General features: G+C 61.1%; 82 protein-coding genes, 1 tRNA gene, 1 rRNA gene and 2 pseudogenes (1 of these 86 running past the window's edge). 58 read left to right on the forward strand and 28 right to left on the reverse strand.

Annotated elements, in window-relative coordinates; all coding sequences use genetic code 11:
- Positions 1 to 107 precede the first annotated feature (107 nt).
- Positions 108 to 223 (forward strand): 5S ribosomal RNA (rrf, locus tag OK411_RS01795).
- A 66-nt stretch (positions 224 to 289) separates the two neighbouring features.
- Here the strand turns inward: rrf and OK411_RS01800 are convergent.
- The 4 genes from OK411_RS01800 to OK411_RS01815 form a co-directional block, all read right to left on the reverse strand.
- Positions 290 to 1,468, reverse strand: coding sequence for a PepSY-associated TM helix domain-containing protein (locus tag OK411_RS01800; protein ID WP_264364321.1), 1,179 nt, complete (start codon positions 1,466 to 1,468; stop codon positions 290 to 292).
- Positions 1,469 to 1,543: 75 nt separating this feature from the next.
- A complete protein-coding gene (locus OK411_RS01805; protein WP_264364322.1) occupies positions 1,544 to 4,045 on the reverse strand; it encodes a TonB-dependent siderophore receptor in 2,502 nt (833 codons plus the stop codon).
- Between the two features lie 87 nt (positions 4,046 to 4,132).
- The gene (locus tag OK411_RS01810) at positions 4,133 to 5,134 is read right to left on the reverse strand and encodes a FecR domain-containing protein (protein ID WP_024011105.1); all 1,002 of its coding nucleotides are present in this window, start codon (positions 5,132 to 5,134) and stop codon (positions 4,133 to 4,135) included.
- On the reverse strand, positions 5,134 to 5,634 hold the full coding sequence (locus OK411_RS01815) for a sigma-70 family RNA polymerase sigma factor (RefSeq protein ID WP_041479723.1): 501 nt from the start codon (positions 5,632 to 5,634) through the stop codon (positions 5,134 to 5,136). The genes OK411_RS01810 and OK411_RS01815 overlap by 1 nt, the downstream gene beginning before the upstream one ends.
- 312 nt (positions 5,635 to 5,946) lie before the next feature.
- Here OK411_RS01815 and OK411_RS27060 point away from each other — a divergent pair.
- Both OK411_RS27060 and OK411_RS27065 read left to right on the forward strand, forming a co-directional pair.
- Positions 5,947 to 6,972 (forward strand): annotated as a pseudogene (locus OK411_RS27060) (cache domain-containing protein); the annotation flags it as partial.
- A gap of 69 nt (positions 6,973 to 7,041) precedes the next feature.
- Positions 7,042 to 7,827, forward strand: a complete 786-nt coding sequence (locus OK411_RS27065; RefSeq protein ID WP_370593577.1) for a methyl-accepting chemotaxis protein — start codon at positions 7,042 to 7,044, stop codon at positions 7,825 to 7,827.
- A 126-nt stretch (positions 7,828 to 7,953) separates the two neighbouring features.
- On the opposite strand, the gene OK411_RS01825 is transcribed toward OK411_RS27065, so the two are convergent.
- The 5 genes from OK411_RS01825 to OK411_RS01845 all read right to left on the reverse strand — a co-directional run bounded on the left by OK411_RS01825 (position 7,954) and on the right by OK411_RS01845 (position 14,959).
- The gene (locus OK411_RS01825) at positions 7,954 to 8,421 is read right to left on the reverse strand and encodes an SRPBCC family protein (RefSeq protein WP_130899331.1); all 468 of its coding nucleotides are present in this window, start codon (positions 8,419 to 8,421) and stop codon (positions 7,954 to 7,956) included.
- Positions 8,422 to 8,443: 22 nt separating this feature from the next.
- Positions 8,444 to 11,836 (reverse strand): non-ribosomal peptide synthetase, encoded by a 3,393-nt coding sequence (locus OK411_RS01830; protein ID WP_264364323.1) that lies wholly within the window; start codon positions 11,834 to 11,836, stop codon positions 8,444 to 8,446.
- A gap of 10 nt (positions 11,837 to 11,846) precedes the next feature.
- The gene (locus OK411_RS01835) at positions 11,847 to 12,776 is read right to left on the reverse strand and encodes a diiron oxygenase (RefSeq protein ID WP_217879110.1); all 930 of its coding nucleotides are present in this window, start codon (positions 12,774 to 12,776) and stop codon (positions 11,847 to 11,849) included.
- Positions 12,773 to 13,549, reverse strand: a complete 777-nt coding sequence (locus tag OK411_RS01840; protein WP_041479717.1) for a DUF3050 domain-containing protein — start codon at positions 13,547 to 13,549, stop codon at positions 12,773 to 12,775. The genes OK411_RS01835 and OK411_RS01840 overlap by 4 nt, the downstream gene beginning before the upstream one ends.
- A 699-nt stretch (positions 13,550 to 14,248) precedes the next feature.
- A complete protein-coding gene (locus tag OK411_RS01845) occupies positions 14,249 to 14,959 on the reverse strand; it encodes a GntR family transcriptional regulator (RefSeq protein ID WP_016772282.1) in 711 nt (236 codons plus the stop codon).
- Positions 14,960 to 15,155: 196 nt separating this feature from the next.
- Between OK411_RS01845 and lapG the strand changes: the two genes are divergently transcribed.
- Both lapG and lapD read left to right on the forward strand, forming a co-directional pair.
- Positions 15,156 to 15,848, forward strand: a complete 693-nt coding sequence (lapG, locus tag OK411_RS01850; RefSeq protein WP_024011112.1) for a cysteine protease LapG — start codon at positions 15,156 to 15,158, stop codon at positions 15,846 to 15,848.
- Between the two features lie 14 nt (positions 15,849 to 15,862).
- A complete protein-coding gene (gene lapD / locus OK411_RS01855; protein ID WP_136494197.1) occupies positions 15,863 to 17,809 on the forward strand; it encodes a cyclic di-GMP receptor LapD in 1,947 nt (648 codons plus the stop codon).
- Positions 17,810 to 18,018: 209 nt separating this feature from the next.
- Here the strand turns inward: lapD and OK411_RS01860 are convergent, their stop codons facing one another.
- Together OK411_RS01860 and OK411_RS01865 are read right to left on the reverse strand one after the other, a co-directional pair.
- Positions 18,019 to 18,357 (reverse strand): hypothetical protein, encoded by a 339-nt coding sequence (locus tag OK411_RS01860; RefSeq protein ID WP_016772279.1) that lies wholly within the window; start codon positions 18,355 to 18,357, stop codon positions 18,019 to 18,021.
- A 149-nt stretch (positions 18,358 to 18,506) separates the two neighbouring features.
- On the reverse strand, positions 18,507 to 34,745 hold the full coding sequence (locus OK411_RS01865; RefSeq protein WP_264364324.1) for a LapA family giant adhesin: 16,239 nt from the start codon (positions 34,743 to 34,745) through the stop codon (positions 18,507 to 18,509).
- A 361-nt stretch (positions 34,746 to 35,106) separates the two neighbouring features.
- Between OK411_RS01865 and OK411_RS01870 the strand changes: the two genes are divergently transcribed.
- The 11 genes from OK411_RS01870 (at position 35,107) to OK411_RS01920 (ending at position 48,874) form a co-directional block, all read left to right on the forward strand.
- Positions 35,107 to 36,459 (forward strand): TolC family outer membrane protein, encoded by a 1,353-nt coding sequence (locus tag OK411_RS01870; protein WP_264364325.1) that lies wholly within the window; start codon positions 35,107 to 35,109, stop codon positions 36,457 to 36,459.
- A gap of 33 nt (positions 36,460 to 36,492) precedes the next feature.
- Positions 36,493 to 38,649 (forward strand): type I secretion system permease/ATPase, encoded by a 2,157-nt coding sequence (locus tag OK411_RS01875; RefSeq protein WP_016772277.1) that lies wholly within the window; start codon positions 36,493 to 36,495, stop codon positions 38,647 to 38,649.
- Entirely contained in the window at positions 38,639 to 40,006 is a 1,368-nt protein-coding gene (locus tag OK411_RS01880; RefSeq protein ID WP_024011116.1) for an HlyD family type I secretion periplasmic adaptor subunit, read from the forward strand. The genes OK411_RS01875 and OK411_RS01880 overlap by 11 nt, the downstream gene beginning before the upstream one ends.
- Positions 40,007 to 40,364: 358 nt before the next feature.
- Positions 40,365 to 41,261 (forward strand): TauD/TfdA dioxygenase family protein, encoded by an 897-nt coding sequence (locus tag OK411_RS01885; protein WP_264364326.1) that lies wholly within the window; start codon positions 40,365 to 40,367, stop codon positions 41,259 to 41,261.
- 17 nt (positions 41,262 to 41,278) lie between these two features.
- Positions 41,279 to 42,139, forward strand: a complete 861-nt coding sequence (locus OK411_RS01890; RefSeq protein ID WP_263471660.1) for an ABC transporter ATP-binding protein — start codon at positions 41,279 to 41,281, stop codon at positions 42,137 to 42,139.
- 20 nt (positions 42,140 to 42,159) lie between these two features.
- A complete protein-coding gene (locus tag OK411_RS01895) occupies positions 42,160 to 43,026 on the forward strand; it encodes an ABC transporter permease (protein WP_130887559.1) in 867 nt (288 codons plus the stop codon).
- A gap of 173 nt (positions 43,027 to 43,199) precedes the next feature.
- On the forward strand, positions 43,200 to 44,117 hold the full coding sequence (locus OK411_RS01900; protein ID WP_016772273.1) for a LysR family transcriptional regulator: 918 nt from the start codon (positions 43,200 to 43,202) through the stop codon (positions 44,115 to 44,117).
- Between the two features lie 225 nt (positions 44,118 to 44,342).
- Positions 44,343 to 45,881, forward strand: coding sequence for an MFS transporter (locus OK411_RS01905; RefSeq protein WP_264364327.1), 1,539 nt, complete (start codon positions 44,343 to 44,345; stop codon positions 45,879 to 45,881).
- Between the two features lie 27 nt (positions 45,882 to 45,908).
- Positions 45,909 to 46,976 (forward strand): HlyD family secretion protein, encoded by a 1,068-nt coding sequence (locus tag OK411_RS01910; protein ID WP_110602297.1) that lies wholly within the window; start codon positions 45,909 to 45,911, stop codon positions 46,974 to 46,976.
- Complete coding sequence (locus OK411_RS01915) at positions 46,973 to 48,541, forward strand: efflux transporter outer membrane subunit (protein WP_264364328.1); 1,569 nt, start codon at positions 46,973 to 46,975, stop codon at positions 48,539 to 48,541. Before OK411_RS01910 ends, OK411_RS01915 begins: the two co-directional genes overlap by 4 nt.
- Positions 48,542 to 48,619: 78 nt before the next feature.
- The gene (locus tag OK411_RS01920) at positions 48,620 to 48,874 is read left to right on the forward strand and encodes a DUF2789 domain-containing protein (protein ID WP_016772269.1); all 255 of its coding nucleotides are present in this window, start codon (positions 48,620 to 48,622) and stop codon (positions 48,872 to 48,874) included.
- Here OK411_RS01920 and OK411_RS01925 read toward each other — a convergent pair.
- Positions 48,862 to 49,142, reverse strand: a pseudogene (locus OK411_RS01925) (type II toxin-antitoxin system RelE/ParE family toxin). The gene OK411_RS01920 and the pseudogene OK411_RS01925 overlap by 13 nt on opposite strands.
- A complete protein-coding gene (locus OK411_RS01930) occupies positions 49,139 to 49,417 on the reverse strand; it encodes an antitoxin of toxin-antitoxin stability system (RefSeq protein ID WP_264364329.1) in 279 nt (92 codons plus the stop codon). Before OK411_RS01930 ends, OK411_RS01925 begins: the two are co-directional and overlap by 4 nt.
- A gap of 195 nt (positions 49,418 to 49,612) precedes the next feature.
- Between OK411_RS01930 and OK411_RS01935 the strand changes: the two genes are divergently transcribed.
- From OK411_RS01935 to pgaD, 11 genes are all read left to right on the forward strand, one after another.
- A complete protein-coding gene (locus tag OK411_RS01935; protein WP_136494204.1) occupies positions 49,613 to 50,041 on the forward strand; it encodes a MarR family winged helix-turn-helix transcriptional regulator in 429 nt (142 codons plus the stop codon).
- Complete coding sequence (locus OK411_RS01940; protein ID WP_217879115.1) at positions 50,038 to 52,101, forward strand: FUSC family protein; 2,064 nt, start codon at positions 50,038 to 50,040, stop codon at positions 52,099 to 52,101. The genes OK411_RS01935 and OK411_RS01940 overlap by 4 nt, the downstream gene beginning before the upstream one ends.
- Positions 52,098 to 52,307, forward strand: coding sequence for a DUF1656 domain-containing protein (locus OK411_RS01945; RefSeq protein WP_016772264.1), 210 nt, complete (start codon positions 52,098 to 52,100; stop codon positions 52,305 to 52,307). The genes OK411_RS01940 and OK411_RS01945 overlap by 4 nt, the downstream gene beginning before the upstream one ends.
- On the forward strand, positions 52,304 to 53,191 hold the full coding sequence (locus tag OK411_RS01950; RefSeq protein ID WP_016772263.1) for an HlyD family secretion protein: 888 nt from the start codon (positions 52,304 to 52,306) through the stop codon (positions 53,189 to 53,191). The genes OK411_RS01945 and OK411_RS01950 overlap by 4 nt, the downstream gene beginning before the upstream one ends.
- Entirely contained in the window at positions 53,188 to 54,630 is a 1,443-nt protein-coding gene (locus tag OK411_RS01955) for an efflux transporter outer membrane subunit (protein ID WP_024011124.1), read from the forward strand. The genes OK411_RS01950 and OK411_RS01955 overlap by 4 nt, the downstream gene beginning before the upstream one ends.
- A gap of 93 nt (positions 54,631 to 54,723) precedes the next feature.
- Entirely contained in the window at positions 54,724 to 55,359 is a 636-nt protein-coding gene (locus OK411_RS01960; protein WP_071174014.1) for an NADH:ubiquinone oxidoreductase subunit N, read from the forward strand.
- A gap of 249 nt (positions 55,360 to 55,608) precedes the next feature.
- Positions 55,609 to 57,114: a YdgA family protein gene (locus OK411_RS01965; RefSeq protein WP_016772258.1), complete on the forward strand. Its 1,506-nt coding sequence runs from the start codon at positions 55,609 to 55,611 to the stop codon at positions 57,112 to 57,114.
- 237 nt (positions 57,115 to 57,351) lie between these two features.
- A complete protein-coding gene (gene pgaA / locus OK411_RS01970; RefSeq protein WP_264364330.1) occupies positions 57,352 to 59,832 on the forward strand; it encodes a poly-beta-1,6 N-acetyl-D-glucosamine export porin PgaA in 2,481 nt (826 codons plus the stop codon).
- Between the two features lie 12 nt (positions 59,833 to 59,844).
- A complete protein-coding gene (pgaB, locus tag OK411_RS01975) occupies positions 59,845 to 61,842 on the forward strand; it encodes a poly-beta-1,6-N-acetyl-D-glucosamine N-deacetylase PgaB (protein WP_024011127.1) in 1,998 nt (665 codons plus the stop codon).
- Position 61,843: 1 nt separating this feature from the next.
- Entirely contained in the window at positions 61,844 to 63,199 is a 1,356-nt protein-coding gene (pgaC, locus tag OK411_RS01980) for a poly-beta-1,6-N-acetyl-D-glucosamine synthase (RefSeq protein ID WP_056786973.1), read from the forward strand.
- Positions 63,196 to 63,726, forward strand: coding sequence for a poly-beta-1,6-N-acetyl-D-glucosamine biosynthesis protein PgaD (pgaD, locus tag OK411_RS01985; protein WP_016772255.1), 531 nt, complete (start codon positions 63,196 to 63,198; stop codon positions 63,724 to 63,726). Before pgaC ends, pgaD begins: the two co-directional genes overlap by 4 nt.
- Before the next feature lie 39 nt (positions 63,727 to 63,765).
- Here pgaD and OK411_RS01990 read toward each other — a convergent pair whose 3' ends face one another.
- Positions 63,766 to 65,289, reverse strand: coding sequence for an FAD-dependent oxidoreductase (locus OK411_RS01990; protein ID WP_264364331.1), 1,524 nt, complete (start codon positions 65,287 to 65,289; stop codon positions 63,766 to 63,768).
- Positions 65,290 to 65,428: 139 nt separating this feature from the next.
- On the opposite strand from OK411_RS01990, the gene OK411_RS01995 reads away from it, so the two are divergent.
- Positions 65,429 to 65,989, forward strand: a complete 561-nt coding sequence (locus OK411_RS01995) for a YbhB/YbcL family Raf kinase inhibitor-like protein (protein ID WP_016772253.1) — start codon at positions 65,429 to 65,431, stop codon at positions 65,987 to 65,989.
- A 46-nt stretch (positions 65,990 to 66,035) separates the two neighbouring features.
- Positions 66,036 to 66,305, forward strand: coding sequence for a hypothetical protein (locus OK411_RS02000; RefSeq protein WP_264364332.1), 270 nt, complete (start codon positions 66,036 to 66,038; stop codon positions 66,303 to 66,305).
- Positions 66,306 to 66,382: 77 nt separating this feature from the next.
- Here OK411_RS02000 and OK411_RS02005 read toward each other — a convergent pair.
- Positions 66,383 to 66,459: transfer RNA gene (locus OK411_RS02005), tRNA-Arg, on the reverse strand.
- A 433-nt stretch (positions 66,460 to 66,892) separates the two neighbouring features.
- On the opposite strand from OK411_RS02005, the gene gabD reads away from it, so the two are divergent.
- From gabD to OK411_RS02020, 3 genes are all read left to right on the forward strand, one after another.
- The gene (gene gabD, locus OK411_RS02010) at positions 66,893 to 68,335 is read left to right on the forward strand and encodes an NADP-dependent succinate-semialdehyde dehydrogenase (RefSeq protein ID WP_024011131.1); all 1,443 of its coding nucleotides are present in this window, start codon (positions 66,893 to 66,895) and stop codon (positions 68,333 to 68,335) included.
- 186 nt (positions 68,336 to 68,521) lie between these two features.
- Positions 68,522 to 69,799, forward strand: a complete 1,278-nt coding sequence (gene gabT / locus OK411_RS02015; protein ID WP_016772251.1) for a 4-aminobutyrate--2-oxoglutarate transaminase — start codon at positions 68,522 to 68,524, stop codon at positions 69,797 to 69,799.
- Positions 69,800 to 69,933: 134 nt separating this feature from the next.
- A complete protein-coding gene (locus tag OK411_RS02020) occupies positions 69,934 to 71,145 on the forward strand; it encodes a response regulator (RefSeq protein ID WP_016772250.1) in 1,212 nt (403 codons plus the stop codon).
- A 134-nt stretch (positions 71,146 to 71,279) separates the two neighbouring features.
- Here OK411_RS02020 and OK411_RS02025 read toward each other — a convergent pair whose 3' ends face one another.
- Positions 71,280 to 72,269 (reverse strand): GGDEF domain-containing protein, encoded by a 990-nt coding sequence (locus tag OK411_RS02025; RefSeq protein ID WP_130902991.1) that lies wholly within the window; start codon positions 72,267 to 72,269, stop codon positions 71,280 to 71,282.
- A 195-nt stretch (positions 72,270 to 72,464) separates the two neighbouring features.
- Positions 72,465 to 73,649, reverse strand: coding sequence for a delta-9 fatty acid desaturase DesA (gene desA, locus OK411_RS02030; protein ID WP_016772248.1), 1,185 nt, complete (start codon positions 73,647 to 73,649; stop codon positions 72,465 to 72,467).
- Positions 73,650 to 73,796: 147 nt separating this feature from the next.
- On the opposite strand from desA, the gene dibA reads away from it, so the two are divergent.
- The 6 genes from dibA (at position 73,797) to OK411_RS02060 (ending at position 80,173) form a co-directional block, all read left to right on the forward strand.
- Positions 73,797 to 75,716: a phosphodiesterase DibA gene (gene dibA / locus OK411_RS02035; protein ID WP_264364333.1), complete on the forward strand. Its 1,920-nt coding sequence runs from the start codon at positions 73,797 to 73,799 to the stop codon at positions 75,714 to 75,716.
- A 298-nt stretch (positions 75,717 to 76,014) separates the two neighbouring features.
- The gene (gene oscA, locus OK411_RS02040) at positions 76,015 to 76,197 is read left to right on the forward strand and encodes a sulfur starvation response protein OscA (RefSeq protein WP_007917682.1); all 183 of its coding nucleotides are present in this window, start codon (positions 76,015 to 76,017) and stop codon (positions 76,195 to 76,197) included.
- Positions 76,198 to 76,336: 139 nt separating this feature from the next.
- Positions 76,337 to 77,350: a sulfate ABC transporter substrate-binding protein gene (locus tag OK411_RS02045; protein ID WP_024011134.1), complete on the forward strand. Its 1,014-nt coding sequence runs from the start codon at positions 76,337 to 76,339 to the stop codon at positions 77,348 to 77,350.
- A 126-nt stretch (positions 77,351 to 77,476) separates the two neighbouring features.
- Complete coding sequence (cysT, locus tag OK411_RS02050) at positions 77,477 to 78,295, forward strand: sulfate ABC transporter permease subunit CysT (RefSeq protein WP_016772245.1); 819 nt, start codon at positions 77,477 to 77,479, stop codon at positions 78,293 to 78,295.
- 12 nt (positions 78,296 to 78,307) lie between these two features.
- On the forward strand, positions 78,308 to 79,180 hold the full coding sequence (gene cysW, locus OK411_RS02055; protein WP_007917679.1) for a sulfate ABC transporter permease subunit CysW: 873 nt from the start codon (positions 78,308 to 78,310) through the stop codon (positions 79,178 to 79,180).
- A gap of 3 nt (positions 79,181 to 79,183) precedes the next feature.
- Positions 79,184 to 80,173 (forward strand): sulfate/molybdate ABC transporter ATP-binding protein, encoded by a 990-nt coding sequence (locus OK411_RS02060; RefSeq protein ID WP_024011135.1) that lies wholly within the window; start codon positions 79,184 to 79,186, stop codon positions 80,171 to 80,173.
- 82 nt (positions 80,174 to 80,255) lie between these two features.
- Here the strand turns inward: OK411_RS02060 and OK411_RS02065 are convergent, their stop codons facing one another.
- Entirely contained in the window at positions 80,256 to 80,780 is a 525-nt protein-coding gene (locus OK411_RS02065) for a DUF962 domain-containing protein (protein ID WP_264364334.1), read from the reverse strand.
- Between the two features lie 84 nt (positions 80,781 to 80,864).
- Here OK411_RS02065 and OK411_RS02070 point away from each other — a divergent pair, with 84 nt between their 5' ends.
- On the forward strand, positions 80,865 to 81,542 hold the full coding sequence (locus tag OK411_RS02070; protein ID WP_136492467.1) for a Crp/Fnr family transcriptional regulator: 678 nt from the start codon (positions 80,865 to 80,867) through the stop codon (positions 81,540 to 81,542).
- Positions 81,543 to 81,703: 161 nt separating this feature from the next.
- Here the strand turns inward: OK411_RS02070 and uraH are convergent, their stop codons facing one another.
- The gene (gene uraH, locus OK411_RS02075) at positions 81,704 to 82,114 is read right to left on the reverse strand and encodes a hydroxyisourate hydrolase (protein ID WP_039756340.1); all 411 of its coding nucleotides are present in this window, start codon (positions 82,112 to 82,114) and stop codon (positions 81,704 to 81,706) included.
- Between the two features lie 11 nt (positions 82,115 to 82,125).
- Positions 82,126 to 82,611, reverse strand: coding sequence for a GlcG/HbpS family heme-binding protein (locus tag OK411_RS02080; RefSeq protein ID WP_122611176.1), 486 nt, complete (start codon positions 82,609 to 82,611; stop codon positions 82,126 to 82,128).
- Positions 82,612 to 82,747: 136 nt separating this feature from the next.
- On the opposite strand from OK411_RS02080, the gene OK411_RS02085 reads away from it, so the two are divergent.
- Both OK411_RS02085 and OK411_RS02090 read left to right on the forward strand, forming a co-directional pair.
- On the forward strand, positions 82,748 to 83,428 hold the full coding sequence (locus OK411_RS02085; protein ID WP_041477440.1) for a heavy metal response regulator transcription factor: 681 nt from the start codon (positions 82,748 to 82,750) through the stop codon (positions 83,426 to 83,428).
- Positions 83,418 to 84,803: a heavy metal sensor histidine kinase gene (locus OK411_RS02090; RefSeq protein WP_264364335.1), complete on the forward strand. Its 1,386-nt coding sequence runs from the start codon at positions 83,418 to 83,420 to the stop codon at positions 84,801 to 84,803. Before OK411_RS02085 ends, OK411_RS02090 begins: the two co-directional genes overlap by 11 nt.
- Positions 84,804 to 84,906: 103 nt before the next feature.
- On the opposite strand, the gene OK411_RS02095 is transcribed toward OK411_RS02090, so the two are convergent.
- Entirely contained in the window at positions 84,907 to 85,911 is a 1,005-nt protein-coding gene (locus OK411_RS02095) for an AraC family transcriptional regulator (protein WP_264364336.1), read from the reverse strand.
- A gap of 100 nt (positions 85,912 to 86,011) precedes the next feature.
- On the opposite strand from OK411_RS02095, the gene OK411_RS02100 reads away from it, so the two are divergent.
- Positions 86,012 to 87,082 carry a fatty acid desaturase gene (locus tag OK411_RS02100; RefSeq protein ID WP_264364337.1) on the forward strand — a complete coding sequence of 357 codons (1,071 nt, stop codon included), beginning with the start codon at positions 86,012 to 86,014 and terminating at the stop codon, positions 87,080 to 87,082.
- A 178-nt stretch (positions 87,083 to 87,260) separates the two neighbouring features.
- Here OK411_RS02100 and OK411_RS02105 read toward each other — a convergent pair whose 3' ends face one another.
- From OK411_RS02105 to OK411_RS02115, 3 genes are read right to left on the reverse strand one after another with little or no spacing between them, the layout of a single operon-like run.
- Complete coding sequence (locus OK411_RS02105; RefSeq protein ID WP_264364338.1) at positions 87,261 to 88,871, reverse strand: arylsulfatase; 1,611 nt, start codon at positions 88,869 to 88,871, stop codon at positions 87,261 to 87,263.
- 14 nt (positions 88,872 to 88,885) lie between these two features.
- On the reverse strand, positions 88,886 to 89,701 hold the full coding sequence (locus OK411_RS02110; protein ID WP_264364339.1) for an ABC transporter ATP-binding protein: 816 nt from the start codon (positions 89,699 to 89,701) through the stop codon (positions 88,886 to 88,888).
- A complete protein-coding gene (locus tag OK411_RS02115) occupies positions 89,698 to 91,296 on the reverse strand; it encodes an ABC transporter permease (protein ID WP_264364340.1) in 1,599 nt (532 codons plus the stop codon). The genes OK411_RS02110 and OK411_RS02115 overlap by 4 nt, the downstream gene beginning before the upstream one ends.
- 395 nt (positions 91,297 to 91,691) lie before the next feature.
- On the opposite strand from OK411_RS02115, the gene OK411_RS02120 reads away from it, so the two are divergent.
- Positions 91,692 to 92,705, forward strand: coding sequence for an ABC transporter substrate-binding protein (locus OK411_RS02120; RefSeq protein ID WP_016772231.1), 1,014 nt, complete (start codon positions 91,692 to 91,694; stop codon positions 92,703 to 92,705).
- Positions 92,706 to 92,848: 143 nt separating this feature from the next.
- Here the strand turns inward: OK411_RS02120 and OK411_RS02125 are convergent, their stop codons facing one another.
- A complete protein-coding gene (locus OK411_RS02125; protein WP_264364341.1) occupies positions 92,849 to 93,769 on the reverse strand; it encodes a LysR family transcriptional regulator in 921 nt (306 codons plus the stop codon).
- Positions 93,770 to 93,951: 182 nt separating this feature from the next.
- Here OK411_RS02125 and OK411_RS02130 point away from each other — a divergent pair, with 182 nt between their 5' ends.
- Complete coding sequence (locus tag OK411_RS02130) at positions 93,952 to 94,872, forward strand: TauD/TfdA dioxygenase family protein (protein ID WP_024011146.1); 921 nt, start codon at positions 93,952 to 93,954, stop codon at positions 94,870 to 94,872.
- A gap of 153 nt (positions 94,873 to 95,025) precedes the next feature.
- Here the strand turns inward: OK411_RS02130 and OK411_RS02135 are convergent, their stop codons facing one another.
- Positions 95,026 to 96,642 carry an alkaline phosphatase family protein gene (locus OK411_RS02135; protein ID WP_264364342.1) on the reverse strand — a complete coding sequence of 539 codons (1,617 nt, stop codon included), beginning with the start codon at positions 96,640 to 96,642 and terminating at the stop codon, positions 95,026 to 95,028.
- Positions 96,643 to 96,820: 178 nt separating this feature from the next.
- Positions 96,821 to 97,765: a LysR family transcriptional regulator gene (locus tag OK411_RS02140; RefSeq protein ID WP_264364343.1), complete on the reverse strand. Its 945-nt coding sequence runs from the start codon at positions 97,763 to 97,765 to the stop codon at positions 96,821 to 96,823.
- Between the two features lie 165 nt (positions 97,766 to 97,930).
- On the opposite strand from OK411_RS02140, the gene OK411_RS02145 reads away from it, so the two are divergent.
- The 11 genes from OK411_RS02145 (at position 97,931) to OK411_RS02195 (ending at position 109,036) form a co-directional block, all read left to right on the forward strand.
- Entirely contained in the window at positions 97,931 to 100,291 is a 2,361-nt protein-coding gene (locus OK411_RS02145; RefSeq protein WP_264364344.1) for a TonB-dependent receptor, read from the forward strand.
- A gap of 410 nt (positions 100,292 to 100,701) precedes the next feature.
- Complete coding sequence (locus tag OK411_RS02150) at positions 100,702 to 101,511, forward strand: energy transducer TonB (protein WP_264364345.1); 810 nt, start codon at positions 100,702 to 100,704, stop codon at positions 101,509 to 101,511.
- 45 nt (positions 101,512 to 101,556) lie between these two features.
- Entirely contained in the window at positions 101,557 to 102,282 is a 726-nt protein-coding gene (locus OK411_RS02155; RefSeq protein WP_041477454.1) for a MotA/TolQ/ExbB proton channel family protein, read from the forward strand.
- 1 nt (position 102,283) lies between these two features.
- A complete protein-coding gene (locus OK411_RS02160) occupies positions 102,284 to 102,685 on the forward strand; it encodes an ExbD/TolR family protein (protein WP_264364346.1) in 402 nt (133 codons plus the stop codon).
- Positions 102,686 to 102,887: 202 nt separating this feature from the next.
- Positions 102,888 to 103,469 carry an alpha/beta hydrolase gene (locus tag OK411_RS02165; protein WP_007918704.1) on the forward strand — a complete coding sequence of 194 codons (582 nt, stop codon included), beginning with the start codon at positions 102,888 to 102,890 and terminating at the stop codon, positions 103,467 to 103,469.
- A 51-nt stretch (positions 103,470 to 103,520) separates the two neighbouring features.
- Positions 103,521 to 104,453: a sigma 54-interacting transcriptional regulator gene (locus OK411_RS02170; RefSeq protein ID WP_016772223.1), complete on the forward strand. Its 933-nt coding sequence runs from the start codon at positions 103,521 to 103,523 to the stop codon at positions 104,451 to 104,453.
- A gap of 167 nt (positions 104,454 to 104,620) precedes the next feature.
- Positions 104,621 to 105,418 (forward strand): MetQ/NlpA family ABC transporter substrate-binding protein, encoded by a 798-nt coding sequence (locus tag OK411_RS02175; RefSeq protein ID WP_264364347.1) that lies wholly within the window; start codon positions 104,621 to 104,623, stop codon positions 105,416 to 105,418.
- Positions 105,419 to 106,082: 664 nt separating this feature from the next.
- Positions 106,083 to 106,748 carry an amino acid ABC transporter permease gene (locus OK411_RS02180; RefSeq protein ID WP_264364348.1) on the forward strand — a complete coding sequence of 222 codons (666 nt, stop codon included), beginning with the start codon at positions 106,083 to 106,085 and terminating at the stop codon, positions 106,746 to 106,748.
- Positions 106,729 to 107,388 carry an amino acid ABC transporter permease gene (locus OK411_RS02185; protein ID WP_264364349.1) on the forward strand — a complete coding sequence of 220 codons (660 nt, stop codon included), beginning with the start codon at positions 106,729 to 106,731 and terminating at the stop codon, positions 107,386 to 107,388. The genes OK411_RS02180 and OK411_RS02185 overlap by 20 nt, the downstream gene beginning before the upstream one ends.
- The gene (locus OK411_RS02190) at positions 107,385 to 108,167 is read left to right on the forward strand and encodes an amino acid ABC transporter ATP-binding protein (RefSeq protein ID WP_264364350.1); all 783 of its coding nucleotides are present in this window, start codon (positions 107,385 to 107,387) and stop codon (positions 108,165 to 108,167) included. The genes OK411_RS02185 and OK411_RS02190 overlap by 4 nt, the downstream gene beginning before the upstream one ends.
- On the forward strand, positions 108,164 to 109,036 hold the full coding sequence (locus OK411_RS02195; RefSeq protein ID WP_122611158.1) for a transporter substrate-binding domain-containing protein: 873 nt from the start codon (positions 108,164 to 108,166) through the stop codon (positions 109,034 to 109,036). The genes OK411_RS02190 and OK411_RS02195 overlap by 4 nt, the downstream gene beginning before the upstream one ends.
- A 118-nt stretch (positions 109,037 to 109,154) precedes the next feature.
- Here the strand turns inward: OK411_RS02195 and OK411_RS02200 are convergent, their stop codons facing one another.
- The gene (locus tag OK411_RS02200) at positions 109,155 to 110,315 is read right to left on the reverse strand and encodes an AAA family ATPase (protein WP_264364351.1); all 1,161 of its coding nucleotides are present in this window, start codon (positions 110,313 to 110,315) and stop codon (positions 109,155 to 109,157) included.
- Positions 110,316 to 110,461: 146 nt separating this feature from the next.
- On the opposite strand from OK411_RS02200, the gene OK411_RS02205 reads away from it, so the two are divergent.
- The 3 genes in view from OK411_RS02205 to OK411_RS02215 are tightly spaced (each overlapping or abutting the next) and all read left to right on the forward strand, a layout consistent with a single transcriptional unit that may run on beyond the window.
- Positions 110,462 to 111,565, forward strand: coding sequence for an efflux RND transporter periplasmic adaptor subunit (locus OK411_RS02205; RefSeq protein WP_024011162.1), 1,104 nt, complete (start codon positions 110,462 to 110,464; stop codon positions 111,563 to 111,565).
- Positions 111,562 to 112,626, forward strand: coding sequence for an efflux RND transporter periplasmic adaptor subunit (locus tag OK411_RS02210; protein WP_264364352.1), 1,065 nt, complete (start codon positions 111,562 to 111,564; stop codon positions 112,624 to 112,626). Before OK411_RS02205 ends, OK411_RS02210 begins: the two co-directional genes overlap by 4 nt.
- A protein-coding gene (locus tag OK411_RS02215; protein ID WP_016772213.1) for an efflux RND transporter permease subunit crosses the window boundary here: on the forward strand, positions 112,623 to 115,343 show its 5' portion. Its footprint extends 342 nt past the window's final position; 2,721 of the gene's 3,063 nt are visible here — the first part of the coding sequence; it begins with the start codon at positions 112,623 to 112,625; the stop codon falls past the right edge of the window. Before OK411_RS02210 ends, OK411_RS02215 begins: the two co-directional genes overlap by 4 nt.

Consider the following 115,343-nt stretch of genomic DNA (forward strand, 5'->3'; position numbering starts at 1 on the left):
GATTAAATTCCGAAACCCCAATTGCGAAAGCAGTTGGGGTTTTGTTTTAGTAGAAGTTCCTGTTTTTGCTGGCTTGTTACCGTGTTGACGGGCCAGATAAAGAATTTCTTGACGACCATAGAACATTGGAACCACCTGATCCCATCCCGAACTCAGCAGTGAAACGATGTATCGCCGATGGTAGTGTGGGGTTTCCCCATGTGAGAGTAGGTCATCGTCAAGATTGAATTCCGAAACCCCTGTCTGCTAACGCAGACAGGGGTTTTGTCATTTAAGCGTGTACGAAAGATCATGCCGTTCTGCGAGTCTTGCTGTTGCGTCTTGCCTGCCACTTGCGCCACCAGATATAAACCCCCGTCCCTGATAACCCCGCAATCAACACACCCAGTACCGCGATCATTACCTGCCCTGTCACCCCGATGATCCGTCCCCCATGTATCGGCAACTGGAGTCGATAGAACTGCTCTCCGAGCGTGCCCTGTCCCGCGATCTCCTGTCCCAATAATCGGCCATCGGTACCGTGAAAGAACAACCAGGATTTTCCATGTGCGTCCGTATCGTGCTGTCCAAATCCTGCGCCGTAGAAGTTGTACTCAAAGCTGTAATACAACTCGCCGATCGCCGCCGTCAGTCCTAATCGTTCCCCTTCCTGCAATGCCCTTTCGTACGCCTGTTGATAACTCAACTGTGTCGTCCCCAGTTGATCGGCGGGCATTCGTCCTCTGGCTTCATATACGCTCGGCTCGATGGGCGAAAACAACGAAACCGCAGGCTTGAATACCTGGCTCGGCAAATTTATCGCCACGCTACTAACGGCGATCGGTAAGAGCAGTAGCCACAACCACAATCCGCCAGCGCGATGCAGATCGAAGTTCAAGCGGTAGGCATGCCCGCCTTTGACCTTCCACGCAGTAGCCCACTTCTTCCAGAATGGCTTGCCACGCGGCAAGGTCAGCCACAATGCGACAAAGCAGTCGATCACCCACGCGATGGCCACCCCACCCATTAACAGCAATCCCCAGTTACCCGGTAATGTCAGGTTGTAGTGAAACTCCAGAATGAACGGGATGAAGTTCTCCCGCTGAAAACAGCATTCACCCCAGTAGCGTGCGCCTTTTTGCTCCGCGCTGACCGGGTCCAGATAGAACACCTGATTGCGCTCATCAAACGTCTGGCCCGTCGCCGGATCCTTACGGGGAACGGCCGCCAGTAGCGCCGTATGCCCCGTCTCATGGGGATACTCCATGTACCAGACTTGCAGTTTCGGATGTGCACTCTGCACTGCATCTACCAACGCGCCCGGCGACAAGCGCTCACCCACTGACGTCCCCTCGTAAAACTGCGGATTCAGCCACTCGTCCAGTTCGTGATTGAACGCCAGCACACTGCCGGTCAGCCCGGCCAACAATAAAAACACCGCAGTGGCCAAGCCAATGTACCGATGCAACAAAACCAGAAACGCACGCATACAAAACACCCCGAAGAAACGACAAAGCCAGCCCCTGATAGCAGGGGCTGGCTTTTTTACGCACAGGACATAGCTTTAGAACTGATAGCTGACGGTCGCCGCTACGTTGCGTTCTTCGCCCATGTAACAGAAGTTCAGACTGGCGCAGGACGCGACATAGGATTCATTGGTCAGGTTGTTCGCGTTGAGCCGAACATCAACACCCTTCAAACCAATCTTGCCCAGGTCATAACCAATCGAGGCATCGAACAGCGTGTAAGACGGCACCTTCATCGTGTTCTCCGCATCGGCCCAGCTGTAGCCGACATAGCGCACCCCACCACCCAGGCGCAGCCCATCAAGTGCGGCGCTGTCGAACTTGTAGTCAGCCCACAGCGAGGCCATGTGGCGCGGCGCTTGAGTTGGCGAGTTGCCCTTGTTCTCGATGACATCGGTCGGCGTGCTCAAGGTGCTGATCATCGATTTGGAATACTCGATATCAGTGAAGGTGTAACTGCCCAGTACTTTGAAGTTATCGGTCAGTAGCATATGCGCTTCCAGCTCCAGACCTTGCGAGCGTACGGCACCGACCGCGCGATAGAAGTTTTCCTGCGGCAGTTTGGTCGCGAGGTTTTCCTGGTCGATGCGGAACAGCGAGGCGGTGAACAGGTTATCGGTGCCCGGCGGCTGATACTTCAAACCGACTTCCCACTGTGTGCCATCGGTAGGGGGGAGTGGATTACCGGCGCTGTCGGCATAGGAGTTCGGGTTAAACGACTCGGAGTAGCTGATGTATGGCGCCAGACCGTTATCAAACAGGTATAAAGCGCCGGCACGCCCAGTGAGTTTCGTGCGCCGATCATTGATCTCTGTACCCACCGGGCGCCCCGCTTCGGCGATGCGGTTTTCATCGGATGTCTCGACCCAGTCCTGACGCAGGCCCAGCGAGAAGCGCCACTTGTCCATCTCGATCAGGTCTTGCAGATACACACCGGTCTGCTCCAGACGACGCAAATAGCTGGTGTCGCCGTACATTTCGATCGCCGAATTGCCATACACCGGATTGAACGCATTGATCGGCGCGAGCCCACCGCTGGTCCAGTCGACCACGGTTTTGCGCCGTTGATAATCCGTGCCCATCAGCACCGTGTGCTTGGTCGCGCCGGTGAAGAATTCGGCCTGCAACATGTTGTCGACGATGAACGCATGCAGGCGCTCATCACCGCCGGTGTAATAGCGGTTCAGTTCATTGCTGGTCGGGGTGGTCCAGCCATAGGCGTAGACCTGATCCATGTTCACTTTGGAATCGAGATAGCGGAAGTTCTGCCGCGCTGTGAAGACATCGTTGAAGCGATGTTCGAACTGATAGCCGAACGACTGCTGGTCACGAGAGTAGCCGTCGATCCCCGGTTCGCCCTCGAAGAAGCGCGGCGAGATGCGCTCGCCATTGCGCTGATGGATCGTGCCGTCCGCCGGAACGCCGCCGTGATAGCCGCCGTCCGGATCGTGCTGCAGATAGGCTTGCAGAGTCAGCGAGGTGTCTTCGCTGAAATCGATGCTCAGCGTCGGCGCAAGGGCGAAGCGTTTTTCCTTGTTATGGTCGAATTGCGTGTCGGACTGATCGCTCAATCCGGTCAGACGATAGGCAATGCGCTTGTCGTCATCGACCGGACCGCTGAAGTCAAACCCAACCCCACGCTGGCCTTGCGTCCCCACTGTCGCCTGCACCTGATGGTAGGCCTCATACAACGGCTTTTTGCTGGTCAGCGCGACCAGACCGCCAGGCGAGCTACGGCCGTACAGCACGGACGACGGGCCTTTGAGAATGTCCACACGCTCAAGGAAATACGGATCGACCTGCATGGTGCTGTAAGTGCCGCTGTCGCCCATCGACTTGAGGCCGTCGAGGTAGATGTTGTCCACCGAGCCGTCGTTGAAACCGCGCATCGCCACGTAGTCGTAACGGTGCGTAGCGCCATACGGGTTGGTCAGCACACCCGGGGTGTAGCGCATCGCTTGCGAGACGGTCTGCGAGCCTTGGTCATCCATTTGCTCGCGTGTGACCACGGACACGCTTTGCGAAGTTTCCAGCAGGGCGGTACTGGTCTTGGTGGCGATCTGGCTGTGCGTGGCGTTGTAGCCGGCCATGCTGCCCAGCGCGTTGCCGAGGGCGAAACCTTTGATGTCGGTGGTCGGCAAGGCCAGTGCTTCGCTTTCAGCCAGTGGACGCAGGATGTAACTGCTGCCGTCCTGGCTGACTGCTTCCAGCCCTGAGCCGCCAAGCAAATGGCTCAAGGCCTGGTCGGTCGAATATTCACCCTGCACGCCGGGAGATTGCTGACCTTGAGTCTGTTGCGGCGTCATCGCCAAGGTGATGCCGGCCTGCCGGGCAAACTGATTCAACGCCTCGCCCAATGGCCCGGCAGCAATGTTGTAGCGGTGGCTGATCTCGGTGCCGGTGTTGGCGGCCAGACTCAGGCTCGGTAATACGCTGACGCCCAGCGCGGTGGTCAGCAGTGCCGCCCGAACCGCATGGCGCAGTAGTGTCGATTCTGCAGTGAAATTCAGAGGGTTCTTACAAGTGGCGCGGACAGTCATTGTGGATTTCCGTAGGCAGTCGCGAGGGCTGATTTGAAGTGCTTACTGACTAAGCCGGACTGCCTGGAAAAACCCGCCAAAAAAATTTCACACCGCATGCTCAAGGGTCACCCACCAGCGGGTGCGATAGCGCAGTTGCACCGGCAACGTCTGCGGCAGAATCGCCAGCAGCCTGTCGGTGTCCTCCAGACGAAACACTCCAGAGAGGCGCAGGTCTGCGATATCCGCCGAACAATGGAGATAACCCGGGCGATAACGGCCGACTTCAGCGAGGAAGTCGCCCAGCCGCATATTGCGCGTGACAATCAAACCGTCGAGCCAGGCGCCCGCATCCATATCCAGCGTCGGCGCTGCGCGCAAACCGCTTTGGTCGACCAGAAAACTCTGCCCGGCGAGTGCTTCGAGGGAATGACCGCCAGCGCGAACCAACACTCGGCCACGGGTAACGCTGAGCCGCGTGCACTGTTCTTCCTGACGCAAAATGAAACGCGCATCGACCGGCGCATAACTGCCGTGGCGATTCTGTATGCGCAGCGGTCGATCGGCCGCCGCGCCCTCGTCAGAGCCGCCGCAGGTAACGATGATCTCGCCACGGGTCAGTTTGATCAGGCGCTGCTGCGCGGTGTAATCCAGATCTACGGCGCTGGCGGTGTTGAGTTCGATGCGCGTGCCGTCGGGCAACTGGAAACCGCGCCGTTCGCCGGTCGCCGTCGCGTAGTCGGCACTCCATTGCTGCCAAGCGGCGCTGTCCTTGGCCAGCCACGCGGCGGAGCCCATCAACAGCGCGCCCGACAACAACTTCAAGGCCTGGCGTCGGCCCAGCCCCTGCGCACTGTTTTCCAAGGTGTTGAAAGCGACCTGCGCACCCGGCACGGCGCGCAGACTGGAGCTCAATTCGGCTTGCAGCGACTGCACCCGCTGCCAAGCGATTTCATGTTCGTGATGCTCGGCGCGCCACTGCTCGCATTGGCGAGTCAGCCGCGAATTGCCGTGGTTGTTGCGCAGCCGCAGCAGCCAGTGAATCGCTTGCTTGACCACCTGTTGGCGCGGTTCGACGCGGCGAGCGAGTGAGAGGTTATCCACAGGCATCAGCTTTCATACCGCAACACATAGCAGTGATACAGCGCATCGGCGACGTAGCGTTCCACAGAACGTACCGATACGCCCAACTGCTCGGCGATCTGTTTGTGAGTCAAACCTTCGCACTGCGCCAGGAGAAACGCCTGACGCACTTTCGGCTTCAGTCCTTCGAGCATGCGCGCAATGCTTTCCAGCAGTTCCAGCACCAACGCGCGCGATTCGGCGTCAGGTACTTCGCCTTCAGGCAAGTGAGCAATGGTCTCCAGATAGGCCCGCTCGATTTCCTCGCGGCGCCAATGATCGATCACCAGACCGCGCGCGATGGTTCGCAGGAAAGCTCGGGGCGCTTTCAGTTCGAGGCGTTCGGTGCGTTGCAGCAGGCGCAGGAAAGTGTCCTGAGCCAGATCCGCTGCATCCGCTGCGTTGCCCAGCCGCGCGCGCAGCCAAGCGTTGAGCCAGCCGTGATGACTACCGTAAAGCGCCTGTACGACCAACTCAGGTGAAGACATGACCACGCCAGCCCGAACGCCACAAATGATAATTAGTCGCATTGTCATCAAGGGTGACAGATTTTGCAACTGTCGCCCCTATGTCGATGCGGAAAACTCCCTTGCAGCCGCTCTGGCACGCCGTTCGGCGGGAATCCTGTCCAAAACCCGCCCATTTCTCACGCGCCCCTAAGATTTCTCCGACGCTGGCCGACAGACTGGTGAGAAATGCGTGCACCAAAGTAGAGCGGCCAGAAGAACGCTGCCTGCGCCGTACATGGAATGTTGCATCCGGAAACGCATCCCCACTTTTGGCATAAGAAGTCCCATGAAATGAATCTCAAGTTCAGCCATAAAATCCTCCTGGCCGCTTCGGGCGTCGTGGTCCTGGCGTTCGCGTTGTTCACGCTCTACAACGATTATCTGCAGCGAAACACCATTCGCCAGAACCTGCAGTCTTCCGTGCAACAGGCCGGTGACCTCACCGCCAGCAGCGTGCAGAACTGGATGAGCGGGCGCATTCTGGTGCTGGAAAACCTCGCGCAGAACGTTGCCCATCAAGGCCGGAATGCCGACTTGCCGGGTCTTGTCGATCAACCGGCCTTCACGTCGAACTTTCAGTTCACTTATGTCGGGCAGGCCAACGGTGTCTTCACTCAGCGTCCCGATGCGAAGATGCCGGACGGTTACGATCCGCGTCAGCGCCCTTGGTACAAGCAGGCCGTGGCCGCCGACAAAACCATGCTGACACCGCCTTACATGGCGGCCGTCGGTGGCCTGGTGGTGACCATCGCCATGCCGGTGAAGAAGGACGGTGAATTGCTCGGTGTGGTCGGTGGTGACCTGAGCCTGGAAACCCTGGTGAAGATCATCAACTCGGTGGACTTCGGTGGCCTCGGCCATGCGTTTCTGGTCAGTGCCGACGGTCAGGTGATCGTCAGCCCGGACAAAGATCAGGTAATGAAAAACCTCAAGGACATCTACCCGAACACCAGCGTGCGCATCGAGAAGGGCAACCAGAACGTCGTGCTCAACGGCCAGGAACGCATTCTCTCGTTCACCCCGGTCAGCGATCTGCCGAATGCGCAGTGGTACATCGGTCTGTCGATCGATCGCGACAAGGCCTACGCCGCACTCAGCCAATTCCGCACCTCGGCGTTGATCGCCATGTTTGTCGCGGTCGCGGCGATTGCGTTACTGTTGAGCCTGTTGATCAACGTGTTGATGCGTCCGCTGACCACCATGGGCCGCGCGATGAAAGACATCGCCCAGGGCGAGGGCGATCTGACCCGGCGTCTGGTGGTCGAGAGCAAAGACGAGTTCGGTGAACTGGGCAGCGCGTTCAACCAGTTCGTTGAACGGATTCACGCATCGATTTCCGAAGTGTCGTCGGCGACCCGTCACGTACATGACCTGTCGCAACGGGTGATGGCGTCGTCCAACGCTTCGATCGTCGGTTCCGACGAGCAAAGTGCGCGCACCAACAGCGTCGCGGCGGCGATCAATCAGCTAGGCGCCGCCACTCAAGAGATCGCGCGCAACGCGGCGGATGCTTCGCAGCACGCCAGTGGCGCTTCCGAGCAGGCCGACGACGGTCGTCAGGTGGTCGAGCAGACCATTCAGGCGATGACCGAGTTGTCGCAGAAGATCAGCCTGTCATGCACGCAGATCGAAACCTTGAATGCCAGCACCGACAACATCGGCCACATCCTCGATGTGATTAAAGGCATCTCGCAGCAGACCAACCTGCTGGCGCTCAACGCTGCTATCGAAGCCGCGCGTGCCGGTGAAGCCGGGCGCGGTTTTGCCGTGGTTGCCGATGAGGTGCGTAACCTCGCGCATCGCACCCAGGAATCGGCGGAAGAGATCCACAAGATGATCACCTCGCTGCAGGTCGGCTCGCGCGAAGCGGTGAGCACGATGAACGCCAGTCAGGCGTCCAGCGAGCAAAGCGTGGAAGTGGCGAATCAGGCCGGTCTGCGTCTGGTCAGCGTGACCCAGCGCATCGGCGAAATCGACGGTATGAACCAATCGGTTGCAGCTGCGACTGAAGAGCAGACGGCGGTGGTGGAAACGCTGAACGTCGACGTCAATCAGATCAACCTGTTGAACCAGCAGAGCGTGGCCAACCTCAACGAAACGTTGAAGGATTGTGATGCGTTGTCGCAGCAGGCGAACCGGTTGAAGCAGTTGGTCGACAGTTTCAAGATCTGATTCACAGATCGCAGACCGCGTTATCGTTCTTCGCGAGCAGGCTCGCTCCCACAGGGAAATGCATTCCAAATGTGGGAGCGAGCCTGCTCGCGAAAGCGGCGGTTCAATCACCGCCAAACCGATGCCTTAAACAAACAGCTTCAGCACATTGCCCATCGCATCATCGGCAAACCCCTGCACGAAATCCCTGAACCCCGGCAATGCTTCATCCCCACCCGCAGCCGGTTCGGCAATGATCGTCCAGGTCGCTCGCGACTTCCCTGCGCTCAGCGATTCCACTTGCATCGCCGCCCACAGATTCCCCACCCCCAACGTGTTGTAGATCGTCGTCCAGGTCATGCGCCGCGCCTGTTCATCGCGCGAGTTGAGTTGTTCGACCACGACGTTGCCGTCCTTGAAGACTTTCTTGCGCAGCGAAGACACGCCTTCGCCGGTCATTTCGGTGTGCGACAGCGCTGGAATGAATCGTTCGAAGCCAGCGAAATCGCCAACGATCGCCCAGACTTGTGCCGCATCCCCCGGCACTTCCACCGACGACACAACGTGGCAGCCTTGCGGGTTTTTGATCAGGGTGTCGGGTTGCAGATTGCTCATGGTGTTACTCCTTGTGGATGAGTCAGATGAAGTTGATTTCTTTCAGGTAGTCGCAGCCGCGACGCAGCAGCGCCGGGGATTTCTGTGGGTAGTGCGCGCCCATCTGCCGCACGCCGGCCTCGGCGTTGGCGTGACCGATCAGGGAGATGTCGCCGATGTCTTCTTCGAAGCCGTTGAGGTAGAAACCGAGCACGCCGAACAGCGCGTTGTCGGCGTCGACCCGGTTCAGTTGCTGTTGCCAATCGGCGACGCTGACCAGCGAAAATTCGCTGCCGGTTTCGCGGAACGAAGCGACGTAGGCATCCCAGCTCAGCGGCTCGGGGTTGTGCAGATTGAACACCGCGCGATCCGCTGAATAACGGCTGGCATGGAAGGCGATGAAGCGGGCGAGAAAGTCCACCGGCATCAGGTCGAAATTCAGCGCGAAGGCCGGCACCTGTCCGAGCTGGATCGAGCCTTTGAGCATCAGCATCAAACGGTTTTTATGCGGCTGGCAAACGCCGCTGAGGCTGTTGAAACTGATGTTGCCGGGGCGATACAGATTGACCCGAACACCACGCTCGCGCGCCCGTTCGAGGATGCGTTCGCCGACCCACTTCGACAGGTTGTAGCCGTTGCGAATGTAGATCGGCGGCGTCGCGGCGGCGGGTAGTTCCAGCACTCGACCGGCGTCATCCACGGTGCTGGATGCCGACAGGGTCGAGACGAAGTTGAAGACCTTTTTGCGCTGCCCTTCGCACAGCTTCAGCAGGGCGAAGATCGGCTCGACGTTATCCGCCGCCAGGGACTCGTAATCGAGCACGTGGTTGACGTTCGCGGCGTTGTGCACCAGTGCGCCGAACTCGCGATCCAGGCGCTGATAATCCTCATCGCCTAGGCCCAGTTGCGGACGGCTGATATCAGCTGCATAAACCCGCACACGGCTCAGGTCGAGGTGCTCCAGCCGGTTCTCGCGCAGTGCCTGAGCGAAGCGTTGCGCCGCCGTTTGCCCGGCGCCGTCGCGGACCAGACAGGCCACTTCGCTGGCGCCCCAACCGAGCAGCGCTTCGACGATGTGCACGCCGACAAAACTGTTGGCACCGGTGACGATGACCTTGTGCACATCGCCCATGCGGCTGATCGGCAGCGGCTCGATATCCAGCGCGCGCTCGGCGTCGGCCATGGCCTGAGCGCTGAGTACCGCGCTGTCATCGGTACCGCGCACCAGCGTCGCCAGTTTGCTGATCGTGGGCAGTTCGATGAAGCGATTGATCGAAATGCTTCGGCCGAATTCCTCACGCAAGCGCAGCAACATCCGCGACAGCAGAATCGAATGACCACCGAGATTGAAGAAGCTTTCGTCAGTGGAAATGTCGCTGGTCGGCAGCTCCAGCAATTCGGCCCAGACCTCAAGAAGCAGCGCTTCGTCAGCATTGGCCGGCAGGCATTTCGCAGCGCTGTCCTGGACCGTCACCGGCAATGCCAACAGCGCCTTGCGATCGACTTTGCCGTTACTGGCGAATGGCATCTGCGCCAGTTCGGTCCACGCTCCCGGTTGCATGTAGTCCGGCAGAAACTGCCGGGCGTGGGCTTTCAGTTCGTCCCGGGCAGTCTCGGTCTGTGGCTGGGCGAGGAACGCCAGAATGCGCCGCTGACTGTCGATGACCACAGCGATCTGCCGATACAAGCGGCTCTCGCGCAGGCAGCGCTCGATCTCTTCCGGCTCGACGCGAAAGCCACGGATTTTCACCTGATTGTCGCGCCGCCCGCACAGCTCGATACCGTGCTCGCCCCACTTGGCCATGTCGCCGCTGCGGTAGGCGCGCAGGGTCTCACCGCCGGGCAATGACAGGCTCAGATAACGCTCGGCGGTCTGCTGCGGATTGTTCAGGTAACCGAGGCAGACACCGGGGCCGACGATGAACAGCTCACCGACGGTTTGATCGGGCACCGGTTGCAGATCGTCGTCGAGAATCAGCACTCGACTGTTGGCGATCGGCCCTCCCAGCGTGCGGTTGCTGTCGCCCGGTTTGAGCTGGCGCGCGGTGATCAGCACGGTGGCTTCGGTCGGGCCATACAGGTTGTGCAGGGTGCCTTGACGGGTCAGTTGCTCGATGACGTACGGCTCGCAGACATCACCGCCGGTCATCACCTGAACGCCCTCCAGTTGTTCCAGCGGCAGGATGCTCAACAGCGCCGGTGGCAGGAAGGCGTGGGTCAGTTGCTGCCGGCGAATCAGCGCAATCAGCTGCAAAGGATCGCGGCGCTGTGTGTCGTCGGGCACGACCAGTTCCGCCCCTGCGAGCAGGCTTGGGAAGATGTCGATCAGCGAAGAATCGAAGCTCAGCGAAGAGAACTGCAACACCCGACTCTCGGCGTGCAGCTGCACGTAGTCGGCGTACCACGCGGTGAAATGGGCGAGATTGGCCTGGCTGAGCAGCACGCCTTTCGGATGCCCGGTGGTACCCGAGGTGTAGAGCGCCATGCACGGCGCATCAAGTTCCGGGCGGTGCTGCATCAGCGGCCGGTCGAGATCGGCGTTCGGCGCTTCGATGCCACTGACATCCAGCCCCGCTATCGATTCGCTGAGCGCCTGCTGTCCATCGTGAAGCAACAGCACCGCGCCGGCGTTTTCCAGGATGTATTGCTGGCGCTGCAAGGGATGGCTCGGCTCCAGCGGCAAGTACACCGCGCCGCTGCCGAGAATCGCCAGAATCGAGGCGAATAGTGCCGGGCTTTTGCCTTGGCAGACAGCGACCACCCACGGCTGCGGATATTGCTCAAGCAAGGGCAGCAACCGCTGCTGGATCGCCCGGCTGTGGGCGTGCAATTGGCGGTAGCTGATGGACTGTCCGCCGAGGTGCAGCGCCGGTCGTTCGGCATGTTCGATCAGGCTTTGTCGCAGGCGCTCGATCAGCGGGATCTGCGCTTGTTGCAGCAGCGCCGGATTTGCCGTGTCGTTGAGACGGTGGACATACGCCAGTTTGTCGAGAAACAGCAGATCTTCCAGGCGTTCGAAATCGGGCGCTTTGAGGGCCGGGGCATGCCTCAAATAATCGGCATCGCGGGAAAAGCGGCTGACCAGCAACGCCACTTCGTCGACCACATGGGCGAGCGCTCGTTGGCGTAGCGACTGACCGTTGCCGGACGGCTCATCGCCGATCGGCACACGGCTGATCAGCGACGAGCCGAGAAAGCACAGCAAGTCGAGGGTCGGCAGGCCGCCATGCTCTTGCGCGGCGACACCCAGGCGCAGGTGCAGATGCGGGATGGCGCAGAAGTCGCCGGCAGCGATAAAACCATCGTCGATGATCAGATCCACCGCCGTTTGAGCCACGCCGCTGCGGGTCACAGCATGGCCATGCTGTTCGAGTTCCCGGGCCAGGTCGGTCATGGCCTGGCCGGCGCCGGTGAGCAAAATGTCGAGACGTTTCATGTCGGTCTCCTCAAACCAGATAGTCGCGCAGGGCGTGCTGCACGCACGGTGTGTCGAGCAGCGAGCTGTTGTGGAAAAACCTGACGATGTTGCCCACCAGCGGGTGGTGGCGATTGATCGGGAAGGCCAATCCGGCAATTTCTTCGCGCAGTGAATGGCGCGTGGTTTCGCTGACCGGCAGCGCATCGATCAGGCGCAAATCGAAGGACTTCTGGATGTCGTTGGTCAGGTAATGGCCGATGAACACCGGGAGAATCTGCGCGATGGTTTCGCGGTCCGTGTCGCTGGCGGTGTGCCAATAGATGCGCACCATCCGCGCCCAGAAACTCGAGTGGCGACCCTCGTCGAGCAAGTGGTCGGCCATCAGGCCCTTGATCGACGGCTTGACCGAATCGTCGCGGGCGAACGCCGCGACATCGCCGGTCACGGTGTTTTCGGCGATCGCCACGCAGATCAGTTCCACCGCGCTGCGCAGGTGGTCCGGAGCCAGCGCAACGGCGGCGGGAATCGCCCGGCTCAATTCGATTTCGTCGGGCAACGGAATCGGTTCGATACCGGTCAGTGCCACCGTTTGCTGCATGAAATCCATGGCCACCAGCGCGTGGTAATCCTCATCGACCACCACGGTCATCGCGTCGTAACGACAGGCGAACGGGAACGCCACGGCGAAGCGATTCTTGGCAATGCTGCGGGCGGTCTTGTCGACGATTTCCGTCTCGAAAATCACTACGTCGTTGATGAATTTGTACAACGTCTGCACCAGGGCGAAATCACGTTGCTGTGGGCATTCACGCAGGAAGGTTTCGCTGAGCACCAGCGGCTGGCGGCTGAGCGGGTAGATCAGGCGCTGATCGTCTTCCAGCAGCCGCCGTGGACGGGTGCGGATGGTCGCGCGGCTTTCCCAGGCCTCGGCGAAGGATTGATAGTCGGCAGCGTTCATTGGGCTACCTCGGCAACTTCCACGCCCATGCTCAGGCGCAGCCCGTCCCACAAGGCGATGCGGCTTTCCACGGCGGCGATGGCGCTGGCGTAAACCTCGGCTGCGCGCTGCGGATCGCCGTCCACCAGACGCTCCAGCAACTGCTCGGCGGCGGGGCCGTGATCTTCGGAATCGACTTCGATATGCCGTTGCAGGTAGTAACGGAAAGTCGGTGCCTGTTCGATGCCGATGCCCCAGTCATCGAGGATGCGCTGGAACATTGTCGGAATGACGCTCTCGCGACCATGCAGGAACGCGGCGGCAACGCTGTGTCCCGGCGCCTCCAGGGCAATGCGCAAGGTATCGCGGACAAACTGCGCGGCCGCCGGGTCGACGTCGACGCTCTGCAACGCGACGTCATAACTCACGCCTTCCTGCTGCAGGGCGACAAAGCGCTCTACCGCCGTGGTGCTCGCGCCGACTTCGCGCATCGCATCCAAGTACAACTCGAAGTGGCTGTAGTGGCCGGCATCGAGGCGATCGTCCGATTCCTCGCCCAGCACGATCTCGTTGATCAACCGCGCCGCGTGGGGATCGCGCGGCGGCAACCAGGGTAAACGCGTGCAGGTCAGTTCCTGTTGCAGGCGCTTGGTCAGCGACATGAAGTCCCATACGGCAAATACATGGGTTTCCATGAAACGACGTAATACCGATAACGAAGTAATCTCGGAAAAGATCGGGTGAATACTCAGTTCGGCTTTCTTCAGGGCGAGTTGCTGCTTAGTGGGCATCATGATGTCCTTTATCATTGATATGAAGTGCACGGTTCTTTTCAGTTGCTGTAAGCGGTCGAGCAAGTTGGATAGCAAGTTGGTCGGGCAAATATTGATTGCGCTGTGGCGCCGTTGCGGCGCCACGGGTGCTGCGGTTGTTACGTGAGGTATGCCGCGCTGAACGGCGACGTTCAAACCTGGCGAGAGAAAAACTAATACAGGGCAAATGCATTTAACAAGTTTATTTTCAATTATTTTAAGTTGGTTGTTTTTTTGAATATGAGAGTTACCGATAAAACTTTCAGATCAAGTTTTATTAGGGCGTAGTTACTCCTTTCGGCTAATAACGGCCAAAATCGATAACAAGAGTGAATGCCTCACTCGAAGCAACTTTTAAACAAGGGGATTGATTTAATTCAAAGGGGCGAAAGTTGGCCGGGACCGGCGCCATGACTTCCTGTTTCCCGTGACAAGGCTCCTTCCGTAGGTTCCTGTTGCGGGGACTGTGCCGTCAGGGCGGCGCGTCCCCGTTCTGTAGGGGTGGCGCTGGAAGAGTGCGGGTAAATTGCCGTCACGGCTATTACCGATTGGTCATCGGCGGGCAGCAGAAATGCGTCGGCAGGGCCGGGGCGGGCACCAGCGGGCACGCCGATCCGCTGCCAGAGCCGGCAGCAGAGCGGTCGCGAAGATTTGTAAGGGGATTATTCGACGTACGAGATATCAGCGTGCGGTGTGACGCTTCTGTGCGGCGGGAGTCGCCAGGTAGCGGGTGATCACCTCAACGCCACGGTTGAGGTGCTGCTCCAGCATTGCGAGCGAGCGCGGTATGTCCCGCTCGATTACGGCCTGAAGCATGGCGCGGTGGTCATCCTGGGACAGCTTGCCCAAGCCCATCGCTTCCAGATTGAACCGCAGAAAACGTTCCTCTTCGTTCAGCCCGTCCTCCACCAGGCGCAGCAGTCGCTGGTTGGGCGCCTTGCTGTACAGGGCCATGTGGAAGAGACGGTTGAGGCGGCCGATTTCGTTGTAGTCGTGCTGCGCTTCCAGTTCGTCGATGTAGCCGGCGGCGAGTTGATGCTCGGCCTCAGTCAGCAGCGGAATGGACTGCCGCAATGCCTCGGATTCGAGCAGAATGCGCAACTCGTAGGTTTCAGCGGCATCGCCCTGGATCAGCGGGGCGACCACGGCGCCTTTGTGCGTAGTGACGCTAAGCAGCTCCTGCGCTTCGAGCTGGCGCAAGGCTTCGCGCACCGGCATGCGGCTGACCCCGAACAGATCGGCCAGATCCTGCTGGCGCAGTGCAGTGCCACAGGGCAGGCGGCCATCGAGAATGGCCGAGCGCAGAGTTTCTTCGATCACCGACCGGGCCAGATGCGCAGGAATCGGTCCTTCGACTTTGATGCTGTGCAGCGGTTTGGGCTTCTGAGTCACGACAACACACCCTGTAGGTCGCAATATTTGGATCCAAATGACACTAGTGATTGCTCTACAGGTTGTCAAACCTTGTAAAACGTTGCGCGGCAATCTCAAGTCTAGCGCGTCTTCGATGATCTCACGGTGCCATTGTTTTTTGCCGGGCTAAGCTTCACCATCAAACGCTTCCTTTCTGTCCTTCTGGAAACCTGCAGTGGCGGTACGTTTCGCGATCCCTCGGACCTTGCGCTGGCTTGGCTGCGCATTGCTGCTGGCCGGCGTCATGCTGGGCGGTCTGCACGCCGATTGGGATTTTTCCGCGATCAGCCGCAAGGCCACTGCTCTCTATGGGCCACTGGGCGCGGGGCAGCAGCGCATCGATGCCTGGCAGAATCTGCTGGCCACGCAGAAGCAGGTCAGTGAGATGGACAAGCTCAAGGTGGTGAACCTGTTCTTCAACAAGCAGGTGCGTTACGTCGAAGACATCGATCTGTGGCGCGAAGTGGATTATTGGGAAACCCCGATCGAAGCCCTGTGGAAGGGCGCCGGTGACTGCGAAGACTACGCCATCGCCAAGTATTTCAGCCTGCGCCATCTCGGCGTTTCCAGTGACAAGCTGCGCATCACCTACGTCAAGGCGCTGCGCCAGAACCGCGCGCACATGGTGTTGACGTACTATGCGACCCCCGATGCCATGCCGCTGGTGCTCGACAGCCTGATCGATCCGATCCAGCCGGCGTCGCAGCGGACCGATTTGCTGCCGGTCTACTCTTTCAATGCCGAAGGTCTGTATCTGCCCGGCGCCAAGGGTAATAAAAAGGTCGGCGACACCAAACGCCTGTCGCGCTGGCAGGATGTGCTGAAAAAAATGCAGGCCGAAGGTTTTCCGGTCGAGACGACTAACTAGGAGCACGCGCTCAGATGTCTTTGTTCAAACAGCTGTTGATCGCTATCTGTCTGTTCCTGGTCGTGGCCTTCACCGGCAGCTTCATGGTCAGCCTGGAGAGCTCGCGCACCCAGTACGTCAATCAGTTGCGCTCCCACGCACAGGACGCGGCGACGGCGCTGGCATTGTCGCTGACGCCGAATATCGACGACCCGGCGATGGTCGAGCTGCTGGTCAGTTCGATTTTCGACAGCGGTTATTACGCGAGCATCCGCGTGGTCGACGTGAAGACCGAGCAGACCATTGTCGAGCGCAGCGGTGCCCCGGCGGTGAGCAATGTGCCGGACTGGTTCGTCAAACTGATCGGCCTCGAGCCGGCCGGTGGCGATGCGCTGGTCAGCCGTGGCTGGGAGCAGGCGGCGCGGGTCGAGGTGGTCAGCCATCCGATGTTCGCCGTGGCCAAGCTATGGCAGAGCGCACTGGGCAGCCTTGGCTGGTTGCTGATCTGCGGCGCATTGAGTGCGGTGCTCGGCGCGCTGTTGCTGCGTCGGCAGTTGAAGCCCCTCGATTACATGGTCCAGCAGTCCCATGCGATTGCCCGCCGCGAGTTTCTCAGCCTGCCGGATCTGCCGCGCACGCCTGAATTGCGTCGCGTGGTGCAGGCAATGAATCAGATGGTCGAGAAGCTCAAGACGCTGTTCCAGGAGCAGGCCGAGCGCAGTGAAAAACTGCGTACCGAGTCCTATCAGGACAACCTCACCGGCCTGGCCAATCGCCGCTATTTCGAGATGCAATTGAACAACCGCGTGAGCAACCCGGAGCAGGCCAGTTCCGGTTATCTGCTGCTGTTGCGGGTCAAGGACCTGGCCGGTCTCAACCAGCGTCTCGGCGGCCAGCGTACTGACCAATTGCTCAAGGCCGTCGGTGAGCAACTGACCCGCGAGTGCGCCAGATATCCACAAACCCAGGACTTGGTCACGCGTATTCGCGGCGGTGAATTCGCCGTGCTGGCGCCGGGGCTGGTGCGCGAGGAAGCGTTGCAGCTGGCGCAGAATCTCGACAATGCCTTGAGCAGCCTGCATGCCACCGGCGCGACCGATGTGCCGGCGGTGGCTTCGATCGGGCTGGCGCCCTTCGCTCACGGCGACTCCCCGCAAGCGGTGCTGACACTGGGCGATCAGGCACTCGCGCAGGCCGAAGGGCAGGGCGAGCAGAATTGGGCGTGCATCGATCAGAGTCTGGTGGCGGAGGTCGGCGATGATCACCACGCCTGGCATCGACTGCTGGATCAGGCCTTGAGTCAGCAGCGTTTCGAGTTGTATTTCCAACCGGTGGTCGCTGCGCAGGACACGCAACTGGTGCTGCATTACAAGGTCCTGTCGCGCTTGCTCGACGAGCAGGGCCAGACCATTCCCGCCGGGCGCTTTCTGCCGTGGCTGGAGCGCTTCGGCTGGACCGCGCGGCTCGATCGGCTGATGCTCGAACGCGTGCTCGAGCAGATGAAGGGGCACGAGGATTCGCTGGCGCTGAACCTGTCCTCGGCAACGCTGGCCGACCCGCAGGCGCTGAACAAAATCTTCGAGATTCTGCGCGCGCATTCCAATCTCGGCGCACGCCTGACTCTGGAGATCGGCGAGGAGCAACTGCCTGAACAAGCGGTGCTGGAGCAGTTGACCCGACGCCTGCGCGAGCTGGGCTTCTCGCTGAGCCTGCAGCGCTTCGGCGGACGCTTTAGCATGATCGGCAACCTGGCGCGGTTGGGCCTGGCGTATTTGAAGATCGATGGCAGCTACATCCGCGCGATCGATCAGGAGAGCGACAAGCGCCTGTTCATCGAAGCGATCCAGCGCGCGGCGCACAGCATCGATCTGCCGCTGATTGCCGAACGGGTCGAGACTGAAGGGGAGCTGTCAGTGATTCGCGAGATGGGCTTGTATGGCGTGCAGGGGCAGTTGCTCGGTGAACCGAAGCCTTGGGGGTGAGCCAAGAAGCGCCCTCACCCTAACCCTCTCCCAGAGGGAGAGGGGACTGGCCGTGGGATATTTACGAGATACGCCGACGTGCAAGAGCTCCACTGAATCCAAAATCGACTCGATCTCTCAGGTCGATGGATAGCGCAAGACACCTCGATCGGCCCCCTCTCCCTCCAGGAGAGGGCTGGGGTGAGGGTAAGCTTTGGATCTTGGGAGGATCAGATCAACCCGCCCTCATCCTCATCGATCAACTGGCTCAACCCGCCCAGCGCTTCACGTGCCTGGGTACGGTCCATCAGTTTGGCCTGGGCCGCCGCTGGCAGGTCGGTGACGCGGATCACGCCTTTCTGGGTCAGCACCTGGATCAGGTCGTCGAGTACCCGAATCATTTCAAAGTCGCTCTGCTTGAGCTGTTTGAGGCTGTTTTCCACGGCTTCGTTGGCGTACCACGCCTGAATTTCATGGTTATCGGCGGGCAGCGTTTCCGTGGCCTCGGCGTACGCCGCAGCTTCCACGCGAATCAACTGGCCCTGCGCATCGCGTTGCACGTAAAACATTGAGCATCCCTCACAAATGAACAGCGTCATGCTGTCAGCAGCATAGCCAACTGCGCGCCAGTATGCGGGGCGACGATCAAATCGTCACCGCTGCATTGCCCGCAAACGCGACGGCCGCCCCACAGGAGGCGGCCGTCGTTGTTTCAGCCTCAGCTGTTGTTGTGATCGACCTTGATGGTCGGGTCGCTGCCGGCAATCAGGTTGTGCAGGTTGGCGCTCGCCCAGTTGTTGCCTTCCAGTTTGATCGTCACGTCCGGCGTGGCCGCAGCGGCATCGCCCGAGTTGAATTTGCCCGCCGAGCTGACTTGCAGCGACGACGTGCCATCCACCGTGGTGATCTTCAGGAAGTTGTCGATCGTGCTGCCGGTCTCGCCCTGCAACAGGTCGCGCAGGTCGATGCGGTCGCCTTCGCTGGCTTTGAAATCCTTGATCACATCGCTACCGGTGTCGCCCGATTTCCAGACGAAGGTGTCGCCACCGGAACCGCCAATCAGGATGTCATTGCCCTGACCGCCGATCAGCGTGTCGTTGCCAGTGCCGCCGAGCAGGATGTCATTGCCCTTGCCGCCGTCGAGCAGGTCGGTGCCGCCCGAGCCGAACAGGATGTCATTGCCTGCGCCACCGAGCAGCGTGTCGTTGCCATCGTGCGCGCCGGATACATCGAACGCCTGATAGTGCTCGGTGATGTACTGGTGCACATTGCTGGTGGTGACTTTGCTGATATCAACGCCGGTTTCCTTGGCGACGAACGCCTGCATCGCCTGGTAACCCTCGCCGGCAATGCCGTTGAAGCTGACCAGATCGCCGAACAGGATGTCGTTGCCTTCGCCACCGTTGACGGTGTCGTTACCCGGCATCGTCGCTTCGGTATGGCCGATGATCGAGTTGGCCAGATCCTTCGGATCGATGTTGGTTTGCGGCGTTTTGTCCGAGTCGTACGGCTTGAGGTCGTTGAGGCTGACGTCGTTGTTCAGACCAATGGCTTCGACGCTCGACAACCCGCTCAACAAGGCAAAGCCGCTGGTCGAGTTGCTGGTCGTCGACGAGTTGGTGCTGTTGCCGGTACCCGCAAGGTTCGACAATTCATAAGTGCCGTCGCCCTGCGCGTGAATCGTGCCCAGGGTCTCGCTGCTCCAGCCCCACCACGAGTTGTAGGTTTGCAGCACAACGCTGCCGGCACTGTTGATGGTCAGGTAGTGCGAGTTGTCGATGTAGGTGCTGAACGTGTCGCCCTGCTTGTAGTTGCTGGTGTTCACCACGCTGTCGAGTTTCACGTTGCCATACAGCGTCGGGTTGGTCTGCTCGCCGGTCTGGTAGTAAGTCGGCTGGCCGTCGGTGATGAAGTACGTGAGGTTCTTCGCCCCGGTGTTGGCGACCGCATCGGCACTCTGGAACCAGTTGGCCGTGGTCTTGAACACGTCCTCGTAGTTGGTACCGCCGCCGGAGCCCATCGAGTTCAGCACTGCTTTGAGCAAGGTCAGCGCATTCGGGTCGTTGAGATTCACCGACACCGACTTGTTGACCTGGGTATCGAAGTCCACCAGGAAGATGTTCACCGTACCCGAGTTGCTGCCGCCCAGGCTTTGCTTGAGGCTGTTGAACACCGAGGTCAGCGAGTCTTTTGCGGCGTTCAGCGACGAGGTGCTCATGCTGCCCGAGCTGTCGACCATGAACGCAATGTTGTAGTTGGTACCCGGGACCACGGTCAGACCGCCGATGTCAGCGACGATGATGTCGTTGGCATCGGTGCCGGTGACGTTGTCATCACCCGAGGTGGCGGTGACCGCGTTGTACACCGCAGGCACTACCGTGACCGGAATGGTCGCGGTGCTGCTTGCCGAGCCGCCGACCTGTTCGGTGGACGTCGAGGTCACGGTCAGGTTGAACTGGCCGTTGTAGTAGGTCGGCGGAGTCACGGTCAGAGAGCCGAGGTTCCAGCCGGTGACGTTGGCTTCGCCATTGCTCGCGGTAACGGTGAAGGTATGCCCCGCGCCATCGCTGAGCACCGAACCGACCGGCGCACCGCTGATCTTCACGCTCAGGGTTTCCGAGCCGTCGGTGTCGGTCAGCGCGGTGCTGATCGCCGACAGTTTCACCGTGGTGCCTTCGGCGCCGGTGTTGAGCTTGTAGCCGTCGTAATAACCTTCGCCGTTGGTGCCGTGCAGATCGGAGACGGTCACGCCCGAGTTGATCAGATCCTGCACACCGGTGTAGATCGGCACGCCGGCGTTGCTGAGGTCAATCGGCGTGCTGCCGTTGACCGACAGGTTGACATCGTAGCTGCCCGGGCCGCTCTGGTTGTGGTGGTAGATGTCGAGGGTGTAGTAACCGCTTGTAGTCGGGGTAAACGAACCATTGATCGCACCGCCCGCGCCCCAGGTACCGGAAGCCACACTCTTGCCGCCGATGGTGATCAGCAGGCTGTCATCGGCCACGCCGCTGAAGCTGTAGGTCTTGCCGGCTTCCAGGTAGATCAGGCCAGAGGTCTTCGACGCCGTACCGGCGGCGACACTGCCGTCAGACTGCACGTTGGTGACGTTGCCGCTGGAGTTCGGTTTGCCGGCCGCGTCGATGACGTTTTTCAGGGTGGTCGAATTCGCTCCGCTGCCGTCAGTGCCCAGACCCGACAGACCGGTCCAGACTTCCTTGATCAGGCCGGTGGATTTAACACTGTTGTCAGCCACGGCTACGGTCGGCGCATCCGCCACTGGCGTGATGTCGATCTTCACTGTGCCGGTGCTGCCCAGCGCCTGGCCATCGGTAGGCTGGAACTTGATCTGCGCGTAGTCCGCCTGATTGTTGCCCAGACCGGTGCCGCCGTAACCGTTGGTGCCCGACTCGTTGGCATCCGGCAGGAAACGCAGCTTGCCGGCGTCGATGTCGGCCTTGCTGAAGGTCTGGTTGTTGGCCACATCCTTCCAGGTCGAGCCGTCCAGATACTGCAGTTTGCCCTCGCCCGGCAGCTGCGTGACCTTGATACCGAGGCTGCTCGCCGGGCTGTCGACATCGCTGACGCCAAAGGTCGACCAGCCGAGTACCAGCGGCGTATCTTCGGTGCCGGTGACATTGCTCGGCGCAGCGACCGGTGCATCGTTGACCGCCACCACGTTGACCGTGGTCGTCGCGGTGTTCGAGTAGTTGCCGCCATCGGTCACCGTCACGGTGATGACGCGCGGCACGGTGCTCGGGTTTTCGCTGCTGTTGGTGAAGCTGATGTTCTTGATGGCCTGCATGTAGTCGGCCAGGGTCGCGTTACCCGAGAGGGTCAGGGTCACCGTGCCATTGGTGCTGTTGGCATTGATGGTGATGCCGTTGACGCTATTGCCCAGATTCAGCGCATCGCCGTCCTGACGGTTGGTCAGCACCACGGTGGCACCGGTCAGCATCGTGCTGTCCGGGTCGGTGATGCTGATGTCGGTGTCAGCGATCGACACGCCGGCGCCCGGGGTGTTCTCGGTGAACGTCACCTTGTAATCGGCACCGGTCGCACCGCTGGAGTTGTTGGCGTCCAGATCGAGCACCGGTGGTGCATCGTTGTCGATGATCGAGGTGCTGACGCTGCCATTGGTGCTGCTGACCGCGAGGTTCTCGAAGCTGCCGCCGGTAGCCGAATCGATCTTGACCACGAAGTTCTCGGTGCCTTCGGTGATCTTGTCATCGAGGGTGGCGATGTTGAACTGCGCGCTGCTGGCGCCCGCCGGGATCTTCACGGTGTACACACCGGTGAAGTCCGAACCGTCGGCAGCAGTGCCGCTGTAGACGATTTTCAGGGTCACTTCGGTCTGCGCCGGGTGATTGAGGCTGACGGTGTAGCTGGCGGTCTGGCCTTCGGCCACCGAGCTGCTGCCAGTGATGCTGACGGTGGTGGTGTCGACGGTGTCGGTGACGCTGGTCACCGCTGGCGTGGTGCTCGATACCAGTTTTTCGAAGTTGCCACCGGTGGCGCTGCTGATGGTCGCCTGCACGGTGCCGGCGTCTTTGTAGACGTCGTCAGCTGGCGCTGGAACGTTCACGGTGCCAGTGGTTTCGCCCGCTTTGATGGTGATCACCGCACCGTTCGACAGGGTCACGGTTACAGGCGAGCCAGCGGCGTTGGTCAGGGTCGCGGTGTAAGTGATCTGGCCACCTTCTGCCACCGAGTTACTGGCGCTGAGGGACAGGTTGGTGGTGTCGACGGTGTCGGTCACGGTGGTGCTGACCGGGGTCTTGTCGGCGACGAGGTTTTCGAAGTTGCCGCCGCTGACGTTGGTGATCGAGTTGGTCAGCGGAGCGTTGCCGGTCAGCGCATCGTTCGGTGCGACGGCGGTTACGGTGCCGGTGGTCTGGCCGACCGCGATGGTGATGTTCTGGCCGTTGGCCAACGTCACGACAACTGGCGAACCGGTGACGGGGGCGCCGACGGTGGCGGTGTAGACGACGTTGCCGCCTTCGGCCGCTGTGGCGGTTGCGCTCAGTTTTACGGTGGTGGTGTCGATGGTGTCGGTGACGCTGGTCACTGCTGGCGCGGTGCTCGGTACCAGGTTTTCGAAGTTGCCACCGGTAGCTTTGCTGATCGTGGCCTGAACAGAGCCGGCGTCTTTATAGACGTCGTCAGCTGGCGCTGGAACGTTCACGGTGCCGGTGGTCTTGCCGGCGTCGATGGTGATCACAGCGCCGTTCGACAGGGTCACGGTCACGGGCGAGCCAGCGGCGTTGGTCAGTGTCGCGGTGTAAGTGATCTGGCCACCTTCAGCCACCGAATTGCTGGCGCTGAGCGACAGATTTGTCGTGTCGGTAACGTCGGTGACAGAAGTCGAGACCGGAGTTTTGTCGGCCACCAGATCTTCGAAATTGCCGCCGCTGACGTTGGTGATCGAGTTGGTGATCGGAGCATTACCGGCCAACGCATCGTTCGCAGCAACAGCGGTTGCAGTGCCAGTAGTCTGACCGACGCCGATGGTGATGGTCTGACCGTTGGCCAGAGTTACCACAACTGGTGAGCCGGTGACCGGAGCACCCACAGTGGCGGTGTAGGTGACCGTGCCGCCTTCAGCCACCGACGTATCAGCCGTCAGTTTGACGGTCGAAGTATCGATGGTGTCGGTGACTTGGGTGATCGCTGGCGTGGTGCTCGGCACGAGATTTTCGAAGTTACCACCGGTGGCGCTGGTGATCGTGGCCTGAACAGAGCCGGCGTCTTTGTAGACGTCATCGGAAGGTGCTGGAACAGTTGCGGTGCCGGTGGTTTCGCCAGCCTTGATGGTGATCACAGCACCGTTCGACAAGGTCACGGTCACTGGCGAGCCAGCGGCGTTGGTCAAGGTCGCGGTGTAGGTGATCTGGCCACCTTCAGCCACCGAGTTGCTGGCGCTGAGCGACAGATTGGTGGTGTCGTTGACATCCGTAACAGTGGTCGAAACCGGTGTTTTATCCGCCACCAGATCTTCGAAGTTGCCGCCGGTTACGCCAGTGATGGAATTGGTGATCGGCGCGTTGCCGGTCAGCGCATCGTTCGCAGCAACAGCGGTTGCGGTGCCAGTAGTCTGACCAACGCCGATGGTGATGGTCTGACCGTTGGCCAGAGTTACCACAACTGGCGAACCGGTAACTGGCGCACCGACGGTGGCGGTGTAAGTCACGGTGCCGCCTTCGGCCACCGACGTATCGGCGGTCAGTTTGACGGTCGACGTGTCGATGGTATCAGTGACCTGAGTGACCGCTGGAGTGGTGCTCGGCACGAGATTTTCGAAGTTACCACCGGTGGCACTGGTGATCGTCGCCTGCACGGAACCGGCATCTTTGTAGACGTCGTCGGACGGTGCAGGAACGGTTGCGGTGCCGGTGGTTTCGCCAGCCTTGATGGTGATCACAGCGCCGTTCGACAGGGTCACGGTCACTGGCGAGCCAGCGGCGTTGGTCAGCGTAGCGGTGTAAACGATCGAGCCACCTTCGGCCACGGAACCGGTCGCACTCAGAGACAGGTTGGTAGTGTCGGCAACGTCGGTGACAGAAGTCGAAACTGGAGTTTTGTCTGCAACCAGATCTTCGAAATTGCCGCCAGTTACGCCAGTGATCGAGTTGGTGATCGGAGCGTTGCCGGTCAGCGCATCGTTCGCAGCAACAGCAGTTGCAGTGCCAGTAGTCTGGCCGACGCCGATGGTGATGGTCTGACCGTTGGCCAGAGTTACCACAACTGGTGAGCCGGTAACCGGAGCGCCGACGGTGGCGGTGTAAGTCACGGTACCGCCTTCAGCCACCGAAGTATCGGCGGTCAATTTGACGGTCGAGGTATCGATGGTGTCGGTGACAGTCGTCACCGCTGGAGCAGTGCTCGGTACGAGGTTCTCGAAATTGCCACCGGTAGCGCTAGTGATCGTTGCCTGGACGGAACCGGCATCTTTGTAGACGTCATCGGACGGTGCAGGAACGGTCGCAGTGCCGGTGGTTTCGCCTGCTTTGATGGTGATCACTGCGCCATTCGACAACGTCACGGTCACTGGTGAGCCAGCGGCATTGGTCAATGTCGCGGTGTAGGTGATCTGGCCACCTTCAGCCACCGAATTGCTGGCGCTGAGCGACAGATTGGTGGTGTCGTTAACATCCGTAACAGTGGTCGAAACCGGTGTTTTGTCCGCCACCAGATCTTCGAAGTTGCCGCCGGTCACGCCAGTGATCGAGTTGGTGATCGGAGCATTACCAGCCAACGCATCGTTCGCAGCAACAGCAGTTGCAGTGCCAGTAGTCTGGCCGACGCCGATGGTGATGGTCTGACCGTTGGCCAGAGTTACCACAACAGGCGAACCAGTAACTGGCGCACCAACGGTGGCGGTGTAAGTCACGGTGCCGCCTTCAGCCACCGACGTATCAGCCGTCAGTTTGACGGTCGAAGTATCGATGGTGTCAGTGACCTGAGTGATCGCAGGCGTAGTGCTCGGCACGAGATTTTCGAAGTTACCACCGGTGGCGCTGGTGATCGTGGCCTGAACAGACCCGGCATCTTTATAAACGTCATCGGACGGTGCCGGAACGGTTGCGGTGCCGGTGGTTTCGCCAGCCTTGATGGTGATCACAGCGCCGTTCGACAGGGTCACGGTCACTGGTGAGCCAGCGGCATTGGTCAGTGTCGCGGTGTAGGTGATCTGGCCACCTTCAGCCACCGAGTTACTGGCGCTGAGCGACAGATTGGTGGTGTCGGTAACATCCGTAACAGAAGTCGAGACCGGAGTTTTGTCGGCAACCAGATCTTCGAAATTGCCGCCAGTTACGCCAGTGATTGAATTGGTGATCGGCGCATTACCGACCAACGCATCGTTCGCAGCAACAGCGGTTGCAGTGCCGGTGGTCTGGCCGACGGCGATGGTGATGTTCTGGCCGTTGGCCAATGTCACGACAACTGGCGAACCGGTGACGGGTGCGCCGACGGTTGCGGTGTAGGTGATAGTGCCGCCTTCGGTCACCGACATATCGGCGGTCAGTTTGACCGTCGAAGTGTCGATGGTATCGGTGACAGTCGTTACGGCCGGAGCTGTGCTCGGTACCAAGTTCTCGAAATTGCCGCCGGTAGCGCTGGTGATCGTTGCCTGCACAGAGCCGGCGTCTTTGTAGACGTCATCGGACGGCGCAGGAACGGTCGCGGTGCCGCTGGTTTCACCAGCCTTGATGGTGATCACGGCGCCGTTCGACAAGGTGACGGTCACTGGCGAGCCAGCGGCGTTGGTCAATGTCGCGGTGTACGTAATCTGGCCACCTTCTGCCACCGAGTTACTGGCGCTGAGGGACAAGTTGGTGGTGTCGACGGTGTCGGTCACGGTGGTGCTGACCGGGGTCTTGTCGGCGACGAGGTTTTCGAAGTTGCCGCCGTTGACGTTGGTGATCGAGTTGGTCAGCGGCGCGTTGCCGGTCAGCGCATCGTTCGCAGCAACAGCGGTTGCGGTGCCAGTAGTCTGACCGACGCCGATGGTGATGGTCTGGCCGTTGGCCAGAGTCACGACGACAGGCGAGCCAGTAACCGGAGCGCCGACGGTGGCGGTGTAAGTCACAGTGCCGCCCTCAGCCACCGAAGTATCAGCCGTCAGTTTGACGGTCGAGGTATCGATGGTATCGGTGACAGTCGTTACGGCCGGAGCTGTGCTCGGTTCCAGGTTCTCGAAGTTGCCACCGGTAGCGCTAGTGATCGTTGCCTGGACGGAACCGGCGTCTTTGTAGACGTCATCGGACGGCGCAGGAACGGTCGCGGTGCCGCTGGTTTCACCAGCCTTGATGGTGATCACTGCACCGTTCGACAAAGTCACGGTTACTGGCGAGCCAGCGGCGTTGGTCAGCGTAGCGGTGTAAACGATCGAGCCACCTTCGGCCACGGAACCGGTCGCACTCAGCGACAGGTTGGTGGTGTCGGTAACGTCCGTGACAGAAGTTGAAACCGGAGTTTTGTCCGCCACCAGATCTTCGAAATTGCCACCGCTGACGTTGGTGATCGAGTTGGTGATCGGAGCATTACCGGCCAACGCATCGTTCGCAGCAACAGCAGTTGCAGTGCCAGTAGTCTGACCGACGCCGATGGTGATGGTCTGACCGTTGGCCAGAGTTACCACAAAAGGCGAGCCGGTGACCGGAGCACCCACAGTGGCGGTGTAGGTGACCGTGCCGCCTTCAGCGACCGAGGTATCGGCGGTCAGTTTGACTGTCGAGGTATCGATGGTGTCGGTGACAGCCGTCACCGCTGGAGCAGTGCTCGGTACCAGGTTCTCGAAGTTGCCACCGGTAGCGCTGGTGATCGTTGCCTGAACAGAGCCGGCGTCTTTGTAGACGTCGTCGGACGGTGCAGGAACAGTTGCGGTGCCGGTGGTTTCGCCAGCCTTGATGGTGATCACAGCGCCGTTCGACAGGGTCACGGTCACTGGTGAGCCAGCGGCATTGGTCAGTGTCGCGGTGTAGGTGATCTGGCCACCTTCAGCCACCGAGTTACTGGCGCTGAGCGACAGAGTGGTAGTGTCGGTAACATCCGTAACAGAAGTCGAAACCGGAGTTTTGTCCGCCACCAGATCTTCGAAATTGCCACCGGTTACGCCAGTGATGGAGTTGGTGATCGGCGCGTTGCCGGTCAGCGCATCGTTCGCAGCAACAGCAGTTGCAGTGCCAGTAGTCTGACCGACGCCGATGGTGATGGTCTGGCCGTTGGCCAGGGTCACAACCACAGGCGAGCCGGTGACTGGCGCACCAACCGTGGCGGTGTAAGTCACGTTGCCGCCTTCAGCCACCGAAGTATCGGCGGTCAGTTTGACCGTCGAAGTGTCGATGGTATCGGTGACATTCGTCACCGCTGGAACCGCGCTTGGCACCAGGTTCTCGAAGTTGCCGCCGGTCGCACCCTCGATGGTCACTTCGACTTTGCCGGCATCTTTATAGACGTCATCTTTCGGTGCGTCGACGGTCACGGTGCCGGTGGTTTTGCCTGCATCGATAGTGATGGTGGCGCCGTTCGACAGGGTCACGGTCACCGGTGTGCCGGCCGGGTTGGTCAGGGTTGCGGTGTAGGTGATCTGGCCGCCTTCGGCGACCGAATCGCTGGCGCTCAGGTTCAGGTTGGTGGTGTCGGTGGTGTCGGAAACCACGGTGTCTGCGGACTTGCCGTCGACCAGCAGTTTTTCGTAATTGCCACCCGTGGCGCCATCAATGGTCACGCTCAACGAGCTGCCGCCCGCCAGCGGGCTGTTCGGCGCGACGTAGTTGACGCTGCCGGTGGTTTCGCCAACGGCGATGGTGATGGTCTGGCCGTTGGACAGGCTGACGATGACCGGCGAGCCGGTCACTGGCGCGCCCACGGTGGCGGTGTAGACCACGGTTTCGCCTTCGGCGACGTTCGCAGTGGCGCTCAGCGACACGGTGGTGGTGTCGATGGTGTCGTTGACCGTCGTCACCGCTGGCGCTGTGCTGGTGACGAGGTTTTCGAAGTTGCCGCCGGTTGCGCTCTGGATGGTCGCTTCAACGCTGCCGGCGTCTTTGTAGACGTCGTCTTTTGGAGCATCGACAGTCACGGTGCCGGTGGTTTTGCCGGCCTCGATGAGGATAGTCGCACCGTTCGACAGGGTCACGGTGACCGGTGTGCCAGCGGCGTTGCTCAAAGTCGCGGTGTAGGTGATCTGGCCGCCTTCGTTCACCGCGCCGGTCGCGCTGAGCGACAGGTTGGTGGTGTCGACGGTGTCGGTCACGGTGCTGCTGACCGGGGTCTGGTCGGCAACGAGGTTTTCGAAGTTACCGCCGCTGACGTTGGTGATCGAGTTGGTCAGCGGCGCGTGGCCGGCGAGGACGTCGTTCGGCGCGGTGCTGCTCACGCTGCCGCTGGTCTTGCCGACTTCGATAGTGATGTTCTGACCATTGGCCAGGGTCACGACCACAGGCGAGCCGGTGACCGGCGCGCCGACGGTGGCGGTGTAGGTGACGGTGCCACCTTCGGCTGCGGTTTCGGTGGCGGTCAGTTTGACCGTCGAGGTGTCGACGGTGTCGGTGACATCAGTGACCGCTGGCGTGGTGCTTGGCACCAGGTTTTCGAAGTTGCCGCCAGTGGCGTCCTTGATCGTGACTTCAACTTTGCCGGCGTCTTTGTAGACGTCATCGGCAGGTGCCGGAACGGTGACGGTGCCGGTGGATTTGCCAGCCTCGATGGTGATCACCGCGCCGTTGCTCAGATTCACGGTCACGGGGGTACCGGCCGGGTTGCTCAGGGTCGCGGTGTAGACAATCGAACCGCCCTCGGCCACGGAGCCGGTCGCGGACAGCGACAGGTTGGTGGTGTCGGCGACGTCCGTTACCGAGGTCACCGCCGGGGTTTGGTCGGCGACGAGATTTTCGTAATTGCCACCACTGGCGCCGTCGATTTTCACGCTCAGGGTGTTGCCGCCGGCCTGTGCATCGTTCGGCGCGGTGAAGTTGACGCTGGCGCTGCTGGCGCCGACCGGAATGGTGATGGTCTGGCCGTTGGACAAAGTCACCAGCACTGGCGAACCAGTGACCGGGGCGGTCACGGACGCGGTGTAGACAACCACGCCGCCTTCTACCGCGCTGGCGCTGGCGGTCAGCGCAACGGTGCTGTTGTCGATGGTGTCGGTGACATCAGTTACCGCAGGCGTCTTGTCGATCACCAGATTTTCAAAGTTGCCGCCGCTGGTCTTGGTGATGCTCGCATCGACCTTGCCGGCGTCCTTGTACACGTCATCGCCAGGCGCGGCGACGGTCGCAGTGCCAGTGCTCGCACCCTTGGCAATGTTGATCACCGCGCCGTTGCTCAGGGTCACGCTCATGGCGGTGCCGGCCGGATTGCTCAGGGTGGCGGTGTAGACGATCGAGCCGCCCTCGGCAACGCTGCCGGTGGCGCTCAGGCTGATGTTGGTGGTGTCGACGGCGTCGGTGACTTTGGTCACCACAGCCGAACGATCGGCCTCGACGCGCTCGAAATTGCCGCCGCTGTGGCTGGCGATCGCCGTCCGCACGTTGCTGCCATCGATGTACGGGGTGTTGGCGGGCGCCGGGAAATTCACCGAGCCGCTGGTAGCACCGGCCGCGATGTTGATCACCGCGCCGTTGGCCAGGGTCACGGTCATCGCAGTGCCGGCCGGGTTGCTCAGGGTCGCGGTGTAGGTGATCTGGCCACCTTCGCTGACGGTATCGCTGGCGGTCAGGGTCAGTGCGGTTGTGTCGACGGTGTCGTTGACCGTGGTGCTGACCGGAGTCTTGCTGACGTCGAGTTTCTCGAAGTTGCCACCGCTGGCGTCGGTCATGGTCACGGTGAGCTTGCTGAGGTCCTTGTAGACGTCATCGCTCGGTGCGGCGATCGTCACCGAACCGCTGGTCTTGCCGGCTTCGATGGTGATGGTCTGGCCGTTGCTCAGGTTGACGGTTACCGGCGTTTGCGCGGCGTTGGTCAACGTTGCGGTGTAAGTGATCGAAGAGCCTTCGAGCACATAGCTTTCTGCGCTGAGGGTCAGGTGCGTGGTGTTGACCGTGTCGGCAACGTTGGTCACCGCAGGCGTAGTGCTCGGCACCAGGTTTTCGAAGTTGCCACCGGTGGCGTCCTTGATGGTGACTTCGACTTTGCCGGCGTCTTTGTAGACGTCATCGGCAGGTGCCGGAACGGTCACGGTGCCGGTGGTCTTGCCGGCTTCAATGGTGATGACCGAGCCGTTGCTCAGATTCACAGTCACAGGCGTGCCGGCCGGGTTGCTCAGCGTCGCGGTGTAGGTGATCTGCCCGCCTTCGTTGACGTTGCCGGTGGCAGTCAGCGCAACGCTGGTGGTGTCGACGGTGTCGGTCACGGTGGTGCTGACCGGGGTCTTGTCCGCGACCAGATTTTCGAAGTTGCCGCCGCTGACGTTGGTGATCGAGTTGGTCAGCGGTGCGTGACCGATCTGCACGTCATTCGATACCGGGGCAGTAACGCTGCCGGTGGTCTGGCCCACGGCGATGGTGATGCTCTGGCCGTTGGCCAGGGTCACGACAACAGGCGAGCCGGTGACGGGCGCGCCGACAGTGGCGGTGTAGGTGACGGTGCCGCCTTCCGCGACCGAGGTGTCGGCGGTCAATTTGACCGTCGAGGTATCGATGGTGTCGGTGACTTGAGTGACCGCTGGCGTGGTGCTCGGAACGAGGTTCTCGAAGTTGCCGCCGGTGGCGCTGGTGATGGTTGCCTGCACGGAGCCGGCGTCTTTGTAGACGTCGTCGGACGGAGCCGGGAAGGTCACATTACCGCTGGTTTCGCCTGCCTTGATGGTGATGACGGCGCCGTTCGACAAGGTCACGGTCACTGGCGAACCAGCAGCATTGGTCAAAGTGGCGGTGTAAGTGATCTGGCCGCCTTCAGCGACGGAAGCGGTCGCGCTCAGCGACAGATTGGTGGTGTCGGCAACGTCGGTGACGGTGGTCGAAACTGGAGTTTTGTCCGCCACCAGATTTTCGTAGTTGCCACCGGTTACGCCAGTGATCGAGTTGGTCAGCGGAGCGTTGCCGGTCAAGGCATCGTTCGGTGCAGTGTAGGTGATGGAGCCAGTGGTCTGGCCGACGGCGATGGTGATGTTCTGACCGTTGGCCAACGTCACGACCACAGGCGAACCGGTGACTGGCGCGCCGACGGTGGCGGTGTAAGTCACGGTGCCGCCTTCGGCAACCGAGGTGTCTGCGGTCAGCTTCACCGTCGAGGTATCGACGGTGTCAGTGATTTCGGTCACTGCCGGCGTAGTGTTCGGCACCAGATTTTCGAAGTTGCCGCCGGTGGCGTCCTTGATGCTGACTTCGACCTGGCCGGCGTCCTTGTAGACGTCATCGGCCGGCGCTGGAACGGTAACGGTGCCGGTGGTTTTGCCGGCATCAATGGTGATCACCGAGCCGTTGCTCAGGGTCACGGTTACCGGTGTGCCGGCCGGATTCGTCAGCGTGGCGGAGTAGGTGATCTGGCCACCCTCGGCCACAGAACCGGTGGCGCTGAGGTTCAGGCCAGTGTCATCGACCGAGTCGGTAATCGTGGTAATGGCTGGCGTGGTGCTTGGCACCAGGTTTTCGAAGTTGCCACCGGTAGCGCCAGTGATGGTCGTGCTGACGGTGCTGCCGTTGCTGTACACATCATTGGCCGCAGTCGGCACGTTGACGGTGCCAACGGTTTCGCCAGCCGCAATGGTGATGGTCGAGCCGTTGGACAGCGTGACGGTTACCGGGGTTTGTGCCGGGTTGGTCAACGTCGCGGTGTAAGTGATCTGGCCGCCTTCGACGATGTTGTTGGTCGCGGTCAGGGTCAGACCGGTGTTGTCGACCGAATCAGTGATCGTGGTAACGGCAGGTGTGGTGTTTGGCACCAGGTTTTCGAAATTGCCACCGGTAGCGTCAGTGATGGTGGTGCTGACGGTGCTGCCGTTGTTGTAGACGTCATTGGCCGCCGTAGGCACGTCGACGGTGCCGACGGTTTCGCCGGCCGCAATGGTAATGGTCGAGCCGTTTGACAGAGTGACAGTTACCGGGGTTTGCGCCGGGTTGGTCAGGGTGGCGGTGTAAGTGATTTGACCGCCTTCAACAATGTTGTTGGTCGCGGTCAGGGTCAGGCCGGTGTTGTCGACCGAGTCGGTGATCGTAGTGACCGCTGGCGTGGTGTTCGGCACCAGGTTTTCGAAATTGCCACCGGTTGCGCCAGTGATCGTGGTGCTGACGGTGCTGCCATTGTTGTAAACGTCATTGGCCGCAGTCGGCACGTTCACGGTGCCAACGGTTTCGCCAGCCGCAATGGTGATGGTCGAGCCGTTCGACAGAGTGACGGTCACCGGGGTTTGCGCCGGGTTGGTCAACGTCGCGGTGTAGGTGATCTGGCCGCCTTCAACAATGTTGTTGGTCGCAGTCAGGGTCAGACCGGTGTTGTCGACCGAATCAGTGATCGTGGTAACGGCAGGTGTGGTGTTTGGCACCAGGTTTTCGAAATTGCCACCGGTAGCGCCAGTGATTGTGGTGCTGACGGTGCTGCCATTGTTGTAGACGTCATTGGCCGCAGTCGGCACGTTGACGGTGCCGACGGTTTCGCCAGCGGCAATGGTGATGGTCGAGCCGTTGGACAGCGTGACGGTTACCGGGGTTTGTGCCGGGTTGGTCAAGGTCGCGGTGTAGGTGATCTGGCCGCCTTCAACAATGTTGTTGGTCGCGGTCAGGGTCAGGCCGGTGTCATCAACCGAGTCGGTGATGGTGGTCACGGCTGGTGTGGTGTTTGGCACCAGGTTTTCGAAATTGCCACCGGTAGCGCCGGTAATGGTGGTGCTGACGGTGCTGCCGTTGCTGTACACATCATTGGCCGCAGTCGGCACGTTGACGGTGCCGACGGTCTCGCCGGCAGCAATGGTGATGGTCGAACCGTTCGACAGGGTTACGGTAACCGGGGTTTGTGCCGGATTGGTCAGTGTCGCGGTGTAAGTGATCTGACCGCCTTCAACGATGTTGTCGGTCGCGGTCAGGGTCAGGCCAGTGTCATCGACCGAATCGGTGATGGTGGTGACCGCAGGCGTGTTGCTTGGCACCAGATTTTCGAAGTTGCCACCGGTAGCGCCAGTGATCGTGGTGCTGACGGTGCTGCCATTGTTGTACACGTCGTTGGCCGCAGTCGGCACGTTGACGGTGCCCACGGTTTCGCCAGCCGCAATGGTGATGGTCGAGCCGTTCGACAGAGTGACGGTCACCGGGGTTTGCGCCGGGTTGGTCAACGTCGCGGTGTAGGTGATCTGACCGCCTTCAACAATATTGTTGGTCGCGGTCAGGGTCAGGCCAGTGTTATCGACCGAGTCGGTGATCGTAGTTACTGCTGGCGTCGGATTCGGCACCAGATTTTCGAAATTGCCACCGGTAGCCCCGGTGATCGTCGTCGTAACAGTGCTGCCGTTGTTGTAAACGTCATTGGTCGGGGTCGGCACGTTAACAGTGCCGGTAGTCTGGCCAGCGCCAATGGTAATGGTCGAGCCGTTCGACAGAGTGACGGTTACCGGAGTTTGCGCCGGGTTGGTCAAAGTCGCCGTATAGGTAATCTGACCGCCTTCGGTCACGCTCGAACCAGCCGTCAACGTGACGGTAGTGGTATCGACGGTGTCGGTGACTTGCGTGGTCGCCGGGATAGTTGGCGGGGTCACGGTGATGCCGTTGCCGCCGCTGGTGCCGGTGACGGTCACGTCGATCTGGGTCGGGTCGTTGTAGACCGTGTCGTTCGGCGCCAGCGGCACGTTGACGGTGCCAGTGGTGGCGCCGGCCGGGATGACGATCACTGCGCCATTGGACAGGGTGATGGTCAGGTCGGTCAGCGGCGCCTGGGTCAGGGTCGCGGTGTACACCAGCACGCCGCCGGCTTCGGTGATGGTCGGCGTGGCGCTGAGGCTCAGGGTCGAGTCGCGCAGCGCGTTGGTGGTGGTGTCGGTGGTCAGGCCGCCGGTGGTGTCCTGCGCGACTTGGCCGGCAGAATTGATGCCCGCCGTGGGGAAGCCGATGGTCGGATCGACGCGGCCAGCGGTGGCGTCGAGCATGACGAAGCTGTGACCGCCACCGGCAGCACCACCGGTACCTGCGGCGGTCGGGCCGGCCGCGGTGGATTCGAGTGCGGTGGTCGGGTCGACACCAGCGGCGATGGCTTGCTGCAGTTCTTCTACAGAAGGCGCGGCCTGCGCGGTGGCTTCGGCCAGGTCAGTGCTGGAGTCAGGCGAGCTGGCGCTCCACTGGGTGTCACGGCCCAGATCGAGCATGCGGCCATCGGCCAGTTCCAGCGACACCGCGCCGGACAGCCCGGTATCGATCTGGTCGCCGACATACAGGCGATCGCCTTCAACGAGTACGCGACGCACGCCCTCTGGGGACACCACGAAAACCTGACCGACAATGCTTTTGACGACGGCAACAACACTGCTCATTGAAGACTCTCCGGGGTGTCACATTCAGTTGACTTCCATGGACCTGACGGGCGTCGGCGCCACTTCAGTCTGGACGTACTTTCTATAAATGGATAACTTATTGACGCTGTATTTCCGTCAATAATCTGGCTATAAATTATCGCGATTAACTTTATGCCAAACTATTGACCTTCTGGGAGCCATCCTAAACAATCGCCCCACTAATGTCACATTGATATTTCCGCGGCGACCTGTCCTTCAGCCTGTCATCCAGTTCCTGTTTTGAACTTTCCGACATACGGTCTTTCGGGTTGCCATCATCCGACGCAGCACCACGTTTCTGCTGTGATTCAAGACAAGAAGTTCCGGGAAAATTCCAACCATGCGTTCGCTTTTGCTCCTTGCCGCTCCCTTCGCTCTCGCCGCCTCATTCGCACAAGCACAATCCTTACCAGAAGCCATGCAACAGGCGCTGGATGTCCATCCGGAGATTCAGGCGGGGGTCAACAGTCGATTGGCGGCGGATTATCAGTTAAAGGCTGCGAAAGGGGGATACCTGCCCAAGGTCGATCTGCTGGGCGGTTATGGCCGTGAAGGCACTGACAGTGTGACCACTCGAGCGAACGGTGGAAGCAATCACTGGGAGACGTTGAACCGCAGCGAGTCAAGTTTACGTTTCTCGCAAATGGTTTTTGACGGTTTCGCGACGTCCAACGAAGTTGCGCGTCAACAAGCCAACGTCAGCTCCCGTGCTTACTCGTTGCTGGGCACTTCCGAACGCACTGCGCTGACCGTCGCCCAGGTTTATCTGGACGTGCTGACCCGTCGCGAATTCGTGCGTCTGGCCGAGGAAAACCTCAAGAGCCACCAGCGCATCTACGATCAGATCCAGCTGCGCACCCAGCGCGGCGTCGGCAGCGGTGCCGACCTTGATCAGGCCGAGGCCCGTATGGCCCAGGCCCGCAACAATCTGATCACCGAACAGACCAACCTCGCCGACGCGGAAACCAACTTCCTCAGCGCCGTCGGCCAGATGCCCGACCAGCTCGAGCGCCCGGCACCGTTCATGGCGATGATGCCGGCCAACCTCAATGAAGCCCGCGCGCAGATGCTGGAAAACAGCCCGATTTTGCGTTCCGCCGAGTCGGATATTGCCGCTGCCGAGAAGCAGTTCGCCACCGCCAAATCGACCTTTTACCCGCGCTTCGACGCCGAACTGGGCCGTACCGCCGATAACGATATCGACGGCCAGAACGGCCACAACAATGAATGGCAGGCGATGCTGCGCATGCGCTTCAACCTGTATTCCGGTGGCAGCAACAAGGCCGATCTGGAATCCAAGTCGTACCTGGCCAACCAGGCGCTGGACATCCGCAACAACGCCCTGCGTCAGTTGAACGAAGAGCTCGGCCTGGCCTGGAACGCCCTGAACAACGCCAACGCTCAGGTGCCGATCGCTCAGCAGTACGTCGATCGCAGCACCTCGGTGCGTACCGCCTACCAGCGTCAATTCAGCCTCGGCGAACGCACCCTGCTGGATTTGCTCGACAGCGAAAACGAGCTGTTCACCGCCTCGCGGCGTCTGGCGGAAATCAAGAACATTCAGTTATTTACTCAGTACCGAATCAAGGCGACCATGGGCCAATTGCTCAAAAGCCAGGGAGTGGTCGCGCCGTTGGCATCCGTTGTGCAGAACGACGTGAAGCCCAAGGTCCAGCTGCCTGGGATGAACTGAGTTATCCCTTTCAACTGTTAAAGAGTGTCGAGCGTGGAATCAGAAGTCAGTCGAGTTCAACTCAGCCATGATCCACGCGCGTTGCATGACGATCCGTTGCTGGATGGTCTGCTCGCCCTGTGCATGCTGCACCAGAAGCCTGCCAGCGCGGCGATGCTGACCACCGGCCTGCCGCTGCCCAAACAACGTTTGAGTGTCGAGTTGCTGCCGCGCGCAGCGGCTCGCGCCGGGCTGCAGGGGCGGGTGTTGCAGCGCAAGCTTGAAGAAATTCCGGCGATCGCCATGCCCGCGCTGTTGCTGCTCAAGGATGGCCGCAGTGCCGTCCTGCTCGGCTGGCAGGGCGACGACGAAGCACGCGTACTGCTCAGCGAAAGCGATGGCGGCGAGTCGGTGGTCAGCCGTGAACTGCTGACCGACGATTACACCGGCAAAGTCTTTTTCGCCCAGCCGCAGCACAAATTCGACGTCAACCACGGCACGCTGATCCCGCGCGCACGCTCGTGGTTTCGCGACACCCTCAAGCGTTCGCGCTGGCTGTACGCCGATGCGATCGCCGCCAGTTTCCTGATCAACATCATCGCCATGGCCGCGCCGCTGTTCGTGATGAACGTCTACGACCGCGTGGTACCGAACCAGGCCGAAGCAACCCTTTGGGTGCTGGCGCTGGGCATCACCGGCGCTTACATCTTCGACTTGATCCTCAAGAGCCTGCGCAGCCTGTGCCTGGATCTGGCCGGGAAGAAAACCGACCTGATCATCTCCGCCACGCTGTTCGAGCGCATTGTCGGCATGGCGATGAAATACCGTCCGGCGCGGGTCGGCAGCTTTGCCCAGAACATCCACGAGTTTCAGAGCCTGCGCGACTTTCTCGCCTCGCTGACCCTGACCAGTCTGATCGACCTGCCGTTCACCATCCTGATTTTCATCGTCATCGCCATTCTCGGCGGGCATCTGGTGTGGATTCCGGTGCTGGCGTTCCCGATTGCCCTGTTGATCGGCTACGCCTTGCAGAAGCCGCTGATCGCGACCATGGAACGGACCATGGCGCTGGGCGCCGAGCGCCAGTCGAGCCTGATTGAAACCCTCGCCGGTCTGGACGCGGTCAAGGTCAACAACGCCGAAAGCGAGCGCCAGTATCAGTGGGAGCAGACCATCGGCACCCTCAGCCGCCTCGAGCTGCGAGTGAAAATGCTCTCCGGTCTGGCGATGAACATCACCTTGCTGATCCAGCAATTGGCCGGGGTGATCATGATCGTCTTCGGCGTGTACCAGATCATCGCCGGCAACCTGAGCATGGGCGGGCTGATCGCCTGTTACATGCTCAGTGGCCGCGCGCTGAGCCCGCTGGCGTCGCTGTCCGGCCTGCTCACGCGCTATCAACAGGCGCGGGTGACCATGACTTCGGTCGACCAGATGATGGAACTGCCTCAGGAGCGCAACTTCGAGGAGCGCCCGCTGAGCCGCAAGGTCTTGCAGGGTGCGATCGAATGCCGTCAGCTCAGCTTCACCTATCCGGACCAGCAGAACCCGGCGCTGAAGAACATCAACCTGGTGATCCGTCCCGGCGAGAAGATCGGCATCATCGGCCGCAGCGGTTCGGGCAAGAGTTCGCTGGCGAAACTGCTGGTGGGCCTGTACCAACCGGACGACGGTGCCTTGCTGGTCGACGGCGTGGACATCCGTCAGATCGACGTCAGCGAACTGCGCTACAACATCGGCTACGTACCGCAGGACATTCAGCTGCTGTCCGGCACCCTGCGTGACAATCTGGTGTCCGGCGCGCGTTACGTCGAAGACGAGCTGGTGCTGCAAGCCGCCGAACTGGCCGGCGTCCATGAATTCGCTCGTCTGCACCCGCAAGGCTACGAGCTGCAAGTCGGTGAGCGTGGGCAAAACCTCTCCGGCGGTCAGCGGCAGAACGTCGCCCTGGCCCGGGCGCTGTTGCTCAATCCACCGATTCTGCTGATGGATGAGCCAACCAGTGCGATGGACAACACCGGCGAAGAACGCCTCAAGCAACGCCTCGCAGCAGTGATTGAAAACAAGACCGTGGTGCTGGTCACGCACCGGGCATCGCTGTTGTCGCTGGTCGATCGCCTGCTGGTGATCGATCGCGGGCAGATTCTCGCCGACGGCCCGAAAGCCGCCGTGATGGAAGCGTTGAAGAAGGGGCAGATCAGTGTTGCTTAAGTCCGGTGTCAAGGAGTCGATCCGTCGCTACTTCAAGGGCTCTGCCTCGCTGCAGGGTCAGCCGCTGCCGGAGGTCAACAAGGCGCTGATCGAAGACGCCCCGCGCGTCGTGCGCCTGACCATCTGGGCGATCATCGGCTTCTTCGTGTTCCTCATGCTCTGGGCCAACTTCGCCGTAATCGACGAAGTGACCAAGGGCGACGGCAAGGCGATTCCGTCTTCCAAGATCCAGAAAATCCAGAACCTGGAGGGCGGTATCGTCTCCGAACTGTTCGTCAAGGAAGGCCAGATCGTCGAGGCCGGCGCGCCGCTGATTCGTCTCGATGACACGCGTTTTGCCTCCAACGTCGGCGAAACCGAGGCTGATCGCCTGTCGATGCTGCTGCGGGTCGAGCGCCTGAGCGCGGAAGTCGATGATCGTCCGCTGAATTTCCCCGAGGACGTGCTCAAAGCCGTGCCGGGCCAGGCAAAAAGCGAAGAGTCGCTGTACATCAGCCGCCGTCAGCAGTTGCACGATGAAATCGGCGGCTTGCAGGAGCAGTTGATCCAGCGTCAGCAGGAGCTGCGTGAGTTCAGCTCCAAGCAGGCGCAGTACCGTCAGCAACTCGGCTTGCAGCGTCAGGAAATCAACATGTCCGAGCCGCTGGTGGCGCAGGGCGCGGTCTCGCCGGTGGAAGTGTTGCGCCTCAAGCGTGCCGAAGTGGAAACCCGTGGCCAGCTCGATGCGACCACGCTGGCCATTCCGCGCGCGGAATCGGCGATCAAGGAAGTGCAGCGCAAGATCGACGAAACCCGCGGCAAATTCCGCAGCGAAGCGCTGACCCAGCTCAACGAAGCGCGCACCGATCTGAACAAGGCCCAGGCCACCGGCAAGGCGCTGGAAGACCGCGTCAGCCGTACGCTGGTTACCTCACCTGTGCGGGGTATCGTCAACAAGTTGCTGGTCAACACCATCGGCGGCGTAATCCAGCCGGGCAGCGACATGGTTGAAATCGTGCCGCTGGACGACACCCTGCTGGTCGAAGCCAAGATCCGCCCGCAGGACATCGCGTTCCTGCATCCGGGTCAGGAAGCGATCGTCAAATTCACCGCCTATGACTACACCATTTACGGCGGCCTGAAGGCACAGCTGGAGCAGATCGGTGCGGACACCATCACCGACGAAGACAAGAAAACCACCTACTACGTGATCAAAGTGCGCACTGAGCGCAGCCATCTGGGCACGGATGAAAAGCCACTGCTGATCATCCCGGGGATGGTGGCGTCGGTGGATATCATCACTGGCAAGAAGTCGGTGTTGAGCTATTTGCTGAAGCCGATTATCCGCGCACGGGCTGAGGCGTTGCACGAGCGTTGATCTTCAGTGGCCTTGCTGGCCTCATCGCTGGCAAGCCAGCTCCCACAGGTTTTGTATTGAGCGCATTTTCGGAGTCAGCTGAGAACCCCTGTGGGAGCGGGCTTGCCCGCGATGGCGTCCTTTAGGGCGGCATATACCTGTCGGTAAGTGACACAAATCGTCACTCCACCCCCTCACCATTCGCCATATCGTTATTCTCTAACGGTATTTAATTTCCAATTCTTATAGCTATAAAGTCACCCTCCTGCGTACCTGCCGACCAATCGGCGCGCCGCACGACCTGAACCGACACGCAATCCAGCGTGAGTGTCTGATCGACGAGCGCGTCCGTGAGCGCGCCGTGCGTGGGAGATGATTGATGTCCGCCGCTACTGCCACCGAAAGCGCCGCAACTGCCGCGCCGCAAATCTTCGAAATTCGTCCCTTCAGCGGTGCCGTCGGCGCCGAGATCGTTGGCCTCGACCTGCGCCGGCCGGTCAATGATCAGGACTTCGCGCGCCTTCATCGCGCGCACCTGGATCACCACGTCGTGGTCTTTCGCGATCAGCAGATCACCCCGCAACAGCAAATCGATTTCAGCCGCCGTTTCGGCGTATTGCAGATCCACGTGCTCAAGCAATTCCTCTTGGCCAATCACCCGGAAATCCTCATCGTTTCCAACATCATCGAGAACGGCCAGAACATCGGTCTCGGTGACGCCGGCAAGTTCTGGCATTCAGATCTCTCCTATAAAGAGCTGCCAAGTCTCGGCTCGATGCTGCACGCCCAAGAGCTGCCCGCCGAGGGCGGCGACACGCTGTTCGCCGACATGCACAAAGCCTGGGACGACTTGCCCGCTGCGTTGCGCACTGCGGTCGAAGGACGTTCCGCTGCGCATTCCTATACCGCGCGCTACAGCGAAACCAAGTTCGAGGGTAACTGGCGCCCGACCCTGACCCCTGAACAGTTGGCTCAGGTCGCCGAAGTGGTGCATCCGGTGGTGCGCACCCATCCGGAAAACGGCCGCAAAGCCTTGTTCGTCAGCGAAGGCTTCACCACGCGCATCGTCGGTCTGCCGGAAGACGAAAGTCGTCAGTTGCTCGGCGAACTCTTCGCCCACAGCGTGCTGCCGCAAAACATCTACCGCCATCAGTGGGAACCGCATGACCTGGTGTTCTGGGACAACCGTTCGCTGATCCACCTCGCCGCCGGCTGCCCTGCGCATCTGCGCCGCAAGCTGTATCGCACGACCATTCAGGGCGACGCGCCTTTCTGATTTGCCGGAGATCGACCATGAACGCCCCTTTGCCAGGCCACGCGGCCAGCAACCCGATCGCCCGCAGCGAAGCGTTGCTGGCCGTCGATCACGTCAGCCTCGAATACCGCACGCCGCAACGCGTAGTGCGCGCCACCCATCAAGTCAGTTTCGCCGTCGACCCGGCTGACCGGTTCGTCCTGCTCGGCCCGTCCGGTTGCGGGAAGTCGACCCTGCTCAAGGCGGTCGCCGGGTTCATCCAGCCTTGCGAAGGCGAGATCCGCCTGCAAGGCCAGCGCGTCGATGCGCCGGGGCCGGATCGCATTGTGGTGTTTCAGGAATTCGATCAGCTGCCGCCGTGGAAAACCGTAAAGCAGAACGTGATGTTCCCGCTGCTCGCCTCGCGCACCTTGAACAAGAAAGACGCCGAAGAGCGTGCGCTGCACTACCTGGAAAAGGTCGGTCTGGCAGCGTTTGCCGACGCCTATCCACACACCTTGTCCGGCGGCATGAAAGCACGGGTCGCGATCGCCCGGGCCTTGGCCATGCAGCCGAAAATTCTTTTGATGGACGAACCCTTCGCTGCACTCGATGCGTTGACCCGCCGCAAGATGCAGGAGGAGTTGCTGCTGCTCTGGGAAGAGGTTCGTTTCACCCTGCTGTTCGTCACCCATTCGATCGAAGAAGCCTTGGTGGTCGGCAATCGCATCCTCTTGCTGTCGCCGCATCCGGGGCGGGTGCGCGCCGAAGTGCACAGCCATCAATACGACCTGCACAGCCTCGGCGGCGTGGCGTTTCAGGAATCGGCGCGGCGCATTCATCGTCTGCTGTTCGATGAGGGCCAGGCGCCGGAGACCGAACGTGATCACGACTTCAACGATATTCGCATCGCTTATTGAGCGGTCAGGAGGACTACCCGATGAGCCATTCATCATCCGTGCGTGAAGAATTCGAAACTGTGCTCGAGCCGCTGACCGCAGTGCCGGTCGAGCGCGAATTGCCGCTTGCGACGCGCCTTTGGCAACAGGGCTGGCTGCGCAAAAGCCTGATCCTGATCGTGCTGGCGATCATCTGGGAAGTGGTCGCGCGGATTCAGAACAACGACCTGATGCTGCCGAGTTTTTTGCAAACCGCGCAGGCCCTGTTCGACGGTCTGCTCAGTGGCGAGTTGCTGGCCAAGGTGTGGATATCCCTGGTGGTGCTGATCAAGGGCTACCTGATCGGCATCGTCCTCGCGTTCGCTCTGACGACATTGGCGGTCTCGACCCAGTTGGGACGTGATCTGCTCAGCACCATGACTTCGATGTTCAATCCGTTGCCGGCGATCGCCCTATTGCCGCTGGCGCTGCTCTGGTTCGGATTGGGCCAGAACAGCCTGATTTTCGTGCTGGTGCACTCGGTGCTGTGGGCGCTGGCGCTGAATACCTATGCCGGATTTCTCGGCGTCTCCGAGACGCTGCGCATGGCCGGGCGCAATTATGGTCTCAAGGGGTTACGCCTTGTGTTGTTCATACTGATCCCGGCGGCACTGCCGTCGATTCTCGCCGGCCTGAAAATTGGCTGGGCGTTTGCCTGGCGCACCTTGATCGCCGCCGAACTGGTGTTTGGCGCGACCAGTGGCAAGGGCGGGCTGGGCTGGTACATCTTCCAGAATCGCAATGAGCTGTACACCGACAAGGTGTTTGCCGGGTTGGCGGTGGTGATCCTGATTGGTTTGCTGGTGGAGAATCTGGTGTTTGCCACCCTTGAGCGGGTGACCGTCAAGCGCTGGGGCATGCAGCGCTGATTTCTTCGTTGGCTGGGCCGGCCTCTTCGCGAGCAGGCTCGCCCCACATGAGAACGCATTCCAAGGTGGGAGCGAGCCTGCTCGCGAAGAGGCCAGCGCTGGCATCGTCACTCTTGAGGGATGTTTGTTAGCATTGCGCCCGGATCAATCCAGATCAGCCAAGAGTGCTCAGCATGCAACTCCCGGACATGAACCTTCTGGTCGCCCTCGATGCCTTGCTCGACGAGGGCAGTGTGGTCGGCGCGGCGCGGCGGATGAACCTCAGCCCGGCGGCCATGAGCCGCACGCTGACGCGGATTCGCGAAGCCATCGGCGATCCGATTCTGGTGCGCGCCGGGCGTGGCCTGGTACCGACCCCCAAAGCCCTCGAACTGCGCGAACAGGTGCGCGACGTGGTCGAGCAGGCGGCGCTGCTGTTTCGTTCCGCCGACAGCGTCGAGCTAGGCACCTTGCGTCGACGTTTCAGCATTCGCGCCAATGATTTCTTTGTCGGCGTTTACGGCGGCAAGCTGTTCGATACCCTCGACCAACTCGCCCCGCATTGCGAATTGCGCTTCGTCCCGGAAGGTGACGGCGACGATGAGGCACTGCGCGAAGGACGCATCGATCTGAGCGTCAGCAACACTCGTCCGCTTACGCCGGAAGTGAAAGTGCAGAACCTGTTCTCCACGCATTTCGTCGGCCTGGTGCGCGAGAATCATCCGTTGCTCGATGGCGAAATCACCGCTGAGCGCTACGCCGGTTTTTCCCACATCAGCATGTCGCGCCGTGGCATTGCTCGCGGCCCGATCGACACGGCGTTGAATGCGTTGGGGCTGGAGCGCCGGGTGGCGGTGATCGCGCCGAGTTTCCACGCGGCGATGTTTGCCTTGCCCGACTCCGACCTGATCCTGCCGGTGCCCAAAGAAGCACTGCTCAGCGTGCGGCGGCTGGGCCTGAAACTGCGCTCATTCGATCTGCCGATTCCGCTGCCCATGCTCATGCTGACCCAAGCCTGGCACCCGCGCTTCGATAAGGACCCGGCCCACCGCTGGCTGCGTGAAACCCTCAAGACCTGCTGCGATGAAACGTGGCTGGCGGCACAGCCATAAATCATCAGACACCATCGAATCCTGTGGGAGCGAGCCTGCTCGCGAAGGCGTCGAATCAGTCACCTCAATGGCGACTGGTCCACCGCTTTCGCGAGCAGGCTCGCTCCCACATAGGCATTTACCGTTGTGTCTGATGCACTTATAACCTGCCAATAAGTCAATTTTCGTCAGCATCAAGCCCCACTAAAATGCTCCGGTATTTTTACCCCCCGGAGCTTTTCATTCATGACATCCCTGACGGTTCCGGCGCCTCTCGCCGCGACCAGCCCGGCGACGGCGGCTGCGCCACCGGTGTTCGGGGCGCGGATCATCATTGGTCTGGTCGGCGTGCTGTTGGCCGTGCTGGTCTCGGGCCTCAACGAGATGGTCACCAAAGTCGCACTCGCCGACATTCGCGGCGCGCTGCACATCGGCTACGACGAAGGCACCTGGTTGGTCGCCAGCTACACGGCGACGTCGGTCGCGGCCATGGCCTTCGCGCCGTGGTGCTCGGTGACCTTCTCGCTGCGTCGCTTCACGCTGTGCGCCATCGGTCTGTTTACCTTGCTCGGGGTGCTGTGCCCGTTCGCCCCGAACTACGAAAGTCTGCTGCTGATGCGCATCCTCCAAGGCCTCGCCGGTGGTGCATTGCCGCCGATGCTGATGACCGTCGCACTGCGCTTTCTCCCAGCGAACATCAAACTGTACGGACTGGCCGGCTACGCACTGACCGCGACTTTCGGCCCGGGACTCGGCACGCCGCTGGCCGGTCTGTGGACTGAATACGTCGGTTGGCAGTGGACGTTCTGGCAGATCATCGTGCCGTGCCTGATCGCCATGGCCGCAGTGGCTTACGGATTGCCTCAGGATCCGCTGCGGCTGGAACGTCTCAAGACGTTCAACTGGAAAGGCCTGCTGCTGGGCTTTCCGGCGATCTGCATGCTGGTGATCGGTCTGTTGCAGGGCAATCGACTGGACTGGTTCGAGTCGAATCTGATCTGTGGATTACTCGGTGCCGGTTCGCTGCTGCTGGTGGCTTTTATGATCAATGAATGGTCGCAGCCGATTCCGTTTTTCAAATTGCAGATGCTCGGCATCCGCAACCTGCTGTTTGCGTTGATCACCCTCGCCGGGGTGCTGATCGTACTGCTGGCGGTGGTGCTGATTCCGTCGAGTTATCTGGCCCAGGTGCAGGGTTATCGTCCGGCGCAAACCGCGCCGATCATGCTCATTGCCGCGCTGCCGCAGTTGATCGCGCTGCCATTGGTGGCGGCGCTATGCAACTTGCGCTGGGTCGATTGCCGCTGGGTGCTCGGCATTGGGCTGGGCATGCTCGCGCTGTCCTGCCTGGGCGGTTCGCACCTGACTTCGGTATGGATTCGCGATGATTTCTACGTCCTGCAATGGCTGCAGATTTTCGGCCAGCCGATGGCGGTGTTGCCGCTGTTGATGTTGTCGACCGGCAGTATCACGCCGATGGAAGGACCGTTCGCGTCGGCGTGGTTCAACACCGTCAAAGGCCTTGCCGCCGTGGTCGCCACCGGCGTCATCGAAGCGCTGACCACCGCGCGCCTGCATTTTCATTCGACCATGTTGGTCGACAGCCTCGGCAATTCGCCGCTGGCCGATCACAGCGATCCGGGCCTCGCTCACCGCGTGCATGAGCAGGCGGTGGTGCTGACTTCGTCCGATTTGTACCTGTGCATGGCCGGCGTTGCCGTGGCGTTGATCCTGCTGATTTTCTGGCTGCCGACGCGGATTTATCCGCCGCGCGCGCCGACCTGATCGCTGTACTGAAACTGAAGGTTTTTTATGACTCAATCCAAGCAAAAACTCGCGGTGGCCGTGGCTGCTGCGCTGGCGGTGGGCGTGCTGGTGTACCTGGCAATGCCCGGACTGTTCGGCCAACGCACCGAGCAAACCACCAACGACGCCTTCGTCTCCGCCGACTACACCCTGGTTGTGCCGCGCGTGGCCGGGTTCATCAAACAGGTGCTGGTCGAAGACAACCAGCAGGTCAAGGCCGGGCAGTTGCTGGCGCTGATCGATGACCGTGATTTGCGCGCAGCGGCGGAGGCGGCTGACGCGCAAACCCTGGTCGCACGGGCGCAGTTGCAGAACGCCAACGCAACTCTCGAGCGGCAGGCTTCGCTAATCGCTCAGGCGCAGGCCACCGTGGTCTCGGCCAAAGCGGAAATGGCTTTTGCGCAGCAGGAACTGAACCGCTACAACCATCTCGCCGGTGTCGGCGCCGGCACCGTGCAGAACGCGCAGCAGGCGCGCACGCGCATCGATCAGGCCTCGGCGCGCCTCGACACCGCGACCGCGAAGCTGGCGGCCGAACGCAAGCAGGTCGAGATTCTCACCGCCCAGCGCAACGCCGCCGACGGCAATCTGAAACACGCGCAGGCTGCGCTGGAGATTGCCAGTTTCAACTTGTCCTACACGCGTATCACCGCGCCGCAGGACGGCATGATCGGCGAGCGTGCGGTGCGCGTCGGCGCCTACGTCACCCCGGGCAGCAAACTGTTGGCGGTGGTGCCGTTGCAGCAGGCCTATGTGGTGGCCAATTTTCAGGAAACCCAGTTGACCGATGTGCAGCCCGGGCAGGATGTGCAAGTGCGGGTCGACAGCTTGGGCGGTGAAGCCCTGACTGGCCGCGTCGAGAGCATTGCGCCGGCAACGGGCGTGACCTTTGCGGCGGTGAAACCGGATAACGCCACCGGTAATTTCACCAAGGTTGTGCAGCGGATTCCGGTGAAGATCGTGCTGGAACCGGGCCAGCCACTGGCTGAGCGGTTGCGGGTGGGGATGTCGGTCGAGGCGAGCATTGATACCGCCAGCTCAAAGGCGTCCGGGCGCGAGGTGACGCAGCGATGATCGGTGTTGAATCGGCTGCCGCCTTCGCGAGCAGGCTCGCTCCCACATTTTTTAATGCGTTCCCCCTGTGGGAGCGAGCCTGCTCGCGAAAAAGCCAGTGGCAGCAGCTAACCTTCAGTGCCTTGCTCACAATGAGTCTCACCGCCTGCACTGTCGGCCCAGACTTCCAGAAACCCGAAGCCCCTCAGCCTGCCGACTGGGCCAAACCGAGCCAATCCGCCCCGAGCCAGGCCGTCAGCGAACCCCTGAACGAACGCTGGTGGGAAACCTTTCAGGACACGCAACTTTCCGCGCTCACCCAACGCGCGCTGAACAACAACCTCGACCTGCAGCTGGCCAGCAGCCGCCTGCAACAAAGCCGCGCCGCGCGCCAGGTGATCACCGCCGAGCGTTATCCGAACAGCACCGCCAGCGGCAGCTACGGGCGCAAACGCAACAGTGCCAAAGGCTTGAACGATCCATCGGGAAATAACGGCGACGAGGCCTTCAACCTGTGGGATGCCGGCTTCTCGGCGTCATGGGAACTGGACTTCTGGGGCCGCGTGAGCCGTGAAACCGAAGCCGCTGATGCCAATCTCGAAGTGGCAGAAAACGACCGTCGTGACGTACTGCTGACCGTGCTCGCCGACATCGCGCAAAACTTCATTCAGCTGCGCGGCGTGCAGAACACCCGCGCCGTCACCGAGCAGAACCTCGACGTCGCCCGCCACAGCCTGAAACTCTCGCAGCTGCGGCTGGCCGATGGCGTGGCCACCGACCTGGACGTCGCCGAAGCCGCCGCGCAAGTCGCCGCCATCGAAGCACGGCTGCTGGCGCTTGAGCAGCGTCAGGCGCAACTGATCAACGCGATCAGTCTGTTGATGGGCGAACCGCCGCAGGCCCTCGCTCAAGCGTTATCCACAGACGCGGCAGTGCCGCAGTCGCCACTGCAAGTCGCCATCGGCCTGCCTTCGCAATTGGCCGAACGTCGTCCGGATATCCGCCAGGCCGAAGCGCGTCTGCACGCCGCCACCGCCAACATCGGTGTGGCCAAGGGTGATTTCTATCCGCGCATCACCCTGTCCGGCAACTTCGGTTCCCAGGCCATGCAGCTGAGCGATTTCGGTTCATGGGGCTCGCGTGCCTTTGCCATCGGCCCGCAATTCAGCCTGCCGTTGTTCGACGGCGGACGCCTGCGCGGCATGCTGCAACTGCGTGAAGCGCAACAGCAGGAAGCGGCCATCGCCTACCAGCAAACCGTGCTGCGTGCCTGGCATGAAATCGATGATCAACTGACCGCCTACAAGGCCAGCCAGCGCCGTCGCGACAGCCTCGCCGAAGCCGTGCATCAGAACCAGATCGCCCTGCGTACTGCGCAACAGCAATACGTCGAAGGCGTGGTCGATTTCGTCAACGTCCTCACCGTGCAAAGCGCCTTGCTCGCCACGCAGGAACAATGGGTGGAAAGCTCGACCGGCGTTTCCCTGGCGATGGTCGGTTTGTACAAGGCGCTGGGCGGCGGATGGCAGTCGGTCTATCCGGCAGCGCAACTGGCCGCAGGCTCACCTGACGTCGCCAGACCCTGAACCCGCCGCGACAGCTATGATCAACTCCACTGCAGCGAACGGCCTAACGCCGGACCTGAATTGCAGAGGAGTTGCATCATGGAAAATCCGCAGCACAGTCTACCGGCCCTGTTCAAACAACTCGGCCTCGATGACGATCCGACCGGCATCGACCAATTCATCGCCAGCCATTCGCCGCTCAAGCCGGATTTGCATCTGGCTGACGCGTTTTTCTGGACGGCAGGTCAGGCGCAGTTTCTGCGCGAGGAGATTCTCGACGATGCGGATTGGGCGGAAGTGGTGGATCAGTTGAATGTGATGTTGCGCAAGGGGCGGGCTGATTACTTCGGCTGAGGCCAAGTCCGTGCCGTATGCACCAGCGCCATGATCCAGACGGCATCTCTCTCCGTTTGATAGACAAGACGGTAACTGGGATGCGGAATCAGCTCACGCGTACCGGCAATGATGCCGGCACGGCCAATCAACGGATTGTCGGAAGGCGATGAACCGCTTCGCTGAAGCGCAGATCCATTTCGATGGCCGCTCTTGGGTTGGCGGCCTGCAAGTAGTCCCAAATGTCTGCACGATCCTGTGCGGCGGCTGGCGTCCATATGATTTTCATAGGTGATCTTCTGCCTGCCTGCGCTTTGCCGCGAAGGCTGCTTCTACGACTTCGTTGTTCAACCCGTCTCCAGCACGTACGGATTCCCGAGCGATTTCAACCTTGCGTTGCAGAAAGGCTTCGTATTCGCGGGCCTCTCGCTGGGTTTGAACATACTGACGCATCATGTCTCGCATGATTTGCGACGCCGGCCGGTGTGCCGCTTCGGCTTCCGCCATGAACTCCTCCCGCAGCTCCGGCTCCAGTTTCATTGTGAAAACGGCTTGTTTTGACATGTTGGGCTCCTGAATTTGGTGATGACAACGTATATACCTTGTCAGTATCGAAGGAGATAGCTTTGAGTCAGATAGGGCGACTAACGGAGAGATTTGTTTCAAAACTTGACTGAAATTCCCCTCCAATGCGATATTGATAGTTAGCAAACTAACAGTGTCCGTTATCCCGTGTCCGATTCCCTCGACAGTCTCCAGATGAACATCAGCAGCGCCATGGTGGTGGCCGCCCGGCATTGGCGGAAGATCTGCCAGACCACGCTGGTCAACTATGGAATTTCCGAAGCCTGCGCCGTGCCCTTGTTGATGATCGGGCGTTTGGGCGAGGGCGTGCGTCAGGTGCAAGTCGCTCAGGCTGCGGGGATGGAGAGTCCTTCGCTGGTGCGCTTGCTCGATCAGCTGTGCCACGCCGGTTACGTCTGTCGCACCGAAGATGCTCTGGATCGCCGCGCCAAGTGCCTGAGCCTTACCGATACCGGCCGCGAGCTGGTGCAAGCGGTCGAAGCCGAGCTGGTGCGCTTGCGTCATGAGGTGCTGGAAGGCATCGAGCGCAGCGATCTGGAAGCTACGCTTCGGGTACTGAGGGCTTTTGAGGCGGCGAGTTCGCCTGTGGTGGTCAATTCTTGAACGGTTTTTTCACTGGCATGCCGCCGGCCCGTGACTGGTTTTACGGGGTCCGTACTTTTGCAGCGTCGATGATTGCGCTGTACATCGCCTTGCTCATGCAAATGCCGCGTCCGTATTGGGCGATGGCCACGGTGTACATTGTCTCCAGCCCGTTTCTCGGCCCGACCAGTTCCAAAGCGCTGTACCGCGCGGCGGGCACTTTCCTGGGCGCGGCGGCGGCGGTGCTGTTCGTGCCGATGTTCGTGCAGAGCCCGTATGTGCTGGTGGTGGTCATTGCGTTGTGGACCGGCATTCTGCTGTTCATGTCCCTGCATCTGCGCACCGCCAACAGCTATGCGCTGATGCTGGCCGGCTACACCTTGCCGCTGATTGCCCTGCCGGTGGTCGATAATCCGCTGGCGGTGTGGGACGTGGCCGAGGCTCGTACCGAAGAGATTTTCCTTGGCATCGCCGTCGCTGCGGTGGTCGGTGCGATGTTCTGGCCGCGTCGGCTGGCGCCGGTGTTCAACGATGCCGTGAGCAAGTGGTTCGCCGATGCGACGAGCTACAGCCTCAAGTTTCTCAGCCGCGATGTGCAGCCGGAAGAAGTCACCGCGCTGCGCATGGCCATGGTCGCCAACTTCAACAGCCTCGAGTTGATGATCGGCCAGTTGCCCCACGAAGGCGCGCGGCCACAAACCGTGCGCAACACCAAGGAACTGCGCGGGCGGATGATTCACCTGTTGCCGGTGATCGATGCCCTTGAGGATTCGCTGTACGCCCTCGAACGCCGCACCCCGGAACTGGTGGAGAAATTCCAGCCGTTGCTGACCGCGACCCGGGAATGGCTGGGCCACGCGGACGCCAATCTCGAGCGCTGGCAAGCACTCAGAGATCAACTTGACGCGTTGCAACCGAGCGCCGAAGCGCTGGAGGAGCGCAAGCAGTTGCTGTTCTCCAACGCCATCTACCGCCTCGGTGAATTCATCGATCTGTGGCAGGACTGCCGCAGCCTGCAGGATGCGATTCTGTGCGAGCGCCAGGACAGCTGGCGCGCGGTGTACCGGCACTGGCGCCTGGGCCGGTTGACGCCGTTCATCGATCGCGGGCTGATGCTCTACTCGGTGACCTCGACCATTCTGGCGATCATCGTTGCTTCGGTGCTGTGGATCCTGCTCGGCTGGCCGGACGGCGGCAGCGCGGTGATCCTGGCAGCGGTGGCGTGCAGCTTCTTTGCCTCGATGGACGACCCGGCGCCGCAGATTTACCGGTTCTTTTTCTGGACCGGGATGTCGGTGCTGTTCGCCAGTCTTTATCTGTTTCTGATTCTGCCCAACCTGCATGATTTCCCGATGCTGGTGCTGGCGTTTGCCGTGCCGTTCATTTGCGTCGGCACGCTGACCGTGCAGCCGCGATTTTACCTCGGCATGCTGCTGACGCTGGTCAATACCTCGTCGTTCATCAGTATTCAGGGCGCCTACGACGCTGACTTTTTTGCCTTTGCCAACTCCAACCTCGCCGGGCCGCTGGGGCTGTTGTTCGCTTTCATCTGGACGCTGGTGGCGCGACCGTTCGGTGCCGAACTGGCGGCCAAGCGTCTGACCCGATTCAGTTGGAAAGACATTGTCAGCATGACCGAGCCGGCCAGTCTCGCCGAGCATCGACATTTGGGCGTGCAGTTGCTCGATCGGCTGATGCAGCACCTGCCGCGTCTGGCCCTGACCGGTCAGGACACCGGCATCGCCATGCGCGAAGTGCGTGTCGGTCTGAATATGCTCGATCTGCTTGCCTACACCCCGCGCGTCACTGGCGTGCCAAACGCCCTGCTGCGACAAGTGGTGAGCGAGGTCGGCGAGTATTTCCGCGCGTGCCTCAAAGCCGACGAACGCCTGCCGGCACCGAGCGGTCTGCTGATGACACTTGATCGTACCCGCCGTGCGCTGAACGGCCAGGGTGACGATGAAACCCGTCGACACCTGTTGCACGCCTTGAGCGGTCTGCGTCTGGCCTTGCTGCCCGGCGTCGAGTTCGTCTCCAGCGCCGAGCCCGAAGAACCGCTGCCCGATGGAGCGCCCCTATGATCGGTGATCTGGATATCAGCGGCATCTTCCTGCCGACCCTGCTGGTGCTGATGGGCATCACTTACGTGCTGTTTTTGTTGGTGCATGGCGTGCTGCAACGCCTGCACTTTTACCGTCTGGTCTGGCACCGGGCATTGTTCAACGTGGCGCTCTACGCCGTGCTGCTGTACGGCGTGGACTCACTCAGTCGATACCTGATGACATGAAAAAACCGTTTCTGACCATCGGTCGCGTGGTTCTGACCCTGCTGATCGTGACTTTTGCCGTTGTCCTCGTCTGGCGCATGGTGATGTATTACATGTTCGCACCGTGGACGCGAGACGGCCACATTCGCGCCGACATCATCCAGATCGCCCCGGACGTGTCCGGGCTGATCCAGCAGGTCGAGGTAAAGGACAACCAGTTGATCAAGCGTGGCCAGGTGCTGTTCAGCATCGACCAGGACCGCTTCAAACTGGCCCTGCGTCAGGCCAAGGCCGCCGTTGCCGATCGCGAAGAAACCCTCGCCCAGGCGCAGCGTGAAGCCAAGCGTAACCGTGGCCTCGGCAATCTGGTGCCGGCCGAACAGCTGGAAGAAAGCCAGTCGCGCGTCGCCCGTGCACAGTCGGCATTGGCCGAAGCCTTGGTGGCGGTCGACAGTGCGCAGCTCAACCTCGATCGCTCGGTGATCCGCAGCCCGGTCGACGGTTACGTCAACGACCGCGCGCCGCGTCCGCAGGAATTCGTCACCGCCGGGCGCCCGGTGTTGTCGGTGGTCGACAGCAACTCCTTCCACATCGACGGCTATTTTGAAGAAACCAAACTCGACGGCATCCACGTCGGGCAATCGGTGGATATCCGCGTGATCGGTGACCGCGCGCGGTTGCGCGGACATGTCGAAAGTATCGTCGCCGGCATCGAAGACCGCGACCGCACCAGCGGCAGCAACCTGCTGCCCAACGTCAACCCGGCGTTCAGTTGGGTGCGCCTGGCGCAGCGGATTCCGGTGCGCATCGCTTTTGATGAGGTGCCGGCCGACTTCCGCATGATCGCCGGGCGTACCGCCACCGTGTCGATCATCGACGACCAGCATGAGGAGCCGCAGCCATGAGCAGGGCCTGGTGGATCGCCGGGTTGGGCGTGATGCTCTCGGCCTGTCAGATGGTCGGCCCGGATTATCAGGTGCCCACTGACGCGGCGGTGCAGCGCAAGGATATTCAGGGCGAGCTGGCAGTCGCCGGCAAACCGGTTGTCTCGGCGCCGGTGCCGACCGACTGGTGGCGGCTGTATAAAGACCCGCGCCTCGATCAACTGGTGCAGCAGGCCATGGCTTCCAATACCGACCTGCGCGTGGCGGCGGCGAACCTGTCGCGGGCACGTGCTCAGGTGGATGAAGCCGAGGCCGCTGGTGGCTGGAGCGGCGGGGTGAAAATGGGCGCGCAACGTTTGCAGGAATCCGGTCAGGCGTTCCTGCTGCCGGAGAAAGTCCCGGTGGCCAACATTGCCGATATCGGCATCAGCGCTTCGTACCAGTTCGACCTGTGGGGCACCTTGCAGCGCGGCATCGAAGCGGCCAAAGCCAATGCCGATGCGACTCAGGCCGCAGCCGACACGGCGCGCATCACTCTGGTGGCGGACGTGGTTCGTGCTTACACCCAGGTCTGCGCAGCCAACGAAGAGCGGGAAATCGCCGAGCACTCTCTCGATCTGCAATCGCAGAGCACCACGCTGATCCAGCGTCTGCGTGACGCCGGGCGGGGCGACGAGACCCAGGTCACCCGTTCGCAGACCCAATTCAAATCCCTGCGCGCCGACTTGCCGCGCTATGAAGCAGCGCGTCAGGCCGGGCTGTTCCGTCTGTCGATGCTGCTGGCCAAACCGGTCGAACAGTTGCCGGCAGGTACCGCCAGTTGCGCTGAGTTGCCGAAGATCGCGCAACTGGTGCCGGTCGGTGACGGCGCTGCGCTGCTCAAGCGCCGTCCCGACATTCGTCAGGCCGAACGACGCCTCGCGGCGGCAACCGCCGGCATCGGCATTGCCACCGGCGAGCTGTACCCGGACATCAGCATCGGCGCGACCATCGGCACCGTCGGCATCATTGATGACCTTGGCGACCCGTCGACCAACCGCTGGGGCTTTGGCCCGTCGCTGAGCTGGAAAGTACCGACCAACGGCGCCCGTGCGCGCATTCGTGAAGCCGAGGCCAACACTCAAGGCGCGCTGGCGCATTTCGACGGCGTGGTGCTCAACGCCATCCGCGAGACCCAGACCGGTCTGGCCCAGTACAGCGCGCTGCTGCAACGCCGCGATGCGCTGGCTGAAGCCGAGCAGTCGGCGAAGCTCGCCGCCGAGCAGACGCACCGCTTCTTCCAGGCCGGCCGCGAGTCGTTCCTTGCCGACCTGCAAGCAACCCGCACCTATACCGATGTCACCGCGCAACTGGCCGCCGCCAACACTCAGGTCGCGATGAGCCAGATCGATTTGTTCCTCGCCCTGGGCGGTGGCTGGGAAAGCGGACGAACGAACACCTCGAGCGCCAGCAAACCCTGAGGCCGTTGCTATGCTTTGAAGTGTTGGAGGGGCGCCCCATGCCAAGCGCTCCTGCAATGCACATTGCTCGTGCTGGCCCAGGGGAAACCAATAATGAAAAACCCTTACGCTCTCGGCTTCTGGTGCGCTCTGGTCGCACTGGTGCTGCTCTCGGCCACGTATTTCTACGGGATCATGCTGGCCCACCAGATCGATACGGCGATGATCTTCCTCGACAGCGCCGTTGCGCTGATCGCGGTGATGGCGATCGTCGTCGTCGCGTGGACCTCGATTCAGCTGCAACGGGTCAAGAAGCGCCAGCTCGAACGGGGCAGGATGCTCGTGCTGATCTGGGACACCAAAGTCGCCCTGCGCCGGGTCGAAACGGTGTTCGACCGCTACTTCTGGGGCAGCTACTGGCAGCCCGGGCGAACCTTCGCCGAAGTCATGGGCGAGCTCACCGGCACGCCGCTGGAAAAAAGCCTCGAAGCCCTGAAGAAGCAATGCCTGGAACTCGACAAGCAGATCGCCGATGACGGCTGGCACTGGCTGAACAACGCCCGCGAGCTGTCCGACGTCGCCACGGCCATGGCCCGCGAACGCTATCAGCTGGATTTCTGCGATGTGCGGGCGGATACCACCGGCGGAGCGGTGATCGATCGCGACTTTGAAGTGCTGGTGTATACCTGGACCGCTCGGCTGAAGAGCTTTGATCATCAGCTGGATGAAATCGAGGTTCAGTATTCCTGAAATCAAAAGATCGCAGCCTTCGGCAGCTCCTACAGGACAATCGGATTGCAAATGTAGGAGCTGCCGAAGGCTGCGATCTTTTTGCTCTCCCAAGTGTCCATAGACACTCTTTAACCTTTAAACATTGGGCCGTCGTCCGCGCCCGGTGCTAATCTCCACCGCTTAATTGCGCACAGTCGAGCCGTGACCCGATCCCGGGTTCAAGGAAGACGACTTCATCCACAGCCACGGAAACCGATCAGGTCATTCATGAATAAATCAGCAGGCGTGCTTCTCGGAATTGTTGTTGCCATTGGCGCGATCAGCGCAGGCGGGGCCTGGTACACCGGGACCAAGATCGAAGGCGTGCTGAACAACGCCGTGACCAACGCCAACAAAGAGTTGCAGACCGCCATGGCCGGCTCCAACGGCACCGCGTCGCTGGAACTGGTGTCGCTGGAACGCCACACCTTCACCAGCACCGCGCACTATCGTCTCAAGGGCGAGGGCGAGATGTTCGGCGATGCGCCGGTCGAGCTGCTGTTCGTCGACCACATCGAACACGGCCCGCTGCCGTTCTCGCGTCTGGTTTCGCTGAAGTGGCTGCCGGTCATGGCCACCAGCAACTACGAGCTGGAAAAGAGCCCGTCCACGGAAAAATGGTTCGCCGCCACCAACGGCGCCGCGCCGCTCAAGGGCGTCACCAACATCGGTTACGATGAATCGACCACCAGCACCCTCAACCTGGTGCCGTTCGAAACTGCGCTGGATGAGCAATCGAGCCTGAAATTTTCCGGTCTGAGCATGGACATCGCCGCCAGCGCCCAGGCGCAGAAAGTCAAGGCCGACGGTTACATGGACAATCTGAAACTGGTCACCGTGTCGGAAGACCAGGCGCCGGTGCAGGTCGAGCTCAACGGCCTGACCCTGGCCAGCAACCTCGCCAAGAGCAGCTACGGCTACTACACCGGGGAAAACACCCTGGAAGTGACCAGCAGCAAAACCACCTTCGGCGCCAAGCCGATGGTGCTGGGCGTGAAGAACTTCGAAATGAAGAACCGCACCGAAGAAAGCGGCAGCAACGCCTCGGGGCGTGCCGACTACAAAATCGGCGAAGTGACGCTCAACGACAAGAAAGTCGGTTCGGCGGCCATGGCCATGAGCCTGAAGAACCTCGACATTCCGTCGACAATGTCGCTGATGCAGATCTACCAGACCAAATTGCAGCCGTACGAAAAAGCTGCCGCCGAGGCCGCTGCGCAGGGGTTGCCGGCACCGGAGCTGAATCTGACCGAAGCGGAAAACGCCCAGGTCAAAGCCGATCTGCAGAAGTTGCTGGCGGCCGGCCCGCAACTGGCGCTGGAGAATCTGTCGTTCAACACCGCCAACGGTGAAAGCCGCGCCAATCTGGTGATCGACCTGACCAAGCCGCAATCGATGGACCTGCCGCCGGATCAACTCGGCAAGCAACTGATCGCGCTGCTCGACCTGAACATTCAGGTGTCCAAGCCGATGCTCGTCGATCTGCTCAGCGTGCAGGCGCAACTCGATGGCCAGACTGACGCCAAAGCCATCGTCGATCAGTCCAAGGAAGCGGCGGACATGTTCGCCGGCATGGCGGTCGGCTCGCAATTGGCTGTCGCCGACGGCACCAACGTGGTGACCAAACTGCATTACGCGGCCAATCAGGTCGAATTCAACGGCCAGAAGATGACCGTCGAGCAGTTCATCGGCTTCCTTATGAGCAAGTTTGCCGGCGTCACCCAAGAGCAATAAACCCAACCGCGCGCCCTCCAGACGCCCGGCCCCTGTGTAAACAGGCGCCGGGCGTTTTGCTGTACGGGTTTTGTACAGACAGGCCGATTCTGAACAATTATTGCGTTATGAAATTTCGACTACGCTTGCGTGCAGACTGCCTCACCAAGCTTGGCCGAGGGCTGTCATCGTCGGCCACCGTTACGAATGGGCAAGGAGGGCATTGCGACCCGGCTGGCCATGTAAGGATGCTGACAAATGCCGCGTATTGATGGCCCTGTATTACATCGTGGTTTGCGCCCTTTGTTCCGATTCGCCCTGTGCAGCCAGTTGCTCTGGCCAGTGCTGGCGTTGGCCGACACACCCTACGACGAGATGGTGCGCGATGCCCGCGCCGGGCACTACACGCCTGCGCTGACGGTTTTGCGTCAGGTGCCGCCGGGCCAGGCCAGCGACGGCCAGGTCAGCGATCACCTGCAAATCGCCAGTTGGGCCGGGCTCGATGCCGAAGTGGTCAAGGTCTATGAAACACAAGGTCGCGACCGCGTCCTGCCGGTGCAGGCACTGACCGCCGCCGCGCGTGCCTATCGCAACCTCAAGCGCTGGGATCAGGCTACCCAGGTCTACAACAAGGCGCTGGCGCTGGAGCCGGACAACGCTGACCTGCAACTGGGCCTCGCGCTGACTCAGGCCGATGCCGGCAAGCCCGATCAGGCCGTCACCCGCGCCCAGGCGCTGGTCGCAGCCAAACCCGACGATCCGTCACGCCGCCTGGCCTTGGGCTATGCCCTCGGCCGCGCCGGCAAACAATACGATGCGCTGTTTGAATTCGATCAAGCCTTCATCCGCGCCGGCAACAAACCGGAAGTCGCCCGCGAGTACGTGGTCGCCCTGCAAAAGGCCCGTCTGCCTGAACCGGCGCTGCGTCTGGCCAGTCAACGTCCCGGTTTGATTGATCCGGTGACCTTGCGCCGGCTCGAAGGCGATCTCGCCGCCGAACGCGTGCGCCTTGCCGAACTGGCCACCCGCAGCGAAAAGGAACGCTATGTCATCGCCGACCGCGCGCTGGCCGATTACGACAAACTGCTCGCAACCTGGACCCCTGACGCCACTGCCCACGATGACGTGACGCGCTGGCGCATCGACCGCATGGGCGCGCTCAAGGCCCGGGCACGCACTGCCGACGTCATCAGCGAATATCAAAAGCTGCAAGCCGAGGGCGTGGAGATTCCGACTTACGCCCTGCGTTGGGTGGCGGCGTCTTATCTGGATCAACGCGAGCCTGAGATTGCCACCGATCTGTATCGCCAGGTGCTTTCGGCGCCGGACGCCGATGTCGGTGATCGTCTTGAGGACACCACTGCGCTGTACTACTCGCTGCTGGAAAGCGACCGCGCCGACGAAGCCCGCAAGGTCGCCGAGGACGCAGCGAAAGCCCAGCGTCCGCGTGTCGAGCTCAAGGGCTTGCCGATCGGCAACCCCAACGACGAATGGATGGATGCCCAGCAACTCGCCGCCCAGGCCGGTACCTACGGTTCCGATCTTCCGCACGGCGAAGAGCGCTTGCAGACGCTGGTCGATCAGGCACCGGGCAACCTTGGCTTGCGTCTGGCCCAGGCCGATCTCTACCTCGCCCGCCAGATGCCGCGCCGCGCGGAAAGCCAGCTCAAGGAAACCGAGAGCATGGCGCCGCGCGATGCCGGCCTGGAGGTCGCTCAGGCGCGCACCGCGATGGAGTTGCAGGAGTGGCGGCAGAACGATGCGCTGGTCGACGACGTGGTTGCGCGCTATCCGGACAACCGGCAGGTGCAGCGCCTGGCTCGCGAACGGGAAGTGCATGACATGGCCGAACTGCGTGTCGAAGCCTACGGCGGCAAGGCCAACGGTGGCGGCAGCAGCGATGCCGGTCCGGTCAGTGGCAGCCGAGATTTCGGTATCCAGAGCACCCTTTACAGCCCACCGATCAACGAAGACTGGCGGGTGTTTGCCGGCGCCGGTTATGCCACCGGTGATTTCGCCGAAGGCACTGGCCACCATCGTTTCCAGCGTGTCGGCCTGGAACGGCGCACCCGTGACATGACCCTCGAAGCCGAGGTGTCGAATCACGATTACGGCTTCGGTGACAAACAGGGCGCGCGCCTGGCGATTGCCCGCGACATCAATGATCACTGGCAATACGGCGGCAGCCTCGAATACCTCTCGGCGGAAACCCCGCTGCGCGCGCTCAACAGCGATATCAAGGCCAACGGCGGCAGTGCGTTCCTGCGCTGGCGCGCCAACGAAAGCCGCGAGTGGCGCGTGTCGGTCAGCCCGTCGCACTTCAGCGATGGCAACAACCGCGTCGAAGCCTTGGTGACCGGGCGCGAGGGCATCTACACCGCGCCGAACATTCAGGTCGACGCCGGCCTGGAAGTCGGCACCAGCCACAACTCGAAATCCGACGACGTGCCGTACTTCAACCCCAAGTCGGACTTCAGCGTGATGCCGCTGGTCAACGTCAATCACGTGCTCTACCACCGCTACGAGACTTCCTGGAGCCAGCAATTCCAGGCCGGCGCGGGCACCTACAGCCAGCGCGACCACGGCACCGGCGGCATGGCATTGCTCGGTTACGGCCAACGGTACGCCTGGAACGACGTGTTCGATGTGGGCGGCATGTTCAGTGTGATCAACCGGCCTTACGACGGTGATCGGGAAACTGATCTGCGTCTGCTCGTCGACCTCACTTTCCGCTTCTAGAAGAGTTTGAAGATGCCTTTTATCTCGCGTTTCATCCTTCTGCTGGGAGCGCTGCTGGTCAGCGCCTGCGCCCAGCAAGCCCCGGCCTTCGCGCCGCCCTCCGAGCGCCCGGTCGCGGCCAGTGAACAACCGTGGCCAAAAAACCATGTGCTCGGCATTGCCTACCACGATGTCGAAGACCGTGATCCCGATCAGGCCGTGGTGGCGGTGCGCACCGAGCGCATGATCGAGCAGCTCGCCTGGCTGCGCGAGAACGGCTACAAACCAGTGACCGTCGACCAGATCATGGCCGCGCGCAAGGGTGGCCCGGAGCTTCCGGCGAGAGCGGTGCTGCTCAGTTTCGACGACGGTTATGCCAGCTTCTATACCCGCGTGCTGCCGGTGCTGCGCGCCTACAACTGGCCAGCCTTGCTGGCGCCGGTGGGCACCTGGATCGACACGCCGCTCAATCAACCGGTGGATTTCGCCGGCACGCCGCGTAACCGTGACAACTTCCTGACCTGGCAGCAGATCCGCGAAATTTCCAAGTCCGGTCTGGTAGAGATCGCCGCTCACACCGATGCCAACCACAAAGGCATCCTTGGCAACCCGCAGGGCAACCTGCAACCGGCCGCCGCGACCCGGCGTTATGACCCGGTGACCAAGCGCTATGAATCCGAAGCCGATTTCCAGGCACGCATTCGTACCGACGTGAAGAACATTTCCGAGAAGATCCGCAAGGCCACCGGTTACAAACCACGGGTCTGGGTCTGGCCGTACGGCACCGCCGACGGTACCTCGCTGACCGTGGTCGGTGAGGAGGGCTATGAAATGGCCCTGACCCTGGACGACGGCCTCGACACCCTCGATAACCTGATGAGCGGGCCGCGCTTTCTGGTCGCCTCCGATCCTGACGGCGAGCATTTCGCCAACAGCATCGTCTCGGTGCAGGCCGAAGCGCCGATGCGCGTGGTGCATGTCGATCTCGACAACGTCTACGACCCGGACCCGGCCCAGCAGGACATCAACCTCGGCAAACTGGTGCAGCGCATGGCTGACCTCGGCGCCAGCACGGTGTTCCTGCAAGCCTTCGCCGATCCCAAGGGCGATGGTCTGGTGCACTCGCTGTACTTCCCCAACCGTCACTTGCCGATGCGCGCCGACCTGTTCGACCGCGTCGCCTGGCAACTGCGCACCCGTGCCCACGTGAAGGTCTTTGCGTGGATGCCGGTGCTGAGTTTCGAACTGGATTCGAAGCTGCCGCGTGTAACCCGCTGGGACCCGAAAACCGCCATCACCTCGGTCGATCCGAAGCAGTACAAACGCCTGTCACCGTTCAATCCCGAAGTGCGCAAGATCATCGGTGAAATCTATGAAGACGTGGCGCGGCTGACCTCGGTCGACGGCATTCTCTATCACGACGATGCGGTGCTCTCGGATTTCGAAGACGCCAGCCCGGATGCCTTGAAGGCCTATGCCGCTCAAGGTCTGCCGGGTTCGATTGCCGCGCTGCGCGACGATCCGGCGGCGATGCAACGCTGGACGCGTTTCAAGAGCCGCTACCTGATCGACTTCACCAACGAACTGACCGCCAAGGTCCGTGCGATTCGCGGCCCGCAAGTCCTGACCGCACGCAACATCTTCGCTGAACCGATGCTCAACCCTGAAAGCGAAGCGTGGTTCGCGCAGAACCTCGATGACTTTCTCGCCACCTACGACTGGACGGCGCCGATGGCCATGCCATTGATGGAAAAACAGACACTGGCCGAGTCCGGCCCGTGGCTGGAAGAACTGGTCGCCACGGTGAAGAAACGCCCCGGCGCACTCAACCGCACCGTGTTCGAATTGCAGGCGCGTGACTGGAACCAGAAGGATCAGGCCGATATCGACGCCGTGCATCTGGCGGACTGGATGGGCCGGCTCAAGCGCCAGGGCGCGACCAGTTTCGGTTACTACCCGGACAACTTCCTCGACAACCTGCCAGACCTGAAAACCGTAAGGCCTGCACTCTCCAACAAATGGAATCCATAACATGCTGGATAGACTGTTAGCCCTGCTTGTTCTGGCGATTGTCCTTGGCGTTCCGCTGGGGCTGATCTTCCTCGTGACCGGCCAGTTCCTGATGTCGTTCGTGTTCTTCTACCCGCTGTTCATGTCCGGGTTGTGGATCGCCGGCGGTCTGTATTTCTGGCTGCACTGGGAGCGCCACTGGCCATGGCAGGACGACACGCTGCCGCCGCCGCTGGAAGGCGAGCCGCTGATTTCGATCCTGATTCCTTGCTACAACGAAGGCGATAACGCTGCCGATACCATTTACGCGGCGCTGGCCCAGCACTATCCGAACATCGAAGTGATCGCGATCAACGACGGCTCCAAGGACAACACCGCCGAAGTGCTCGATGCGCTGGCCAAGGAAGATCCGCGACTGCGGGTTCTGCATCTGGCGGAAAACCAGGGCAAGGCGGTGGCTCTGCGCATGGGCGCGATCGCTGCGCGCAGCGAGTATCTGGTGTGCATCGATGGCGACGCCTTGCTGGCGCCGAACACTGCGGCTTATCTGGTCGCGCCGATGCTGGATAACGCACGTCTTGGCGCAGTGACCGGCAACCCGCGGATCCGCACGCGTTCGACCTTGATCGGGCGGGTGCAGGTCGGCGAGTTCTCCTCGATCATCGGTCTGATCAAACGTACGCAACGGGTGTTCGGGCGTATCTTTACCGTCTCCGGCGTGATCGTCGCGTTCCGCCGCACCGCGCTGAACCGGGTCGGCTACTGGAGCCCGGACATGATCACCGAAGACATCGACATCAGCTGGAAGCTGCAACTGGATCACTGGAGCATCTTCTATGAACCGCGCGCGCTGTGCTGGATCCTCATGCCGGAAACCCTCGGTGGCCTTTGGAAGCAGCGTCTGCGCTGGGCTCAGGGCGGCGCCGAAGTGTTGTTCAAGAACATTCGCGGCATCTGGCAGTACCGCCATCGCTACCTGTGGCCGCTGCTGTTCGAATACTGCCTGTCCACCGGTTGGGCGTTCACTTTCCTGCTGTCGGTGATTTTCTGGGGCATGGGCAAGTTCATGGTCATGCCCGACGCGATCGCCGTCGATCACCTGATGCCGCCGGCCTTCACCGGTCTGTTGCTGGCGTTTGTCTGCCTGGTGCAGTTCGCTGTCAGCATCATCATCGATCGGCGCTATGAACCGGGTCTGGGCAAGACCATGTTCTGGGTGGTCTGGTATCCGCTGGTGTTCTGGCTCGTCAGTCTGCTGACCACCCTGGTCAGCTTCCCCAAGGTGTTGTTCAGCCAACACAAAAAACGCGCGCGCTGGGTCAGTCCTGATCGGGGTATCAAACCGCTGGGCGACGACCAGGAGGAAGTCATCAAATGAAAATTATCCGGACTCGCCAACGGCCCTTTCTGGTGGTGATCGACGTGATCCTCACCGTCCTGGCCTGGGTTGGCCTGCTGTTCCTGCTGGTACGCGGGTTATGGCCATTGATCGAAACCAGCGGCGGCCCGCGCATCGATCATTCGGCGTTCGATGCCTTGGGGACTCTGCAGGTTTATATGTGGGTGGCGCTGGTCAACGCGGTGATCCTGATCGGTTGGGCGCGTTACCAGCAACGCAAAAGCCGCAGCTTCGCCCAGCGCCGTTTGCCGTCGCCGGTGATTGGTGATGAAGGTCTGAGCAAGAGTTTCAAGCTGTGCGACGAGCGTTTCCAGAAACTGCGCACGCCGGGGGTGATGACCATTCATAACGATCAGGACGGCGACATCAGTCATGTAGAAACGCATTTGTGGCCGTTACAGCAGCAAGCATTACCGGCGCCGCTGGCACCCCTGGAGCATCCACGGGTGATCTTTCTGCATGCCGAAGAAGACGACAGTCGCGAGCCGGTGAAACGCCTGACCTGACCTCCACACGGCCTGTGTAGGAGCTGCCGAAGGTCGTTGTCAGGCCTGGATCAGCGTCCAGGCCTCTTTCATTTGCAGAGGTTGCTTCATTCGCTCGGCCAGCAGCGCCATTGCGCGTTGCTTGTCGCAGGCCACCGCCGCGACGACGATGCCGTCTTTTGCAAACAGGCCAATGAACGGCGGCTGTTCCGGCTCACCGCTGAACTCGACCTGGTCCCATTCCTGCGCGTGACCGAGATAGTTGTAGTTCTTGCCAAAGTGGTAGGTCCAGAAAAACGGCACATCCAGATAATGTTCCTCGCCACCGAGCATGTTGGCCGCAGCGATGCGCGCGTGTTGCTGGGCCAGGCGCCAATGCTCAATGCGGGTTGGCTGGCCGTTCAACGGAAACGTGGCGATATCGCCGATGGCCCACAGGCCACCGCTGACGCGCATGCCGTCATCGACACGCAAGGATTGGTCTTCTTCCTTGGGCAATGATTCGAAAGGTTCAGTGGCCGGGTGAACGCCGACGCCGGCGAGAACCAGATCCGCTGCCAAGCGCAGACCGTTGTCGAGCAGCACGCCCTCGACCTTGTCCTCGCCAAGGATCTGCGTAGCCTCGTGTTCGCTGATGAACTTCACCCCGTGCTCTTCGTGCAGGGCGCGAATCGCCTTGCCCACGGCCTCGCCGAATTGCTTGGCAAACGGGACTGCGTGGCGTGCCAGCACGGTGACGTCGAGGCCGAACTCGCGCAGGGCCGACGCGCATTCGAGGGCAATAAAACTGTCGCCGATGATCACCGCGCGCTGGCCCGGTTGAGCGGCGTTGATGATCTGTTCAGCCTGGGTTTTCGAACGCAGGACGAAGACGTTGGCCAACTCGGCACCAGGCAGCTTCAACGGATTGGGCGCGCCACCGGTGGCGAGTACAGCGGCGTCGTAGCGCAGGATGCCGCCATTGTTCAGATGGAGTGCTTTGCCTGGGGCGTCGAGTGAAGTCACTTCGCTTTGTACGCGTTCAATGCGTTGCGCTTGATAGAACGCCTCATCGCGCAGCGGCGGCACTTCTTTCGACGACATCTCCCCGGCGAGGACAAATTTGCTCAACACCGTGCGGTCGTATCCGGCACCCGGTTCGCCATCGACCAGCACGATGCGCCCGCCAAAACCCTTCTCCCGCAGGGCCGCCGCGCAAGCCGTGCCCGCCGCCCCGGCGCCGACCACCACGAACGTTCTTGGGTCGTCAGCGGGCGGGGTGTGCGGATCGGGCAGGGGCTGGTCATCGACCCAGACTTCATCGCCGCGCAACTCCAGCGGATAGCGCTTGAGACTGTCCAGCGATGGCGGCTCGCACAGGCCGCCGTCCTCGGCACGGTACGCGGCTTTGTGCCAGGGGCAGATCAACCTACCGTGACACAACGCCCCCTCGGCCAACGGCGCCCCGGCGTGTGGACACAGGCCCTGAAAAGCCCGCAACTCGCCGTTGGCGCGCAGCAGGACGATCTTGCAGTCGCCGATTTCGACTTGCAGGCCACGGTCTTGCGGGACATCGGCGAAGCGGGCGACACGGTGCAGGGACATTTTCGGCTTCCTCGCAGGCATTTCTCTTGTGAGTTGGCGGCGCCGCGCGAGGTTCAGCCATTTGCTACTGCCAAGGCACGAACGGTACAGCTATAGTTTGCGGGCCGACGACGGCCTCACTGCACAAGGTGCTCCCGGAATGACCCGATTGACCTCTCTCAACCCATGGCTGGCGGCCATCGCCGTGACCCTTTGCGTGCAGTTCCCGGCACAGGCCCAGGAGCGCTTCACCCTGAGCATCCCCGGCGTGTCGGATAACCGTCTGTTCACCTCGGCAGCGGCAAGTGACGCACCCGGTTGCGGCGGCAAGAACCAGTCGCCGGCGCTGAGCTGGAACGCCGGCCCGGCCGGGACCCAGAGCTACGCCATCGTCATGCACGACCCGGATGGCCAGAAAGGCCTGGGCGTGGATCACTGGATTCACTACGGCATCAAACCCACCACCCACCAGATCGCGGCCGGCGTCGGTGCCAAATCCGCCCTCGAAGGCGTCGGCGGCACCAACAGCAAAGGCAACACCCACTACATGGGCCCGTGCCCGCCAGTGGGCGACAGCGCGCACCACTACATCATCCAGATCTACGCCCTCGACCTCGCCCCGGACGCCCTGCCTGCAGGCCTGACCCGCGCCGAGCTGATGGAAAAAATCAAAGGCCATGTGCTGCGTAATAGCAGCGCGGTGCGGCGTTATCACCGCTGAGGCTCGGCCGCTCACGGGCGGCTGACTGCCCTGATTCCCCAGCCATTTGGCATTGCCCCGCGAAAACGCGCACTATCGAGCCATTGCCAATGCGCTGGAGGACACCGTGGCAGCAAAAATCGACCGCATCGCCCAGCTACTCAACTGCCCGGAAAAGGGCGAACAAATGCGGCGTGCAGTAACCGAGACACGTAAGGAATTTCTGCTGAATCAGCCGGAAGAAGACCTCGTTGAAGAAGACGAGGTATTTGACGAGGCTGAGGAGGAGGGGAATGACGACGATGAATATGACGAGTTTGACTGGACGACGGAGTGACGTCGTTCCAGCGATCTTGTCATCGCCCACAAAAAAGCCCCGGACCATCACAGTCCGGGGCTTTCTCGTTTGATTCATGGTGCACCAGGCGGGATTCGAACCCACGACCCCTGCCTTCGGAGGGCAGTACTCTATCCAGCTGAGCTACTGGTGCAGCGGGCGACATCATACCTAGGTCGGCTCGGGGCGTCCATGCCGGGTTTGGCGGGTTTTGTCAGTGTGCGTGTCGGCACAAAATCGCTGCATTCCTTAAAGCGGTAACGTCCTGCAAAACCCTCGCTTGGCGCTTTGCCGGGGTTGATCTAAGGTTTTTCCTGCGGCAAGGGTTTTCGGTACGTTGATCTGAAAAACGGCATTTTTGTTCTTTTTTTCGAACGACCTATTGTCCTTTACCCCCTTTGAACCTACGATCCGTTTGAGATTTCAAACGCTCTTTGGCGGGATGTTGCAGCGCAGGTGCGCCCGGTCGTGCACTGTTGATGCGCCACAATCCGCTCACTGATTTCCCTGACGGCAGCCTTGCGAGGCGCCTTTCTACAATCATAATTTGCTCCGCGCAGGCCGCGGTGCTGTTAAGGAAAGCCGACATGCAGCTTAAAGACACCCAGTTGTTCCGCCAGCAAGCCTTCATCGATGGCGCTTGGGTCGATGCCGACAACGGTCAGACGATCAAGGTCAACAACCCGGCCACCGGCGAAATCCTCGGCACCGTGCCGAAGATGGGCGCCGCTGAAACCCGCCGTGCCATTGAAGCTGCTGACAAAGCGCTGCCGGCCTGGCGTGCGCTGACCGCCAAAGAGCGTGCCGGCAAGCTGCGTCGCTGGTTCGAACTGATGATCGAGAACCAGGACGACCTCGCGCGCCTGATGACCCTCGAGCAAGGCAAGCCGCTGGCCGAAGCCAAGGGCGAAATCGTTTACGCCGCATCGTTCATCGAGTGGTTCGCCGAAGAAGCCAAGCGCATCTACGGTGATGTGATTCCAGGCCACCAGCCGGACAAGCGCCTGATCGTGATCAAGCAGCCGATCGGCGTCACCGCTGCGATCACCCCGTGGAACTTCCCGGCGGCGATGATCACTCGTAAGGCCGGCCCGGCGCTGGCCGCCGGTTGCACCATGGTGCTCAAGCCAGCATCGCAAACTCCATTTTCCGCTTTCGCCCTCGCCGAACTGGCTCAGCGCGCGGGCATTCCGGCGGGTGTGTTCAGCGTGGTGTCCGGCAGCGCCGGTGACATCGGCAGCGAGCTGACCAGCAACCCGATCGTGCGCAAACTGTCCTTCACCGGCTCGACCGAAATCGGTCGCCAGTTGATGGCCGAATGCGCCAAGGACATCAAGAAAGTCTCGCTGGAACTGGGCGGCAACGCGCCGTTCATCGTGTTCGACGACGCCGATCTGGATAAGGCCGTCGAAGGCGCGATCATTTCCAAGTACCGCAACAACGGCCAGACCTGCGTCTGCGCCAACCGTCTGTACATTCAGGACGCGGTCTACGATGCGTTCGCCGAGAAGCTGAAAGTGGCGGTGGCCAAACTGAAGATCGGCAACGGTCTGGAAGACGGCACCACCACCGGCCCGCTGATCGACGAAAAAGCCGTGGCCAAGGTTCAGGAACACATCGCTGATGCCGTAAGCAAAGGCGCCACCGTACTGGCGGGCGGCAAGGCGATGGAAGGCAACTTCTTCGAGCCGACCATTCTGACCAACGTGCCGAAAAACGCGGCCGTGGCCAAGGAAGAAACCTTTGGTCCGCTGGCGCCGCTGTTCCGCTTCAAAGACGAAGCCGAAGTGATCGCCATGTCCAACGACACCGAATTCGGTCTGGCTTCTTACTTCTACGCTCGTGACCTTGGCCGTGTGTTCCGTGTCGCCGAAGCGCTGGAGTACGGCATGGTCGGCGTCAACACCGGGCTGATCTCCAACGAAGTCGCGCCGTTTGGCGGCATCAAGGCTTCGGGCCTGGGCCGTGAAGGCTCCAAGTACGGCATCGAAGACTACCTGGAAATCAAATACCTCTGCCTGGGCATCTAAGCCGGGGAAAGGGATCGCTGCAAACGCAAAGGGCACGAGAGCGCTGTCCCTTTGCGTCGTTTCAAACAGGAATTTTCTCTGCGGCCAGGAACGCCGTGGCAGTCGATCATCGCATGCTGCCACCGCCGATTTCTCCCGCTTCATCCTTGAACCACGCCGCCCGATGAGCGGCGAATGAGGACTGTAATGAGCAAGACTAACGCTGAACTGATGGCCCGCCGCACCAATGCCGTACCTCGTGGTGTTGGCCAGATTCACCCGATCTTCGCCGAGTCGGCAAAGAACGCCACCGTGACCGACGTTGAAGGTCGTGAGTTCATCGACTTCGCCGGCGGTATCGCTGTACTGAACACCGGCCACGTGCACCCGAAAATCATCGCCGCCGTGACTGAACAGCTGAACAAGCTGACCCACACCTGCTTCCAGGTACTGGCCTACGAGCCGTACGTTGAGCTGTGCGAAAAAATCAACGCCAAGGTGCCGGGTGATTTCGCCAAGAAAACCCTGCTGGTCACCACCGGTTCCGAAGCCGTCGAAAACGCCGTGAAGATCGCCCGTGCCGCCACTGGCCGCGCTGGCGTGATCGCTTTCACCGGCGCTTACCACGGTCGCACCATGATGACCCTCGGCCTGACCGGTAAAGTCGTGCCGTACTCGGCGGGCATGGGCCTGATGCCAGGCGGCATCTTCCGCGCGTTGTACCCGAACGAACTGCACGGCGTGAGCATTGACGATTCGATCGCTTCCATCGAGCGCATTTTCAAGAACGATGCCGAGCCGAAAGACATCGCTGCAATCATCATCGAGCCGGTGCAGGGCGAAGGCGGTTTCTACGTCGCGCCGAAGGAATTCATGAAGCGTCTGCGTGCGCTGTGCGACCAGCACGGCATCCTGCTGATCGCTGACGAAGTGCAGACCGGCGCTGGCCGTACCGGCACCTTCTTCGCCATGGAACAGATGGGCGTTGCCGCCGATCTGACCACTTTCGCCAAGTCCATCGCTGGCGGCTTCCCGCTGGCCGGCGTGTGCGGCAAGGCCGAATACATGGACGCCATTGCTCCAGGCGGCCTGGGCGGCACCTACGCCGGTAGCCCGATCGCTTGCGCCGCTGCGCTGGCAGTCATGGAAGTGTTTGAAGAAGAGCAACTGCTGGACCGCTGCAAGGCTGTCGGCGAGCGCCTGGTCACCGGTTTGAAGGCGATTCAGGCCAAGTACCCGGTGATCGGTGAAGTGCGTGCGCTGGGCGCAATGATCGCGGTCGAGCTGTTCGAAAACGGCGACAGCCACAAGCCGAACCCGACTGCCGTGGCTGCCGTGGTGGCCAAGGCGCGTGACAAGGGCCTGATCCTGCTGTCCTGCGGCACTTACGGTAACGTGCTGCGTGTGCTGGTTCCGCTGACGTCGCCGGACGAGCAACTGGACAAAGGCCTGGCGATCATCGAAGAGTGCTTCTCTGAACTCTGATCCGCTCGTGTGACCCGCTCGACAAAAACCCGCTTCGGCGGGTTTTTTTCGCTCCTTGAAACACATCGGACGGGTTTGCGCTGTATCGAATCGCCAGCATTGACTAAGGTTCAGACATTGCAAGGAGAGCGCGCATGACTGCCGTTGATTTACCCGCCGTACCCCGGGTGTTGATTGCCGAGGCTGATCCCTGGTCCCGTGACCTGCTCAAACAAGTGCTGCTCAATGTGCGCTGCGATGCGCGCCTGGATTTGTGTGCCGATGGCCAGCAGGCAATGTCGTTGCTCAGCGAGGTGCCCTATGACTTGGCCATCGTCGATTGGGAGCTGCCTGGCATCGACGGATTGCATGTGCTGCGCAGCGTCCGCCAGCGCAAACGCAATCCGCCGTTGCCGTTCATTCTGATGAGCAGCCGCAACGACAGCGCCAGCGTGCGCGAAGCGATTCCGCTGGCGCCGACGGCGTACCTGACCAAACCGTTGAACATGGAAGGCCTGACCGAGCGCTTGCAGGGGTTGCTGCTCAACGCTGGCGAAGCAGTGGTTTGCGAAGTGCCGGCACTGGCGCCGGGCATGACCCTGTCGGTGTTCCTTGAGCGGCGTCGCGAGCAGGCCGATGGCGCGCCGTTGATGACCGACGTGCAAGTGGCGGTCAAGCGCAGCCTCAATCCCGAGGGGCTGGACCTCAAACTGCTGGAAGAAGAGGTCCGCACTGACCCGCAGATTACCGCCGTGCTGATCGCAGCCGCCAACAGTGCCGCGCAACACTACGGCGCGCCGGTGCAAACCTTGGCCCAGGCGCTGCACCGACTCGGCACCGGGCAGAGCATGAACCTGATTCTCGGGCTGGCGCTCAAACGCAGCGCGCGGCTCAGCGATCCGTGCCTGGCGGATTACGCAGAGCGCTATTGGGGTCTGTCACTGCACACTGCGGAATACGCCCGTACGCTGGCGCGCCTGCTGGATCTCGATCAGGAGCGCTGCTATTGCGCGGGCATGCTGCATCGGCTCGGCGATCTGGCGCTGCTGCGCTGCCTGCAGGAATGGCAGCAAGCTGGCGGCGAACTGGACGAGTTGGAGGAGGTCGGTGAAGCGTTGGCGAAGTTTGGCGCCTCTTATGGCTCGGCATTGCGCACCCGCTGGCGTCTGCCGCTGGAGTTGCGCGAATTGATTGCTTCGGCCTACCAGCTCGGTGGTGGCGTTTACAGTCGCGAGGCGCTGGTGATGCACATGGCTGCGCAGATGGCGCGGCTGACCGAGCACGAAGGCGTAGAGGAGCTGGCGAAGAGCCGGACGGCGCGGTTGCTCAAGATCGGGCTGCCGGAGTTGATGCGGATGCGCAAATGACAGATCACCACATTCCAATGTGGGAGCGAGCCTGCTCGCGAAGGCGCCAGCGCAGGCAACATTTTTGTTGAGATGCAGGCCTCATCGCGGGCAAGCCCGCTCCCACAGGAATTGCGGCAGCCACAAAATACGGGTCAGGCCGCAATGATCCGGTTCTTGCCCTGCCGTTTCGCCTCGTACATCGCGGCATCCGCGCGGGCGAACAGGCTGTCCAGGCTCTTGTCTTCGTCGGTGAGGTTGGTCAGGCCCTGGCTAACTGTGATGCTGAATGCTTGGCCGTCGTGGTTGAAGCGCAGTCGCTGGATCTCCTGTTGCAGGCGCTCCGCCACTTGCACGGCCATCTCCGGCGCGCAGCCGGGAAACACCGCGGCGAACTCCTCACCGCCAATCCGCCCGAACAGGTCGCCACGGCGCAATGAGCCGCGCCCGCATTCGGCGATCCGTTGCAGCACATTGTCGCCTTCGGGGTGGCCGTAGCTGTCGTTGATCACTTTGAAATCGTCGATGTCCAGCAGCAGGAAGGCCAGCGGTGTGCCTTGGCGGCGCGCCTCGGCGAACTCGCGGTGGGCGCATTCGAAGAAGTGGCGGCGGTTGCTGCTTTGCGTCAGCACATCGGTGGTGGCCAAGCGTTGCAGCTCGGTTTCCATGTGTTTTTTGTCGGTGATGTCTTCGGCGATGCCGACGATGATCACCGGCTGCCCGGGCTCGTCCTGGCGATTGATAAAGCATTTGTCGCTGAGCCAGCGCACCTGGCCATCGGCCGCGATGATGCGGTACTCGCGATCTTCCACCGCACCTCGGTGCAGGACTTCGGCGAGGCTCTGCTCGGCGTACTCCAGATCATCGGGGTAAATGCTGTCGCGCCATTGGTTGTAGTCCGCCAGCAGAAGCGCGGCGGAACGGCCGAAGATCCGTTCATAGGCCGGACTGACGTACAAAACCTGGCGGGTTTCCCAGTTGAAAGCCCAGAGCACGGCGTTGACGCTGACCAGCAGCGAACTGATCAATTGTTCGCGCTCGCTCAGGCGCGCGACTTCGCCCTGCGCATGCATCAGCGCCATCAGCGTTTGCGCGGCCTCTGGCCATTGGGTGTAGGTTGTGTCTTTCTGGTTGTTGTTGACCATCGGCACAAATCTCAAAGGGCGCGCCGCAATGTCGACAACGGCCACAGGACAGCCCGCCGGGATGGCGAAGTGTCTTTGAGATAGAGGATTTTCGGCGAAGTTCCCGGCCATTACCGAGTCCCGCCGGGCGGCGGGGTTAAGGAGGCGACGTGTGCAACGAGGCTGCGATCTTCGCGATCGCAGCCTCGTTGCCGGTCAGGCAGTCGCAGGACGCAGCGAGTAGGTTTTCAGCTGGTCAGCAAAGTCACGCAACGACTGAATGCCACTGGCCTCCGCCTCGTGAATCCATTCCTTGATGGCGGCCAGCATGTCGTGGCCATTGGAACTGGTCTTGACCCAGATCTGCTGCAAAGCCAGGCGTTTCTCGTAGATCACTTTCAGCGCATGGCTGTGTTCGAGCATGGTCTGGATGCGCAAGTGATGACGGTCTTCCAGCAGGCTGGTTTCCCGCGACAGCAGGCGTTTGGCCCGGTGGAACTGGTGGCGCACCGAATGATCGACCTTGGCCAGCTCTTGCTTGACCAGCGGGCCGATCACCAATTTGCGGTACTGGGCCATGATCTGGAAGCGGTTGTTGAGGATCGCCATGGCGGTGTCCATGTCCAGGCTGCCCTTGCCTTCGACGCGGTGGGCAATCGGTGCGACCCGCTGCACCTTGGCCAGGCGCAGGAAGCAGAAGACCTTGATCCACGCCCAGCCGAGGTCGAACTCCCACTTCTTCACCGACAGCTTGGCGGAGTTGGGGTAGGTGTGATGGTTGTTGTGCAGCTCTTCGCCGCCGATCAGGATGCCCCACGGCACCAGATTGGTTGCCGCGTCACGGCATTCGAAGTTGCGGTAGCCGACGGCATGGCCCAGACCGTTGATCACGCCAGCGGCCCACACCGGAATCCACATCATCTGGATCGCCCAGATGGTGATGCCGATGGTGCCGAACAGCAGCAGGTCGATTACGCCCATGATCGCCACGCCCAGCAGCGGATAGCGGCTGTAGACGTTGCGTTCGATCCAGTCTTCCGGGCAGTTCTTGCCGTAGATGCGCAGGGTTTCCGGGTTCTGCGCTTCGCTGCGATACAGCTCGGCGCCGGTGCGCAGCACGGTGGACAGGCCCTTGATGACCGGGCTGTGCGGGTCATCTTCGGTTTCGCATTTGGCGTGATGTTTGCGGTGGATGGCGGTCCACTCGCGGGTGTTCTGCGCCGTGGTCAGCCACAGCCAGAAACGGAAAAAGTGCTTGAGACCCGCATTCAGCTCGAGCGAGCGGTGGGCCGAGTAACGGTGCAGATAGACCGTGACGGCAACAATCGTCACATGGGTCATCAGCAGGGTGACCGCGACCAGTGACCAGGCCGACAAGCCAAGAAAACCTTCGTACCACATAGGCTATAGGGCCCTCGATAAAGATAAAAACAGCTGTTGCATTATCACTAAGCACACAGATAAAACCAGTCGCCCTTTCAGATAAGAAGTCGCTGAATGTTTCTTGACCTATAATTCCAACCTTTTTGTAGGGACATGGACGACCGAATGTCTGCGACTTACCGCGATGCCTTGCGTGCAGCGCTGCTCTACCTCGTACTCGCCGCCGTGTGGCTGCAGGTTTCCGATCATTTATTAAGCAGATTCTTCGATAACTCCAGTGCGCTGGCGCGCTGGCAACTGATCAACGGTTATTTGCTGGCAGCGGTCAGCGCCGGGCTGATTTTTCTCGCGCGGGCGCGGCTGTGTCGGTTTCTCGGCATCGGTGCCCGCCTGCGCGAGCGCCACAGCGACCGTGAGCGCCTGCGTCAGGCTGCCGCCGTGTTCGATTGCACCCGCGAAGGTGTGCTGGTTACCGACCATCGAGGGCTGATCGTCCACGTCAACCGCGCCTTTATCGAGATCACCGGTTATCGGCGCGACGAAGTCATCGGCCAGCAGCCGAGTCTGTTCAAGTCCGGCCATCATCCGCCGGGCTTCTATCAGGCGATGTTCGCCACCCTTGAGGCTGAAGGTGAATGGAGCGGTGAGATCTGGAACCGGCGCAAGACCGGCGAGATTTATCCACAGTGGCAGACCATTCGGGTGATTCACGATGATTTCGGCCGGCTCAGCCATTACGTGGCAGTGTTTTCCGACATCAGTGCGATCAAGGATTCCGAGTCCGAACTCAAACACCTGGCGCATCACGATCCGTTGACCGATCTGCCCAATCGCCTGCTGTTCAGCGACCGCGCCGAGCAGGCGTTGGCTTCCGCGCAGACACACAAGCGTGGCTGCGCGCTGCTGATGCTCGATCTGGATCATTTCAAGATGATCAACGACAGCCTCGGGCATAACGTCGGCGACCGATTGCTCAAAGCGGTGGCGACGCGGTTGCAGGCATTGTTCGGCCCCGGCATCACCCTCGCACGGCTCGGCGGTGACGAGTTCGCGGTGCTCGCGGAAAGTTGTCCACAGCCGGCCCAGGCCGCCGCGCTGGCGCAACGGGCTCTGGACGCGTTGAAGGAGCCGGTGCTGGTAGATGGCAATCAACTGTTCATCAACGCAAGCATCGGTATCAGCCTGTTTCCCAGCGATGCCCTCAGCGCCGAGCAGTTGTTACGCAACGCCGACAGCGCGCTGTTCAAGGCCAAAAGCAGCGGGCGCAATGGCTACGCGCTGTACACCGAAGAACTGACCGCCCATGCCCAGCAACGGGTCGAAATCGCCTTCGAGCTGCGCCGTGCACTGGAGCAGGAGGAGTTGCGCGTCTACTACCAACCGGTGCATGACTTGCAAAGCAGCCGTCTGGTCGGCGTCGAAGCACTGGTGCGCTGGCAGCATCCGCAGCGCGGGCTGGTGTCGCCGGCGGAATTCATTCCGATTGCCGAGCGCACCGGGCTGATCGCCGAGATCGATGCCTGGGTGATGCAGCAGGCCTGCCGACAGATGTGCCAATGGCAGCAGAGCGGTGTGGTGCTGGCGTTCGTCGCGGTGAATGTTTCGTCGCGGCTGTTTGCCCGGCGTGAGCTTTATCAGCAAGTGGCGCAGGTGCTGCACGACACCGGGCTGGATCCGGCGTATCTGGAGCTGGAAGTTACCGAAAGCGCGGTGATGGATGATCCGGAAGTGGCGCTGGAACAGATGCATCGCTTGCGCGAGCTGGGTGTGCGTCTGGCCATCGATGATTTCGGCACCGGTTATTCGTCGTTGCTGCGGCTTAAGCGCCTGCCGGTGCAGAAACTCAAGATCGATCAGGGCTTCGTCGCCGGGTTGCCGTGGGATGAGGATGACGTGGCGATTGTCCGGGTGATCATCGCGCTGGCGCGGAGCATGGGTATGCAGGTGCATGCCGAGGGGATCGAGCAGGCTGAGCAGGCGGCATTTCTGTTGGCGCAGGAATGCGATCTGGGGCAGGGCTACTGGTTTGGGCGGCCGGTGTCTGCGGATCGGCTTGATTGGGCGAAAACGCCATTGATTGGCTGAAAAGGCCTATCTGGCTATCACCGACCTTGTGGTGAGGGGATTTATCCCCGTTGGGTCGCGTAGCGGCCCCAAGAAATGGGACTGCTACGCAGTCCAACGGGGATGAATCCCCTCGCCACAAGTTCTCTTGACGAGTTCAAATCAGCGCAAACCCCTTGCCCTCTCTCATATTATTTTTTGGTTATATAAACATTCTTAAATAGTCTTTTTAAGAATATTCATGCCTCTCTTATATTGCTCCCACGCCGAACGCAGTGCCGCCCACTGCCAGGCAAACCCCCTTCAAAGGAGCAGCACCATGAGCGCATCCCTTCGCAGCGTTGACGGTCAGGACGAAAGCACCATCTTGCGGGAAATCCAGAGCGCCCTGCGCGATCTGCGGTTCGGCGCGGTGGAGATCACTGTGCACAACGCGCAAGTCGTACAGATCGAACGCAAAGAGAAATTCCGTTTGCAGCAACCCGGTAAGCAACCGGGCTGAAATCAAAAGATCGCAGCCTTCGGCGGCTCCTACAGGGGGCTGTGTGCAGGAGCTGGCCAAGGCGGCGATCTTTGAAACGGGACCGATTCCAGCAATACATAAGAACAAGCCACCACCAGGAATTCCAGGAGCTTTCACCATGTCGTCGATTCGCCGTTATGCTTTGGCCGCGCTGGCCAGTGCCGTGTTTGCCGGTTCCGCCGTTGCCAAGGATTACGAGCTGCTCAACGTGTCGTATGACCCGACGCGCGAGCTGTATCAGGAATACAACGCCGAATTCATCAAATTCTGGCAGCAGGATCATGCCGGCGACACGGTGAAAATCCAGCAGTCCCATGGCGGTTCGGGCAAGCAGGGCCGTGCGGTGATTGATGGCCTGCGGGCTGACGTGGTGACCCTGGCCCTGGCCGGTGACATCGATGAAATCGCGAAGCTCGGCAAGAGCCTGCCCGCCGACTGGCAGAAGCGTCTGCCGGAAGCGAGCACGCCCTACACCTCGACCATCGTGTTCCTGGTGCGCAAGGGCAACCCGAAAGGCATCAAGGACTGGGGCGATCTGGTCAAGAACGACGTTTCGGTGATCACGCCGAACCCGAAAACCTCGGGTGGCGCGCGCTGGAACTTCCTCGCCGCTTGGGCCTATGGCCTGAAAGCCAACGGCGGAGATGAAGCCAAGGCGAAGGAATACGTACAGACTCTGTTCAAGCACGTGCCGATCCTTGACACCGGCGCCCGTGGTTCGACCATCACCTTCGTCAACAACGGTCAGGGTGACGTATTGCTAGCCTGGGAAAACGAAGCGTTTCTGGCGCTGAAAGAAGACGGCGGCGCAGACAAGTTCGACATCGTCGTGCCGTCGCTGTCGATCCTCGCCGAACCGCCCGTGGCGGTGGTCGACAAGAATGCCGAGAAGAAGGGCAACGCGCAGATCGCCGAAGCCTACCTCAAGCATCTGTACAGCCCGGCCGGCCAGGAAATCGCCGCGAAAAACTTCTATCGTCCACGTGACAAGGACGTAGCGGCCAAGTACGCCCAGCAGTTCCCGAAACTGGAACTGGTGACCATCGACAAGGACTTCGGCGGCTGGAAATCCGCGCAGCCGAAATTCTTCAACGACGGCGGCGTGTTCGACCAGATTTATCAGGCGCAGTAATCTCGCCTTCAACCGGCCTGATGTCTGGGCACATGACATGTGGGACTGAGCTTTTGTAGTGAGGGGATAAATCCCCTCACCACAGGGCTCGCTCCCACATTGATGCGTTTTCAACCAGGGACTTTTATGTCGCGTCGTATCTCCCCCGTCATACCCGGCTTCGGGCTGACGCTGGGTTACACCTTGGTGTACCTCAGCCTGATTGTGCTTATCCCGCTGGCGGCGATGTTCGTCCACGCCGCCCAGCTGACCTGGGATCAGTTCTGGACGATCATCTCCGCACCGCGGGTGCTGGCGGCGTTGAAGCTGAGCTTCGGCACCGCGCTGTGTGCGGCGATCATCAACGGCATCATCGGCACGTTGCTGGCCTGGGTGCTGGTGCGCTACACCTTCCCCGGGCGCAAGGTGATCGACGCGATGATCGATCTGCCGTTCGCCCTGCCGACAGCTGTGGCCGGTATCGCGCTGACCGCGCTGTACGCACCGGCCGGGCTGGTCGGGCAATTTGCCGCTGACCTCGGTTTCAAGATCGCCTACACCCCGCTGGGCATCACCCTCGCACTGACTTTTGTCACGCTGCCGTTCGTGGTGCGTACGGTGCAACCGGTGCTGGCCGATATTCCCCGTGAAGTCGAAGAAGCGGCGGCGTGCCTGGGTGCGAAGCCATGGCAGGTGTTTCGCCACATTCTGGTTCCGGCCTTGCTGCCCGCCTGGCTGACCGGTTTTGCGCTGGCGTTCGCGCGTGGCGTCGGCGAGTACGGTTCGGTGATTTTCATCGCCGGCAACATGCCGATGAAAACCGAGATCCTGCCGCTGCTGATCATGGTCAAACTCGACCAGTACGATTACACCGGCGCTACCGCCATTGGCGTACTGATGCTGGTGGTTTCCTTCATCCTGTTGCTGCTGATCAACTTGCTGCAGCGGCGCATCGAAACCCCATAAGGAGGCGCGAACATGTCCCAATCGTCCATTGCGGCCGCCTCTTCGGCCAATGCTGCGCGCCGTGGCAGCGCCACTTCGCGCAGAATCCTGATCGGCCTTGGCTGGCTGATCTTTTTCCTGTTTCTGCTGCTGCCGTTGTTCATCGTCGTATCGCAAGGTCTGAAAAACGGCCTCGGCGCGTTCTTCACCGCGATCTTTGAGCCGGACGCGCTTTCGGCATTGAAACTCACCGTGTTCGCCGTGCTGATCTCGGTGCCGCTGAACCTGGTGTTCGGCGTCAGTGCGGCATGGTGCGTGAGCAAATACTCGTTCCGTGGCAAGAGCATGCTGGTGACGCTGATCGACCTGCCGTTCTCGGTGTCGCCGGTGATTGCCGGTCTGGTCTACGTGCTGATGTTCGGTGCGCAGGGCCTGTTCGGGCCGTGGTTGCAGGATCACGACATCCAGATCGTCTTCGCCCTGCCGGGCATCGTGCTGGCGACGATTTTTGTCACCGTGCCGTTCGTGGCCCGTGAACTGATCCCGCTAATGCAGGAACAAGGCACCCAAGAGGAAGAAGCCGCGCGTCTGCTCGGCGCCAATGGCTGGCAGATGTTCTGGCACGTCACCGTGCCCAACATCAAGTGGGGCCTGATTTACGGCGTGGTGCTGTGTACCGCGCGGGCTATGGGCGAGTTCGGTGCGGTGTCGGTGGTTTCCGGGCACATTCGCGGGGTGACCAACACCTTGCCGCTGCACGTCGAGATCCTCTACAACGAATACAACCACGTTGCCGCGTTCGCCGTGGCGAGCCTGTTGCTGATCCTGGCGCTCTTCATCCTGCTGCTCAAGCAGTGGAGCGAAAACCGTATCAACCGCCTGCGCGCCAGCGCCGCGGAGGAATAATTCATGTCGATCGAAGTGCGTAACGTCAGCAAGAATTTCAACGCGTTCAAGGCGCTGGACAACATCAGCCTGGATATCCACAGCGGTGAGCTGGTCGCGCTGCTTGGTCCGTCGGGCTGCGGCAAAACCACCTTGCTGCGCATTATTGCCGGTCTGGAAACCCCGGATCAGGGCAACATCGTTTTTCACGGCGAAGACGTTTCCGGCCACGACGTGCGTGATCGCAACGTCGGTTTCGTGTTCCAGCATTACGCCTTGTTCCGCCACATGACGGTGTTCGACAACGTCGCGTTCGGCCTGCGCATGAAACCGAAAAACCAGCGCCCGAGCGAAAGCCAGATCGCCACCAAGGTTCACGAACTGCTGAACATGGTGCAACTGGACTGGTTGTCGGATCGCTACCCGGAGCAGTTGTCCGGAGGCCAGCGTCAGCGTATCGCGTTGGCCCGTGCTTTGGCGGTGGAGCCGAAAGTGCTGCTGCTGGATGAACCGTTCGGCGCCCTCGATGCCAAGGTGCGCAAGGAACTGCGGCGCTGGTTGGCGCGGCTGCACGAAGATATCAACCTGACTTCGGTGTTCGTGACCCACGACCAGGAAGAAGCGATGGAAGTCGCCGACCGCATCGTGGTGATGAACAAGGGTGTGATCGAGCAGATCGGCTCACCGGGCGACGTCTACGAAAACCCGGCCAGCGACTTCGTTTATCACTTCCTCGGCGACTCGAACCGCTTGCTGCTGAGCGATGACAACCATGTGCTGTTCCGCCCGCACGAAGTGTCATTGTCCAGGCATGAGCTGGAAGATCACCATGCCGCTGAAGTGCGCGATATCCGCCCATTGGGTGCGACGACGCGGGTGACACTGAAGGTGGAAGGCCAGACGGATCTGATCGAAGCGGAAGTGGTCAAGGATCACGACAGCCTGATCGGCCTGGCCAAGGGTGAGACCTTGTTCTTCAAGCCGAAGGTCTGGCAGAAAGTCGCCAATATTTAAAGGCAAAAGCTTCGCGAGCAGGCTCGCTCCCACAGGGAAAACTTATTCCAAATGTGAGAGCGAGCCTGCTCGCGAATACGATCTAGACAGCAGCGCGATTCGGATTGACCCGCACCACCCCCGCCCGCAACTCGATCTCTCGTTTCAATTCCTGCCGCAGCCCGAGCAAAAACGCCAGCTCGGCCACGACAAACAACGGCCCGACAATCAGCCCGCTGATGTCATCGACAAATGCCGGTTTGCGCCCTTCATAGTGATGCCCGACAAACTGGATCACCCAGCCGATCACAAACATCGCCAGGCCGCTGCTCAGCCAGACCATGGTGCTCTGCTGCGCCAGTGCATGCCCGGCCCACACCGACAGGCCCATCAGTACCGTCATCAACACGCCGAGCTTCAACTCCAGGCGCAGGTAAAACCACGCCGAGGCCAGCGCCACTAAAACGGCTGGAGATATCCACAACCCGCCCAGTGTCCATTGCGGCCGTGACAGCAGGACAGCCACCGCCACCACGATCAGCGGAATGCCGATAAAGTGGCTGGCGATGTTGCGCGGGTCGCGGTGGTAGGCGGCGTATTGACTGAGGTGGTCGACGAGGCTTTTCATTGTTGTTCCTCCAGTGGGGTTGAATGCATCATCCCTCGGGATCCGCGTTCGCTCTGTCGGGCAGGCGACACTCCAGGAGTGGTTATGCAAATTCGTGCACGGTTGCTCAGCGGCCAGTGGTTCAGTCATCTGCCTGCATCTTTTCAGGATAGCCTGCTGGCGTTGGCCCGGGAGCGGCGGCTGACGGCGGGACAACGACTGTTCCAGCGTGGCGATGCGCCGTGCGGTCTGTATGCAGTGCTCGTTGGCGCCGTGCGCATCGGGGCGGTCAGCGAGCAGGGCAAGGAGGCCTTGCTGAGTCTGGTGGAGGCGCCGCACTGGTTCGGCGAAATCTGCCTGTTCGACGGTCAGCCACGCACCCATGACGCCTATGCGGTCGGGCCGTGTACCTTGCTGAATATCCCGCAAGCGACGATGCTCAAATTGCTCGACGAACAACCGCAGTACTGGCGGCATCTGGCGCTTCTGATGAGCCACAAGTTGCGCCTGGCGTTCATCAATCTCGAACAGCTCAGCCTGCTGCCAGCCCCGGCGCGTCTGGCGCATCGCTTGCTGATGATCGCCGAAGGTTATGGCGAACTCGACGCACCGCGTCGGGTGCTGCAACTGCCGCAGGAGCAGTTGGCAGCGATGCTATCGCTGTCGCGGCAGACCACCAATCAGATCCTCAAGGATCTGCAGGGGCAGGGGATTATCGGGTTGGCTTACGGCGAAATCGAAATCCTCGATGCCGCAAGACTGCGTGCCCTGGCCACGATCTAAAAACTCACGCCGATCCAATATCGGAACTGGCACCTGTGGCGAGGGGATTTATCCCCGCTGGGGCGCGCAGCGGCCCTGAAAAAATGGGACCGCTGCGCAGTCCAACGGGGATAAATCCCCTCGCCACATAGACCAGTTCCAACAAAGGATCTGTGTTTATCTTACGACCCGCGATAGGTCGAGAAACCGTACGGGCTCAGCAGCAGCGGGATGTGGTAGTGCTGATCGGTCTGCTTGACCTGAAAGATCACCGGAATTTCCGGGAAGAACGTCTCATGCTTGATCTTCTGGTAATACTCGCCGGTCTTGAACACCACGCGGTATTCACCGGCTTCGAATGGCTGTTTGGCCGGGAAAAGCTCGGCGATCCGCCCTTGCTCGTTGGTGGTGCCTTGGGCCAGTGGTTGCCAGTTTTCGCCGACGTGTTTTTCCAAGGTGACATTGATGCCCGGTGACGGCAGGCCGTTTTCCAGGTTGAGCACGTGCACGCTCAGCGGATTGCCGGCGGCCAGCGCCAGGCTGGAAACAGCGCTCAGGCCGAGCACGGCGAGGGTCATGCGCAGGGTGGTCATGGTGTATCTCCTTAGTGGGAACGGGTGATGCTCAGGCCGGCTTTGTCGGCGGCGGCGCGGGCGCAGTTTTCGTCTTGTTCACCGCCGCCGGAACCGGCCACGCCCATGGCGCCGACCAGTTCGCTGCCGGCGAACAACGGAATGCCGCCGCCGAGCAAGAGCAATTCATCGAGGGTGTTGAGGTTGGCGGTTTCCGGGTTGCTGCGGGCGCGCTCGGCGAACAGCCGCGTCGGCGTCTTGGTCGACAGCGCGGTGTAGGCCTTGCGTTGGCTGGCGGCGGTGTTGTGCGGCCCGACGCCGTCACCACGCAACGTCACCAGCAAGTTACCGCCACGGTCGAGCACCGACACCGTGCCGGTGCAACTGCTCATCGCCTTGTCCGCCAGCCAGCGTGCGGTTTTCAGGTCGAGATCGGCGTGGCGCGGCAGTTCTGGCGTGGCACTTGCAGCGCCGCTGAGGCCGAGGATCAGGCTGGCGACAAGGTATTTGACGGTCATGGGCAGGCTCCGAATGGGGATGTCTGCACCTTAACCGGCGCACTTCGTCAGAACTCCGTCAGGCGGATTACAAGTTTGTAATGGGCAACGGCGCCGAACACGCCTAGCCTGTGTACCTGATCAATCGAGGTGTGCCATGCGTTTGCTGGTCGTAGAAGATGAAGCCAAAACCGCCAATTTCCTCGCCAAGGGCCTGGGCGAGTCGGGTTTCGCCGTGGATGTGGCGCTCAATGGCCTCGACGGCCGCTATTTTATCGAACAGCAGGAATACGACCTGATCATCCTCGACGTGATGCTGCCCGGCCTCAACGGCTGGCAATTGCTGCAACTGATCCGCCAGCGCGGCGCCACACCGGTGCTGTTTCTCACCGCCAAGGACGCCATTGAAGACCGCGTCCGTGGGCTGGAACTGGGCGCCGATGACTACCTGCTCAAACCCTTCGCCTTCGCCGAACTGCTCGCGCGCGTGCGCACGCTGCTGCGGCGCGGGCCGATGCGCGAAGCCGAGTCGTACAGCATCGCCGACCTGGAAATCGACGTGCTGCGCCGCCGGGTCAGTCGCGGCGGCCAGCGCATTGCCCTGACCAACAAGGAGTTCGCCCTGTTGCAGCTGCTCGCCAGCCGCCAGGGCGAAGTGCTTTCGCGCACGCTGATTGCCTCGCAAGTGTGGAACCTGAATTTCGACAGCGACACCAACATGGTCGAAGTCGCCGTCCGGCGTTTGCGCGCCAAGGTTGACGATCCGTACATGCCGAAACTTATCCACACCGTGCGCGGCGTCGGTTATCAACTGGAAGCGCCGGACGATGTGGAGTAAGTCGATCGCCTGGCGATTGGCGCTGGCCTTCGCCATGGTCTGCGCGCTGGTGCTGAGCGCAATCGGCGTGTTTCTCTACCGCTCGCTGGCCTCTGAATTGGCCTTTCGTGACGACATGGCCCTGCTCGGTCGCCTGGAGCAAGTGCGCGCCTTGCTCGCCGACAGCGACAGCCTCGACGCTTTGCAGGCGCGGCCACGGTTGTATCAGAACATGCTCGGCAATCTCGACAGTCTGCTGCTGGTGCGCCGGGCCGACGGTTCCAGCGTGATCGCGATCAACCCGCGCCAACGTGAATTGCCGGCGCTCAGTGCATTAGCGCGAGAGCAAATGCCGCAGCGCCGTGACGTGCTCACCTGGCAGGCCAGTGACGGCGCCGAGCTGGCCTTGCTGTCCGGCCAGGCCCAAGGCCCCAACGGTGAAACCCTGACGGTGATCGCCGGCAAGGTGCTCAGCGAGCGCGAGCAGATGCTCGGCAGTTATCGCCTGCGTCTGTATCTGTCCGTCGGCCTCGGCGCGTTGCTCGCTTTCGCTCTGGGCCTGCTGTTGCTGCGGCGTGGCTTGCAGCCCTTGCATCAGTTGAGCGAAGCGGTGCGCAGTATCGATCTGCGCAGCCTCGATCGACGCCTGCCGGTCGACGGCACGCCGAGCGAACTGCGCGAGCCGGTGCACGCACTCAACTCCATGCTGGCGCGGCTGGACGACAGCGTGCAGCGCCTGTCGCAATTCTCCGCCGACCTCGCCCACGAAATCCGCACGCCGCTGCACACCTTGCTCGCCAGCAACGGCCAGGCGCTGAACCATCCGCGCAGCACGGCCGAATATCAGGAAGTGCTGGCCTCGAACATGGAAGAGTTCGAACGGCTCAAGCGCATGGCCGAGAACCTGATGTTCCTCGCCCGCGCCGAACAGGCCGAACGTGCGCTCAATCTGCACACGCTGGACTTGCGCAACGTCGGCGACGAACTCTGCGATTACTTCGAAGCCCTAGCCGATGATCGCAATCTCCAGCTGCAAAACCGCATGCACGGCGAATTGCTCGCCGACCAGCAACTGCTGCAACGCGCCCTCGGCAACCTGCTGGCCAACGCCGTACGCCACGCCGACCCCGGCACCCTGATCAGCCTGCAACGCCGTGATGAACCGGGTATGTGCTGGCTGCAGGTGCACAACCACGGCCCGGTCATCGCGCCTGAGCATCTGGGCAAACTGTTCGACCGCTTCTACCGCGTCGATCCTTCACGTGCGGAACCGGGGGATTCGGGTGGGCTGGGTTTGGCGATCGTGCAGTCGATCATGCAGTTGCATGGCGGGCGGGTGCGGGTGAGTAGTGATGTGTCGGGAATGGCGTTTGAGTTGGGGTTTGTGGTGAATTGACAGGCCTCTTCGCGAGCAGGCTCGCTCCCACAAGGAAACGCATTCCAACTGTGGGAGCGAGCCTGCTCGCGAAGGCGCTGGATCACACAGTGATGATTTCGGATCAGCGCAACTGATCCCGAAACTGCCCCGGCGTCATCCCGGTCCAGCGCTTGAACGCGCGGCTGAAGCTGCTGGTGTCGGCGAACCCCAGCAGATAGCTGACTTCACTCAACGAGCACTGCGGGTCGCGCAAGTGCAGCAGCGCCAGATTCTCGCGGCTTTCGTTGAGCAGGGTGTCGAAGCGACAGCCCTCATCCGCCAGATGCCGCTGCAGGCTGCGCAGGCTCAGGTGCAAGGCCTGGGCGATGCGTTCGGCGCTGGGTTCGCCTTCGGGCAATTGTTCTTCAATGGCATCGCGCACCTTGCGCTCCCAGGTCAGCGGTTTGAGCTGGGCGAGGGTGCGTTTGAGTACGGCTTCGTTGTGTTCGGCCAGTTCCGGGTTGGCGTCGTCGAGGTGGCTGTCGAAGTCGCCGAGGGCGAATTCCAGGCGGTCTTCGGCGGCGCAAAAATGCACCGGCGCGCGGAAGACTTTGTGCCATTGCTGGGCATCGCTCGGTTCGGGGCGGCGCAAGTACACCGCCAGCGGTGCGTAGTCACGGCCGAGGCGATTGCGGCAGGTGCGCACGTAGATCGCCGCGAAGGCGTCGATGGCTTCGACGGCCGGCGCCGGGTTGCCGGGCGGGATTTTCAGGCGGAATTGATAACGGTCTTCGCTGCGGCTCAGCTCCAGTTCCAGCGCATCGCTGACCACTGGGTGATAGCGCACGATGCGCTCGAACACCTCGCGCAAGCTGCCGCTGGCCACCAGTGCATAACCGAGCGCGTGGAAGGTGGTCGGGCTGACGAAACGCGACACGCGCAAGCCCAGCGCCGGGTCGCCGCTGGCCTGCACGGCGAGTGCCCACAGGCGCGTGGTACCGGACAGCGGATAGCGCGCATTGGGGTCGTCCATCAGCACTGGGTCGAGCCCGGCCTGTTGGCACAAGGCAAGACTGTCCAGCCCGAGCGCGTCGAGTTGTTTGCGCAAGGCGCGGGTCCAGCTGGCGAGGGAGGTCGGTTCCTTCATGCGGATTGGCGCGTCCGGTCAACAGGTTGGCGTTCTTGGCTAGCGCGGATCGAACCCCGGCAAGGCACGATGCATTCATCTTAGACCCGAGGATGGAAGCATGGACGGTACTTCTGCAAGCCCTGAACGACTGAATGCGGCGCAGCGCTCGGCACATATTCGCCAAGTGGTGCTGACCAAAGGTGCGCAATTGCGTGAGCGCTACCCGATTCTTCAGCATCAGGATGCCCTCGGTGCGGGGATTCTGGCGTTCGCGCTGGCCGGAATGATCGGCTCGGCGGCGCTGTACATCACTGGCCATATGGCCTGGTGGGTGTGCCTGCTGTTCAATGCTTTTTTCGCCTCGCTGACCCATGAGCTGGAACACGACCTGATCCACAGCATGTACTTCCGCAAACAACGCGTGCCGCACAACCTGATGATGGGCCTGGTCTGGCTGGCGCGGCCGAGCACGATCAATCCGTGGATCCGTCGTCATCTGCACCTCAACCATCACAAGGTGTCCGGCACTGAAGCCGACATGGAAGAGCGCGCAATCACCAACGGCGAGCCGTGGGGTTTTGCCCGTCTGCTGATGGTTGGCGACAACCTGATGTCGGCGTTTATCCGTCTGCTCCGCGCCAAGACCTGGGCACACAAGTGGAGCATCGGCAAACGCGTGCTCAAGGTCTACGCACCGCTGGCGCTGCTGCATTGGGGCGCGTGGTACGTGTTTCTCGGCTTTCACGGGGCCAATGGCATCGCCTATTTGCTGGGCTCGCCAATCGAGTGGTCAGCCACCACACTTTCGGTGATGCAAGTGATCGATATTGCCGCCGTGGTGATCATCGGCCCGAATGTGTTGCGCACTTTTTGCCTGCACTTCATCAGCTCGAACATGCATTACTACGGCGACGTCGAACCGGGCAATGTGCTGCAGCAATGCCAGGTGCTGAACCCTTGGTGGCTGTGGCCGTTGCAAGCGTTCTGCTTCAACTTCGGCAGCAGTCACGGGATTCATCATTTCGTGGTCAAGGAGCCGTTTTACATTCGTCAGATGACCGTGCCGGTGGCGCACAAGGTGATGCGCGAGATGGGTGTGCGGTTCAATGATTTCGGCACGTTTGGCCGGGCGAACCGGTTTGTGCGCGGAGATGAGGAAGTGGTGTCCGGGGAGGCGGTGGAGGCCTGACAGATGCCCCTCACCCTAACCCTCTCCCAGGGGAGAGGGGACTGATCTAGCTGTTTATGCTGGATACATCGACCTGAAATTTCGAGCCGACCTCAAGTTGGAAAAGCATGAAGATCTGCTCCCTTTCCCCCTCTCCCTCAGGGAGAGGGCTGGGGTGAGGGGGGCTTTTGATCTTGGTTCAATCCGGCTGAAACGGCGAAGCACTGAGGATCACTCCGGTCTCTTCCACATACCGCTGCCAATGCCCGATCAAGTCAGTGAGTTTCTGCGGCTGACTCAACGCCAGATCATGAATCTCCCCTGGATCGCTCGCCAGATCATAAAGCTGCCAGGTCGCCGGCCCGACCGGTCCGGGAATCCACACGGCTTTCCACGACCCTTGGCGAATCGCCCGGCGTCCGAACAATTCCCAACCGGTGACCGTATGCTCGTCATGCACCTGCGCGGTCTCGCCGGACAGGAAGCCCAGCCACGACTTGCCGCGCAGTGGCGCCACCGCTTTGCCTTTCCACAGTTTGCCCGGATGCCGCACGCCAGCCAGATCGAGAATGGTCGGGGTGATGTCCATCACCGTGCCGAAACCATGGCTGATCTGCCCTTTGAGCGGCAGTTGCGGATAGTGCAGCAGCGCCGGCACGCGGATCCCGCCCTCGGTGGTGAAAGCCTTGAACAAGCGTGACGGCGCGGTTGCCACTTGCGCCCAGTTCGGCCCGTACCAGACGTAGGAATTGGCCCGGCCGATGTTGTCTAGGCTGTTGTCGTAATGCTGGTTGAGGTAGGTCATCAGCTCCGGGCCGAACTTGGGGAACGCTTCCAGCAGCGCGCCTTCGGCACCGTTGTCGGACATGAACAGGATGAAGGTGTTGTCGAGCTGGCCTTGCTGGCGCAGGTAATCGACGACCCGGCCGATGTTCCAGTCCATGCGCTCGACCATCGCCGCGTAGACCTCCATGGCTCGTGCGGAAATCTGCTTTTGTTCATCGCTCAACGCGTCCCACTGCGCGCTGAGCTGAATCAGCGGGTGCGGTTCGACGTCTGCCTCGATCAGACCCAGTGCCTTGAGTTTTTCCAGGCGTTCGAGGCGCAGCACTTGCGGGCCGGCGTCATAACGGCCACGGTATTTCTCGACGATCTCGGCCGGTGCCTGCAGCGGCCAGTGGGGCGCGGAGAAGGGCAGGTAAGCGAAGAACGGCCGGGTCTGATCGCGTTCCCTGAGGTACTGCAGCAGCTTGTCGCCGAAGGCATCGGAGGAATAGAAATCCTTCGGCAACTCGTCAACAAACTGATCGTCCTCGATGTACAGCGCCGGGGTGGATTTCAGCAGGCCCGGCGTTTGCTCATCGTAGGTCGGCTCGAAACCATAGTGGTTGGCAGCGCCCGGCAACAGTGAAAACGAGCGCTCGAAACCGCGCGCATGGGGCGCCAGTTCAGCCTTCAGACCCAAGTGCCATTTGCCGCTCATCAAGGTTTGATAGCCGGCCTCGCGCAGCAGCTCGGGCAGGGCGACGACGCGGTCATTCAGGTAGCCTTCGTAGCCAGGTTTGCCGATCAGTTCCGGGGTCAACGCTTCGGCCATGGTGCCAATACCGGCGATGTGGTGATCGGTGCCGGTCAGCAGCATCGAGCGCGTCGGCGAGCAGGTCGGTGCGGTGTGGAAATCGGTCAGGCGCAGGCCGTTCTCGGCCAGCGCATCGAGGTTCGGCGTAGCGATTTCGCCGCCGAACGCACCGATGTCGGAAAAGCCCAGGTCGTCGGCCAGAATCACTAGAAAGTTGGGACGTTGCGGCATCGCGAAACTCCTGTTCAGCAGGCAATGAACGTCAGCGGCAGATCGCGGATCTGCACCGGTGCGCTCGGTTGGTAATGGTCATCACTGGTCAACTCGTGCAGCAGTTCTTCGCGCAGCTGATGAAAGTCGTAACTGCTGCGTTGGCGCGGGTGCGGCAGGGCGATGTCGACCACTTGCTTGATCCGCCCCGGACGCGGCTCCATCACCACCACGCGGTCGGCCAGAAAAATCGCTTCCTCGACATCGTGGGTCACCAGAATCGTGGTGATCTGTGCCCGTTCGCGGATTGCCAGCAGTTCGTCCTGCATTTGCTGGCGGGTCAGTGCGTCGAGGGCGCCGAAGGGTTCGTCGAGCAACAGGATTCGCGGGCTGGCGACGAGACCGCGAGCAATCGCCACGCGCTGCGCCATGCCGCCGGAGAGTTGATGCGGATAGGCCGCGGTGAAATCGCTGAGGCCGACCAGCTCGATGAAATCCTTGATGCGTTGTTGTTTCTGCGCTCCGCTCAGCGGTTCATTGACCAGACCCAGGCCGATGTTGTCGGCGACCGTCAGCCACGGAAACAGACGATGTTCCTGAAAGACGATACCGCGCTCGCCGCCGATGCCGCTGACGGCCTTGCCATCGACACTGATCTGTCCGCGAAACTCGGTGTCGAGGCCGACCAGCAAACGCAGCAAAGTGGATTTGCCGCAGCCGCTGGAGCCGACGATGGCGACGAATTCGCCCTCGGCGATGTCGAGATTGAATTCGCGAATCGCCTCCAGTTCGAAACCGTTGACGGCGAAGGATTTGCCTACGTGGTTGAAGCTTACAATCGGTGCGTTCATGCGTGTCTCCAGCGGGTCGCGCGAATTTCCAGGCGTTGGCCGATCAGGTTGAGCAGGGCGCCGGTGAGGCCGACCAGCAGCATGCCGGCCATGATCAGATCCATTCGCAGCAGCTGCTGCGCGCCGATCATCTGGCTGCCGATGCCGCCATTGGACGGCATGAAATATTCAGCGCCGATGGTGCCGAGCCAGGCGTAGATCAGGCTCAATCGCAGCCCGGCGAAAATCCCCGGCGCAGCGCCGGGCAGGACCAGTCGACGCAGGCGCTGGCCGAGGCTCAGGCGCAGCACTTGCGCGGCTTCGTTGAGTTGCGGCGACAGATTGGCGATGCTGCGCTGGGTGGCGATGAACAGCGGGAAGAAGGCGGCGAGAGCGACGAACACCCACTTGGCCAGTTCGCCGAGACCGAACCACGCGGTGAGCAGTGGCACCCAGGCGAAAATCGCGATCTGCCGCAGTGCGGCGAGTGTCGGGCCGAGCAGGCGTTCGCTGAGACGTGACAGGCCGAGGAGCAAGCCCAGGGCGAAACCGAGGCCGCCACCGACCAGCAAGCCGCCCAGGGTGCGGCTCAGGCTCAGCGCCATGCCGTTGACCAGCGTACCGTCGAGCAGTCCGCCCCATGTCGTGCTCAGCACAGCCGCAGGGCTGATCAGAATATTCGCGTCGACCCAGTGCTGATCATTGGCGTGTTGCCAGAGCGCCAACAAGCCCAGCGGCAACAGCCACGGTTGCAGGCGTTGCCAGCCCTGATAGCGCGGGCCGCGTGTGATGTGCGCGGTGGCCGGGTGCGGCCAGTGCACCAGTCTGCGGTCGAGCAGGCCGATGCCGCGATCCATCGCCACGCCGATCAGACCGATGACCACGATGCACACGAACACGATGTCGAGCATGAACAACTGCCGCGCCCAGACCATCAGATAGCCGATGCCTTCGCTGGAGGCCAGCAGCTCGACCGCCAGCAACGAGGTCCAGCCGGCAGCGAGTGCCAGGCGCACGCCGGCCATGAACGCCGGCAGCGCAGCGGGAAGCACCAAGCGCCAAATCAGCAAGCGCGGCGGCAGGCGCAACACGGAGGCGGCTTCGCGCAGTTTCGGTTGTGCATCGCGCACACCAACCAGTGTGTGCAAGGTCACCGGCACCACAATGGCCTTGATCAGCACCACCAGTTTCAGCAGTTCGCCGATGCCGAAAAACACCATGAACAGCGGAATCCACGCCAGCGTCGGCACCTGCGCCAATCCGGCGAATGTCGGAAAAACCAGGCGCTCCAGACGTCGACTGAAGCCCAGTGCGGCGCCAAGCACCGCGCCGGTCGAAACGCCGGCCAACAAGCCCCAGAACAACCGTTGCAGGCTGATCCACAAATGACTCCACAACTCGCCTTGGGCCAGTTCCACAGCGCTGCTCCACACCAGCGATGGCGCCGGCAGGATCTGCTCGCTCATCCACTGATTGCGCGCGGCCAGCCACCACAGGACGAATAGGCTGACGGGCAACAGCCAAGGCAGCAGGCGTTGATTCAGGCGGGGCCAGGTGCGACGGCTTTTCAGCGGCGGCGCGGCCAGCGGCAGGCTGAGCAGAGATTGACGGGCCATGGGTGACCTCCGTTGTCGGGTTGCATGGCGAACCGCTTTTCATGTGGCAGCGAGCCTGCTCGCGAATGGCTGTTTCAGGCAGCACTGATGTCGGCTGGCATTGCCTCTTCGCGAGCAGGCTCGCTCCCACACTGGGTTTCGTCATATATGAAACTGATCTAACAAACTTGCGTTAGATGCTATCGGGAGATAAGCGAATCCATTTAAGGCTTGCCTGCTTGCGCGCATCCAATGCATTCGAAGAATATTTTCGATGCTGTTAATGCATATCGCGCTGCAAGCCGCACACGCCCTCACTTAGGTCATATGGATATAAAAATGTGCATTTATAGTATTTAAGTGAAGGTATGCACCCAGCCTACTTTCGGCTCCTCAGCGATCAAGGAGCCGCACCCATGAACCTTCCCTTCAAACGAATCATCAGCCTGCTGGCCGCCCCGGCGCTTGCAGGCTTTCTTGCGCTTGGCGCCCAAGCCGAAGAACTCAAGGAAATCCGCATCGCCGTGCCCGACCTCAGCGCCGGCACTCAACACAGCGGCGGCGGCATCGTCGATGTGCTGCGCGATCAGCAGATCTTCGAAAAGGCCTTCGCCGAGCAGGGCATCAAGATCCAGTGGAGTTTCTTCAAGGGCGCCGGGCCGGTGATCAATGAGGCGTTTGCCAATGGCCAGGTTGATCTGGCCTATCTCGGCGATCTCGCCGCGATCATCGGCAAATCCAATGGTCTGGACACGCGCCTGCTCAGCGCCACGGCGCGTGGGGTCAAGCAATACCTCGGCGTGGTGCCCGGCTCGGGGATCAAGACCCTGCAGGATCTCAAGGGCAAACGCGTGGCGATCTTTCGCGGGACGGCGACGCAGCTGTCGTTCGATGCGGCGCTCGCCAGTCAGGGCCTGAGCGAGAAGGATCTGAAGGTCATCAATCTGGATTTCAACGCGGCGGTTTCGGCACTCGCGGCCAAGCAGATCGATGCCTCGTGGGGCAGCTCCGCGCTGAGTGCCTTGCAAGCCAAAGGCCTGGCGGAATTGCCGCTCAACACCAAGGACCTTGGCGGCGCTGGCAGCGTGCAGGCGGTGTTGCTGGGTAATGGCAAGTTTGTCGACGCCCATCCAGAGGTCATTGCGAAACTGCTCAAGGCGCAGCAGCAAGCGGTCGAGTGGCTGACGCAGGACAGCAACAAGGACGCCTATGTGCAGCTGGTATCAGGGCTGGCCAGTTATCCGCCGGTGATTCTGGCTCAGGATCTGAAGGATCAGAATCTCAGCGAGATTTTCCCGTCGACACTGGATCCGGTGTTCTTGAGCGGCCTGCAAGACAAGGTCGACCTGGCGGCGCAGCAGAAGCTGATTCGCAAGCCGTTCAAGGTCAGCGATTGGGTGGCGCCAGAGCTTTCTGCAGCCAGGCTTTAGATCTCCAGCGTCTTTCCAGATCGTTCCCACGCTCCGCGTGGGAATGCAGCCGAGAACGCTCCGCGTCCTTTGTGACGCAGAGCGTCACGGGTTTCATTCCCACGCAGAACGTGGGAACGATCGGCGTGTGCCACGAAGGTTTTTCAGACGGCGACGCTGACGTCCTGCCGATCCACCGCGACCAACGTCTCGATCATTGCCCTCGCCGCCGGCGACAACCGGAATCCGGTGCGGCTGACGATGCCGCAGCGGGCGTTCATGCTTTCGAGGTTCTGCGGCAGGTTGCGCCAGTGCAACAGCACCAGCGAACCCTTGGCGACATCCTCAATAAACGCCTCCTCCGTGCCGACGCCGATTGCATTGGATTGCAGCACCACTTTGACCAGTGCCGGAAAGTGCTCGGTCTCGATGGTCGGTGAGAAATCGATGCGCCCGCTGAGATTCGCCAGCAACTTGCGAATGCCCGGCGGGATCAGTGTGGCGGCCAGCGGGTAGTCGAACATGTCGTTGGTCGACAGGCTTTCCTTGGCCAGCAACGGATGCCCCGGCCGGCAGAAAAACACGCCGCGCTTGGGCGTCAGCGCCTGGGTCTGGAAGTTCGGATCGGACTCGAAATGGCGAATGTCGGCGATGAAGAATTCGATCTCTTCACGGCTCAACGCACGGCTGAGTTTTTCCCAGTTATCGACCTGGAAACAGGTGCGCACTTTCGGGTGCGCGTTGATGAATTGCGCCACCGCATCCGGCACCAGTTTCACCGCTGGCGCCGGGCCACAGCCGAAGTGCACCTCGCCGGCGTCGAGCTTGGTCATTTGCGTCACTTCAGCGCTGAGCAACGCTGCGCCCTGCACCAGGCTCAAGGCATGTTGCAGCACCACCTGGCCCTCGGGCGTCGGACGCAGATCCTTGTTGCCGCGATCGACCAGCACGCAACCGAACTCCTGCTCCAGCCCCTGAATGCTGCGGCTGAACGCCGGTTGAGTGATGCCCATGGCGTCGGCCGCACGGACAAAACTGCGGTGTTCGTTGAGGGCGATGAAGTAGCGCAACTGGCGAAGATCCATATGCTTTTCCGGCATCCTAAAAATAGCTCGAAGGCATTTGCGACGAGGGTTGCTTGAGGTTTTAAATGCAAGCTCTTATTCCGTCAACGAAGCATGTGAATATCTGTTAGATATAAATGGAATATAGATAGAGCGTTGTTTCGCTGCCGCCAAAACCGCAAACCGTCGATGAGGGTCTTCCCATGAGCAATGCTGCACTCGCCGTAAAACCCGTTTCTCACGCGCTGGAAATTCACCCGGTAGCCGGTCGTATCGGTGCCGAAATCCGCGGCGTGCATCTGTCCGGTGAGCTGGACGCCGCCACTGTCGAAGCCATCCAGCAAGCCTTGGTCGAATACAAAGTGCTGTTCTTCCGCGAGCAGACGCAACTCGACGATCAGCGTCAGGAAGCCTTCGCCCATCTGCTTGGCGAACCGGTGGCACACCCGACCGTGCCATCGCGCGAAGGCACCCGTTACCTGCTCGAGCTGGACGGCGCCGAAGGTCAGCGCGCCAACTCCTGGCACACCGACGTGACTTTCGTCGACGCTTACCCGAAAGCCTCGATCCTGCGCTCGGTGGTCGCCCCGGCCTTCGGCGGCGATACGCTGTGGGCCAACACCGCAACGGCATACAGCGGCTTGCCGAGCGAGCTGCGTGAGCTGGCCGACAAACTGACCGCTGTGCACAGCAACGAGTACGACTACGCCGGTGCGAAGCCGGACGTCTCGGCAGAGAAGCTGGAGCGCTATCGCAAAGTCTTCACCTCGACTGTCTACGAAACCGAGCACCCGGTGGTGCGCGTGCACCCGATCAGCGGCGAGAAGAGCTTGCTGCTGGGGCATTTCGTCAAACGCATCAAAGGTTATTCACAGGCAGATTCGGCACACCTGTTCGGTTTGCTGCAGAGCCATGTGATCCGCCAGGAAAACACCGTGCGCTGGCGCTGGCAGGCTGGAGATGTGGCGATCTGGGACAACCGCTCGACGCAGCATTACGCGATTGATGATTACGGCACCCAGGATCGCGTGGTGCGCCGGGTGACGCTCAAGGGCGAGGTGCCAGTGGGGGTGAGTGGGCAGCGAAGTCAGACCATCAAAGGTCCGGATATCGTCGGCGTCTGATTGGCCTCTTCGCGAGCAGGCTCGCTCCCACATTGATCGTTCCCACGCTCTGCGTGGGAATGCCTCAACGGACGCTCTGCGTCCGGTTTTGGGACGCGGAGCGTCCCGGGCTGCGTTCCCACGCGGAGCGTGGGAACGATCATTTGATCACAGCTACCACACACCAATCTGAACAACCTTCTCGGTTTCCGGCTCACCATAACGAAACCGGTGCCCGCGCAAATCGATCTCCGGATGGCTGATCGTCGTCCGCCGCTTCAATCCACGCATCCACTCAAACAGATACCCCGCATGCTCCTCGCGCACCGCCGCGTACGCCGGGTCCTCACCCAGATCATTCAGCTCCTGCGGATCATTCAACAGATCAAACAACTGCGGTCTAAACCCGTCGTACGCCAGGTATTTCCAGCGCTCGCTGCGGACCATGGTCATGCGGCACCGGTCGATCGGCTGGCCGAGTCGCTCGCGTGCCGGGGCCTGAAAGGCGTAGTCGTATTCGCTGATTGCATAGCGGCGCCAATCGGGATTTTCCCCGTGCAGCAGCGGGATCAAGGAACGCCCTTCCAGCCGGTGTTCCGCGCCCGCTAATCCCAACGCTTGAAGAAACGTCGGCAGCGCATCGATGGTTTCCGCCAGCCGCTCATCGACAGTGCCGCGAGTGACATCCGCCGCCGCCCGAGGGTCGCGCACGATCAACGGCACGCCCACCGCCTGCTCGAGCAAAAACTCCTTCTCACCGAGCCAATGATCGCCAAGGAAATCGCCGTGATCGCTGGTGAACACGATCAACGTGTCATCCCAACGCCCGTTGCTCTGCAGAAAATCGAACAGCCGCCCCAACTGATCATCCACTTGCTTGATCAGGCCCATGTAGGTCGGGATTACATTCAATCGTACTGAATCGCGGGAGAAGTTGAGGCTTTCCTCATGCTGGCGAAAGGCAGTGTATACGGGGTGTTTGCTGGCTGCGGAGGGCGTCGCGCGGACCGCTTCGAGAATCGATTTCGTACTGTACAAGGCGTGGTACGGCACCGGTACGATGTAGGGCCAATGCGGTTTGATGTACGAGAGGTGTAAACACCAGGATTTCTCGCCTTGCTCGGTGATGAAGTCGATGGCGCGATTTGTAGTGTAGACAGTCTCTGAGTGTTGCTCGGGAATTCGTGCTGGCAAATTCGCATGACGCATTTTCCAGCCGCTGAGGATTTCACCGTTCTCGCCTTCGGCGGCATTCGCCCAGTCGTGCCAGGGATTCTTGCCATCGAAGCCCTGCGCGCGCAGGTATTGGGTATAGGGCGCGGATTCGCGCTTGTCGTCGAATGACGGATCGTCGGGGTAGATACCGTCGTGGCGCAGGTACGGTTCGAAGCCGACCTCATTGAGCAACTCGGCTTGCGCGCTGTCCGGGTTGATTGCTAGGCGCTGCAAGGCGTCGACATTGGCCGTCGCATGGGTCTTGCCGACCAGCGCGGTGCGGATGCCGTGAGGTCGCAGGTAATCGCCGATCGTCAATTCATCCAGCGGCAACGGCACCGCGTTCCAGGCCACTTGATGGCTGCTGACGTAGCGCCCGGTGTAGGCCGACATCCTTGAAGGACCGCAAATCGTGCCTTGGGTATAGGCGCGGCTGAAACGCACCCCTTGAGCGGCGAGGCGATCGATATTCGGTGTATGCAGATGCGGGTGGCCGTAGCAGGACAGGTAATCGCGGCGCAGTTGATCGCACATGATGTACAGCACGTTGCGCACGGGGTTGGGAGGAGTGGGCATGGAGTTCACCAGTCAGTTGGACAGGTGAGGGTTTTCGCTGTCGGTGAGGGTTTTCGGCAAGTGCATTTGGGGAATGGTTTTTATGCAGCGATTGCATCAGCCTCTTCGCGAGCAGGCTCGCTCCCACATTTGAAATACGTATTCCTGTGGGAGCGAGCCTGCTCGCGAAGGGGCCAGCTCAGACAGCAAAATTCTCCAGCGAACACACTTCCTCATCCTCCGCATCAACCACTTTGATCTGCTCAATCATCGCTTCGGCCAGTGGCGACAACCGATACCCGGCGCGGCTGACGATGCCGTAGCGGGTGTACAGCTCCTCCAGGTCATCCGCCAGGCCTTCGATCTTCAAACAGACCAGCTCACCCTTGGCCAGATGCAGCGCATCGGAATACGCGCCGACAATTCCGATCGCCTCCGAGCGCAACACCACACTCAATAGACTCGAGCCGTTTTCGCATTCCACATTCGGGGTGAAATCCGGACGACCGCTGAGGTCGACGATGACCTTGCGCAGGTTCGGCGGGCGGATGCTGACCGCCAGTGGATAACTCAGCAATTGCTCGGCAGTGATGCGTTCGAACGCCGTCAGTGGATGCCCGGCGCGGCAGCAGAAATGCCATTTGCGCGCTCGCAGGCGGTGGGTCTGGTAATCCGGGTCGGCCTCGAATTGCCGGGTATCGGCGACGAAGAATTCGAACTCTTCGCTGAGCAGGCGTTTGCTCAGGCTCTGCCAGTCATCGACCAGAAACTGTACGCGCGCCTTCGGGTAGCGGCCGATGAATGCGCCGATCGCGCGCGGGATCAATCCGGCGGCTGGCGCCGGCCCGCAACCAAAGCGCAATTCCCCGGCCTCGAGGCCATTGAACTGGCTGATCTCATTGGCCATCTGCTGCGCACCGCTGACCAGTCGCCGCGCATGTTCGAGCAGCACATGGCCCTGTTTGGTCGGCGGCAATTCCTTGCGCCCACGGTCGACCAACTGGCAGCCGACGCTGTGTTCCAGTGCTTGGATGCTGCGGCTGAATGCCGACTGCGACAGGTTCACCGCCTGCGCGCCAGCGACAAAGCTGCGTTGCTCAACCAGAGCGATGAAGTGACGCAATTGGCGCAAGTCGATATGCATTTTTCACATAAAAAATATCCGGGAAATGCATTGGATATGCATTAGGTCGACTCCTTATAAAGGCAATCTCTTATGCAGTAAATATTTGTAAATCCATAAATAAATAACTGAAAAGAATATGCAGCAGTGAATATGTCTGTGTGTTTTTTGACCAGGAGCCGCGCCATGAGTCCGTTGAATCTCGCGTTACCCCCATCTCCCCGACGGCTCAAACGCCTGCCTTTGGCGCTGTTGCTGGCAGGCAGCGCCAGCTGGACTCACGGCTATGCCGCCGAAGCCGAAACCCCTCCGCCCGTCCCCGCAGGCACAGCGGCGGCCAACGGTTCGCAGCTGGAAACCGTGACCGTCACCACCCGCCGCCGCGAAGAAAGTTCGCAAGACGTGCCGACGCCAATGAGCGTGGTCAGTGGGCAGAATCTGGAGACGCAACGGGTTTACCGGATTCAGGACTTGCAGCAACTGGTGCCCAGCGTCAACGTCGCTTACATGCATGCGCGCCAGTCCAGCGTGTCGATCCGTGGCCTGGGTAACAACCCGGCCAGTGATGGCCTGGAAGGCAGCGTTGGCCTGTACATCGACAACGTTTATCTGGGCCGTCCGGGGATGGCGGTGTTCGACCTGATGGACATCGAGCAGCTCGAAGTCTTGCGCGGTCCGCAAGGCACGCTGTTCGGCAAGAACACCACCGCCGGGGTTATCAACATCAGCACCCGCGCGCCCAGTTTCACGCCTGAACGCAGCATCGAAACCTCGGTCGGCGAGGATGGGTACTTCCAGACCAAGGGTACGATTTCCGGACCGCTCAACGACCAGCTGGCCGGGCGCTTCTCGGCGTATCGCACGCGCAGTGACGGCGACATCAAGAACGAATACGACGGCCACGACCTCAACGGCGGCTCCCGCGAGGGCTTCCGCGCGCAGCTGTTGTTCAAGCCCAATGAAGATTTCAATCTGCGCTGGATCGGCGATTACAACGAAGAAGATTCCAGCGCCGGCACTCGCGTGTTGTACAACACAGGGCCGACCATCAACGGCGTCAACCTGTATGAATCGCGGGCCAGTGCAGCCGGGGCAACGCTGGTCAACGGCCGGCATCGCAAGGTCAATCTCGATAACGACCAGCACGTCACCGTGCATCAGGGCGGCACGTCGGTGGAAGCCAACTGGACGTTGCCGAGCGACTTCACCCTGACGTCGGTCAGCTCTTATCGTTTCTGGAATTTCACCCCGCGCAACGACGATGGCCTCAACGTGCCGGCCAGTTACAACGCCGGCGTGTCGGTGGAAGACAAACAGTATTCGCAGGAATTTCGCCTGGCCTCGCCCAAGGGTGAGTTCTTCGATTATGTGGTTGGCGCCTACTATTTCGGCTCGGATCTGGACAACAAATCCTTCTCCTATTACGGCCCGCAGGCCGACATCTGGAATGGCACCCCGGCGGGCAGCCTGGCCAATGTCACCAGCATCGGCAACGGCCATATCCAGACCGACAGTTTCGCCCTCTTTGCCCAAGGCACCTGGCACCTGAGCGAACGCCTGGATTTCACTGCCGGGGTGCGTGGCACCTATGAAGAGAAAAACGCCTCGGTCGGCCGCAACGCGCCGGTCGGCGGTGTAGCTGTGGCCGGCGCGGCAGCCAATGCGCGTCGGGGGCGTGCCGGCGTCTACGATTCCGGTGACTTGAATCAGTACAGCTCCAGCCCCTCGGGACTGCTCAACCTGAGCTATCGCATCACCGATGACGTGCTCGGTTACGCCACGCTGTCCCACGGCGAGAAATCCGGCGGGGTCAACCTCGCGGTCGGCTCCGCACCTACCGCTGGCGCCGACTCGTTACTGATCGGCACCGAGCGCGCCAACAACGCCGAACTCGGCTTCAAAAGCACCCTGTGGGATCGCCGCCTGCAACTCAACGCCAACGTATTCTGGACCCAGGTCAACGCCTACCAGACCAACGCCTATGACGCCGCCAACCGCGTGCAATACCTGACCAACGCAGGCTCGGTGCGCTCGCGTGGCATCGAGTTCGAAAGCACCTGGGTGCCGCTGCGTGGCCTGACCCTGAATTTCAACGGCTCGTACAACGACGTCAGCTACCTCTCGTACAAGGATGCACCGTGCCCGCCGGAAGTCAGCCAGGCCCCGGGTGCACCGGCCTCCTGCGATCTCAGCGGCCATCAAGTCGTCGGCGCGTCGAAATGGATCGGCAACGCCAATGGCGAATACAAATGGAATCTGGATAACGGCTTCGAACCCTACGTCACCGGCAGCTACGCGTTCCGCTCCAAAGCGGTGGGCACGGTCGAGGATTCCGATTACGGGCAGATCCCCAGTTACGCGGTGGTCAACTTTTCTACTGGCCTGCGCGGTGATTTCAATCAGGGCCAGTGGGATGTCTCGCTGTGGCTGAAAAACGCCTTCGACAAAACCTACTACACGACTCTGTGGACCGGCGGCAACGGCGGCTATGAAGGCCTGCTCGGCACGCCACGGACCCTGGGTGTTACAGGACGCTACGACTTCTGATCGGGCTATCAAGGCGCTGACCTGGAGATGGCCGTTCAACCAGTCCTCAGCGGCGCCGGCAAGCAGACGCAGCTGATCGACAGCGACGACGGCAATGGCGCATGACGTCGGCAATCAGCGAACCAAAAACAGCCTTTCAAGGCGTTAACGGATGCCGTAGCCGAATACTTTTCATGCCGTAAAAGCATGGCGTTTATGGCAGATCGCTGCAGCCCTTGTGGTGCGCGGCTTCGGTGAAAACGGGCGATTTGCATATTCCTTGAAGGCCTATGCATAACGTCAAAGATTACTTTCGGTGATAAGCGTGCAAGCCCAATGATTACCCCCATCGACTACGCCGTGGGGGGTTCAAGAATGGCGGGTCGATCGCTTTGGCTCGTAGAACGAAAGAGACCGCAGGGAGTTGAACAATGGGCAATGTCCAAACCGCCGCCAGCGCAGGGGAATTGCTGTGGCGGCACACGCCGAGTGGCGAACTGGTCGATCTTGGCCGGCCGCACCGTGTGCCGTTGGGACAGTTGCGTTTGCAACGTGCGCCCAAGGGCATTTTGAGTCGGCGCGAAACCCTTCTGCTCGGTGTCCTCGCGCTGGTGGTGCATGGCGCGGTGATTTACTGGGTCAGCCAGAAACCGACGCCGGTGCTGCCGGTGGTGCCGCCGGAAATTCCGCCGATGACCATCGAGTTTTCACGCCCGGCTCCGCCCGCGCCGCCGGTTGATGCGCCGCCACCACCGGTGCCCGTGGTCGAGCCGCCACCGCCAGTGGAGGACGAGTTGGCGGTGAAACCGCCGCCGCCCAAGCCGATCGCCAAACCCAAACCGGTGGTGAAACTGCCGCCCAAACCCGCGCCGAAGCCGGTAGAGCAGCCGCCAGCGCCAACGAAACCGGCAGCCCCGGTCGCAGCGCCAGCGCCCCCCGCGCCACCGGCACCTGCGCCCGTTACCCCGGCTTCAGCCAATGCGGCATACCTGAAAAACCCGGCGCCGGAATATCCGTCGCTGGCCCAGCGTCGCGGTTGGGAGGGCACGGTGTTGTTACGGGTGCATGTGTTGGCCAGCGGCAAACCGGGCGAGATTCAGATTGCCAAAAGCAGTGGCCGCCAGCAGCTCGACGACGCCGCGCTCAACGCTGTGAAGCGCTGGAGCTTCGTCCCGGCCAAGCAGGGTGATGTCGCCCAGGACGGCTGGGTCAGCGTGCCCATCGATTTCAAGATTCATTAAACCGAAACCAAATTCGCGCGAAATGTTTACACGAGGGAACACATCATGACGTTACTGGCATCTCCACTGGAATCCATCGAAAGCGCGGTGATCTGGCTGCTGGTGGTTTTTTCCGTCGCCACTTGGGGCCTGGCGTTGCTCAAGGCTGTGCAGTTCGGTCGTTTGAAAGCGCAGGATCGGCGCTTTCATAAACGTTTCTGGGCGGCGTCGAGCCTGGATGCCGCGGCAGAGTTGAGCGAAACCCAGCCCGGCGCCGCAGCGCGAGTGGCGCAGGCCGGTTATGCGGCGATCCAGGTGGGCGAGGCGCCGCAGGCAAATGACCTGAGCCAGGCGATCAACCATCAGGATCGCCTCGAACGCGCCTTGCGCCAGCAGATCGTGCGCGAGCGCCGTTCGCTGGAAACCGGTCTGGCGGTGGTCGCGAGTATTGGCAGCACCTCGCCGTTCATTGGTTTGTTCGGCACGGTGTGGGGAATCATGGAAGCGTTGAAAGGCATCAGCGCCGCTGGTTCGGCAAGCCTGGAAACCGTGGCCGGCCCGATCGGTGCGGCACTGGTCGCGACTGGCGTGGGGATCGCCGTCGCGGTGCCGGCGGTGCTGGTTTACAACTACTTTCTGCGCCGTCTGAAATTGACCGCAGCGGATCTCGATGACTTCGCCCACGACTTCTACAGCCTGGCGCAGAAGAGCGCGTTCCGCGTGCTGATCCACCCGACCGCACACAAGGTGGCAACGTCGGGCAACGCGGCAAAAGTGAAGGAGGCGTCCTGATATGGCCTTCTCCACGCAAGACACGGATGAGGTGCTCAGCGAAATCAACGTGACGCCGCTGGTAGACGTGATGCTGGTGCTGCTGGTGGTGTTTATCGTCACCGCGCCGCTGCTGACCACCGCGATCCCGATCAACCTGCCGAAGACCGAAGCGGTGGCACCGGTCGAGCAGAAGGATCCGCTGGTGGTGAGCATCGACGGCGCCGGCAAGCTGTTTATCAACAAGGACCAGATTCAGCCCGACTTGCTGGAATTCAACCTCAAGTCGGCCAAGGCCAAGGACCCGGAAGTGCGCGTGCAATTGCAGGCCGATGACGGGGTGAACTACGGCGAAGTGGCGCGAGCCATGGCTTCGATCGAACGGGCGGGGATTACCAAGTTGTCGGTGATTACTGCGCGGTGACAGATACAACGTTTTTCCGGGGCCGTCTCCTTGGCAGGGTGCGGCCCTTTTTTTATCCCGCGTTATTGCCACAACACACTCACCCTGTGGGAACGCCTCATATGCATTATGGGTATTAATAAATAGCTTCTTATTCCTTAACGAATATAACTCCCATCCCTATACTCGACCCGGAACAGACACGCCGCAGGAGAGCTTCCCCATGCGCAACGAATCAATCCGCTACCTGATTGTGCCGGGCTGGCAAGGATCGCCAGAAGATCATTGGCAAAGCCACTGGCAGAACAGCCTGCCGAACAGCGCGCGGGTCGAGCAGGCCGATTGGCTGACGCCGCGCCGTGAGGACTGGGTCGCCGCGCTGGCCGAAGCGATTGCCGCCGACAGCACGCCGGTCATTCTCATCGCTCACAGCCTCGGTTGCATCACCGTTGCTCACTGGGCGGCGACAGCGCCGTTGCAGTACCTGCGTCAGGTGCGCGGGGCGTTGCTGGTCGCGCCGGCCGATGTCGAGCGTCCTGCCTGCGCGCCAGCGCTGCGCAACTTCGCACCGATTCCGACGGACCTGTTGCCATTCCCCAGTCAGGTCGTCAGCTCCGACAACGACGCCGCCGTCAGTGCGCCGCGCGCATTGGAACTGGCGCGCAACTGGGGCGCGGAGGCGGGGATTCTCGCCGGGGCCGGGCACATCAACGTCAAGTCCGGGCATCAGCGTTGGGAGCAGGGGTTTGCCTATCTCTATCGCCTGCAAAACCGTCTGGAACATCACGCCCGCCGTCGCGCCTGACCTTACTATTCAACGCCCCCGTCGGCTGGCGGTTTTGGGCGGGAGCCTGCCATGAGTCTCGAAACCTTCGGTCAGCCCTTGTTGACCTTTCCCGATGCAGAAAAAAGCCCCCTGAGCATTCGCGCCAAGGCGTTGGTGTTCGTCGACCCACGCTCGCGGCAATTGCGCGAGGAGTTGGAGCAGTTGGCTCCACGTGCGATTTCAGTGTTGATTCGCGGTGAGACTGGCACCGGTAAAGAGCTGCTCGCCCGGCATATCCACCGCGCCAGTGATCGCAGCGGTCTGTTCGTTTCGGTGAACTGCGGCGCGATCAGCCCGACCTACGCCGACGCCGAACTGTTCGGCTACGCCGCCGGCAGCTACAGCGGTTCGGCCAGCAGCCGCGCCGGCTGGTTCGGTTCTGCCAACGGCGGCACCTTGTACCTGGATGAGATCGGCGATCTGCCGCTGCCGATCCAGATCAAGTTGCTCGCGGCATTGGAAAACCACGAAGTCACCCGCGTCGGTGCGCATCAGCCGAGCCCTGTGGATGTGCGCCTGGTCGCGGCGACCAGCATCGATCTGGCCCAGGCCGTGGACGCCGGGAAATTCCACGAGCGGCTCTATCACTACCTCAGCGAGGGTCATCTGGAGCTGCCGGCGTTGCGCGCGCGCACCGGCGACATTCTCTCGCTGGCCGAGTATTTCCTTGGCATCTACAGCCAGCGTCTCGACTTGCCCGTGCCGCTGATCAGCGAAGCCGCGCAACATGTGCTCGAACAACACAGCTGGCCGGGCAACACTCGCGAACTGGAAAACGTCATCCACTTTGCCCTGCTGGTCAGCACCGGCGACGAAATCCTGCCGGAACATCTGAACCTGCCTGACGCGTCTGCGCCGCAGGTTCAGATCGAACGTCTGGTCAGGCAGACCCATATAGGTGGGAGCAGTGCAGAGCGTAAGGCCTTGAAAGACTGGCTGATTCGCTTGAGCGAGGCGGTGTGAGCATTTTCTTCAACATGAACAAAATGGAATATGAAGCTGAATAAACGTTATTGTCCGGGAATAAAAAATCCGGGTATTGTCCGCCTCACGCCAGCGATATCACTTCACTGGCACACGTATTAAATGCCGTCGTCGATGACGACCGTGATTTTCGATAAGGACACTGCATGAAAAAGGTTCTGTTGTTTACCGCATTGGCGGCTGCTCTGACGGCTTCTTTCGTCAACGCCGGCGAGAAACTGGTGGTTGCCGCAACGCCGGTGCCCCACGCTGAAATCCTTGAGCTGATCAAACCGACCCTGGCCAAAGAGGGCGTGGATCTGGAGATCAAGGTTTTCACCGACTATGTGCAACCGAACGTACAGGTCGGCGAGAAGCGTCTGGACGCCAACTACTTCCAGACCCTGCCGTACCTGAACAGCTTCAACCAAGGCAAATACAAGGACGAAAAATCCAAGTACCTGGTGACCGTGCAGGGCGTCCACGTTGAACCGTTCGGTGGCTACTCGAGCAAGTACAAGACCCTGGCTGAACTGCCGGACGGCGCAACCATCGCCATCCCCAACGAAGGCAGCAACAGCGGCCGCGCCCTGATCCTGCTGCAGAAGGCCGGCCTGATCGAACTGAAAGATCCGAAAAACGCTCTGGCAACGCCGAAAGACATCGCCAAGAACCCGCATAACTTCAAGTTCAAGGAACTGGAATCGGCCCTGCTGCCGCGCGTTCTGAAGGAAGTTGATCTGGACATGATCAACACCAACTACGCGCTGGAAGCCAAGCTGAACCCGCAGAAAGATGCGCTGGTGATCGAAGGCGCTGACTCGCCATACGTGAACTTCCTGGTTGCCCGTGAGGACAACAAGAACAGCGACGCGATCCAGAAACTGGCCAAGGCCCTGACCAGCCCGGAAGTCAAAGCCTTCATCGAGAAGAAGTACAGCGGCGCGGTGTTGCCGGCGTTCTGATCTGACTTGAGTGAATCTGCTTCAGATGCAAAAACGCCGATGGCCTTGATGGTCATCGGCGTTTTTGTGTGTGCGTTAAAAAGCCCCTCACCCTAACCCTCTCCCAGAGGGAGAGGGAACCGATACGGGGATATTCGAGAGATACGCCGACCTGAACGTATCGCTCTGAATCCAGCATCGCTGAAGCCCAGCCAAGCCATAATCGCCAAGATCTTCCAGGTCGATGTACAACGCGAGACACCTCGGTCGGCCCCCTCTCCCTCCGGGAGAGGGCTGGGGTGAGGGGCTTTTGATTTACGCTGTGGTCTTCAACGCCCGTCTCAACGCCACCAGCAATTTCACAATGTCCTGCGGATCCAGCCGCTGCGGCACTTTTACGTCCATGTTGTTCTTCCTTGTGGTGAATGGGCCGGAGAGTCTGGCCAAAAGCTGTGGTTCCTTGGAGGTCTTTCGTGGAAAAAAGATCCGTCCTACAGCGCAAAGAAAAATAGCCGTCTTATTCCTTCCCGGCAAATCCACAGGATAGTTTTTTGGGTGATATCAATATGCTTTAAAGGTATTTAAATTATGGTTTTTATACCTATAAAGTCAGTGCCTGCCGGACGGCCATCCGCCGTCCATGGATTGCATCATCGCCGCTTACCAAGCAGCGTCAGGACGCTTCATGACTTTCGACTACGCCTTTATCCTCAGCACTCTGCCGGCTTTTCTCCAAGCCGTCGGCGTGACTCTGCAGGTCGGTTTGATTGCGATCGCCACTTCGCTGCTGGTGGCGCTGCTCAACGCGACGATTCTGGTGTTTCGCACGCCATACCTGCAAAAACTGGTCGGCCTCTACGTAGAGCTGGCGCGCAACACGCCGTTGCTGATTCAGCTGTTCTTCGTCTACTTCGCGTTGCCGGCGGTGGGGATCCAGGTTTCCGGTTTCACTGCGGCAATCATCACCATGACCTTCCTTGGTGGCGCCTATCTCACCGAAGTGCTGCGCGCCGGCATCGATGCGGTGCCCCAGGCGCAACTGGAATCCGGGCGGTCGATTGGCCTGTCCCACGGCCAGTTGCTGCGCTATGTGATCCTGCCGCAGGCGGGCATCCTCAGCTTGCCGTCGCTGTTCGCCAATTTCATCTTCCTGCTCAAGGAAACCACCGTGGTTTCGGCCGTGGCGGTGCCGGAAATCCTCTACACCACCAAGAGCTATATCGCGCTCTACTACAAAACCTACGAAATGCTCGCCGTGCTGACGCTGATCTGCGTGCTGCTGTTCTTGCCGCTGTCGCTGTTGCTCAGCCGACTGGAAAGGAGGCTCCAGCATGGCCAGTTCGGGTCTTGAGTTGCTGTGGATATCGTTGCCGCAACTGGCAAAAGGCGCCGGGCAAACCCTGTCGATCTCGTTTCTGAGCATCGCCATCAGTACGATCGGCGGTGTGCTCTACGGTGTTCTGCGCACTTTGAACGTAACGTGGTTGAACGCGATTCTGCGCATCTATCTGGAGCTGTTCCGGGCAATTCCGGTGCTGGTCTGGTTGTATCTGCTGTTCTTCGGTCTGCCGATTTTCTTCGGTCTGAGCCTGCCGAGCTTCTGGTGCGCGGTGCTGGTGCTGTCGCTGTGGGGCGCCAGCGAAGTTGGCGAGGTAGCGCGCGGTGCGCTGCATTCGTTGCCGCGCGGACAGCGTGAAGCAGGGCTGTCGATCGGCCTCAATGCAGCTCAACTCTATGGCTACGTGCTGCTGCCGCAAGCGTTCAAGCGCATGACGCCGCCGACCATCAATGTCTATACGCGGATCATCAAGACCAGTTCCCTGGCGGTGCTGATTGGCGTGGTGGATGTGATCAAGGTCGGCCAGCAGATCATCGAGCGCACCTACGAATCGGTACTGATCTACGGCGCATTATTCCTGTTTTTCTTTTTCATCTGCTACCCGCTCTCGGCCGCTTCGCGCGTGCTGGAGCGGCGCTGGACGCAAGCATGAGCGCACTGATCGAGTTTCACGGGTTCAACAAATTCTATGGCGCGCAGCAGGTGCTCGATGGCATCGACCTGCAAGTGCAGAGCGGCGAAGTGCTCGTCATTCTTGGTCCCAGCGGTTGCGGCAAAAGTACTTTGCTGCGTTGCCTCAATGGTCTGGAAGAGGCCCACAGCGGCAGCCTGAAATTCCTCGACCGAGAGCTGTTGGACAAGGCCACTGACTGGCGCGAAATTCGCCAGCAGATCGGCATGGTGTTCCAGAGTTATCACCTGTTCCCGCACATGAGCGTGCTCGACAATCTGCTGCTCGGCCCGCTCAAGGTTCAGAAGCGCCAGCGCCGCGAAGCGCAACAGCAGGCTGAAGCCCTGCTTGAGCGTGTTGGCCTGCTGGACAAGCGCGATGCTTTCCCGCGTCAGCTCTCCGGCGGCCAGCAGCAACGCATCGCCATTGTTCGCTCGCTGTGCATGAATCCACGGGTCATGCTCTTCGACGAAGTCACCGCCGCCCTCGACCCGGAAATGGTCAAGGAAGTGCTGCAAGTCATTCAGGGTCTGGCTCGCGAAGGCATGACCCTGCTGATCGTCACTCACGAAATGGCCTTCGCCCGCGCGGTGGCCGACCGCATCGTGTTCATGGATGCCGGGCGCATCCTCGAACAATCCCCACCCGAGATTTTCTTTACGAACCCGCAAACCGCACGCGCGCAGCAGTTTCTGGAGAAGTTCTCCTTCGTTGCCACATCGCCAGAATCGAATCCGAAAAAGGAACTGGAACTGCTATGAAAACTGCCGCTTTGTTACTGCCCCTGCTCAGCCTCGCCTTGCTTGCCGGTTGCGGTAAGACCGAAGAGCCACCAAAGCCGAAAGTCGCCAGCGAAAGCCCCGCGCCCTCGGGTTATCTGGACAAGATCAAGGCCCGCGACAAATTGATCGTTGGTGTATTTACCGACAAGCCCCCGTTCGGTTTCGTCGATGAGGCCGGGCGCTACGTCGGCTTCGACACCGACATTGGCCGGCGCTTCGCCAAGGATCTGCTCGGCGACGAAAACAAGGTCGAGTTCGTCGCCGTCGAGCCGGCCAGTCGCATTCCATTTTTGCAGAGCGACAAGGTCGACCTGATCCTCGCCAACATGACCGTCACCCCGGAACGCAAGGAAGCGGTGGAATTCACCAACCCGAACCTCAAGGTGGCCGTGCAGGCGCTGGTGCCGCAGGGCAGTTCAGTGAAAAAACTGGATGATCTGGCGACGCGCACCACGATTGTCACCACCGGCACCACCGCGGATATCTGGCTGACCAAAAACCACCCGGACTGGAAACTGCTCAAGTTCGAGAAAAACTCCGAGTCGCTGCAAGCCTTGGCCAATGGTCGTGGCGATGCTTACGCGCAGGACAATCTGGTGCTGTTCAGCTGGGCCAAGCAGAACCCGGGCTATCGCGTGCTTGAGGAAAAGCTCGGAGCCGAGGCGCCGATTGCGCCAGCAGTGAAAAAGGGCAATCTCGAGTTGCGTGACTGGGTCAACAGCGAGCTGGCCAAACTGGGCGAGGAGAAATACCTGCTCAAGCTGTATGACCAATATGTGCGCAAAGAACTGAGCGATGACACCCGGCCTGAGAGCGTGATTGTTGAAGGGGGCAAGTGGCAGGGGTGATTGCCTGTTGATCGTTCCCACGCTCTGCGTGGGAATGCCTCCAGGGACGCTCCGCGTCCAGTGACTCAGAGCGTCACGGGCTGCATTCCCACGCAGAGCGTGGGAACGATCGAATGGGCTAGTCTGGCCAATGCCACACCGGCTCATCCAGCACCCGCTGCCCGACGATCCCGGTCTGGCCCAGCGTCTTCTCCAGCACGATGCAATTGCATTCCGGGTCTTCCTGCAACGCCGAGATCAGTCGCCGTGCATGTGACACCACCCACACCTGACACTGCTCCGAAGCGCGAATGATCAGCCTTGCCAGCGCCGGCAGCAGGTCCGGGTGCAGGCTGGTTTCCGGTTCGTTGAGCACCATTAGTGTAGGCGGTCGCGGTGTCAGCAACGCCGCAACCAGCAGCAGATAGCGCAAGGTTCCGTCTGACAATTCCGCCGCCGACAATGGCCGCAACAAGCCTTCCTGATAAAACTCGATAGCGAAGCGTCCACCGGCCAACGGCGCGATTTTCAGTCGCGCGCCGGGAAACCCATCGCTGATCGCCGCTGTCAACGCCTGCGGATCGCCAATCTCGATAATCGTCTGCAAGGCCGCCGCCAGATCGCGGCCGTCGTGGTGCAGCACGGGCGTGCGAGTGCCCAGTTGCGGCTGACGCACCGGCGCGTCGGCATCGCTGCGAAAGTGATCATAAAAGCGCCAGCGCCGGATGAATTCGCGCATCTGGAACACTTCCGGCGAGCTGCGCAGATTGCCGACCTGATCGAACAGGCTGTCGAAGTTCGGCGTGTGTTGCGCCAGCACATCCCAGGCGCGACCTTCGCGGGCGCGGATCATCGGACCGTTGCGGTCGACCAGCAGGCTCGCCGGGCGGAACACCGGGCCGGCCCAGATGCACTCACGCTTGATTTCCGGGTCGAGGGCAAAGCATGAAGTGCTTGGCTCCGGCAGGCCCAGGCCGATGGCGTAACTGAAATCCTCGCCGGCGAACCCCAGTCGCAAGCGCTTGGCGCCGTGGCGCACCGTCGGCTCGATGGCCACTTCACCGTTGCGCATGCGCCGGCTGATGGTTTCCGGCCCCGCCCAGAACGTCGAATCCAGCCCGCCTTCGCGCGCCAGCGCGTTGACCACGCCGCCCTGGGCGGTTTCAGCCAGCAGGCGCAAGGCGCGGTAGAGGTTGGACTTGCCGCTGCCATTGGGCCCGGTAATCAGGTTCAGGCGCCCGAGCGGAATCACCAGTTTGTTGATTGAGCGGTAATTGGCCACCGCCAGGGTGTTGAGCATGAAATCCTTCTCCGGGTCACTGCGATACGCGGGCAGCATACCTTTAATGAGATAAATCTGGTGTTGGCGTCCGCAACCGTGGAACCCTGTTCTAAGCTCTGAAGTCGTATCGTCTCGACAGCAGCATTTAAGGCCAAGGAGTGTGCATGGCGGGTCCCGGATTGAAAGTGCTGATGGCCGTGAGCGCCATGGCGTTGCTCACCGCATGCGGCGACAAGAAACCTGCTCAGGAATACTTGCCACGGGTCTTTGTGCAAGAGGTCGAACCGGCCAACTACGCCGCCGCGGTGACCCTCACCGGTGATGTGCAGGCGCGGGTGCAGACCCAGCTGTCATTCCGCGTCGGCGGCAAGATCATCCAGCGCATGGTCGATGTCGGCGACCGCGTCACGGCCAAGCAGGTGCTGGCCAAACTCGATCCGAAAGATCTGCAGACCAACGTCGATTCCGCTCAGGCCCAAGTCGTCGCCGAACAGGCCCGCGTGAAGCAAGCGGCAGCCGCTTTCGTGCGTCAGCAAAAACTCCTGCCCAAGGGCTACACCAGCCAGAGCGAGTACGATTCGGCACAAGCCGCGCTGCGCAGCAGCCAGAGCGCATTGAGCGCGGCGCAGGCGCAACTGGCCAACGCCAAGGACCAGCTCAGCTACACCGCACTGATCGCCGATGCACCCGGGGTGATCACCGAGCGCCAGGCCGAAGTCGGCCAGGTAGTGCAGGCCACCGCGCCGATTTTCAGCCTCGCCCGCGATGGCGACCGCGACGCGGTGTTCAATGTCTACGAATCGCTGCTGGCCGAGCGTCCGTCCGATCGCTCGATCGTGGTCAGCCTGCTCGACAATCCCGAGATCAAAACCACCGGCACCGTGCGTGAGATCACGCCATCGGTGTCGGCGCAATCGGGCACCGTGCAGGTCAAGGTCAGCCTCGACAAGCTGCCGCCGGGCATGCAGCTCGGTTCGGTGGTCAGTGCCACCGCCAAGGGCACCGGCAAATCGGCGGTGGAACTGCCCTGGTCGGCGCTGACGAAAAACATCAGCGACCCGGCGGTATGGCTGGTCGATGACAAGGGCGAGGCGCAGTTGCATACGGTCACGGTCGGTCGCTACCTGACCGGCAAAGTGATCATCAGCGAAGGTCTCAAGGGCGGCGAGAAAGTCATTGTCGCCGGCGGCCAGTTGCTGCACCCCGGCATGAAAGTCGAGATTGCCGAAAACACCTACAAGGATCTGCAACCGGGAGCGCAGCCATGAAGCGCCTCGGCCTGTTGTGCATGGCGCTGCTGCTGGGCGCTTGTTCGGAAAAGGAAACGCCGCCGGAACCGGTACGTCCGGTGCTGTCGGTCACGGTCAAAGCGCTCAACGAAGAAAGCCTCGGGCGCTTTGCCGGCAGCATTCAGGCGCGTTACGAGAGCAACACCGGTTTCCGCGTCGGTGGACGCATCGCCAGTCGCAACGTCGATGTCGGCGCCGAGGTGCAGAAGGGCACGTTGCTTGCCACCCTCGATCCGTCCGACCAGCAGAACCAGTTACGTTCGGCGCAGGGCGATCTGGCGAGAATCCAGGCGCAACTGATCAACGCCCAGGCCAATGCACGTCGTCAGCAAGCGCTGTTCGATCGCGGCGTCGGTGCGCAGGCGCAACTGGACGTCGCCAATACCGATCTGAAAACCACTCAGGCCTCGCTTGATCAGGCACGCGCGGCGGTCAGCCAGAGCAAGGATCAACTGAGCTACACCGAGCTGCGCTCCGATCACAAAGCTGTGGTCACCGCGTGGAACGCCGAAGCCGGGCAAGTGGTGACCGCTGGGCAACAAGTGGTGACGCTGGCACAACCGGACATCAAGGAAGCGGTGATCGACCTGCCTGATACGCTGGTCGATCAGTTGCCCAGCGACGTGGTGTTCTCGGTGGCTGCGCAACTCGACCCGAGCATCAACACCACGGCGATCATTCGCGAAATCGAACCCCAGGCGCAAAGCGCCACACGCACCCGCCGCGCGCGCCTGACCCTGTCGGATACGCCGGACGGTTTCCGCCTCGGCACCGCGATCAGCGTGACCCTTAGCTCGGCGATCAAACCGCGCATCGAACTGCCGCTGACGGCGTTGCAGGAAATCGACGGCAAAACCCGCATCTGGGTGATCGATACGCAAAACAAAACCGTCAACCCGCGCGACGTCAGCGTGGTCAGTTGTGGCGACAACAGTGTGGTGCTGGCCGGTGGCGTGCAGAATGGCGAGCGCGTGGTCAGCGCCGGCGTCAACAGTCTCAAACCCGGACAATCGGTAAAACTTGACGAGGACAGTCAATGAAAGGCTCTTTCAACCTCTCCGAATGGGCCCTCAAGCACCAGTCTTTCGTGTGGTATCTGATGTTCGTCGGTCTGCTGATGGGGGTGTTTTCGTACTTCAATCTCGGCCGCGAAGAAGACCCGTCGTTCACCATCAAGACCATGGTGATCCAGACCAAATGGCCGGGCGCGACCCAGGAAGAAACCCTCAAGCAGGTCACCGACCGCATCGAGAAAAAACTCGAAGAGCTCGATTCCCTCGACTACGTGAAAAGCTACACCCGCCCCGGCGAGTCGACGGTGTACGTGTACCTGCGCGACACCACCAGCGCTGAGGACATTCCGCAAATCTGGTACCAGGTGCGCAAGAAGATCGACGATATTCGCGGCCAGTTTCCCCAGGGCATTCAGGGGCCGGGATTCAACGACGAGTTCGGTGACGTGTACGGCTCGGTCTACGCCTTCACCGCCGATGGCCTGACCATGCGTCAGTTGCGCGATTACGTGGAACAGGCGCGCGCCGAAATACGCAGCGTGCCGGGGCTGGGCAAGATCGAAATGGTCGGCCAGCAGGACGAAACGATCTACCTGAACTTCTCCACGCGCAAACTCGCCGCACTGGGTATCGACCAGCGCCAAGTGGTGCAGAGCCTGCAATCGCAGAACGCAGTGACTCCGGCCGGGGTGATCGAGGCGGGGCCGGAGCGGATCTCCGTGCGCACCTCGGGCCAGTTCGAGTCGGAGAAGGATCTGGCCGAGGTCAATCTCAAACTCAACGATCGCTTCTATCGTCTGGCCGACATCGCCGAGATCAGCCGTGGCTACGTCGACCCGGCGACACCGGAATTCCGCTTCGACGGCAAACCGGCGATCGGCCTGGCGATTGCCATGCAGAAGGGCGGCAACGTTCAGGAATTCGGTAAAGCGCTGCATGAGCGCATCGACCAGCTCACCGCTGACTTGCCGGTGGGCGTCGGCGTGCACACCGTTTCCGACCAGGCGGTGGTGGTGGAAGAGGCCGTTGGCGGTTTCACCAGCGCGCTGTTCGAAGCGGTCATCATCGTGCTGGTGGTGAGTTTCATCAGCCTCGGCGTGCGCGCTGGTCTGGTGGTGGCCTGCTCGATTCCGCTGGTGCTGGCCATGGTCTTCGTGTTCATGGAATACAGCGGCATCACCATGCAGCGGATTTCCCTCGGCGCGCTGATCATTGCCCTCGGCCTGCTGGTGGACGACGCGATGATCACCGTGGAAATGATGGTTACGCGGCTGGAAATGGGCGAGAGCAAGGAGCAGGCGGCGACGTTCGCCTACACCTCGACCGCATTCCCGATGCTCACCGGTACGCTGGTGACTGTCGCCGGTTTCGTGCCCATCGGCCTCAACGCCAGTTCGGCGGGTGAATATACCTTCACACTGTTCGCGGTGATCGCGGTGGCGATGATCGTCTCGTGGGTGGTCGCGGTGTTCTTCGCACCAGTGATCGGCGTGCACATCCTCAGCGACAAGGTGAAAGCCCACGATGCCGAGCCGGGTCGCGTCGGTCGCGCCTTCAACGGTGGTCTGTTGTGGGCCATGCGCAATCGTTGGTGGGCGATCGGCGTCACCGTGCTGTTGTTCGTGCTGGCGGTGTTCTGCATGCGCTTCGTGCAGAACCAGTTCTTCCCCGCTTCCGACCGCCCGGAAATTCTCGTCGACCTGAACCTGCCGCAAAACGCCTCGATCGACGAAACCCGCAAAGCGGTGGACAAGCTCGAAGCGACGCTCAAGGGCGACCCGGACATCGTGCGCTGGAGCACTTACATCGGTCAGGGCGCGATCCGTTTCTACCTGCCGCTGGACCAGCAATTGCAGAACCCTTACTACGCGCAACTGGTGATCGTCAGCAAGGACTTCGAAGCCCGCGAGGCACTCAGCCAGCGCTTGCGTGAGCGGCTGCACAAAGACTTCGTCGGCATCGGCAGCTATGTGCAGGCTCTGGAAATGGGCCCGCCGGTGGGGCGTCCGATTCAGTATCGAGTCAGCGGCAAAGATGTCGATCAGGTGCGCAAACATGCCATCGACCTGGCCACTGAACTGGACAAGAACCCGCACATCGGCGAGATCATCTACGACTGGAACGAGCCGGGCAAAGTCCTGCGCATCGACATCGCCCAGGACAAGGCGCGGCAACTCGGGCTGTCCTCAGAAGATGTGGCCAACCTGATGAACAGCATTGTCAGTGGCTCGCCGTTGACCCAGGTCAATGACGATATCTACCTGATCAACGTGGTCGGTCGCGCTGTGGATTCCGAACGCGGCACGCCGGAAACCCTGCAGAACCTGCAGATCGTCACGCCGAGCGGCACCTCGATTCCGCTGCTGGCGTTCGCCACCGTGCGCTATGAACTGGAACAACCGCTAGTCTGGCGTCGCGACCGCTTGCCGACCATCACCATCAAGGCCTCGGTGCGCGACGAGATTCAGCCGACCGATCTGGTGAAACTGCTCAAGCCGTCGATCGATGCTTTTGCCTCGAAACTGCCGGTCGGCTACAAAGTCGCTACCGGCGGTACGGTCGAGGAAAGCGGCAAGGCCCAGGGGCCGATTGCCAAGGTGCTGCCGCTGATGCTGTTCCTCATGGCGACGTTCCTGATGATCCAATTGCACAGCGTGCAGAAGATGTTCCTGGTCGCCAGTGTTGCGCCGCTGGGGTTGATCGGCGTGGTCTTGGCGTTGGTGCCGACGGGCACGCCGATGGGC

The organism is Pseudomonas sp. RG1, from assembly GCF_025910115.1.
Lineage (GTDB): Bacteria > Pseudomonadota > Gammaproteobacteria > Pseudomonadales > Pseudomonadaceae > Aquipseudomonas > Aquipseudomonas atacamensis.

Bases quoted from the DNA above. Each gene is read 5' to 3' on its own strand.
- OK411_RS01800 (WP_264364321.1), bottom strand. From the start codon at position 1,468: ATGCGTGCGTTTCTGGTTTTGTTGCATCGGTACATTGGCTTGGCCACT.
- OK411_RS01805 (WP_264364322.1), bottom strand. From the start codon at position 4,045: ATGACTGTCCGCGCCACTTGTAAGAACCCTCTGAATTTCACTGCAGAA.
- OK411_RS01810 (WP_024011105.1), bottom strand. From the start codon at position 5,134: ATGCCTGTGGATAACCTCTCACTCGCTCGCCGCGTCGAACCGCGCCAA.
- OK411_RS01815 (WP_041479723.1), bottom strand. From the start codon at position 5,634: ATGTCTTCACCTGAGTTGGTCGTACAGGCGCTTTACGGTAGTCATCAC.
- OK411_RS27065 (WP_370593577.1), top strand. From the start codon at position 7,042: ATGGCGTCGTCCAACGCTTCGATCGTCGGTTCCGACGAGCAAAGTGCG.
- OK411_RS01825 (WP_130899331.1), bottom strand. From the start codon at position 8,421: ATGAGCAATCTGCAACCCGACACCCTGATCAAAAACCCGCAAGGCTGC.
- OK411_RS01830 (WP_264364323.1), bottom strand. From the start codon at position 11,836: ATGAAACGTCTCGACATTTTGCTCACCGGCGCCGGCCAGGCCATGACC.
- OK411_RS01835 (WP_217879110.1), bottom strand. From the start codon at position 12,776: ATGAACGCTGCCGACTATCAATCCTTCGCCGAGGCCTGGGAAAGCCGC.
- OK411_RS01840 (WP_041479717.1), bottom strand. From the start codon at position 13,549: ATGATGCCCACTAAGCAGCAACTCGCCCTGAAGAAAGCCGAACTGAGT.
- lapD (WP_136494197.1), top strand. From the start codon at position 15,863: ATGTCTTTGTTCAAACAGCTGTTGATCGCTATCTGTCTGTTCCTGGTC.
- OK411_RS01860 (WP_016772279.1), bottom strand. From the start codon at position 18,357: ATGTTTTACGTGCAACGCGATGCGCAGGGCCAGTTGATTCGCGTGGAA.
- OK411_RS01865 (WP_264364324.1), bottom strand. From the start codon at position 34,745: ATGAGCAGTGTTGTTGCCGTCGTCAAAAGCATTGTCGGTCAGGTTTTC.
- OK411_RS01870 (WP_264364325.1), top strand. From the start codon at position 35,107: ATGCGTTCGCTTTTGCTCCTTGCCGCTCCCTTCGCTCTCGCCGCCTCA.
- OK411_RS01885 (WP_264364326.1), top strand. From the start codon at position 40,365: ATGTCCGCCGCTACTGCCACCGAAAGCGCCGCAACTGCCGCGCCGCAA.
- OK411_RS01890 (WP_263471660.1), top strand. From the start codon at position 41,279: ATGAACGCCCCTTTGCCAGGCCACGCGGCCAGCAACCCGATCGCCCGC.
- OK411_RS01895 (WP_130887559.1), top strand. From the start codon at position 42,160: ATGAGCCATTCATCATCCGTGCGTGAAGAATTCGAAACTGTGCTCGAG.
- OK411_RS01900 (WP_016772273.1), top strand. From the start codon at position 43,200: ATGCAACTCCCGGACATGAACCTTCTGGTCGCCCTCGATGCCTTGCTC.
- OK411_RS01905 (WP_264364327.1), top strand. From the start codon at position 44,343: ATGACATCCCTGACGGTTCCGGCGCCTCTCGCCGCGACCAGCCCGGCG.
- OK411_RS01910 (WP_110602297.1), top strand. From the start codon at position 45,909: ATGACTCAATCCAAGCAAAAACTCGCGGTGGCCGTGGCTGCTGCGCTG.
- OK411_RS01915 (WP_264364328.1), top strand. From the start codon at position 46,973: ATGATCGGTGTTGAATCGGCTGCCGCCTTCGCGAGCAGGCTCGCTCCC.
- OK411_RS01920 (WP_016772269.1), top strand. From the start codon at position 48,620: ATGGAAAATCCGCAGCACAGTCTACCGGCCCTGTTCAAACAACTCGGC.
- OK411_RS01930 (WP_264364329.1), bottom strand. From the start codon at position 49,417: ATGTCAAAACAAGCCGTTTTCACAATGAAACTGGAGCCGGAGCTGCGG.
- OK411_RS01935 (WP_136494204.1), top strand. From the start codon at position 49,613: ATGAACATCAGCAGCGCCATGGTGGTGGCCGCCCGGCATTGGCGGAAG.
- OK411_RS01945 (WP_016772264.1), top strand. From the start codon at position 52,098: ATGATCGGTGATCTGGATATCAGCGGCATCTTCCTGCCGACCCTGCTG.
- OK411_RS01950 (WP_016772263.1), top strand. From the start codon at position 52,304: ATGAAAAAACCGTTTCTGACCATCGGTCGCGTGGTTCTGACCCTGCTG.
- OK411_RS01955 (WP_024011124.1), top strand. From the start codon at position 53,188: ATGAGCAGGGCCTGGTGGATCGCCGGGTTGGGCGTGATGCTCTCGGCC.
- OK411_RS01960 (WP_071174014.1), top strand. From the start codon at position 54,724: ATGAAAAACCCTTACGCTCTCGGCTTCTGGTGCGCTCTGGTCGCACTG.
- OK411_RS01965 (WP_016772258.1), top strand. From the start codon at position 55,609: ATGAATAAATCAGCAGGCGTGCTTCTCGGAATTGTTGTTGCCATTGGC.
- pgaA (WP_264364330.1), top strand. From the start codon at position 57,352: ATGCCGCGTATTGATGGCCCTGTATTACATCGTGGTTTGCGCCCTTTG.
- pgaB (WP_024011127.1), top strand. From the start codon at position 59,845: ATGCCTTTTATCTCGCGTTTCATCCTTCTGCTGGGAGCGCTGCTGGTC.
- pgaC (WP_056786973.1), top strand. From the start codon at position 61,844: ATGCTGGATAGACTGTTAGCCCTGCTTGTTCTGGCGATTGTCCTTGGC.
- pgaD (WP_016772255.1), top strand. From the start codon at position 63,196: ATGAAAATTATCCGGACTCGCCAACGGCCCTTTCTGGTGGTGATCGAC.
- OK411_RS01990 (WP_264364331.1), bottom strand. From the start codon at position 65,289: ATGTCCCTGCACCGTGTCGCCCGCTTCGCCGATGTCCCGCAAGACCGT.
- OK411_RS01995 (WP_016772253.1), top strand. From the start codon at position 65,429: ATGACCCGATTGACCTCTCTCAACCCATGGCTGGCGGCCATCGCCGTG.
- gabD (WP_024011131.1), top strand. From the start codon at position 66,893: ATGCAGCTTAAAGACACCCAGTTGTTCCGCCAGCAAGCCTTCATCGAT.
- gabT (WP_016772251.1), top strand. From the start codon at position 68,522: ATGAGCAAGACTAACGCTGAACTGATGGCCCGCCGCACCAATGCCGTA.
- OK411_RS02020 (WP_016772250.1), top strand. From the start codon at position 69,934: ATGACTGCCGTTGATTTACCCGCCGTACCCCGGGTGTTGATTGCCGAG.
- OK411_RS02025 (WP_130902991.1), bottom strand. From the start codon at position 72,269: ATGGTCAACAACAACCAGAAAGACACAACCTACACCCAATGGCCAGAG.
- desA (WP_016772248.1), bottom strand. From the start codon at position 73,649: ATGTGGTACGAAGGTTTTCTTGGCTTGTCGGCCTGGTCACTGGTCGCG.
- dibA (WP_264364333.1), top strand. From the start codon at position 73,797: ATGTCTGCGACTTACCGCGATGCCTTGCGTGCAGCGCTGCTCTACCTC.
- oscA (WP_007917682.1), top strand. From the start codon at position 76,015: ATGAGCGCATCCCTTCGCAGCGTTGACGGTCAGGACGAAAGCACCATC.
- OK411_RS02045 (WP_024011134.1), top strand. From the start codon at position 76,337: ATGTCGTCGATTCGCCGTTATGCTTTGGCCGCGCTGGCCAGTGCCGTG.
- cysT (WP_016772245.1), top strand. From the start codon at position 77,477: ATGTCGCGTCGTATCTCCCCCGTCATACCCGGCTTCGGGCTGACGCTG.
- cysW (WP_007917679.1), top strand. From the start codon at position 78,308: ATGTCCCAATCGTCCATTGCGGCCGCCTCTTCGGCCAATGCTGCGCGC.
- OK411_RS02060 (WP_024011135.1), top strand. From the start codon at position 79,184: ATGTCGATCGAAGTGCGTAACGTCAGCAAGAATTTCAACGCGTTCAAG.
- OK411_RS02065 (WP_264364334.1), bottom strand. From the start codon at position 80,780: ATGAAAAGCCTCGTCGACCACCTCAGTCAATACGCCGCCTACCACCGC.
- OK411_RS02070 (WP_136492467.1), top strand. From the start codon at position 80,865: ATGCAAATTCGTGCACGGTTGCTCAGCGGCCAGTGGTTCAGTCATCTG.
- uraH (WP_039756340.1), bottom strand. From the start codon at position 82,114: ATGACCACCCTGCGCATGACCCTCGCCGTGCTCGGCCTGAGCGCTGTT.
- OK411_RS02080 (WP_122611176.1), bottom strand. From the start codon at position 82,611: ATGACCGTCAAATACCTTGTCGCCAGCCTGATCCTCGGCCTCAGCGGC.
- OK411_RS02085 (WP_041477440.1), top strand. From the start codon at position 82,748: ATGCGTTTGCTGGTCGTAGAAGATGAAGCCAAAACCGCCAATTTCCTC.
- OK411_RS02090 (WP_264364335.1), top strand. From the start codon at position 83,418: ATGTGGAGTAAGTCGATCGCCTGGCGATTGGCGCTGGCCTTCGCCATG.
- OK411_RS02095 (WP_264364336.1), bottom strand. From the start codon at position 85,911: ATGAAGGAACCGACCTCCCTCGCCAGCTGGACCCGCGCCTTGCGCAAA.
- OK411_RS02100 (WP_264364337.1), top strand. From the start codon at position 86,012: ATGGACGGTACTTCTGCAAGCCCTGAACGACTGAATGCGGCGCAGCGC.
- OK411_RS02105 (WP_264364338.1), bottom strand. From the start codon at position 88,871: ATGCCGCAACGTCCCAACTTTCTAGTGATTCTGGCCGACGACCTGGGC.
- OK411_RS02110 (WP_264364339.1), bottom strand. From the start codon at position 89,701: ATGAACGCACCGATTGTAAGCTTCAACCACGTAGGCAAATCCTTCGCC.
- OK411_RS02115 (WP_264364340.1), bottom strand. From the start codon at position 91,296: ATGGCCCGTCAATCTCTGCTCAGCCTGCCGCTGGCCGCGCCGCCGCTG.
- OK411_RS02120 (WP_016772231.1), top strand. From the start codon at position 91,692: ATGAACCTTCCCTTCAAACGAATCATCAGCCTGCTGGCCGCCCCGGCG.
- OK411_RS02125 (WP_264364341.1), bottom strand. From the start codon at position 93,769: ATGGATCTTCGCCAGTTGCGCTACTTCATCGCCCTCAACGAACACCGC.
- OK411_RS02130 (WP_024011146.1), top strand. From the start codon at position 93,952: ATGAGCAATGCTGCACTCGCCGTAAAACCCGTTTCTCACGCGCTGGAA.
- OK411_RS02135 (WP_264364342.1), bottom strand. From the start codon at position 96,642: ATGCCCACTCCTCCCAACCCCGTGCGCAACGTGCTGTACATCATGTGC.
- OK411_RS02140 (WP_264364343.1), bottom strand. From the start codon at position 97,765: ATGCATATCGACTTGCGCCAATTGCGTCACTTCATCGCTCTGGTTGAG.
- OK411_RS02145 (WP_264364344.1), top strand. From the start codon at position 97,931: ATGAGTCCGTTGAATCTCGCGTTACCCCCATCTCCCCGACGGCTCAAA.
- OK411_RS02150 (WP_264364345.1), top strand. From the start codon at position 100,702: ATGGGCAATGTCCAAACCGCCGCCAGCGCAGGGGAATTGCTGTGGCGG.
- OK411_RS02155 (WP_041477454.1), top strand. From the start codon at position 101,557: ATGACGTTACTGGCATCTCCACTGGAATCCATCGAAAGCGCGGTGATC.
- OK411_RS02160 (WP_264364346.1), top strand. From the start codon at position 102,284: ATGGCCTTCTCCACGCAAGACACGGATGAGGTGCTCAGCGAAATCAAC.
- OK411_RS02165 (WP_007918704.1), top strand. From the start codon at position 102,888: ATGCGCAACGAATCAATCCGCTACCTGATTGTGCCGGGCTGGCAAGGA.
- OK411_RS02170 (WP_016772223.1), top strand. From the start codon at position 103,521: ATGAGTCTCGAAACCTTCGGTCAGCCCTTGTTGACCTTTCCCGATGCA.
- OK411_RS02175 (WP_264364347.1), top strand. From the start codon at position 104,621: ATGAAAAAGGTTCTGTTGTTTACCGCATTGGCGGCTGCTCTGACGGCT.
- OK411_RS02180 (WP_264364348.1), top strand. From the start codon at position 106,083: ATGACTTTCGACTACGCCTTTATCCTCAGCACTCTGCCGGCTTTTCTC.
- OK411_RS02185 (WP_264364349.1), top strand. From the start codon at position 106,729: ATGGCCAGTTCGGGTCTTGAGTTGCTGTGGATATCGTTGCCGCAACTG.
- OK411_RS02190 (WP_264364350.1), top strand. From the start codon at position 107,385: ATGAGCGCACTGATCGAGTTTCACGGGTTCAACAAATTCTATGGCGCG.
- OK411_RS02195 (WP_122611158.1), top strand. From the start codon at position 108,164: ATGAAAACTGCCGCTTTGTTACTGCCCCTGCTCAGCCTCGCCTTGCTT.
- OK411_RS02200 (WP_264364351.1), bottom strand. From the start codon at position 110,315: ATGCTCAACACCCTGGCGGTGGCCAATTACCGCTCAATCAACAAACTG.
- OK411_RS02205 (WP_024011162.1), top strand. From the start codon at position 110,462: ATGGCGGGTCCCGGATTGAAAGTGCTGATGGCCGTGAGCGCCATGGCG.
- OK411_RS02210 (WP_264364352.1), top strand. From the start codon at position 111,562: ATGAAGCGCCTCGGCCTGTTGTGCATGGCGCTGCTGCTGGGCGCTTGT.